The 113,150-nt window shown below is 69.8% G+C and carries 105 protein-coding genes and 1 tRNA gene (2 of these 106 cut by a window edge); 62 read left to right on the top strand and 44 right to left on the bottom strand.

What is annotated here, in order from left to right:
* Positions 1-203, bottom strand: partial view of a TetR family transcriptional regulator gene (locus Q7X29_RS07370; RefSeq protein ID WP_218717345.1) — the 5' end (the start) only. It extends 538 nt beyond the left edge of the window; the window shows 203 of its 741 coding nt (coding positions 1-203); its start codon is at positions 201-203; its stop codon lies off the left edge, out of view.
* Positions 204-410: 207 nt separating this feature from the next.
* Between Q7X29_RS07370 and Q7X29_RS07375 the strand changes: the two genes are divergently transcribed.
* The 3 genes from Q7X29_RS07375 (at position 411) to Q7X29_RS07385 (ending at position 6,569) form a co-directional block, all read left to right on the top strand.
* Positions 411-1,832 (top strand): MFS transporter, encoded by a 1,422-nt coding sequence (locus tag Q7X29_RS07375; RefSeq protein WP_308248412.1) that lies wholly within the window; start codon positions 411-413, stop codon positions 1,830-1,832.
* Between the two features lie 132 nt (positions 1,833-1,964).
* A complete protein-coding gene (locus Q7X29_RS07380; RefSeq protein WP_316573609.1) occupies positions 1,965-2,648 on the top strand; it encodes a hypothetical protein in 684 nt (227 codons plus the stop codon).
* A 57-nt stretch (positions 2,649-2,705) separates the two neighbouring features.
* Complete coding sequence (locus Q7X29_RS07385) at positions 2,706-6,569, top strand: BTAD domain-containing putative transcriptional regulator (protein WP_316573610.1); 3,864 nt, start codon at positions 2,706-2,708, stop codon at positions 6,567-6,569.
* A gap of 18 nt (positions 6,570-6,587) precedes the next feature.
* On the opposite strand, the gene Q7X29_RS07390 is transcribed toward Q7X29_RS07385, so the two are convergent.
* On the bottom strand, positions 6,588-7,238 hold the full coding sequence (locus tag Q7X29_RS07390; protein WP_316573611.1) for a hemerythrin domain-containing protein: 651 nt from the start codon (positions 7,236-7,238) through the stop codon (positions 6,588-6,590).
* Between the two features lie 245 nt (positions 7,239-7,483).
* On the opposite strand from Q7X29_RS07390, the gene Q7X29_RS07395 reads away from it, so the two are divergent.
* Both Q7X29_RS07395 and Q7X29_RS07400 read left to right on the top strand, forming a co-directional pair.
* Positions 7,484-8,701, top strand: a complete 1,218-nt coding sequence (locus tag Q7X29_RS07395; protein ID WP_218717647.1) for an NADP-dependent isocitrate dehydrogenase — start codon at positions 7,484-7,486, stop codon at positions 8,699-8,701.
* A gap of 163 nt (positions 8,702-8,864) precedes the next feature.
* Positions 8,865-10,082, top strand: a complete 1,218-nt coding sequence (locus Q7X29_RS07400) for an MFS transporter (RefSeq protein WP_374104845.1) — start codon at positions 8,865-8,867, stop codon at positions 10,080-10,082.
* Between the two features lie 28 nt (positions 10,083-10,110).
* Here the strand turns inward: Q7X29_RS07400 and Q7X29_RS07405 are convergent, their stop codons facing one another.
* Positions 10,111-10,626, bottom strand: a complete 516-nt coding sequence (locus tag Q7X29_RS07405) for a hypothetical protein (RefSeq protein WP_316573612.1) — start codon at positions 10,624-10,626, stop codon at positions 10,111-10,113.
* 193 nt (positions 10,627-10,819) lie between these two features.
* On the opposite strand from Q7X29_RS07405, the gene Q7X29_RS07410 reads away from it, so the two are divergent.
* The gene (locus Q7X29_RS07410) at positions 10,820-11,215 is read left to right on the top strand and encodes a RidA family protein (RefSeq protein ID WP_316573613.1); all 396 of its coding nucleotides are present in this window, start codon (positions 10,820-10,822) and stop codon (positions 11,213-11,215) included.
* A gap of 56 nt (positions 11,216-11,271) precedes the next feature.
* On the opposite strand, the gene Q7X29_RS07415 is transcribed toward Q7X29_RS07410, so the two are convergent.
* On the bottom strand, positions 11,272-11,499 hold the full coding sequence (locus Q7X29_RS07415) for a hypothetical protein (RefSeq protein ID WP_218717650.1): 228 nt from the start codon (positions 11,497-11,499) through the stop codon (positions 11,272-11,274).
* Between the two features lie 96 nt (positions 11,500-11,595).
* Here Q7X29_RS07415 and Q7X29_RS07420 point away from each other — a divergent pair, with 96 nt between their 5' ends.
* Positions 11,596-12,177 carry a TetR/AcrR family transcriptional regulator gene (locus Q7X29_RS07420; protein WP_316573614.1) on the top strand — a complete coding sequence of 194 codons (582 nt, stop codon included), beginning with the start codon at positions 11,596-11,598 and terminating at the stop codon, positions 12,175-12,177.
* 25 nt (positions 12,178-12,202) lie between these two features.
* Here Q7X29_RS07420 and glpK (Q7X29_RS07425) read toward each other — a convergent pair whose 3' ends face one another.
* A complete protein-coding gene (gene glpK / locus Q7X29_RS07425) occupies positions 12,203-13,714 on the bottom strand; it encodes a glycerol kinase GlpK (protein ID WP_218717652.1) in 1,512 nt (503 codons plus the stop codon).
* Positions 13,715-13,775: 61 nt separating this feature from the next.
* Positions 13,776-14,528 carry an IclR family transcriptional regulator gene (locus Q7X29_RS07430; protein ID WP_218717653.1) on the bottom strand — a complete coding sequence of 251 codons (753 nt, stop codon included), beginning with the start codon at positions 14,526-14,528 and terminating at the stop codon, positions 13,776-13,778.
* A 118-nt stretch (positions 14,529-14,646) separates the two neighbouring features.
* Between Q7X29_RS07430 and glpK (Q7X29_RS07435) the strand changes: the two genes are divergently transcribed.
* From glpK (Q7X29_RS07435) to Q7X29_RS07450, 4 genes are all read left to right on the top strand, one after another.
* The gene (gene glpK / locus Q7X29_RS07435) at positions 14,647-16,164 is read left to right on the top strand and encodes a glycerol kinase GlpK (protein ID WP_218717654.1); all 1,518 of its coding nucleotides are present in this window, start codon (positions 14,647-14,649) and stop codon (positions 16,162-16,164) included.
* Positions 16,164-17,873: a glycerol-3-phosphate dehydrogenase/oxidase gene (locus Q7X29_RS07440; RefSeq protein ID WP_394358662.1), complete on the top strand. Its 1,710-nt coding sequence runs from the start codon at positions 16,164-16,166 to the stop codon at positions 17,871-17,873. The genes glpK (Q7X29_RS07435) and Q7X29_RS07440 overlap by 1 nt, the downstream gene beginning before the upstream one ends.
* Before the next feature lie 54 nt (positions 17,874-17,927).
* Positions 17,928-18,566 carry a TetR/AcrR family transcriptional regulator gene (locus Q7X29_RS07445; protein WP_316573616.1) on the top strand — a complete coding sequence of 213 codons (639 nt, stop codon included), beginning with the start codon at positions 17,928-17,930 and terminating at the stop codon, positions 18,564-18,566.
* A gap of 187 nt (positions 18,567-18,753) precedes the next feature.
* Positions 18,754-19,503 carry an SDR family oxidoreductase gene (locus tag Q7X29_RS07450; protein ID WP_316573617.1) on the top strand — a complete coding sequence of 250 codons (750 nt, stop codon included), beginning with the start codon at positions 18,754-18,756 and terminating at the stop codon, positions 19,501-19,503.
* Between the two features lie 59 nt (positions 19,504-19,562).
* On the opposite strand, the gene Q7X29_RS07455 is transcribed toward Q7X29_RS07450, so the two are convergent.
* Positions 19,563-21,188: a purine-cytosine permease family protein gene (locus Q7X29_RS07455; protein WP_316573618.1), complete on the bottom strand. Its 1,626-nt coding sequence runs from the start codon at positions 21,186-21,188 to the stop codon at positions 19,563-19,565.
* A gap of 189 nt (positions 21,189-21,377) precedes the next feature.
* Here Q7X29_RS07455 and Q7X29_RS07460 point away from each other — a divergent pair, with 189 nt between their 5' ends.
* The 5 genes from Q7X29_RS07460 to Q7X29_RS07480 are packed head-to-tail and all read left to right on the top strand — an operon-like array spanning position 21,378 to position 26,098.
* Positions 21,378-22,595 carry a lipid-transfer protein gene (locus tag Q7X29_RS07460; protein WP_218717659.1) on the top strand — a complete coding sequence of 406 codons (1,218 nt, stop codon included), beginning with the start codon at positions 21,378-21,380 and terminating at the stop codon, positions 22,593-22,595.
* Between the two features lie 20 nt (positions 22,596-22,615).
* Entirely contained in the window at positions 22,616-23,050 is a 435-nt protein-coding gene (locus Q7X29_RS07465) for a type II toxin-antitoxin system Rv0910 family toxin (protein WP_316573619.1), read from the top strand.
* A gap of 10 nt (positions 23,051-23,060) precedes the next feature.
* On the top strand, positions 23,061-23,939 hold the full coding sequence (locus Q7X29_RS07470; RefSeq protein ID WP_316573620.1) for a MaoC/PaaZ C-terminal domain-containing protein: 879 nt from the start codon (positions 23,061-23,063) through the stop codon (positions 23,937-23,939).
* 27 nt (positions 23,940-23,966) lie between these two features.
* Positions 23,967-24,848 (top strand): SDR family oxidoreductase, encoded by an 882-nt coding sequence (locus Q7X29_RS07475; protein WP_316573621.1) that lies wholly within the window; start codon positions 23,967-23,969, stop codon positions 24,846-24,848.
* A 17-nt stretch (positions 24,849-24,865) separates the two neighbouring features.
* Positions 24,866-26,098 carry an acyl-CoA dehydrogenase family protein gene (locus tag Q7X29_RS07480; protein ID WP_218717663.1) on the top strand — a complete coding sequence of 411 codons (1,233 nt, stop codon included), beginning with the start codon at positions 24,866-24,868 and terminating at the stop codon, positions 26,096-26,098.
* Between the two features lie 53 nt (positions 26,099-26,151).
* Here the strand turns inward: Q7X29_RS07480 and Q7X29_RS07485 are convergent, their stop codons facing one another.
* Positions 26,152-27,006, bottom strand: a complete 855-nt coding sequence (locus Q7X29_RS07485) for an alpha/beta fold hydrolase (RefSeq protein ID WP_316573622.1) — start codon at positions 27,004-27,006, stop codon at positions 26,152-26,154.
* 70 nt (positions 27,007-27,076) lie between these two features.
* Between Q7X29_RS07485 and Q7X29_RS07490 the strand changes: the two genes are divergently transcribed.
* Genes Q7X29_RS07490 through Q7X29_RS07500 form a run of 3 tightly spaced genes read left to right on the top strand, consistent with a single transcriptional unit; the run spans position 27,077 to position 28,829 of the window.
* A complete protein-coding gene (locus Q7X29_RS07490; protein ID WP_218717665.1) occupies positions 27,077-27,856 on the top strand; it encodes an exodeoxyribonuclease III in 780 nt (259 codons plus the stop codon).
* Positions 27,853-28,347, top strand: a complete 495-nt coding sequence (locus Q7X29_RS07495; RefSeq protein ID WP_218717666.1) for a ribonuclease domain-containing protein — start codon at positions 27,853-27,855, stop codon at positions 28,345-28,347. Before Q7X29_RS07490 ends, Q7X29_RS07495 begins: the two co-directional genes overlap by 4 nt.
* On the top strand, positions 28,347-28,829 hold the full coding sequence (locus Q7X29_RS07500; protein ID WP_316573623.1) for a barstar family protein: 483 nt from the start codon (positions 28,347-28,349) through the stop codon (positions 28,827-28,829). Before Q7X29_RS07495 ends, Q7X29_RS07500 begins: the two co-directional genes overlap by 1 nt.
* 147 nt (positions 28,830-28,976) lie before the next feature.
* Here the strand turns inward: Q7X29_RS07500 and Q7X29_RS07505 are convergent, their stop codons facing one another.
* Positions 28,977-29,615: a TetR/AcrR family transcriptional regulator gene (locus Q7X29_RS07505; protein WP_218717669.1), complete on the bottom strand. Its 639-nt coding sequence runs from the start codon at positions 29,613-29,615 to the stop codon at positions 28,977-28,979.
* A gap of 103 nt (positions 29,616-29,718) precedes the next feature.
* On the opposite strand from Q7X29_RS07505, the gene Q7X29_RS07510 reads away from it, so the two are divergent.
* From Q7X29_RS07510 to yhjD, 3 genes are all read left to right on the top strand, one after another.
* Entirely contained in the window at positions 29,719-30,666 is a 948-nt protein-coding gene (locus Q7X29_RS07510; RefSeq protein ID WP_218717670.1) for an oxygenase MpaB family protein, read from the top strand.
* 98 nt (positions 30,667-30,764) lie between these two features.
* Positions 30,765-31,796: a tryptophan--tRNA ligase gene (gene trpS / locus Q7X29_RS07515; protein ID WP_218717671.1), complete on the top strand. Its 1,032-nt coding sequence runs from the start codon at positions 30,765-30,767 to the stop codon at positions 31,794-31,796.
* 41 nt (positions 31,797-31,837) lie between these two features.
* Positions 31,838-32,860, top strand: a complete 1,023-nt coding sequence (yhjD, locus tag Q7X29_RS07520; RefSeq protein ID WP_218717672.1) for an inner membrane protein YhjD — start codon at positions 31,838-31,840, stop codon at positions 32,858-32,860.
* A gap of 1 nt (position 32,861) precedes the next feature.
* On the opposite strand, the gene Q7X29_RS07525 is transcribed toward yhjD, so the two are convergent.
* A complete protein-coding gene (locus Q7X29_RS07525) occupies positions 32,862-34,172 on the bottom strand; it encodes a D-alanyl-D-alanine carboxypeptidase family protein (RefSeq protein ID WP_218717673.1) in 1,311 nt (436 codons plus the stop codon).
* A 118-nt stretch (positions 34,173-34,290) separates the two neighbouring features.
* Here Q7X29_RS07525 and Q7X29_RS07530 point away from each other — a divergent pair, with 118 nt between their 5' ends.
* Both Q7X29_RS07530 and Q7X29_RS07535 read left to right on the top strand, forming a co-directional pair.
* The gene (locus Q7X29_RS07530) at positions 34,291-35,805 is read left to right on the top strand and encodes an MFS transporter (protein ID WP_316573624.1); all 1,515 of its coding nucleotides are present in this window, start codon (positions 34,291-34,293) and stop codon (positions 35,803-35,805) included.
* Positions 35,795-36,403 carry a TetR family transcriptional regulator gene (locus tag Q7X29_RS07535; protein WP_255587495.1) on the top strand — a complete coding sequence of 203 codons (609 nt, stop codon included), beginning with the start codon at positions 35,795-35,797 and terminating at the stop codon, positions 36,401-36,403. Before Q7X29_RS07530 ends, Q7X29_RS07535 begins: the two co-directional genes overlap by 11 nt.
* Before the next feature lie 18 nt (positions 36,404-36,421).
* Here Q7X29_RS07535 and Q7X29_RS07540 read toward each other — a convergent pair whose 3' ends face one another.
* Both Q7X29_RS07540 and Q7X29_RS07545 read right to left on the bottom strand, forming a co-directional pair.
* Positions 36,422-37,087, bottom strand: coding sequence for a SnoaL-like polyketide cyclase (locus tag Q7X29_RS07540; RefSeq protein ID WP_316573625.1), 666 nt, complete (start codon positions 37,085-37,087; stop codon positions 36,422-36,424).
* A gap of 153 nt (positions 37,088-37,240) precedes the next feature.
* Positions 37,241-38,137 carry a phenylalanine 4-monooxygenase gene (locus tag Q7X29_RS07545; protein WP_218717676.1) on the bottom strand — a complete coding sequence of 299 codons (897 nt, stop codon included), beginning with the start codon at positions 38,135-38,137 and terminating at the stop codon, positions 37,241-37,243.
* A gap of 257 nt (positions 38,138-38,394) precedes the next feature.
* Here Q7X29_RS07545 and Q7X29_RS07550 point away from each other — a divergent pair, with 257 nt between their 5' ends.
* Together Q7X29_RS07550 and Q7X29_RS07555 are read left to right on the top strand one after the other, a co-directional pair.
* Complete coding sequence (locus tag Q7X29_RS07550; RefSeq protein ID WP_218717677.1) at positions 38,395-38,622, top strand: type II toxin-antitoxin system VapB family antitoxin; 228 nt, start codon at positions 38,395-38,397, stop codon at positions 38,620-38,622.
* Between the two features lie 65 nt (positions 38,623-38,687).
* Positions 38,688-39,356: a JAB domain-containing protein gene (locus Q7X29_RS07555; RefSeq protein ID WP_218717678.1), complete on the top strand. Its 669-nt coding sequence runs from the start codon at positions 38,688-38,690 to the stop codon at positions 39,354-39,356.
* Between the two features lie 4 nt (positions 39,357-39,360).
* On the opposite strand, the gene Q7X29_RS07560 is transcribed toward Q7X29_RS07555, so the two are convergent.
* Positions 39,361-40,530 (bottom strand): hypothetical protein, encoded by a 1,170-nt coding sequence (locus Q7X29_RS07560; protein WP_218717679.1) that lies wholly within the window; start codon positions 40,528-40,530, stop codon positions 39,361-39,363.
* A gap of 121 nt (positions 40,531-40,651) precedes the next feature.
* On the opposite strand from Q7X29_RS07560, the gene Q7X29_RS07565 reads away from it, so the two are divergent.
* Positions 40,652-41,458: an alpha/beta fold hydrolase gene (locus Q7X29_RS07565; protein ID WP_316573626.1), complete on the top strand. Its 807-nt coding sequence runs from the start codon at positions 40,652-40,654 to the stop codon at positions 41,456-41,458.
* On the opposite strand, the gene Q7X29_RS07570 is transcribed toward Q7X29_RS07565, so the two are convergent.
* Positions 41,459-42,178 carry a TetR/AcrR family transcriptional regulator gene (locus Q7X29_RS07570; protein ID WP_218717681.1) on the bottom strand — a complete coding sequence of 240 codons (720 nt, stop codon included), beginning with the start codon at positions 42,176-42,178 and terminating at the stop codon, positions 41,459-41,461.
* A gap of 28 nt (positions 42,179-42,206) precedes the next feature.
* Complete coding sequence (locus Q7X29_RS07575; RefSeq protein ID WP_218717682.1) at positions 42,207-43,436, bottom strand: cytochrome P450; 1,230 nt, start codon at positions 43,434-43,436, stop codon at positions 42,207-42,209.
* Positions 43,437-43,616: 180 nt separating this feature from the next.
* Between Q7X29_RS07575 and Q7X29_RS07580 the strand changes: the two genes are divergently transcribed.
* Entirely contained in the window at positions 43,617-44,555 is a 939-nt protein-coding gene (locus Q7X29_RS07580) for a fructosamine kinase family protein (RefSeq protein WP_316573627.1), read from the top strand.
* A gap of 153 nt (positions 44,556-44,708) precedes the next feature.
* On the opposite strand, the gene Q7X29_RS07585 is transcribed toward Q7X29_RS07580, so the two are convergent.
* The 4 genes from Q7X29_RS07585 to sdhC are packed head-to-tail and all read right to left on the bottom strand — an operon-like array spanning position 44,709 to position 48,105.
* A complete protein-coding gene (locus Q7X29_RS07585) occupies positions 44,709-45,479 on the bottom strand; it encodes a succinate dehydrogenase iron-sulfur subunit (RefSeq protein WP_218717684.1) in 771 nt (256 codons plus the stop codon).
* Positions 45,479-47,248, bottom strand: coding sequence for a succinate dehydrogenase flavoprotein subunit (sdhA, locus tag Q7X29_RS07590; RefSeq protein WP_255587496.1), 1,770 nt, complete (start codon positions 47,246-47,248; stop codon positions 45,479-45,481). The genes Q7X29_RS07585 and sdhA overlap by 1 nt, the downstream gene beginning before the upstream one ends.
* A gap of 16 nt (positions 47,249-47,264) precedes the next feature.
* On the bottom strand, positions 47,265-47,699 hold the full coding sequence (locus Q7X29_RS07595) for a succinate dehydrogenase hydrophobic membrane anchor subunit (protein WP_218717685.1): 435 nt from the start codon (positions 47,697-47,699) through the stop codon (positions 47,265-47,267).
* A gap of 1 nt (position 47,700) precedes the next feature.
* A complete protein-coding gene (sdhC, locus tag Q7X29_RS07600) occupies positions 47,701-48,105 on the bottom strand; it encodes a succinate dehydrogenase, cytochrome b556 subunit (protein WP_218717686.1) in 405 nt (134 codons plus the stop codon).
* Positions 48,106-48,395: 290 nt separating this feature from the next.
* On the opposite strand from sdhC, the gene Q7X29_RS07605 reads away from it, so the two are divergent.
* The 4 genes from Q7X29_RS07605 (at position 48,396) to Q7X29_RS07620 (ending at position 51,656) form a co-directional block, all read left to right on the top strand.
* Positions 48,396-48,821, top strand: coding sequence for a cytidine deaminase (locus Q7X29_RS07605; protein WP_218717687.1), 426 nt, complete (start codon positions 48,396-48,398; stop codon positions 48,819-48,821).
* Between the two features lie 7 nt (positions 48,822-48,828).
* Positions 48,829-50,211, top strand: coding sequence for a thymidine phosphorylase (locus Q7X29_RS07610; RefSeq protein ID WP_218717688.1), 1,383 nt, complete (start codon positions 48,829-48,831; stop codon positions 50,209-50,211).
* Positions 50,212-50,236: 25 nt separating this feature from the next.
* The gene (locus Q7X29_RS07615) at positions 50,237-50,422 is read left to right on the top strand and encodes a hypothetical protein (protein ID WP_316573628.1); all 186 of its coding nucleotides are present in this window, start codon (positions 50,237-50,239) and stop codon (positions 50,420-50,422) included.
* Between the two features lie 136 nt (positions 50,423-50,558).
* On the top strand, positions 50,559-51,656 hold the full coding sequence (locus Q7X29_RS07620; RefSeq protein WP_218717690.1) for an adenosine deaminase: 1,098 nt from the start codon (positions 50,559-50,561) through the stop codon (positions 51,654-51,656).
* Positions 51,657-51,707: 51 nt separating this feature from the next.
* On the opposite strand, the gene Q7X29_RS07625 is transcribed toward Q7X29_RS07620, so the two are convergent.
* From Q7X29_RS07625 to Q7X29_RS07645, 5 genes are read right to left on the bottom strand one after another with little or no spacing between them, the layout of a single operon-like run.
* A complete protein-coding gene (locus Q7X29_RS07625; RefSeq protein WP_218717691.1) occupies positions 51,708-52,961 on the bottom strand; it encodes a primosomal protein in 1,254 nt (417 codons plus the stop codon).
* A 20-nt stretch (positions 52,962-52,981) separates the two neighbouring features.
* Positions 52,982-53,335, bottom strand: coding sequence for a YbaB/EbfC family nucleoid-associated protein (locus Q7X29_RS07630; RefSeq protein ID WP_316573629.1), 354 nt, complete (start codon positions 53,333-53,335; stop codon positions 52,982-52,984).
* Complete coding sequence (locus tag Q7X29_RS07635) at positions 53,332-53,685, bottom strand: hypothetical protein (RefSeq protein WP_218717692.1); 354 nt, start codon at positions 53,683-53,685, stop codon at positions 53,332-53,334. Before Q7X29_RS07635 ends, Q7X29_RS07630 begins: the two co-directional genes overlap by 4 nt.
* Complete coding sequence (locus tag Q7X29_RS07640) at positions 53,682-54,815, bottom strand: C40 family peptidase (RefSeq protein WP_316573631.1); 1,134 nt, start codon at positions 54,813-54,815, stop codon at positions 53,682-53,684. The genes Q7X29_RS07635 and Q7X29_RS07640 overlap by 4 nt, the downstream gene beginning before the upstream one ends.
* On the bottom strand, positions 54,812-55,138 hold the full coding sequence (locus Q7X29_RS07645) for a type VII secretion target (protein WP_218717694.1): 327 nt from the start codon (positions 55,136-55,138) through the stop codon (positions 54,812-54,814). The genes Q7X29_RS07640 and Q7X29_RS07645 overlap by 4 nt, the downstream gene beginning before the upstream one ends.
* Before the next feature lie 143 nt (positions 55,139-55,281).
* Here Q7X29_RS07645 and upp point away from each other — a divergent pair, with 143 nt between their 5' ends.
* Positions 55,282-55,905 carry a uracil phosphoribosyltransferase gene (gene upp / locus Q7X29_RS07650; protein ID WP_218717695.1) on the top strand — a complete coding sequence of 208 codons (624 nt, stop codon included), beginning with the start codon at positions 55,282-55,284 and terminating at the stop codon, positions 55,903-55,905.
* A 41-nt stretch (positions 55,906-55,946) separates the two neighbouring features.
* Positions 55,947-56,357, top strand: a complete 411-nt coding sequence (locus tag Q7X29_RS07655) for a DUF4913 domain-containing protein (protein WP_316573632.1) — start codon at positions 55,947-55,949, stop codon at positions 56,355-56,357.
* 231 nt (positions 56,358-56,588) lie between these two features.
* Here the strand turns inward: Q7X29_RS07655 and Q7X29_RS07660 are convergent, their stop codons facing one another.
* Positions 56,589-58,097 carry a phospho-sugar mutase gene (locus tag Q7X29_RS07660; RefSeq protein ID WP_316573633.1) on the bottom strand — a complete coding sequence of 503 codons (1,509 nt, stop codon included), beginning with the start codon at positions 58,095-58,097 and terminating at the stop codon, positions 56,589-56,591.
* A complete protein-coding gene (locus tag Q7X29_RS07665; RefSeq protein WP_218717698.1) occupies positions 58,098-58,877 on the bottom strand; it encodes a purine-nucleoside phosphorylase in 780 nt (259 codons plus the stop codon).
* Between the two features lie 251 nt (positions 58,878-59,128).
* Here Q7X29_RS07665 and Q7X29_RS07670 point away from each other — a divergent pair, with 251 nt between their 5' ends.
* From Q7X29_RS07670 to Q7X29_RS07680, 3 genes are all read left to right on the top strand, one after another.
* The gene (locus Q7X29_RS07670) at positions 59,129-59,830 is read left to right on the top strand and encodes an enoyl-CoA hydratase-related protein (RefSeq protein ID WP_316573634.1); all 702 of its coding nucleotides are present in this window, start codon (positions 59,129-59,131) and stop codon (positions 59,828-59,830) included.
* Between the two features lie 49 nt (positions 59,831-59,879).
* Positions 59,880-61,082 (top strand): M20 family metallopeptidase, encoded by a 1,203-nt coding sequence (locus Q7X29_RS07675; protein ID WP_316573635.1) that lies wholly within the window; start codon positions 59,880-59,882, stop codon positions 61,080-61,082.
* A gap of 125 nt (positions 61,083-61,207) precedes the next feature.
* The gene (locus Q7X29_RS07680) at positions 61,208-62,371 is read left to right on the top strand and encodes a M20 family metallopeptidase (RefSeq protein WP_218717707.1); all 1,164 of its coding nucleotides are present in this window, start codon (positions 61,208-61,210) and stop codon (positions 62,369-62,371) included.
* A 120-nt stretch (positions 62,372-62,491) separates the two neighbouring features.
* Here Q7X29_RS07680 and Q7X29_RS07685 read toward each other — a convergent pair whose 3' ends face one another.
* Positions 62,492-62,953: a gamma-glutamylcyclotransferase gene (locus Q7X29_RS07685; RefSeq protein WP_218717701.1), complete on the bottom strand. Its 462-nt coding sequence runs from the start codon at positions 62,951-62,953 to the stop codon at positions 62,492-62,494.
* 208 nt (positions 62,954-63,161) lie between these two features.
* On the opposite strand from Q7X29_RS07685, the gene Q7X29_RS07690 reads away from it, so the two are divergent.
* The 4 genes from Q7X29_RS07690 (at position 63,162) to Q7X29_RS07705 (ending at position 68,570) form a co-directional block, all read left to right on the top strand.
* Positions 63,162-64,562, top strand: a complete 1,401-nt coding sequence (locus Q7X29_RS07690; RefSeq protein WP_218717702.1) for an NAD(P)H-quinone dehydrogenase — start codon at positions 63,162-63,164, stop codon at positions 64,560-64,562.
* 288 nt (positions 64,563-64,850) lie between these two features.
* The gene (locus Q7X29_RS07695) at positions 64,851-65,936 is read left to right on the top strand and encodes a hypothetical protein (RefSeq protein ID WP_255587498.1); all 1,086 of its coding nucleotides are present in this window, start codon (positions 64,851-64,853) and stop codon (positions 65,934-65,936) included.
* Positions 65,937-66,007: 71 nt separating this feature from the next.
* On the top strand, positions 66,008-67,303 hold the full coding sequence (locus Q7X29_RS07700) for a hypothetical protein (protein WP_316573636.1): 1,296 nt from the start codon (positions 66,008-66,010) through the stop codon (positions 67,301-67,303).
* A gap of 94 nt (positions 67,304-67,397) precedes the next feature.
* Positions 67,398-68,570 carry an aminotransferase-like domain-containing protein gene (locus tag Q7X29_RS07705; RefSeq protein ID WP_316573637.1) on the top strand — a complete coding sequence of 391 codons (1,173 nt, stop codon included), beginning with the start codon at positions 67,398-67,400 and terminating at the stop codon, positions 68,568-68,570.
* Positions 68,571-68,574: 4 nt separating this feature from the next.
* Here the strand turns inward: Q7X29_RS07705 and glpK (Q7X29_RS07710) are convergent, their stop codons facing one another.
* The gene (glpK, locus tag Q7X29_RS07710) at positions 68,575-70,071 is read right to left on the bottom strand and encodes a glycerol kinase GlpK (RefSeq protein WP_316573638.1); all 1,497 of its coding nucleotides are present in this window, start codon (positions 70,069-70,071) and stop codon (positions 68,575-68,577) included.
* Positions 70,072-70,305: 234 nt separating this feature from the next.
* Here glpK (Q7X29_RS07710) and glpD point away from each other — a divergent pair, with 234 nt between their 5' ends.
* A complete protein-coding gene (gene glpD / locus Q7X29_RS07715; RefSeq protein ID WP_316573639.1) occupies positions 70,306-72,090 on the top strand; it encodes a glycerol-3-phosphate dehydrogenase in 1,785 nt (594 codons plus the stop codon).
* 3 nt (positions 72,091-72,093) lie between these two features.
* On the opposite strand, the gene Q7X29_RS07720 is transcribed toward glpD, so the two are convergent.
* From Q7X29_RS07720 to Q7X29_RS07735, 4 genes are read right to left on the bottom strand one after another with little or no spacing between them, the layout of a single operon-like run.
* Positions 72,094-72,927 (bottom strand): MBL fold metallo-hydrolase, encoded by an 834-nt coding sequence (locus Q7X29_RS07720; RefSeq protein WP_316573640.1) that lies wholly within the window; start codon positions 72,925-72,927, stop codon positions 72,094-72,096.
* On the bottom strand, positions 72,927-73,490 hold the full coding sequence (locus Q7X29_RS07725) for a TetR/AcrR family transcriptional regulator (RefSeq protein ID WP_218720900.1): 564 nt from the start codon (positions 73,488-73,490) through the stop codon (positions 72,927-72,929). The genes Q7X29_RS07720 and Q7X29_RS07725 overlap by 1 nt, the downstream gene beginning before the upstream one ends.
* A gap of 32 nt (positions 73,491-73,522) precedes the next feature.
* Entirely contained in the window at positions 73,523-74,302 is a 780-nt protein-coding gene (locus tag Q7X29_RS07730; RefSeq protein WP_218720901.1) for a DNA-formamidopyrimidine glycosylase family protein, read from the bottom strand.
* A 4-nt stretch (positions 74,303-74,306) separates the two neighbouring features.
* Complete coding sequence (locus Q7X29_RS07735) at positions 74,307-79,322, bottom strand: Lhr family ATP-dependent helicase (RefSeq protein WP_316573641.1); 5,016 nt, start codon at positions 79,320-79,322, stop codon at positions 74,307-74,309.
* Positions 79,323-79,469: 147 nt separating this feature from the next.
* Between Q7X29_RS07735 and Q7X29_RS07740 the strand changes: the two genes are divergently transcribed.
* From Q7X29_RS07740 to Q7X29_RS07755, 5 genes are all read left to right on the top strand, one after another.
* Positions 79,470-79,784: a WXG100 family type VII secretion target gene (locus Q7X29_RS07740; protein WP_218720903.1), complete on the top strand. Its 315-nt coding sequence runs from the start codon at positions 79,470-79,472 to the stop codon at positions 79,782-79,784.
* A gap of 18 nt (positions 79,785-79,802) precedes the next feature.
* The gene (locus Q7X29_RS07745; RefSeq protein WP_218720904.1) at positions 79,803-80,105 is read left to right on the top strand and encodes a WXG100 family type VII secretion target; all 303 of its coding nucleotides are present in this window, start codon (positions 79,803-79,805) and stop codon (positions 80,103-80,105) included.
* Between the two features lie 131 nt (positions 80,106-80,236).
* Positions 80,237-81,571 (top strand): WXG100-like domain-containing protein, encoded by a 1,335-nt coding sequence (locus Q7X29_RS33165; RefSeq protein ID WP_449411938.1) that lies wholly within the window; start codon positions 80,237-80,239, stop codon positions 81,569-81,571.
* A 10-nt stretch (positions 81,572-81,581) separates the two neighbouring features.
* Positions 81,582-81,887 carry a hypothetical protein gene (locus Q7X29_RS07750; protein WP_218720905.1) on the top strand — a complete coding sequence of 102 codons (306 nt, stop codon included), beginning with the start codon at positions 81,582-81,584 and terminating at the stop codon, positions 81,885-81,887.
* A 90-nt stretch (positions 81,888-81,977) separates the two neighbouring features.
* Complete coding sequence (locus tag Q7X29_RS07755; RefSeq protein ID WP_374104906.1) at positions 81,978-82,517, top strand: histidine phosphatase family protein; 540 nt, start codon at positions 81,978-81,980, stop codon at positions 82,515-82,517.
* A 55-nt stretch (positions 82,518-82,572) separates the two neighbouring features.
* Here the strand turns inward: Q7X29_RS07755 and Q7X29_RS07760 are convergent, their stop codons facing one another.
* Entirely contained in the window at positions 82,573-83,355 is a 783-nt protein-coding gene (locus Q7X29_RS07760; RefSeq protein WP_316573642.1) for an SDR family NAD(P)-dependent oxidoreductase, read from the bottom strand.
* Positions 83,356-83,450: 95 nt separating this feature from the next.
* Here Q7X29_RS07760 and Q7X29_RS07765 point away from each other — a divergent pair, with 95 nt between their 5' ends.
* Complete coding sequence (locus Q7X29_RS07765; protein ID WP_218720908.1) at positions 83,451-84,086, top strand: TetR family transcriptional regulator; 636 nt, start codon at positions 83,451-83,453, stop codon at positions 84,084-84,086.
* 87 nt (positions 84,087-84,173) lie between these two features.
* Here Q7X29_RS07765 and Q7X29_RS07770 read toward each other — a convergent pair.
* Both Q7X29_RS07770 and amaB read right to left on the bottom strand, forming a co-directional pair.
* A tRNA-Met gene (locus Q7X29_RS07770) sits at positions 84,174-84,247 on the bottom strand.
* A gap of 52 nt (positions 84,248-84,299) precedes the next feature.
* A complete protein-coding gene (amaB, locus tag Q7X29_RS07775) occupies positions 84,300-85,823 on the bottom strand; it encodes an L-piperidine-6-carboxylate dehydrogenase (protein ID WP_316573643.1) in 1,524 nt (507 codons plus the stop codon).
* Positions 85,824-85,937: 114 nt separating this feature from the next.
* Here amaB and Q7X29_RS07780 point away from each other — a divergent pair, with 114 nt between their 5' ends.
* The 3 genes from Q7X29_RS07780 to Q7X29_RS07790 all read left to right on the top strand — a co-directional run bounded on the left by Q7X29_RS07780 (position 85,938) and on the right by Q7X29_RS07790 (position 89,160).
* The gene (locus Q7X29_RS07780; protein ID WP_071926582.1) at positions 85,938-86,390 is read left to right on the top strand and encodes an Lrp/AsnC family transcriptional regulator; all 453 of its coding nucleotides are present in this window, start codon (positions 85,938-85,940) and stop codon (positions 86,388-86,390) included.
* Positions 86,391-86,455: 65 nt separating this feature from the next.
* The gene (lat, locus tag Q7X29_RS07785; RefSeq protein WP_316573644.1) at positions 86,456-87,796 is read left to right on the top strand and encodes an L-lysine 6-transaminase; all 1,341 of its coding nucleotides are present in this window, start codon (positions 86,456-86,458) and stop codon (positions 87,794-87,796) included.
* 245 nt (positions 87,797-88,041) lie between these two features.
* Positions 88,042-89,160, top strand: coding sequence for a YncE family protein (locus Q7X29_RS07790; RefSeq protein WP_316573645.1), 1,119 nt, complete (start codon positions 88,042-88,044; stop codon positions 89,158-89,160).
* 71 nt (positions 89,161-89,231) lie between these two features.
* On the opposite strand, the gene Q7X29_RS07795 is transcribed toward Q7X29_RS07790, so the two are convergent.
* From Q7X29_RS07795 to Q7X29_RS07810, 4 genes are all read right to left on the bottom strand, one after another.
* Positions 89,232-89,576, bottom strand: coding sequence for a hypothetical protein (locus Q7X29_RS07795; RefSeq protein ID WP_218720911.1), 345 nt, complete (start codon positions 89,574-89,576; stop codon positions 89,232-89,234).
* A 38-nt stretch (positions 89,577-89,614) separates the two neighbouring features.
* The gene (locus Q7X29_RS07800) at positions 89,615-90,583 is read right to left on the bottom strand and encodes a patatin-like phospholipase family protein (protein WP_316573646.1); all 969 of its coding nucleotides are present in this window, start codon (positions 90,581-90,583) and stop codon (positions 89,615-89,617) included.
* 155 nt (positions 90,584-90,738) lie between these two features.
* A complete protein-coding gene (locus Q7X29_RS07805) occupies positions 90,739-92,544 on the bottom strand; it encodes an acetyl/propionyl/methylcrotonyl-CoA carboxylase subunit alpha (protein ID WP_218720913.1) in 1,806 nt (601 codons plus the stop codon).
* 188 nt (positions 92,545-92,732) lie between these two features.
* Positions 92,733-93,623 carry a sulfurtransferase gene (locus tag Q7X29_RS07810; protein WP_316573713.1) on the bottom strand — a complete coding sequence of 297 codons (891 nt, stop codon included), beginning with the start codon at positions 93,621-93,623 and terminating at the stop codon, positions 92,733-92,735.
* A gap of 153 nt (positions 93,624-93,776) precedes the next feature.
* On the opposite strand from Q7X29_RS07810, the gene Q7X29_RS07815 reads away from it, so the two are divergent.
* Positions 93,777-94,553: a helix-turn-helix transcriptional regulator gene (locus tag Q7X29_RS07815; RefSeq protein ID WP_218720915.1), complete on the top strand. Its 777-nt coding sequence runs from the start codon at positions 93,777-93,779 to the stop codon at positions 94,551-94,553.
* On the opposite strand, the gene Q7X29_RS07820 is transcribed toward Q7X29_RS07815, so the two are convergent.
* The 3 genes from Q7X29_RS07820 to Q7X29_RS07830 all read right to left on the bottom strand — a co-directional run bounded on the left by Q7X29_RS07820 (position 94,479) and on the right by Q7X29_RS07830 (position 97,257).
* Entirely contained in the window at positions 94,479-95,114 is a 636-nt protein-coding gene (locus Q7X29_RS07820; protein ID WP_218720916.1) for a Maf family protein, read from the bottom strand. The two genes, Q7X29_RS07815 and Q7X29_RS07820, sit on opposite strands and share 75 nt — an antisense overlap.
* A 5-nt stretch (positions 95,115-95,119) precedes the next feature.
* A complete protein-coding gene (locus tag Q7X29_RS07825; protein WP_218720917.1) occupies positions 95,120-95,449 on the bottom strand; it encodes an acyl-CoA carboxylase subunit epsilon in 330 nt (109 codons plus the stop codon).
* A gap of 167 nt (positions 95,450-95,616) precedes the next feature.
* Positions 95,617-97,257 carry an acyl-CoA carboxylase subunit beta gene (locus Q7X29_RS07830; RefSeq protein WP_218720918.1) on the bottom strand — a complete coding sequence of 547 codons (1,641 nt, stop codon included), beginning with the start codon at positions 97,255-97,257 and terminating at the stop codon, positions 95,617-95,619.
* A gap of 124 nt (positions 97,258-97,381) precedes the next feature.
* Here Q7X29_RS07830 and Q7X29_RS07835 point away from each other — a divergent pair, with 124 nt between their 5' ends.
* Complete coding sequence (locus tag Q7X29_RS07835; RefSeq protein ID WP_218720919.1) at positions 97,382-98,179, top strand: biotin--[acetyl-CoA-carboxylase] ligase; 798 nt, start codon at positions 97,382-97,384, stop codon at positions 98,177-98,179.
* Positions 98,180-98,219: 40 nt separating this feature from the next.
* Here the strand turns inward: Q7X29_RS07835 and Q7X29_RS07840 are convergent, their stop codons facing one another.
* Positions 98,220-99,182: an acyl-ACP desaturase gene (locus Q7X29_RS07840; protein WP_218720920.1), complete on the bottom strand. Its 963-nt coding sequence runs from the start codon at positions 99,180-99,182 to the stop codon at positions 98,220-98,222.
* A gap of 128 nt (positions 99,183-99,310) precedes the next feature.
* Between Q7X29_RS07840 and Q7X29_RS07845 the strand changes: the two genes are divergently transcribed.
* Genes Q7X29_RS07845 through Q7X29_RS07855 form a run of 3 tightly spaced genes read left to right on the top strand, consistent with a single transcriptional unit; the run spans position 99,311 to position 101,899 of the window.
* Positions 99,311-99,841, top strand: a complete 531-nt coding sequence (locus Q7X29_RS07845) for a PH domain-containing protein (RefSeq protein ID WP_218720921.1) — start codon at positions 99,311-99,313, stop codon at positions 99,839-99,841.
* A 40-nt stretch (positions 99,842-99,881) separates the two neighbouring features.
* Complete coding sequence (locus Q7X29_RS07850; protein ID WP_218720922.1) at positions 99,882-100,583, top strand: response regulator transcription factor; 702 nt, start codon at positions 99,882-99,884, stop codon at positions 100,581-100,583.
* Between the two features lie 8 nt (positions 100,584-100,591).
* A complete protein-coding gene (locus Q7X29_RS07855; RefSeq protein WP_218720923.1) occupies positions 100,592-101,899 on the top strand; it encodes a sensor histidine kinase in 1,308 nt (435 codons plus the stop codon).
* 1 nt (position 101,900) lies between these two features.
* Here the strand turns inward: Q7X29_RS07855 and Q7X29_RS07860 are convergent, their stop codons facing one another.
* Positions 101,901-102,449, bottom strand: a complete 549-nt coding sequence (locus Q7X29_RS07860; protein WP_316573648.1) for a GtrA family protein — start codon at positions 102,447-102,449, stop codon at positions 101,901-101,903.
* Positions 102,450-102,488: 39 nt separating this feature from the next.
* Here Q7X29_RS07860 and Q7X29_RS07865 point away from each other — a divergent pair, with 39 nt between their 5' ends.
* The 6 genes from Q7X29_RS07865 to Q7X29_RS07890 all read left to right on the top strand — a co-directional run.
* A complete protein-coding gene (locus tag Q7X29_RS07865; RefSeq protein ID WP_316573649.1) occupies positions 102,489-103,715 on the top strand; it encodes a 5-(carboxyamino)imidazole ribonucleotide synthase in 1,227 nt (408 codons plus the stop codon).
* A gap of 189 nt (positions 103,716-103,904) precedes the next feature.
* Positions 103,905-104,411 (top strand): 5-(carboxyamino)imidazole ribonucleotide mutase, encoded by a 507-nt coding sequence (purE, locus tag Q7X29_RS07870; protein ID WP_308248629.1) that lies wholly within the window; start codon positions 103,905-103,907, stop codon positions 104,409-104,411.
* A 43-nt stretch (positions 104,412-104,454) separates the two neighbouring features.
* A complete protein-coding gene (locus Q7X29_RS07875; RefSeq protein ID WP_218720926.1) occupies positions 104,455-105,114 on the top strand; it encodes a TetR family transcriptional regulator in 660 nt (219 codons plus the stop codon).
* A gap of 165 nt (positions 105,115-105,279) precedes the next feature.
* The gene (locus Q7X29_RS07880) at positions 105,280-106,437 is read left to right on the top strand and encodes an acyl-CoA dehydrogenase (protein WP_316573650.1); all 1,158 of its coding nucleotides are present in this window, start codon (positions 105,280-105,282) and stop codon (positions 106,435-106,437) included.
* Positions 106,438-106,911: 474 nt separating this feature from the next.
* Positions 106,912-107,625, top strand: coding sequence for a DUF6875 domain-containing protein (locus Q7X29_RS07885; protein ID WP_255588469.1), 714 nt, complete (start codon positions 106,912-106,914; stop codon positions 107,623-107,625).
* Positions 107,622-113,150, top strand: the beginning of a protein-coding gene (locus Q7X29_RS07890; protein WP_316573651.1) for a non-ribosomal peptide synthetase. 8,052 nt of this gene lie beyond the right edge of the window; only the first 5,529 of its 13,581 coding nucleotides appear in the window; the start codon lies at positions 107,622-107,624; its stop codon lies beyond the right edge, outside the window. The genes Q7X29_RS07885 and Q7X29_RS07890 overlap by 4 nt, the downstream gene beginning before the upstream one ends.

Below are 113,150 nucleotides of genomic sequence, written 5' to 3' on the forward strand. Positions count from 1 at the left end.
ACGTCGGCGCCCGCGGCGATCTGCTCGACGGTGGTCGCGTCGAAGCCCTGTGAGTCGCACAGGTTCAGCCCGATCTCCACGATCGCCGCCTTGGTCTGCAGCTTCTTGCGTTCGCGCAGGCCGGTCGGCGCGCGATCGGGCCCGGTAGGGGCTGCGGGTTCGGTCGTCCGGTCCGCGCTGATCGGAGTGGTCGAGTCCAGCATTCCTCCAGATTACCGTCCCACCCGATTCGTCTGTCCTCGCACGTCAAATGTCGCAGTCAGACATTTTGCTCTTGACGCCAATTGTCTCGCGGTGTCAGGATTGAGCGCGAGCCTTCGAGTGACTAGGAGTCCGCGGTGACCGGCACCGAAATAGATGCGAAACCTACTGAGGTACAACAGAGTTCGACACGCTGGTGGGCGCTCGCCGTGCTCGCCTCCGCGCAGTTGATGGTGATCCTCGACGCCACCGTCGTGACGATCGCGCTCCCGTTCGCCCAGAAAGACCTCGGCATCAGCGAGGGCGACAAACAGTGGGCGCTCACCGCCTACACGCTGATCTTCGGCGGCCTGCTGCTGCTCGGCGGCCGGATGGCCGACTACCTCGGCCGCAGGCGGATCTTCCTGATCGGCCTGGTCGGCTTCGCCGCCGCATCGGCCCTGGCCGGACTCGCCCAGGACGGCTTGCAGCTGTTCCTCGGGCGCGGCTTGCAGGGCGCGTTCGCCGCGCTGCTCGCGCCCTCGGCGCTGTCGCTGCTGTCGGTGACGTTCACCGACGTGAAGGAACGGGCCCGCGCGTTCGCGGTATTCGCCGGCATCTCGGCCGGTGGCGTCGCGTTCGGGCTGATCGTGGGCGGCGCGCTCACCGAGTACGTGTCGTGGCGCTGGACGCTGCTGATGAACACCCCGGTCGCGATCGTCGCGCTGCTCGGCGCGCTGGCGGTCATCGTGCGCGATGTGCCCGCGCCGCGCCTGGGCGGCTACGACCTGCCCGGCGCCGTCACGGTGACGGCGGGCCTGGTGGCGATCGTGTACGGATTCAGCCGGGCCGCCGAGGACGGCTGGCTGGCCGGGAGCACGCTCGGCCTGCTCGGGGTGGGCTTCGCGCTGCTGATCGCCTTCGTCGTCATCGAGGCGCGCTCGTCGAATCCGCTCCTGCCGCTGCGCATTCCGGGCGAGATCAACCGGGGCGGCGCGCTGCTGGCCGCGCTGCTGATCCCGATCGCCATGTTCGCGATGTTCCTGTTCCTGAGCTTCTACTACCAGAACACCCTCGGCTACTCGCCGCTGAAAGCGGGCGTCGCGTTCCTGCCGTTCCCGGTGGGCATCGCGGTCTCGGCCGGTGTCACCAGCGCGCTGATGCCCAAGCTCGGCCCGCGTCCGCTGATGGTCGTCGGCGCGCTGCTCGGCACCGTCGGCCTGCTGTGGCTGGCCCAGCTCGGCTACGGCGACGGTTACGCGCTGAGCGTGCTGCCCGCGCAGTTGCTGATCGCGCTCGGCATGGGCCCGCTGTTCGTCGGGATGCAGGCCGTCGCGCTGCATCAGGTCGACGCCGCGGACTCCGGTGTGGCCAGCGCCCTGCTCAACGCGGCTCAGCAGGTCGGCGGCGCGGTCGGCACCGCCCTGCTGACGACGCTGTCGGTGCAGGCCGCGAAGAACTACGCGACCGACAACCCGACCATCGACCACCTCGTCGAACGCGCCTCGATCTACAGCTACGATGTCGCGTTCTACGTCGGCGCCGGGTTCTTCCTCGCCGCCGCCGTGGTGATCGCGGTGATGATCAGGGACAAGCCGGAGAACCTGATCGAAGGCGACGAGCACGCCACCCGGGTGCCGGTCGCGGTCTGAGTTCGGAGCACCGGGCCCCGCACGCCGTTTCGGCAGGCGGGGCCCGCGTGTGTGCCGGGCGGCGGCGCGCGGGCCAGGCGATCGCAATTCGTTCGCAAGTGGGCGCCAATCGGCCGCGGTCACGCTCTGTGCATGACTATCGAGACCGCCGATGAGGCGAACAACACCGCGCTAGCGCATTCCGCCGACCGCACGTCGAGCTCCGTCCCGCCGGGGAGTCGGGATCGGGGCAGGGCAGTGGTCCTGGCCGTGGGCGCGGCCCTGTGGGCGGCGGGCAACCTCATGCATCCGCTGGAACACGCCGAGTCCTCCGAGCAGGCGGCCACCTGGGCGGCCGCGCATCTCACCTTCGCCGTCGGCGCGGTGCTGATGGCGGTCGGGCTGCCCGCGCTGATCCGGGCCATCCGCAGGCCGGGTGACGAGCGGGCGGGCAAGATGCTCACCCTCGCGCACGGGTTGCTGTTCGCCGGGCTGGCGGTGGTGATCCCGATCGGGGCCTATCACGAGGTGTTCGTCAGCACCCATCTCGACCACCACGCCGCGACCGAGATCGCCGACGCCTCGGCCGCGGTGCTCGCGCCGCTGTCGCTGGCGTTGCTGCTCGGGTTCGTGCTGCTCGCGGTGTACGCGCTGATCCGGCCCGCCGCCGTGTTCGGCCGCTGGTCCGGCGTGCTGATCATCCTGGGCACGCTGTCGATGACGGTCGCGGCGATGCTGCCCGGGGTGCTGCCCGGCGCGGAGGGCTGGTGGATCATCCCCGGAACCGTCGCCCAGGGTGTGGCGATCGGCCTCGCGGGGGTGCGTATCGCCAGGTAGATTGACCGCATCGAAGACGAAGGACCGTACGGCGGCACGCCCGCCGTACGCATCGAAGTGCTCGGCCCGTTGCGGGTCGAGGTGGGTGGGCGGCCCGCCGATCTGGGTGGACCGCGTCAGCGCGCGCTCCTGGCCCGTCTGGTGCTCGCCGGCGGCGAGGTGGTTTCGACCGATCGCCTGATCGACGACCTGTGGGCGGGCGACCCGCCGCCGAAGGCCCTGGGTGCCCTCCAGGCCCACATCTCCTACCTGCGCCGCGCCCTCGAACCCGATCGCCCGCCCCGCGCCCCGGCCACCGTGCTGATCTCCGAGGCCCCCGGCTACGCACTGCGGCTCGACCGGTCCGCGGTCGACGCGTGGCACTTCGAACGCCTGCTCGCCGACGGCGATCGCACCGATCCGGCGCAGCGCTACGCGGCGCTCGGTGCGGCCCTGGCGTGCTGGCACGGTGAGCCCTACGCTCCCTTCGCCACGGCCCACTGGGTCGTCCCGGAAGCCACCCGCCTGCACGAACTCCGCCGCGTCGCCGTCGAACGCCGCGCCGAAGCGGCCCTGGCGCTCGGCCGGTCGGACGAGGCCCTGGCCCTGCTGCACCCGCACGTCACCGATCACCCCGACCGTGAGAACGCCGCCCGCCTCCTGGCACTGACCCACTACCGCCTGGGCCGCCAGCTCGACGCCCTGGCCACCCTCCGCCGGGTCCGCGACTACCTGGACACCGAATACGGCGTCCGGCCCGGCCCGGCCCTCGCCGCCCTCGAAACCGCCATCCTCACCCACGCCCCGGAACTGGACCTGCCACCGACCCACTCGACCGCTGCGGCGCACCCCGCCGAGCCGATGCAGCAATCGACCGGGGCGGTGCACTTCGTCGAGCCGGTGCGGCAATCGACCGGGGCGGCGCACCTAGCCGAGCCGGTACCGGGATCGACCGGCGCGGTACACCCTGCCGACTCGGTGCAATCATCGGCTGGACCAGCCCAGACCGATCCGGTGCAACCGTTGGCTCGACAAGCGCGGCCGGGTCCGGTGGAACCGTCGGCTGGACCTGCGCGGCCGGGTCTGGTGGATTCGTCGGCTGGACAAGCTCAGCCCGCCGGTGGTGGGGAGTCGAGAGGCTCGGCGATCGGTTCGACCGAAGCCGTGCGGTCTGCCGACGGTAGGCCGCCGGTGACCTTCGCGGAGGCGGAGCCGCTCACCGACCACCGCGTCGGACACCCGGCGCGATCTGTCGGCGACGATGCCTCGGCGACCTCGGCGACCTCGGCGACCTCGGCGACCTCGGCGACCTCGGCGAGCGCGGCGAGCGCGGCGAGCGCGGGTGTCGGGGGAGTGGGTGCGGCGAAGGCCGCCGGGGCCGGCGGTGGTCCGGATCGGCCCGCCCCGCGAGCGCGGTTCAGCGCGGACGCGGTCGGCTACGACGCCGAACGGGCGGCGCTGCGCGCCGAGGCGGCCGAGGTGGTGGCGCACGGGCGGGCCCGGGTGGTGTGGCTGGAAGGGGAAGCGGGAGCGGGGAAGACGACGCAGAGTGAGGCCCTGGCCCAGGTGCTGGCCGGGGACGGGTGGACCGTCGCCGGGGCCGCGTGTCCGGAGGTCGACGGTGCGCCCGCGGCGTGGGCCTGGACGCATCTGCTCGAAGGGCTCGGCGCGGAGGCGGAGCGGGAAGCCGGTCCGTTCGGCATCGCGCGGGCGGTGGCGCGGGCCTGCGCGCAGCGACTGGTCGACGGGCCCGTGCTGGTGATCCTCGAGGACGTCCATCGCGCCGACAGCGCCACCCTGCAGATCCTGCGCCAACTGGTGGCGTGGCTGGCGCATCGCCCGGTCCTGGTCCTGGTCACCGCGCGCGGTGACGAGGCCGACGCGGGCGTGCGCGCCTCGGCCGCCGCGCTGGCGGCGGTGACCGGCCGCCGCCTCGAACTGGGTGGCCTCGACACCGCGGCGGTGCGCGCCATCGCGAGCCGGGCCGGTCTGCGGGCCATCGACGACGACACCGCCGAACGCCTGCGCGCCAGGACCGGCGGCAACCCGCTGTTCGTCCGCGAGGTCGCCACCCTCGCCGCGGCGGTGGGCGACCTGCACGCCGTGCCGGACGGCGTCCGCGACGTCCTCGGCCGCCGGATCGCCCGGCTGCCCGCGGGCGCGGCCCGCGCCCTGCGCCTGGCCGCCGTCTGGGGCGACGACATCGACTTCGACACCCTGCTCGAGCTGACCGCCGAACCGGAGGACACGCTGATCGACCTGGTCGACACGGTGACCGTCGCCGGACTGGTCCGCATCGCGGACACCGATCGGATCACCTTCGCCCACGCCCTGATCCGCGACGCCGTCTACGGCGACATCCCCACCCTGCGCCGCGCCCGCCTGCACTGGTCGGCCCTGGAACTCCTCGAACGCCGCACCGGCGCGTCCACGGCGGACCTCGAATCCGCTACCGGCACCGTCGACCTCGACGCCATGGCCCACCACGCCATCGCCGGGGCAGGCACCGCGAACGCCACCCGCGCGCTGCGCTACGTCCTCGCCGCCGCCCGCCGCCGCACCGCCCGTCGCGCCCACCAGGACGCCGAGCCACTGTGGCGCTCCGCCCTCGAATTGCACACCAGCGCAGGACACGTCGACGCCACGGCACCGCGCGCCGACCGCCTGGCGGCCCTGTCGACCACCTGCGCGCTGATCAACGCCCTCGCCTACGGCGGCAACGACGAACAGGCCCGCATCCTGCGCGTCGAAGCTCTGGCAACGGCGCGCGCCCTCATGCCGAACACCGCTGCCGCGCGCGACGACGATGCCAGGATCATCGCGACCGATCCCGTCGTCGCGGTCCTCACCTGCTGGCGTGCCCCCACCATCTGGACCAGCCGCGAACGCGGTCTGCCCGACCCCGGCATGTGGGCGGAACTGGCCGCCGCGTCGGCGCGCACGACAGCGCCGGACCTGCGGATCCGGCTGCTCGTCAGCACCGCCTTCGAAGTCGTCGGCTTCGACAACCCGCACGCCTTCGCCTGCTCCGCCGAGGCCTTGCGCACGGCGCGCGAGCTCGGTGATCCCGAATTGTTGTGCGCCGCACTCAATGCCAGGGCCTTCGTCGCGCTCGGCCCCGACCTGTGGCCGGAGCGCGGCGCCCTGGCCGACGAACTGCTGCGGGTGTCGACCGAGGCGGGGCTGCCGGAGTACCAGGCGGTCGCGCATTTCCTGCGCTTCCTCGTCGCCTCGGGCGCGGGCCGGCTCGTCGCCGCGCGAGCCGAGATCGCCAAGGCACTCGACTGCGCCGAGGGTGGCCAGCTCGGCCCGCTGCTGGTCGTGTCCACCGCGCACCTGGCTGTGCTCGCCGCGCTGCGCGGCGACTTCGCGACCGCCGAGGCCATCGATGCCGACCTCAGCGCGAAGATGATCGCGGCAGGTCACGCCAACGGCGCCGAACTGGTCCTGCTCGCCGAGATGATGACCGGCTGGGCGCTGGGCGACCTCGCGCCCGGCCTGGAGGGTTTCGCCGCGCTGAACGCGGTCGCGCCGCACGCGCTCAGGTCCGCGTACATGCTGGCCCTGCTCGACGCGGGCGACACCGAGCGAGCGGCCGCTGTGCTCGGCGCGGGCACCCCGGTGCTGCGGGACTACTACTGGTGCGCGATGTCGGTGTTCGAGGCCAGGGTGGTCACCCGGATCGGCACGATCGAGGCGGCCCGGCAGCTCTATCAGGATCTGCTGCCGAGGGCGGGCACCATCGCGGGAATGGACTCCGGGTCGGTCGCCTTCGGCCCGGTCGACACCGTCCTCGCCGAACTGGCCGACCGGCTGGGTGACCACGACGCCGCGACCGCGCACCGCGCCGCGGCCGAGGACGTGCTCGCCGCCATCGCGACCGAACTGGCCGCACTCGACGATCTCGGCACCACCGCGGGCGGGCCGTCGGCGACCGCGTAGCCCGCCGCCGCCACTGGTTCATCCACCGGCCAGCACACGCTCCCGACGGCGGTATCCGATACCGAACACCGTCAGCATCACCCGCACCGGCAGTCCACCCTCGGCCCTCAGTTCGGCGAGTTCCGTCGGCGCGCAGACCGCGACCATGCGCGGCAGTTCGAAACTCATCACCGCGCCGCCGCGGGCCGCCGCCTCGACCCGCTCCCACTGCGCGGTGGTCAGGTACTCGGTGATGATCGGGAAGACCGTGCGCTCCTCGTCGGCGATGTGCTCGTCGAGCACGGTGTGCAGCCGGGTCAGCCGCTCGGCCAGGTCGGCGGCGGCACCCGGGCGGCGGGCGACCAGGTCGGCACAGGTCGTCCTGATCTGGGCCAGCGCCGGGTCGAGCTGGGCATGGTCGTCGGTGAGCTCCCTGAGTTCCACCGCGTCGCCCGCGGCGGCGGTCAGCGTCGGCCAGAGCACCTCGTCCTCGACGCGGTGGTGATGGTGGATGGAGTCGCACAGCAGGCCGAGATAGTCGGCGATCGCGCGGACCCGCCGCGGCGGACACGGTGTCCGGGTGGCGGCGAGTTCCCCGGTCAGAGCGGCGAACCGGGCGGTATCGGCCAGCATCGCGCGATGGGCCAGGCGCATGCCGAGTAGGTTGGGTGTCGAGCGTATGTCGGTCATGACCCGACAGTGCCCTCGGTCACTTGCGACCCGTTTGCCGTCCGCTGCGCCGGCGGAGTCCCGCACAGCGGGCCCTCCCATCGCGGTGAGGTAGGGGGCAGCAGTACGCTCGTCTTGTTTGCACCACACGTCCCGCAGACAACGCGGGGCATATACGTTGTCTGTTGGAACAGCTGGGGTCCGCTCACAAGCGTGTTCGCCTGGCCGTGCAATGAGGGCACCATCCTAGGAGGACACGAAGATCCATGTCCAAGATCAAGGTTGAAGGTACCGTCGTAGAACTCGACGGCGACGAGATGACCCGGATCATCTGGCAGTTCATCAAGGACAAGCTGATCCACCCGTATCTCGACGTGAACCTCGAGTACTACGACCTCGGCATCGAGTACCGCGACAAGACAGACGACCAGGTCACCGTCGATGCCGCGAACGCCATCAAGAAGTACGGCGTCGGCGTGAAGTGCGCCACCATCACCCCCGACGAAGCGCGGGTGAAGGAGTTCGGCCTCAAGAAGATGTGGCGCTCGCCCAACGGCACCATCCGTAACATTCTGGGTGGCACCATCTTCCGCGCGCCGATCATCATCTCCAACGTGCCCCGCCTGGTGCCCGGCTGGACCAAGCCGATCATCATCGGCCGCCACGCGTTCGGCGACCAGTACCGCGCCACCGACTTCAAGGTCTACGAGGCGGGCACCGTCACGCTGACCTTCACCCCGGAGGACGGCAGCGAGCCGATCGTGCACGAGGTCGTGAAGATGCCCGAGGACGGCGGCGTCGTCATGGGCATGTACAACTTCAAGAAGTCCATCGAGGACTTCGCGCGGGCCTCGTTCAACTACGGCCTGCAGCAGAACTACCCGGTGTACCTCTCCACGAAGAACACCATCCTCAAGGCCTACGACGGCATGTTCAAGGACACCTTCCAGGAAGTCTTCGACGCCGAGTTCAAGGCCGAGTTCGACGCGGCGGGCCTGACCTACGAGCACCGCCTGATCGACGACATGGTCGCCTCCTCCATGAAGTGGGAGGGCGGCTACGTCTGGGCCTGCAAGAACTACGACGGCGACGTGCAGTCCGACACCGTGGCGCAGGGCTTCGGCTCGCTGGGCCTGATGACCTCGGTGCTGCTCACCCCGGACGGCAAGACCTGTGAGGCCGAGGCCGCGCACGGCACCGTCACCCGGCACTACCGCCAGCACCAGCAGGGCAAGCCGACCTCGACCAACCCGATCGCGTCGATCTTCGCCTGGACCCGTGGCCTGGAGCACCGGGGCAAGCTGGACAACACCCCCGAGGTGATCGGCTTCGCGCAGGCGCTCGAGGACGTCGTCATCAAGACCGTCGAAGGCGGGCAGATGACCAAGGACCTGGCGCTGCTCGTCGGCGGCGACCAGGGCTACCTGAGCACCGAGGAGTTCCTGGGTGCGCTGGACGTGAACCTCGCTCGCGCCCTGAAGTGAGATAGAGCTGGGGCGCCGCGTCGAACCGCGGCACCCGCACCGCTGGGCAAGGCGCCCGCATCGGACCCGATGCGGGCGCCTTTCTCGTCGCCGGGCATCGGGGTGGGATAACTCACCCTCGCCCCGGGTAGCGATCGGGAAGCGGGGCCCGTTGCATGGATGCGTGACTTCTTCCCTCTCCGCCTCCGGTCTCGTCGAGACGCCACGCACGAACTGGCATGTCCCGGCGATGCTCGCGCTGGCGCTGGGAGGGTTCGGCATCGGCACCACCGAGTTCGTGACGATGGGTCTGCTGCCCGATATCGCGGCCGACTTCGACATCTCCGAGCCGACGGCCGGGCACGCGGTGTCGGCGTACGCGCTGGGCGTCGTCGTCGGCGCGCCGCTGATCGCCGCGCTGTGCGCCCGGGTGCCGCGCAAGAAACTGCTCATCGCGTTGATGGCCGCGTTCACCGTCGGCAATGCCGCGACGGTGCTGGCCCCGACCTTCGGCACGCTGGTGGCGGCCCGGTTCGTCTCCGGTCTGCCGCACGGCGCCTACTTCGGTGTCGCCTCGCTGGCCGCGGCTACGCTCGCCCCGGTCGGGCAGCGGGCCAAGGCGGTGGCCGCGGTGATGCTGGGGCTGAGCGTGGCGAACGTGATCGGGGTGCCGGGCGCGACCTGGCTGGGCCAGCATCTGGGCTGGCGGGACGCCTATGTCGTGGTCGCGGTGATCGGGGTCGCGACGGTAGCGGCGCTGTGGCGGTTCGTGCCGAGCCTGAGCGGTATGAAGATCACCAACCCGATGACCGAACTCGGCGCGCTGCGCCGCCCGCAGGTGCTGCTCACCCTGGCCGTGGGCGCGATCGGCTTCGGCGGCATGTTCGCCGTCTACACCTACATCGCCACCACCATGACCGACGTCGCGGGCATGCCGATCGGCGCGGTCCCGATCGTGCTGGCCCTGTTCGGCCTCGGCATGATCACGGGCAACGTCCTCGGCGGCATCCTGGCCGACCGGGGCGTGGACCGCTCGATCCTCGTCGGCATGATCGCGATGGTGATCATCCTGGCCGGCTTCGTTGCGGCCGCGCACAACCCGATCACCGCCTCGATCGGCGCGTTCCTGGTCGGCGCGTCCGGCGCCGCCCTGGCCCCCGGCCTGCAAACCCGCCTGATGGACGTCGCCGCCGACGCCCAGACCCTCGCCGCCGCCCTCAACCACGCCGCCCTCAACATCGCCAACGCGGCGGGCGCCTGGCTGGGCGGGCTGGTCATCGCCGCCGGTCTCGGCTACACCGCCCCCGCCGCCGTCGGCGCCCTCCTGGCGATCCTCGGCGTCGGCCTGTTCACCGTCACCGTCTGGGCCGCCCGGCGCCGCGCGCCGGACACCGCCGGCTGACCCCGCTGTCGTGCGTTCCGCCGGAGCGTCACAGCTCGGACCATGCGACTCCGGACCATGGCGGGATTCGTCCAGCCAGCAGCTGGAGGTGGAAGTCGGGGCCGTCATGTGTCCGGTCCCGCTCGGGATCGGTGAGCTGACTGATGGTGCAGATGTAGTCGCCGTTCGGGAGTTCGACGCTGGACCCGTAGATCTCCTTGTCGTCGTCCACGGCGGAGTCGGCGAACTGGGCGGCCATGGTGACCGTGTCCAAATTGACGACGACCAGCTCACCGCCCGTCACGGTGATGGGGCCGGCGATCTGCCTGATGATCGGCAGCCGCGGATCTACCGGCGAGTCCGAGAGGTCGATTTGCCATTGCTCCTCGCCGCCGGTTCCCCAGAGCAGCATCGTCCGCTGCCGGATCTGCGATTCGACGCGCTCGAACAGTAGCTCCAAGGTCCAGTCTTCGCCCACGAACGACGTGTACGCGTGTGGGTCGACAAGACCGAGATATCCCGAGTCATCGGTCATTTCGTCGATCCGATGCCGAAGCTGTGCCATGCAGGAGTCCTCCCCGGTTTGCTCACCGAACCCTACAAGCACGGAGGCCGGTCGGGCACCGAGCTGCAACGCGACAACCCGTGCACCGACCCCTGCCCGCGCCCGATCCACCGGCTGAACGCCCGGAAATGTCACACTCGGGCGCGCCGCGTCGTCTCCTCTGCGCAGGACCATCGGCAACAGGAGAGGTGTCATGTCAGTAGTGATCAGCAACCCGTCCGAACTGCACGATCCGACCGGGTTCGGGTACAGCCACGTCGCGCGGGTGACGGGCGAACTGGTCGTCATCGCGGGGCAGTACGACTCCGATGCCGAAGGGCACACGACCAGTAGCGATTTCGGCGAGCAGGTGGATCGGGCGTTCGCGAATCTGGGCGTCGCGCTGCGGTCGGCGGGGGCGGACTACGCCGATGTCGCGCAGTTGCGCACGTTCGTCGTCGACCACGATGTGGAGAAGCTGACGGTGCTCGGCGCCAAGATCGCCGAGATCTGGGGTGACCGGCCGCCCGCGCAGACCCTGCTCGGGGTCGCCGCGCTGGCCCTGCCGGGCATGCTGTTCGAGGTGGACGCGCTCGCGGCGCTGGGCTGAGGTGACCGCGCACTCGCCGACCGCCCCGGCGGCGAGTGCGCGACGGACCGACGCGGCTAGGCGGGCGGGTTGCAGGAGTACGCCGAGCCGCACTGCAGCTGGCGCAGGAACGAGCCGAACTCGTCGAGGAAGGCACTACCCGTGGACGCACCGCCCGGAGCGGGTTCGCCGGGGGCGACGACGGGGGCGGGGGTCAGCGGAGCGGCCGTGGCCGGGCCCGCGGCGAGGACCGCTCCGAAAGCCAGCGCCGCGATGCCTGCGCCGAGCAGCTTGGTGAACGCCATGGTGAATCCTTTGTTCAACTGTGTGACCGTGAAGGGCGGCTCGAAGTGTTGCATACATGACCGATCGGTCGCAATAGGCGTTGGTATGCTCGGAAAGTGGCGCGTACCAAAGAATTCGACCCCGACGTGGTGCTGGACCGCGCGCTGGATCTGTTCTGGCAGCGTGGCTACGAGACCACGTCGATCGCGGATCTGATCGAGCATCTCGGGATCGCCAGGGGCTGCATCTACGCGACCTTCGGCAGCAAGCACGAACTGTTCATGCAGGCGCTGCAACGGCACCTGGAGATCGTCGACGCGCGGATCACGGCGGAATTGGCCCGGCCCGGCCCGGCGCTGCCCGCGATCAGAGGGCTGATCGATCGGTTCGTGACCGAGTCCTGCGCGGCGGACAGATTCCTCGGTTGCCTGGTGACGACCGCCGCGGTCGAGCTCGCCGCGCGCGACGCCGAGGTCGCGCGGCTGGTCGAATCCAGCTGGGCCCGTACGGAGACGGCGCTGTTCTCCGCCCTCTCGCGCGCCCGCGCGCAGGAAGAACTGCCGCCCGACGCCGATACCCGCGCCATGGCCCGCTTCCTGCTCGTCTTCTTCCAGGGCGTCTGGGTGCTCGAACGCGCGCCCGATTCCGCCACCCGCCTGCGCGACGCGGGCCGGGTGGCCGCGTCGATCCTGGGCTGAGTTCGGCCCTTTCAGGAACGATCGGTCAAGTTTGTGAGCTACCGGCCGCGCCCGCAGGCCGCGCCCAGCCGACGCTGAGCTGCACCGCCCGCTGCCACCGCTCGTACTCCTCGTCGCGGACGGCGCGGTCGGCCTGGGGCACCCATTGCGCCGCCACCCGCCAATTGCTCCGCAGCCCTTGCAGATCCGGCCAGTACCCCACGGCCAGGCCGGCGGCGTAGGCCGCGCCGAGCGAGACCGTCTCGGTCACCAGCGGACGCATCACCGCGACGCCGAGCACGTCGGCGATGATCTGCATGAGCAGATTGTTCGCGGCCATCCCGCCCGCGACCCGCAGCGATCGGGCCCGCAATCCGGCATCGGCGTTCATCGCCTCGACCACATCGCGGGTCTGCCAGGCGGTGGCCTCCAGCACCGCCCGCGCCAGGTGCCCCTTGGTGACGTAGGAGGTGAGCCCGATCAGCAAGCCCCTGGCATCGCTGCGCCAATGCGGTGCGTAGAGCCCGGAGAAGGCGGGGACCAGATAGCAGCCGCCGTTGTCGTCGACGGTGCTCGCCAGGGTCTCGATCTCCGGTGCGGTGGCGATCAGACCGACGATGTCGCGCAACCACTGGACCAGCGAACCGGTGACCGCGATGGGACCCTCCAGCGCGTACACCGGGTCGGGACCCACCTGGTAGCCGATGGTGGTGAGCAGTCCGTGTTCGGACCGGATCAGGTCGGTGCCGGTGTTCATCATCAGGAATCCACCGGTGCCGTAGGTGCATTCGGTCTCGCCGGGAGCGAAGCAGGTCTGGCCGAAGAGCGCGGCGTGCTGGTCGCCGAGGGCCGCGCCGATCCGGACGCCGGGGGCAACCGTGCGCGCGATCCCGAAATCGCCGGTGGAGGGCTCGATCCGGGGGAGCATCGCGCGCGGAATATCGAAGAACCGCAGCAGTTCCTCGTCCCACTGCCGGGTGGCCAGATTCATCAGCAGGGTGCGGCCCGCGTTGGTGACATCGGTGACGTGCGCGCCGGTGAGATTCCAGATCAGCCAGGACTCCATGGTCCCGAACAGCACCTCGCCGCGTTCGGCGCGGGCCCGCAGCCCGTCGACGTGGTCGAGCAGCCAGCGCAGCCGGGGTGCGGCGAAATAGGTCGCCAGCGGCAACCCGCTCAGCTCCGTGATCCGGTGCGCGCCCGGCGTTTCCCGGAACCGCTCGACGAGTTCCTCGGTACGGATGTCCTGCCAGACGATGGCAGGCCGCACCGGCACCCCGGTCGCGCGATCCCACACCACGGTGGTTTCGCGCTGGTTGGCGATCCCGATGGCGGCCACTTGCTCGACGGTGATCCCGGCATCGCGCAGCGCCGCGGGCACGATCCGCTCGACCGTCCGCCAGATCTCCAGCGCGTCCTGCTCGACCCAGCCCGAGCGCGGATAGCGCTGGCGGTGGGTCCGCTGGGCCAGGCCGGCCAGCCTGGCGTGACGATCGAACACGATGCAGCGGGTGGAGGTGGTGCCCTGATCCAGGGCGAGGACATACCGGGGCGTCACCGGATTCTCCCGTTCGTCACGCGGCGCCGGGGTCGTGCGGGGCGCGGCTGGGTGGCCCGGATCATCGCGCCGCTCCGAGATCGCGGTGCACGGCCTGCGCGGCGGCGCGCACCTGCTCCACGGCGGCGGGCCGGATCTGTAATCGGTTGTCGCACAGCCGATCGGTCGGTCCCGAGATGCCGATGGCGGCGACCACCAGTCCTCCTCTGGCGCGGATCGGCGCGGCGATGCCCGCCTCGCCGGAGCGATACTCCTCGACCTCGCCGGCCCAGCCGGTGCGCCGCACTTGCGCGATCGCGCGGTCCAGTGCGGTCGGGTCGACGATAGTGCGGCGCGTGAAGGACTGCAGCGCAGCTGGGTTCGATGCCGCGTCGTAGGCGAGCAGCACCTTGCCCAGCGCGGTGGCGTGCGCGGGCAGCACCTCGCCGACGGCGAGCACCTGCTCGGTGTTGTCGGGCCGGAACACGTGGTGCACCACCGTCACCCCCGACGGTCGCGCCACCGCCATCCGCACCGACTCGCCGGTCCGCGAGGCGAGCGCGTCGGCCCGGTGGATCGCGCGTGAGCGCAGTTCGTTGACATCGAGGTGGTCGGTGCCGAGCTCGCCCAGCGCGGGCCCGAGCAGATACCGCCCCGTCGCCGGGTCCTGGTCGACGAAGCCCACCCCGAGCAGCGTCCGCAGAATCCCGTGCGCGGTGGGTTTGGCCAGGTCGAGCGCGGCGGCGATCTCGCCCACCGCCATCGGCCCCGACCCGCGCGCGAGCAGCCGCAGCACGGCGGCGGCTCGCTCGATCGACTGGATCGGACCCGGCACCGCCCGAACCTATCAGCCCGAGCGTTCGGCATTGTCGAACGGCGGCCGTGGCGGCGGGGCCGGGCCGTTCCTAGCGTGGGTGCCGGGCTCGACGGTGAGCCCGCTCGAAAGGACCACGATGAATCGGTATGTGGGCGCGATCGACCAGGGCACGACCTCGACGCGTTTCATGGTTTTCGACCGCGGTGGCACGGTCGTCGCCCGGCATCAGCTCGAACACGAGCAGATCATGCCGCGGCCCGGCTGGGTCGAACACAATCCCGACGAGATCTGGGAACGCACCCGCACCGTCGTGAAGACCGCGCTCGCCTCGGCCGACCTCACCGCCGCCGATCTGGCCGCGATCGGCGTCACCAACCAGCGCGAGACCACCGTCGTGTGGAACCGCCACACCGGTCGCCCGTACTACAACGCGATCGTCTGGCAGGACACCCGCACCGATCGGATCATCACCGCACTCGAGGCCGCCGGGCACAGCGATCTGATCCGCGAGCGCACCGGTCTGCCGCCCGCGCCGTACTTCTCGGGCGGCAAGCTGCGCTGGATCCTCGACAACATCGAGGGCGTGCGCGCCGACGCCGAACGCGGTGACGCCCTGTTCGGCACGCTCGACACCTGGCTGATCTGGAACCTCACCGGTGGCATCCGCGGCGGCGTGCACGTCACCGATCCGACCAACGCCTCGCGCACCATGCTGATGGATCTCGAGACCCTGCGCTGGGACGACGAGCTGCTGCGCGTCTTCGACATCCCGCGCGCCATGCTGCCCGCCATCGCGCCCTCGTCGAACCCGGCCGGTTTCGGCACCACCAACCCCGACGGGCCGTTCGAGCGCGCGGTCCCGATCGCCGGGGTCCTCGGCGACCAGCAGGCCGCCGGCGTCGGTCAGGTGTGTTTCCAGCCGGGCGAGGCCAAGAACACCTACGGCACCGGCAACTTCCTGATGCTCAACACCGGCACCGACATCGTGCGCTCGGCACACGGCCTGCTGACCACCGTCGCCTACCAGTTCGGCGACGACAAGCCCGTCTACGCGCTGGAAGGTTCGATCGCGGTCACCGGCTCGGCCGTGCAGTGGCTGCGCGACCAGCTCGGCATCATCGCGGGCGCCGCGCAGATCGAGGACCTGGCCGGCCAGGTCGACGACGCGGGCGGGGTGTACTTCGTGCCCGCGTTCTCCGGGTTGTTCGCGCCGTACTGGCGACCCGACGCGCGCGGCGCCGTCGTCGGCCTCTCGCGCTACAGCAACAACGCCCACTTGGCCAGGGCGACACTGGAATCCATCGCCTATCAGACCCGCGACGTGGTCGAGGCGATGCAGCGTGATTCCGGGGTGCGGCTGGCGACGCTGCGGGTCGACGGCGGCGTGACCGTGAACAAGCTGGCCATGCAGATCCAGGCCGATCTGCTCGGCGTCCCGGTCTCGCGGCCGGTCGTCGCCGAGACCACCGCCCTGGGCGCCGCCTACGCGGCAGGCCTGGCGGTCGGGGTCTGGAACTCCACCGACGAACTGCTCGCGAACTGGCACGAAGACCTCCGCTGGTTCCCCGCCTGGTCCGACGAGCAACGCGAACGCGGGTACGGCCGCTGGCTCAAGGCCGTCGAACGCACCCTCGACTGGGCCGAACTCGACTGATGACCGATCACCTCGACAAGGAGCACACCGTGTCCGTTCCCCTGGACTCCCTCTACCGCGACAAGGCGATCGCGGCGCTCGGCGACCGCGAGATCGACGTGCTGGTGATCGGCGGCGGCGTGACCGGTGCCGGCGCCGCGCTCGACGCCGCCGCGCGCGGTCTCTCGGTCACTCTGGTCGAGGCCCGCGATTTCGCCGCCGGTACCTCGAGCCGGTCGTCCAAGCTCATCCATGGCGGCCTGCGCTACCTGGAGCAGCTGGACTTCGCGCTGGTCCGGGAGGCGCTCAAAGAGCGTGGGCTGCTGCTGAACACGCTCGCGCCGCACCTGGTGCACCCCGTGCCGTTCCTGTTCCCGCTCCAGCACCGGGTGTGGGAGCGCGCCTACATCGGCGCCGGCGTCGCCCTCTACGACACCCTCGGCGGCGCGCGCGCCGTCCCCATGCACAAGCACCTGACCCGTTCCGGCGCATTGGAACTCGCGCCCGCGCTGCGTTCGGACGCGATGACCGGCGCGATTCGCTACTACGACGCCCAGGTCGACGACGCCAGGCACACCATGATGATCGCCAGGACCGCCGCCGACCACGGCGCGACCGTGCTGACCCGCACCAAGGTCACCGGGCTCGTGCGGGACGGGGCGCGGGTCGTCGGCGCGCACGTCGTCGACCTGGAAACCGGTGTCGCCCACACCATCCGGGCCCGCAGCGTGATCAGCGCGACCGGTGTCTGGACCGACGACATGATCAAGATGACCGGCGTCGACTTCCCGTTCCACGTGCGGATGTCCAAGGGCGTGCACATCCTGGTCCCGCGTGACCGGCTCGACCTGCACACCGGCCTGATCATGCGCACCGAGAAGTCCGTGCTGTTCGTGATCCCGTGGGCCGAGCACTGGATCATCGGCACCACCGACACCGCGTGGGAGCTGGACAAGAACCATCCCACCGCCACCGCCGCCGACGTGCAGTACATCCTCGACCATGTCAACGCGCTGCTGCGCGAGCCGCTGACCAGAGCCGACATCGTCGGCACCTACGCCGGGCTGCGTCCGCTGATGACCGGCGCGTCGAAGGAGACGGCCAAGCTCTCGCGCGAGCACGCCGTGGCCGAGCCCGTGCCCGGGCTGTTCGTGATCGCGGGCGGCAAGTACACCACCTACCGGGTGATGGCCGCCGACGTGGTCGACGCCGTCGCCGCGCGCCTCGGCGGTGACATCCCGGCCTCGACGACCGCGCAGCTGCCGATCGTCGGCGCGCAGGGCTATCGCGACATGCTGGCCGAGTCCGCCGAACTGGCCGCCACGGTGGGTCTGCCGCTCGAGGTCGTCGAGCACCTGCTCGGCCGCTACGGCGCGCTGGCCACCGACATCTTCGATCTGATCGCCGCCGATGCCACGCTGCGTCAGCCGATTCCGGGCGCACCCGACTACCTGGCCGCCGAGGCCGTCTACGCGGTCACCCACGAGGGTGCGCTGCATCTGGACGATCTGCTCACCCGCCGCACCCGCATCTCCATCGAGGTCCCCGACCGTGGGCTGGCCGCCGCACCGGAGATCGCCCGGCTGATCGCGCCGCTGCTGGGCTGGGACGACGACACCGCCAACGCCGAGATCAACCGCTACTACGACCGGGTCCATGCCGAACTGGCCGCCAACGAGGCGGGTGACGACGAAGCGGCGAACTCCGCCCGGCTGGTCGCTGTGCGGTGACGCGACGAACTCCCGCTTACCAACAGGTCTGTATGTAAGCGGTAGGATCGCCCGATGACCAGCACCGCAGCCGACAAACCGCAGCGGCGGACGCAGGAACAGCGCAGCAGCGAGATGCGCGTCCGGCTGCTCGACGCGACCATCGACTGCCTGGTCGAGTACGGGTACGCGGGGACGACGACACCGCGAGTCGCCGAGCGGGCCGGGGTGACTCGCGGCGCGCAGGTGCACCACTTCGGGTCCAAACACGACCTGGTGGTCGCCGCCGTCAAGCATCTGGCCGAGCGACGGGTGGCGGCGGCGATGAGCGAGATGACCCAGGTCTCGGTCGGTGACGATCCGGTCGGCGCCGCGCTCGAGTTCCTGTGGGAACTGCATCAGGGACCACTGTTCATCGCCACGGTGGAACTGTGGGTGGCTGGCCGGACCGATCCGGTGCTGGCCGCCGCGATGGAAGAGGTCGAACCGCTGGTCAACACCGCGGTCCTGCGGGCGGTGGCCGAGCTGGTTCCGGATGATCTGCGCCGCAAGGGCGCCCGCGACTTCGCCTACACCGCGATGGACGCGCTGCGCGGCATCCTCGTCGCCAACTTCGTCGTCCCCGACCCCGAACGCGCCCATCGCCGCTGGCGTCGCGCCGCGGTGGACCTGCGTGCCGCGGCGGCCGCCGTGATCACGGCCGATTCCCAGTGAGCGCGGGCAGCGCGGGTCGGTCGGGTCGATACCTGGGTGTGGCGGGATAGTCCGACCGCGCGCCCGGACATGCCGCCGCGACACCACATCGGTAGCGATCGGTTCCACCGGCGGGGCCGGATGACTAGCGTGAGCGCATGTACTCGCACATCGAGCCCTCGCGGGCGCAGGCACCGGACACGCTCTCGTGAGCCGGGGCACCATCGTGATCACCGGCGCCAGCTCCGGCTTGGGCGCGGAGATGGCCCGCCAGTTCGCCGCCCTCGGCTACGACCTGGGCCTGTGCGCCCGGCGCACCGAACGGCTCGACGAGCTGCGCGCGGAGATCCTCGCGGCGCATCCCGATCGCGTCGTCTCGGTGAAACAGCTGGACGTCACCGATGACGCCGCCGTGTTCACCGTCTTCGCCGGGTTCGCCGCCGAGTTCGGCACCCTCGACCGAGTCGTGGTGAACGCCGGACTCGGCAAGGGCGCGCCCCTGGGCACCGGCAAGCACGCCGCCAACCGCGAGACCGCCGTCGTGAACTTCCTCGCCGCCCTGGCCCAGACCGAGGCCGCGATGGAGATCTTCCGCGCGCAGGGTCGCGGTCACCTGGTGATGATCTCCTCGATCTCCGGCCTGCGCGGCATGCCCAAGACGCTGACCACCTACGCCGCCACCAAGGCGGGCGTCGCGGCGCTGGCCGAGGGCCTGCGCGCCGAAGCCGTTCCCGGCGTGGATGTCTCGGTGATCTACCCCGGCTACATCCGCTCGGAGATGAACGACCGGATCAAGCACGAGCCGAAGTTCATGGTGGACACCGAAACCGGCGTCCGTGCCATGGTCGCCGCCATCGAGAAGCGCCGCGCCAAGGCCTACGTCCCCGACTGGCCCTGGATCCCCCTCGCCTTCGCTCTGCGCACCCTGCCCCTACCCCTGGTCCGCAAACTCCTCTGACCACGACGACGGCCGTGCCGGGCGAAAGATGGTCGCCCGGCACGGCCGTCGTGGGTGGGTCAGTGCTGGCGGGGCAGCAGGTGCTTGCCCTCACGGTCGGTGGACAGCGCCAGCGAGCTGATGTATTGGATCTCGCCCTCGGGGCCGGGGACCGCCGAGGCGATCATGTCCGGTCGCTCGAACTCCATGCCGGTGACGTGGCAGGGCAGCAGGTCGCCCGACGGGTTGCCGTGCTCGTCGAACATCGGCAACTCGATGCCGTCGTCGGCGCGGCGCAGGTAGTACTTGCCCTTGGTGGCGATCGCGGTGAGCGGGGTCGCGACGAAGGCCACCAGCACCGCGACCAGCGGCGAGTACGGCTTCAGCAGCTCACCGAAGAGCCCGAAGAAGGTCATGATCGACAGCACCGCCGACAGGCCGAAGCCGACCAGGCCGACCGGGTTGAAGTCGTAGAGCATGCCGCGCCGGAACTCCGGCACCTTCGGCGAGATCTTCAGCAGGTACTTGTTCACCGCGATGTCGGTGGCCACGGTGACGATCCAGGCGATGCCGCAGTTGGCGTAGAAGCCCAGGATGTTGTTGAGGAAGTCGAACATGTTCGCTTCCATCAGCACCAGCGCCACCCCGAGGTTGACCACCAGGAACACCAGGCGACCGGGATAGGTCTTGGTGACGCGGGTGTAGGAGTTGGTCCAGGCCAGCGAGCCGGAGTAGGCGTTGGTGACGTTGATCTTGATCTGGCTGATGACCACCAGCACCACGGCCAGCGTCATGGCCAGCCAGCCCGGCACCATGTCGCGGTAGATCTCCAGGAACTGGTGCACCGGCTGGTTCGCGATGCCCTGCGCGGCGGGCAGATTGGCGATCAGGTAGACCGCGAGGAACAGGCCGACGACCTGCTTGGCCGCGCCGAAGAGCACCCAGCCGGGGCCGGCCAGCAGCATCCACCCCCACCACTTGGCGCGGTTCTCGGGGGTGCGCGGCGGCATGAACCGCAGGTAGTCGATCTGCTCGGCGATCTGGGCGATCAGCGACAGGCACACGCCTGCGGCCAGCAGCGCGCCGGACACGCTGACGCCGCCACCGTTCTCGCCGCCGTAGGCGAAGAACGAGCCCACCGAATCGGGGTGGCGCACCAGCAGGAAGCCGAACGGCGCCACCATCAGCAGCAGCCACAGGGGAGTGGTCCACACCTGCAGCTTGGCCAGGGTGTTCATGCCGTAGATGACCAGCGGGAAGATGATCACCGTCGAGGCCAGATAGCCCATCCAGAGCGGAATTCCGAGGCCCAATTCCAGGCCCTGGGCCATGATCGAACCTTCCAGCGCGAAGAAGATGAAGGTGAACGACGCGAACACGATATTGGTGATCACCGAGCCGTAGTAGCCGAATCCGCTACCGCGCGTGATCAAATCCAGATCGATGTTGTAGCGCGCCGCGTAATAGGCGAGCGGAAATCCGGTCAGCATCACCACGACGGCGAAGATACCGATGCCGATCAGCGCGTTTCCGGTGCCGTGCGCGATGCCGATATTCGCGCCGATCGCGAAATCGGCGAGATAGGCGATGCCGCCGAGAGCGGAGATGCCGACCACTGCCGGGCTCCATTTGCGGTAGCTCCGCGGGGCGAAACGCAGCGTGTAGTCCTCGAGTGTTTCTTTGGCAGCGGTATCTGCTCCGGCCATTTCCCTCTCCCTCATCCACGCGGCCGTCGAATTCGGCGGCTCACCGACGGTGCTCGATGGATGTAGACGCCAATTTTCCGAACCGTTACGCCGCTGTTACGCGGCCCGATGGTGACCGGGGTCACGAAAAGCGTTGTGAAGATACATGCAGGGTTGTATGTTTGTGCGGAGCCTGAGGATGGGAGTTCGATGACGAACAAGGTCTATGTGGTCGGCGTAGGGATGACGAAGTTCGAGAAGCCGGGCCGCAAGCAGGTCGAGGAGGCCGACGGGACCACCCGGGCCTGGGACTATCCGGACATGGCGCGGGAGTCGGGCACCAAGGCCCTGGCCGACGCCGGCATCGACTACCGCGAGGTCGAGCAGGCCTATGTGGGCTACGTCTACGGCGAGTCCACCTCCGGGCAGCGCGCCGTCTACGAGCTCGGGATGACCGGCATACCGGTGGTCAATGTCAACAACAACTGCTCGACCGGCTCCACCGCGCTGTACCTGGCGGCGCAGGCGATCCGGGGCGGGCTGGCCGAGTGCACGCTGGCGCTGGGCTTCGAGAAGATGCAGCCCGGTTCGCTCGGTTCCACCTGGGACGATCGCGAACAGCCGATGGCCAAGCACGTGCTGGCCCTGGCGGAGATCTCCGAGGTGCTGTTCCCGGTGGCGCCGTGGATGTTCGGCGCGGCCGGTCGCGAGCACATGAAGCGCTACGGCACCACCGCCGAGCACTTCGCCAAGATCGGTCACAAGAACCACAAGCACTCGGTGAACAACCCGTATTCGCAGTTCCAGGACGAGTATTCGCTCGACGACATCCTGGGCTCGCGAATGATCTACGACCCGCTCACCAAGCTGCAGTGCTCGCCGACCTCGGACGGTTCCGGCGCGGCGATCCTGGCGAGTGAGGCGTTCGTGGACCGGCACGATCTCGCGGAGCAGGCGATCGAGATCGTCGGGCAGGCGATGACCACCGACTTCGCCTCCACCTTCGACGGCACCGCCAAGAACCTCATCGGCTACGACATGAATGTCGCTGCCGCGCGCAAGGTCTACGAGCAGGCGGGCCTGGGCGCCGACGACTTCCAGGTGATCGAGCTGCACGACTGCTTCTCCGCCAACGAGCTGCTGCTCTACGAGGCGCTCGGCCTCTGCGGCGAGGGCGAGGCCGGGAAGCTGATCGACGCGGGCCAGACCACCTACGGCGGCAAGTGGGTGGTGAACCCGTCGGGCGGCCTGATCTCCAAGGGGCATCCGCTCGGCGCGACGGGCCTGGCCCAGTGCTCCGAGCTCACCTGGCAGCTGCGCGGCACCGCCGACAAGCGCCAGGTCGACAACGTCACCGCCGCGCTCCAGCACAACATCGGCCTCGGCGGCGCCGCCGTGGTCACCGCCTACCAGCGCGCGGTGCGCTGACCAGCACGAGGAGAACCGCAATGGGACACATCGAAGCCACCAAGACCGTCACGGCCACTCCGGAGGCGCTGTGGGCGGTCGTCTCCGACCCGCAGACCTGGGACAAGTGGTTCACCATCCACGAGAAGTTCATGGAGGAACCGCCCGCCGTGCTGGCCGAGGGCGCCGCACTGGTCGCCAAGATCGTGATGCTCGGCATGGCCAACAAGATCGAATGGACTGTCCGGGCGGTCCAGGTGCCGAACCGGCTGACCCTGGCCGGTGCCGGAATGGCCGGTGTCCGCACCGAATTCACCTTCGACATCCAGCCCGCGGGCTCCGGCAGCACCATCCTGGTCTCGGGTGACTTCGAGGGCGCCCTGATCAAGGGCGCGCTGGGCAAGGCGGTGGAGAAGGACGGCCGCACCCAGCTCGACAAATCCCTCGACCAGCTCGACGCGCTGGCCTCGGCGTAGGGGCGCGGGGATGACAGCACACGCAGCGGGCGGCCGCATCGTCGAATTCGACGACGCCGGCCTGGAAAAATGGAGCGACGCCGAGGAATTCGCCGTCACCGCGGAGCGGATCGTCGACTACGCCGCCGCGACCAACGACCCGATCCGGACCCATCGCGACGGCAGCGTCGCGCCCCCGGTCTTCGCCATCGTCCCGGTGTTCGAGGCCATGATGATGCCGATCCTCGACGTGGCGCCGATGGACATCTTCGGCCGGGTCGTGCACGGCGAGCAGGACTTCCACTTCCACCGGCCGATCCGCCCTGGTGAGCAGCTGGTCTCGCGGGCCAAGGCGGTCGGCTACACCAGCAAGTCGACCGGCACGACCGTCACCATCCTGGTCGAATGCCGGGACACGGCAGGCGAACTGGTCAACGAGCAGTACCTCACCGCCTTCTTCCGCGGTATCGACGCGGGCAAGTCGGTCGGGGAGCAGGCGCCTGCGCATCGCTTCGACGAAAGTCGACGCGCGAGCGCGCCGTTCGCGGTTGTCGAGCACCACGTCGACGACGACCAGACCTTCCGCTACTCGCCCGCCTCGGGCGATCCGATGCCGCTGCATCTGGACGAGCAGGTCGCCAAGGACGCCGGACTGCCCGGGATCATCGCGCACGGGCTGTGCACCATGGCGATGGCGTCGTGGGGCGTGCTCACCGCGACGGCGGGCTCGGACGTGCATCGGCTGCGGCGCTTCGCGGTGCGTTTCGCCAAGCTCGTCTTCCCCGGCGACGATCTGCAGACCCGGATCTGGCCTGTCACCAGCGCGGACGGCGTCACCACCTATGCCTTCGAGACGGTGCGCGGCGCGGACGTCGTCCTCAGCGACGGCCTCGCCGAGATCGCCGACTGAACCCTTCATCACACACAGGAGTCATCCATGAGTTCCCTGGCAGGCAAGGTCGCCGTGATCACCGGCGCGGGTCGCGGCATCGGCCGTGAGCACGCGCTGTTGTTCGCGCGCGAAGGCGCGAAGGTCGTGGTCAACGATCTCGGCGGCAGCAATGCCGGTGAGGGCGCCGATTCCGGCCCGGCGCAGCAGGTGGTCGACGAGATCGGCGCGGCGGGCGGCATCGCCGTCGCCAATACCGACGACATCGCGACCTGGGACGGCGCGCAGAACCTGATCGCCCAGGCGGTCGGTGAGCTCGGCGGGCTCGACATCGTCGTCAACAACGCGGGCATCCTGCGTGACGTCTTCGTCGCCGCGATGGACGAGGCGCAGTGGGACGCGGTGATCGCCGTGCACCTCAAGGGCCATGCCGCCGTGCTGCACCACGCCGCCGCCTACTGGAAGGCGCAGAGCAAGGCGGGCAACCAGCCCAACGCCGCGGTCGTGAACACCGCGTCGGCCTCGGGAGTCACCCTGCCGAACGCGGGCCAGGCCAACTACGGCGCCGCCAAGGCGGGCATCGCGGCGCTCACCCAGGTCGCCGCCGAGGAACTGGGCCGCTACGGGGTGCGGGTCAACGCGATCGCGCCGATCGCGCGCACCCGGCTCACCCTGGCCACCCCCGGCATGGGCGCGATGTTCGCCGCCGAGGCCGCCGCGGCCGAGGAGTCCGGCGGGTTCGACGCGTTCAGCCCGGCCAATATCTCGCCGCTGGTCGCCTACCTGGCCTCGGACAAGTGCCCGATCACCGGCAAGGTGTTCGCCGTGCAGGGAGGCGCCATCTCCGAGCTGGCCGGCTGGCACGATGTGAAGACCATCGAGACCGAAGGGCCGTGGGCGATCGACGACATCGCCGTGCGGCTGCCCTGAGCGGCGGGAGAACGACGATGTTCGAATGGTCCGAAACCGATCTGATGATCCGCGATGCCGTGCGGACCTTCATCGACAAGGAAGTCCGTCCGCATCTGGACGCCCTCGACAGCGGTGAGATGCTGCCGTACCCGATCCTGCGGAAACTGTTCAGCCAGTTCGGGATCGACGCGATGGGCGAGGACGCCGTCACCAAGATGCTGGCCAAGGAGGCGGCCGGTCCCGGCGAGAAGTCCGGCGGCGGCGGTGGGTCGCCGTTCGCCGGGCAGCAGTCGATGATGGCGGTGCTGATCAGCGAACTGTCCGGCGTCTGTATGGGTTTGGTGTCGGCACTGGGTGTCAGCATCGGGCTGGGCGCCACCACCATCATGTCGCGGGGCACTCTCGCGCAGAAGCAACGCTGGCTCGCCGACATCGTCACCCTGCGCAAGGTGGCGTCGTGGGCGATCACCGAGCCCGACTCCGGCTCGGATGCCTTCGGCGGCATGAAGACTCGCGTCGAGCGCGACGGCGACGACTACATCCTCAACGGCCAGAAGACCTTCATCACCAATGGCCCGTGCGCCGACGTGATGATCGTCTACGCCAAGCTCGACGAGGGCGACGGCGCCGACAAGCGCCACCGCAAGGTGCTGACCTTCGTGCTGGACAAGGGCATGCCGGGGCTCACCCAGGGCAAGCCGTTCAAGAAGATGGGCCTGCACTCCTCACCGACCGGTGAACTGTTCTTCGACAATGTCCGGCTCGGCCGCGACCGGCTGCTCGGCGAGACCGAGGAGCATCGCGGTGGCGACGGACGCGAGAGCGCCAGAGCCAGTTTCACCGCCGAGCGGGTCGGCGTCGGCTTCATGGCGCTGGGCATCATCGAGGAGTGTCACCGGCTGTGCGTCGACTACGCGCGCACCCGCACGCTGTGGGGGCAGGAGATCGGGAAGTTCCAGCTGATCCAGCTCAAGCTGGCCAAGATGGAGGTGGCCCGGATCAATGTCCAGAACATGGTGTTCAACGTGCTCGAGCGTGGCAAGGCGGGCAAGCCGCCGAGCCTGGCCGAAGCGTCGGCGATGAAGCTCTATTGCTCGGAGGCGGCCACCGAGGTCGCGATGGAGGCGGTGCAGCTGTTCGGCGGCAACGGCTATATGAGCGAGTACCGGGTGGAGCAGCTCGCGCGTGACGCGAAGTCACTGATGATCTACGCGGGCAGCAACGAGATCCAGGTGACCCACATCGCCAAGGGTCTGCTCGGCAAGTAGCGATCGGCGAACCCGGCCGCGAGAGCGCCTCGCGCGGCCGGGTTCTCGCGTGCTCAGACCGCGCGCAGGTGACCGCGGCTGGCGTAGATGTGCTCGGCGATGAGGGTGGCGATCCGGTCCGGCGCCTCCAGCATCGGCACGTGACCCACGCCGTTGACCAGGATGCGATCCGCGGATTCGGGGAGCTCGCGCAGGTAGCGGGTGGCGTAGACATGGTTGGGGATGATCCGGTCGTACTCGGCGAGCAGCATGCGGACCGGGGCGGACAGCTCGCTCAGGTCGTCCATCGCGGGCGCGCGCAGGCTGCCGAGCAGCATCGGCACGATCGCGTCGCAGTGCAGGACGGCCGCGATGATCGTGGCGAGGTCGCGCTTGGCCACCGCGCTGGTGTGCTTGCTCAGCATCAGCGCGGCGACCTGCTGGACCAGCGGGTTGTTGATCACCAGGCCACTGATCCGCTTGCCGACCTCGACGAACGGGACCAGCGAGGCGAACTTGGCGCCGATTCGCACCTGAGTGAACGAGGGCGAATCCCAGCCGCCCGCCGGCGCGATCGCGGTGAGCGTGAGCGCCCGCCCGCGCCGCGTCAACTCCAGCCCGACCCAGGCGCCCAGCGAGTTGCCCGCGATGTGACAGGTCTGCCAGCCCAGCTCGTCGAGCTGATCCTCGATCTGATCGGCCAGCGCGTACACATCCAGAGACCAGCCCTCGACCTTCGGCCCACCCCAGTGCCCGGCGAACGCGGGTGCGTACACCTCGCAGTGGGCCGACATCCGCCGCGCCACCTGCTCCCAGCAGTGCGGCGACAACATGAACCCGTGCAACAGCAGGACCGGATCACCGGACCCGAGGTGCAGCGCCGCGACAGGCGACGGCCGGGCAGTGGACTTGGCGGTGCGTGACGTCATCGTCAATCACCCCTTCCTGGACGACAGTGTCCGGGGGAGCATTCCTGACCTGTCATTGTACGGTCGTCCGGTGGCTCTCATCCTTTCAACCGTGAACGTCAACGGCGTGCGCGCCGCGGCGACCAAGGGCATGTTGCCCTGGCTCGACGCGACCGAAGCCGACATCGTGTGCTTGCAGGAGACCAGGGCGACCGATGCCCAGGTCGCCGCCGCGCTGGCGCCCGCGCTCGAGGCGGGCTGGGTGCTCTCGCACGCCGAACCGGAGTCGAAGGGGCGCGCCGGAGTCGGCATCCTGTCGCGCCGGACCCCCGACGCGGTGCGGATCGGCTTCGGCAGCAGCGAGTTCGCCGAGTCCGGGCGCTACATCGAGGCGGACTTCGACGAGGTCACCGTGGCCAGCGTGTACGTGCACTCGGGGGAGGAGAACACCCCCAAGCAGGACGAGAAGTACCGGTTCATGGCCGAGTTCGGCGCCTACCTGAAGACGCGGACCGGCGAGTTCGTGGTCAGCGGTGACTGGAACATCGCGCCCGCCGAGGTCGACCTGAAGAACTGGAAGGGCAACCAGAAGTCGGCGGGGTTCCTGCCGGAGGAACGCGCCTGGATCGCCGAACTGCTGGCGGCCGGCTACGTCGACGTGGTGCGGGCCCTGCACCCCGACGTCGCGGGCCCCTACAGCTGGTGGTCCTACCGTGGCCGCGCCTTCGACAACGACTCGGGCTGGCGCATCGATTACCAGCTGGCCCTGGGTGAACTGCCCGGACGCGCCAAGCAGGCCGTCGTCGAACGCGCCGACGCCTACGACCAGCGCTGGTCCGACCACGCTCCCGTGACGGTGCAGTACCGATGAATCTCTCGCGCAAGACGCTCGGTCTGCTCGGCGGACTCGTGCTGATCGTGCTCGCGGTGGGCTTCACCCTGCTCACCGGGCGCGGCGGCGAGGACACCACCGCGGCGACCACCACCCGCGCGGTCGCCGGGGTCACCACCACCAAGGCCGCGCCGAAGCCGGGCCCGCCCGCCGGGAATTCCAGCGCGGCCCCGGTCACCAAGGCGGCGGGCGTGCCCGATCGCGCCTACGCCACGCTCGTGGAGATCGATGCCGGACGCTGGCCTGATTCGGCGAACGCGCCCGGCACCAAGGGCGGCGAGCAGTGGATGAACCGGGGAACCAAACTGCCGCCGAAGGATTCGGCGGGCAAAGCCGTGACCTACCAGGAGTGGGACGTCAATCCCAAGCAGCGCAACCGGTCTCGCGATGCCGAGCGCATCGTCACCGGCAGCGACGGCACCGCCTGGTACACCGGCGACCACTACGAGACCTTCACGAGGATGCGCTGATGACGACGCGAATGACGCTGTCGCGGTTCCTTGCTCGTCCCAGCGCGGAGGCGCCCGCCGTGGCCGCCGCGCCGCCGGTGCTCGGCGCCCTGCCGGTGGACGCCAACCAGTTCAGCGGCGTCCGCTACGACGCGCCGGCCGACTACCGCGTCCGCGAACTGCGCGGACCCAAGATGCGCACCACCGCCGAACTCTTCGACGAGTTCGCCGCGGCCTTCCAGTTCCCGTACTACTTCGGCGCGAACAAGGACGCCTTCGACGAATGCCTGCGCGACCTGGACGATTTCGTCGGCGACGCGCCCGGCTACGTCGTGGTGGTCCGCGCCGCCGCCGAACTGCTCGCCGACGACCCCACCGAGCGCGCCTGGTTCGACAGCGCCATGCGTGACTGCGCCGCCTACTGGTCGCGCCGCGACGTCGCCTTCCGCGTCGTCCTGCAGGGCGAGCCCGACGACTTCGGCGCCGTCACGCTGACCGACTGACGACAAGCGGATCGGCGCTGACGACACCGGAGGTCGTGTCGGTGATCGACAGCGTGATCGGCCGACGGATCGTCGCAGCCGTGCGGCAGCCTCGGACCGAACTGCGCGTGGGAGTGCCACGCGTCGCGGGTCGGTGATCGGTCGGCTTCAGCGGTGCCGTTCGGCCAGGTCGTCGCCGAGGAGGACGAACACCTCGGTGACCTGGTCGATCAGTTCCTCGCGGGTCAGGTCCAGATCGCCGGCCAGCCAGGTCGTGAGGGTCTGGGTCAACCCGCCGATGAGGTAGATCGCGCGGAAGTCGACGAGCTTCTGCGGTACCTCGACCCCGTAGAAGCCGGTGCCCTCGGCGGCGACCAAGCGGGAGAACGCCCGCACCGTGCGGGCGGTGCGGGCCCGCAGCTCCGGCGTCGCCATGCCCGCGATCAGCGCGGCCTTCGCCTTGCGCGGGTCGTCGATGAGCACCGAGATGCCCGCGTCGATCGCGGCGCGCGACTGGGACCTGCTGTCGGGGTCCGCCGTGGCCAGCGCCGTCACGATCGATGCGGTCAGCTCCTCGGCGATGCGGTCGAGCAGGGCCTCGAGCACGCCGTCGCGATGCTCGAAATTCTCGTAGTAGTAGCGCTCGTTGAGGCCCGCGCGGGCGCAGAGCCCGGCGACGGTGAGCTTGGCCTGCCCGTCCTCGGCGACGATGTCGAGCGCCGCGTCGAGGAGGGCGGTTCGGCGTTGGGCCTGTCGTTGTTCGGCCGAGACGCCACCGTAGGTGCGTTGTGCTGCCACAGCTCCCATTCTGCGTCCTGCCGTCGCGGGAAGGTTTTCTGGTAGAGACTCTTGCCAGATTATCAAATCTGGTGGATTCTATTGCCAGATGCACTCGATGAGGAGGCGCAGCATGGCCGCACGGCAAGGCGAACCCGGATATTTCGCCGACGATTCGATGATTCGACGGGTGATGAGCAAGCGGGCGGTGGGGCTGACCTACGGCGTCCGGGCGCTGGTGATCGGCGCGGTGCACCCGCTGCTGTTCGTCGGCACCAGCGAGCACACCGCGCACCGCGCGACGCCCTACACCCGGCTGGCCATCACCGGTGCGCTGTTCGAGGCGGTCTTCCTCGGCAGCAAGGCCGAGGCCGACCGTGCCCTGGCCTTCACCCGGCGCAAGCACGAGAAGGTGGTCGGCGCCCTGCCCGAGGACGCGGGCGCGCACTATCCGGCGGGCACCGCCTACGCCGCGCACGATCCGCACCTGATGTTCATGACCATGGCCTTCACCTTCGACTCCGCCGAGGCGATGTACGACCGGCTGGTCCGCGAACTCACCGCCACCGAACGCGAGGACCTCTATCAGGACTACGTTCGCTGGGGCGAGCTGTTCGGCATGCCGCGCGAGGCCGCGCCCGCCGACTACCCGGCCTTCCGCCGGTACTTCGACGACTACCTGAACTCGGCCGAGCTGTTCCTCACCGAGGAGGCCGATCTGGTCGGCTCGTACCTGGCGGGCCATCGCAAGGCCTATCGCCTGCGCCCGCCCGCCGAGCAGGTCGGCTCGGCACTGTATCTGCTGGTGCAGGGCAGCCTGCCCGCCCGGATCCGGGACATGTACGGCATCGAGTGGGGGATCGCCGATCAGCTGGCCTACGGCGCGCTGTGCCGTAGCCTGCGGACCGCGCACGTCGCCCCGCCGCTGGCGCCCCGGGTGCTGGCCGGCGCGCTCGCCGGGCCGAGCACGCCCTCCTACCAGCTGCTGGCCCGCCGCGAACAGCGGATGGTCAAGGCGGGCAAGCCGAGTATGCCCGGCGTCGATCCGCGCAACTGGGTGCAGCGAAATGCCGCGGTGTGACCGGCGGGCCCGGAGGCGGTAGCGCAGTGTAACCACGCAGGGCCGTCGGGGCGCACCGCCCGACAAAACGGTTTGAGCGTCATGGAAAGATCGGGGGCATGTCCAGTCCTGCCCCGGCCGCGACGGCCGAACGCAAGCAGCGGGTGCTGTCGGGCATCCAGCCCACCAGCGACTCCTTCCACCTCGGCAACTACCTGGGTGCGCTGCAGTACTGGGTGACCATGCAGGACGACTACGACGCGCTGTACTTCATTCCGGACATGCACGCGATCACCGTCAGCCAGGACCCCAAGGCGCTGCGGGCCCGCACCAAGGCCGCCGCCGCCCAGCTGCTCGCGCTCGGCATCGACCCGAAGAAGTCCACCCTGTTCGTGCAGAGCCAGGTGCCCGAACACGCCGAGCTGGCCTGGGTCCTGAGCTGCATCACCGGTTTCGGTGAGGCCAGCCGGATGACCCAGTTCAAGGACAAGTCGGTCAAGCAGGGCGCGGAGAACGCGACGGTCGGCCTGTTCACCTACCCGGTGCTGATGGCCGCCGACATCCTGCTCTACCGCCCGCACCAGGTGCCGGTCGGCGAGGACCAGCGCCAGCACCTGGAGCTGACCCGAAACCTGGCCCAGCGCTTCAACACCCGCTTCAAGAAGACCTTCGTCGTGCCGGAGCCGCATATCGTCAAGGGCACGGCCAAGATCTTCGACCTGCAGGATCCGACCGCGAAGATGAGCAAGTCGGCCGCCACCGACGCGGGCCTGATCAACCTGCTCGACGATCCGAAGGTCACCGCGAAGAAGGTCAAGTCGGCGGTCACCGACACCGAGCGCGAGATCCGCTACGACCCGGAGCACAAGGCGGGCGTGAGCAATCTGCTGGTGATCCTGAGCGCGCTCACCGAAACCCCGATCGTCACCCTGGAGGAGAATTTCGCGGGTAAGGGTTACGGTGATCTCAAGGCCGACGTGGCCGACGCGCTGGTCGAATTCGTCACTCCCGTCCAGCAGAAGGTGCAGGAATACCTCTCGGATCCGGCCGAATTGGACCGGATCCTGGCCTCGGGTGCCGAGCGGGCACGCGAGATCGCAGGCAACACACTGGCGCAGGTGTACGACCGGGTGGGCTTCCTGGCTCGCTGACCCGGTGTGCGCCTGCGGTTTCGGCCGAAAGGGCGCGTGCCATGCAGCTCGTCGACAACATCTCGGCCGCGGTCGAGAAGCAGATCGGGCGCAGGCCCTGGCTGGATCATCTGGTCAGGGCCGGCGGTCGATTCCAGCGGCAGCGCGGTGACTACTTCGCCGCGGGCATCACGTACTTCACTGTGCTGTCGCTGTTTCCGCTGCTGATGGTGGCGTTCTCGGTGGCCGGTTTCATCCTGGCCGGGCAGCCGGAGCTGCTCGCCCGGCTCCAGGAGAGCGTCGTGGAGAACATCCCGGGCTCCTTCGGCACCCAGATCAACGACCTGATCGATCAGGCGATCCGCTCGCGCGGCACGGTCGGTCTGCTCGGTCTGCTCGTCGGTCTGTATACCGGGCTCGGCTGGATCGCGAATCTGCGGGCCGCGCTCACCGAGCAGTGGGAGGTGCAGAGCCCCGAAAGTCCGTGGTGGCGTAGCAAACTGTCCGACCTCGGCGCGCTGATCGGCCTCGGCCTGGCGTTCGTGGTCTCGCTCGGGCTCTCGGCGCTCGCGTCGAGCGGGCTCGGCGCGCAGCTGCTCGCGCTCATCGGCGCCGATCATCTGCCCGGCGCGCCGGTGGTACTCGCGGTGGTGTCGATCGCGCTCGGTCTGCTCGCCTCGTGGGCGGTCTTCGCCTGGATGATCGCCCGCCTGCCGCGCGAGCCGGTCTCGCTGCGCAGCGCGGCGCGCGCGGCGGCGCTGGCGGCGATCGCGTTCGAGATCTTCAAACAGATCGCCGCCATCTACCTGCAGATGGTGCTGCGCAGTCCGGCGGGCGCGACGTTCGGCTCCATCATCGGTCTGATGGTGTTCAGCTACACCACCTACCGCATCCTGCTGTTCGCGACCGCCTGGGCGGCGACCTCGTCGGACAACGAACGCGATGCAGAGGTGGCGCCGCCGAACGCGGTGGTCATCCGGCCGCGCGTGGTCGATCGCGGCATGTCGACCGGGGCGGGCGCCGCCTACTTCGGCGCGGGCGCGGTCGCCGCGCTGGCGCTGCTGGTGTTCGGCAGGCGCCGCTGACTCAGCGCCTGCGCCGGTAGCTGCGCCGCGCCCACAGCAGCAGCGCCAGCACCACGATCGGCCCGCCGATCAGGGTCGCCACCCGCGCGGCGTGGTGTGGCTGCTGTTCGGGTTGGGCCTGCGTCCCGTCGGCGCGCGGCGGGGGCGTGGCCAGCGGCACGCTGGGATGCACTGCCGCGCTGCCGGACTCGGGCAGCTTGCCGATCCGGGCATCGGCGTCGAGCGCGAAACCGTAGTCGAGCAGCCGGGCCGCCTGTTCCCACGGCCGGATCGGGCGCACGTCGGCCTTGAGCAGGGTGACGACCAGCCGGTGCCCGTCACGCTCAGCGGCGGCGACGAAGGTCTGCCTGGCGTCGTCGGTGAAGCCGGTCTTGCCGCCGATCGCGCCCGCGTAGTTGTAGAGCAGCTGGTTGTCGTTGGCGATCGGGAAGCCGGGGTGGTCCTTGTCGTCGGGGATCTTCGGATCGGCCGGGTAGCCGGGGAAGTCGGCCTGCTCGGTGTGGATGAGCTCGGCGAACAGCGGGATGCTCATCGCCTCGCGGAACAGCACCGACAGGTCGTAGGCCGAGGTGCTCATGCCGGGGCCGTCCAGGCCGGACGGGGTCGCGGCGCGAGTATCCAACGCGCGCAAAGACTTCGCCACGTCGTTCATCTTCGCCACGGTGGCTTTGTCACCGCCGAGCTGGGTGGCGATCGCGTGCGCGGCGTCGTTGCCCGAGCACATGATCAGCGCCTGCATGAGCTGGCGGTTGGTGTAGCGGCCGCCGGGCCCGATGCCGACCCTGGTGCCATCGACGTCGGCGTCGGCCTGGGTGCCGATCACGACCTTGTCCAGGTCGAGAGTGCGCAGCGCGACGATCGCCAGCGCCACTTTGATCGTGCTGGCGGGGCGGTAGCGCCCGTGCGGGTCCTTGCCCGCGAGCACGCGCCCGGTGTCGAGGTCGGAGACCATCCACGCGGTGGCCGAGATGTCGGCGGGCAGGGGCGGGGCGCCCTTGGGCAGCACGACGCCGCATTCGCTCATCCGGTCGCCGCCGATCGGGGCATCGGGCACCGGTAGCGCGCTCGGCGTCGGCTCGCCCGGCTCGGGCACCTCGGAGGCGTCGATCGGGGCGGGCGGTCGCGTCTGCTGCGGGCAGTCGTCGGTGTTCGGCGTGGTGAACGGGGGTGTGGTCGTCGTGCTCGGTCCGCTGCTCGGTGGCGCGTCGGAACCGGGGACGGCGGTGGCGGCGGGGGCGCAGACCAGGGTGGCGGCGATCGCGGCGGCGCCGAGGGAGCTGGCGGCGCGGACGCCGAGTTCGCGGATCTTCATCGCCACAGAGAGTAGCGAGCCCGCCGGGCGCCGGCGCAGCGGCCGGTGGCAAGTCTTGACATGATCTACTAAATGAGAGTTACTAGCAAATGACTGTAACTTTCATTTTGGAGGAGATATGCGGACGGAATCCCCCCGCCGCTGGCTCGCCCTCGGCGCCCTCGCCCTGGCGATGCTCACGATCGGCCTCGACGTCACCGTGCTGACGGTGGCCCTGCCGACGCTCGCGGTCGACCTCGACGCGAATACCTCGGCGCTGCAATGGTTCAGCAGCGCCTACACCCTCGCGCTGGCCGCGCTGATGCTGCCCGCGGGCGCGCTGGGCGACCGCTACGGGCGCAAGAAGGTGCTGCTCGGCGCGCTCGTCGTGTTCGGACTGGCCTCACTGGCCTGCGCGTTCGCCGGCTCGGCCGGGCAGCTGATCGCCGCCAGGGTCGCGCTCGGCGTCGCCGCCGCGGCCATGATGCCGCTGTCGATGGCGGTGCTGCCGGTGCTGTTCACCGAGCCGGCGCAGCGTCAGCGTGCGCTGACGATCTGGGTCACCTCGACCGCCGTCGGCCTGCCGCTGGGGCCGATCCTCGGCGGCTGGCTGCTGCGGCACTTCTGGTGGGGCTCGGTGTTCCTGATCAATGTGCCGCTGGTGGTGCTCGGCGCGCTGGCGGTCGCGACCCTGGTACCGGAATCACACGGCGACACCGGCTTTCGCATCGATCTGCTCGGCGCCGCGCTCTCGGCCGCGGGTATGCTCGGGCTGACCTACGGCTTCATCCGGATCGGTGACCGGGACTGGGCCGATGCCCTCGGCTGGCTCGCGGTGGCCGGTGGCGTCGTCGCGCTCGGCGCCTTCCTGTGGTGGCAGCGGCGGTGCGCGCACCCGCTCATCGATGTCGGCCTGTTCGCCGCTCCCGGTTTCCGCTGGGGCACGGCGTTTTCCCTCCTGGTCAGCTTCGCCATGTTCGGCATGTTCTTCACCGTCCCGCAGTACTTCCAGGCGGTACTCGGCGTCGACGCGCTCGGCAGCGGCCTGCGACTGCTGCCGATGATCGGTGGCCTGGTACTCGGCAGCAGGCTGGTCGACCTGCTGCTACCGCGCCTCGGGGTGCGCGTGGTGCTCACCGCCGGCTTCCTGGTCCTGGCGGGCGGGATCGGGCTCGGCGCGCTGACCAGGGTGGACAGCGGCTACGGGCCGACCGCCCTGTGGACGACGGTGCTCGGCGCGGGCATGGGTCTGGTCATGCCGGCGGCGATGGGCCTGGCGATGGGGGAACTCACCGCCGCCCGCGCCGGTTCGGGTTCGGCACTGCTGCAAGCACTCCGGCAGGCAGGCGGCACCATCGGCGTCGCCGTGCTCGGCACGGTGCTGGCCACCACGTACCGGACCGAACTCGGCGCGCTGAACCGGGAGCCGATCTCCGACGGCGTCAACGCGGGCGTGGCTGTCGCACACCGGACGGGCGATCCGGCGACGCTCGCCCAGGTGCAACAGGCCTTCGTCGCCGGCATGAACACCATGCTCGGGGTATGCGCCGCGCTGTGCGTGGTGGCGGCCGCCGCGGCGGCGCTGGTACTGCGCGAGCGGGCGGCGGCACCGGCTGACGCGCCGGATACGGCAGAATCGATGCATGTCGGTTGAGATGTCGCTGCGCGAGCGGAAGAAGGAGCGGACCCGCCGCACCATCCGGGTCGAGGCGTTCCGGCTGTTCCGGGAGCAGGGCTACACCGAGACCACGGTGGAACAGATCGCGGCGGCCGCCGAGATCTCGCCCAGCACCTTCTTCCGCTACTTCCCGACCAAGGAACAGCTCGTCATCGCCGACGACCAGGACGCGCTGATGATCGAGGCGCTGGCGGCGCAACCGCGCGGCCTGCATCCGCTGACCGCCTTCCGCAACGCCACCTCGGCGGTGTTCTCGGGCATGTCGCCCGCGGACATGGCCTTCGAGCAGGAACGGCACGCACTGCTGTACCACGTGCCGGAGCTGCGTCCGGCGATCGGCCTGGAATTCCAGCGCAGCATCGAATTGGCGGCGCAACTGCTGGCCGAATACACCGGCAGACCCGCCGACGATTTCGAGGTGCGGGTGGCCGCCGGCGCGATGATCGGCACCATGCTGGCCATCGTGACCACCACGCCGGTCAACGCCGACAATGTCGGGCACGCCCTGCGCTTCCTGCAGGCGGGGCTGCCGTTCGGTCCGGATGACGCACCGAACGGCAGCGACCGGAGCTGACTACTCGCCCTTTCCGTGCTACACGGGGCAGCCGTGGGCCAGCGGGCCGAGCAGCTTGTTGTTGTCGTAGAAGTGCTCCAGCTCGAGGATGCGCAGGTCTTCGCTGACCCGGGCGATGGTGACGCCGAACATCTCGATCTGCTCACCGGTGGGCTGGTGGCCCTTGTACTCGCCCTCGTACTTGCCCCAGTGCCGCCAGCGGAAGCTCACGGTCGGCGGGCCGGACAGCACCTCGATGACCTCCCAGAAGAAGCCGCCGGGAAACGCGGTGTGGAAGACGTGGTGCGAGGACTCGAAGGTCTCGTTCGCCGCCTCGTAGTACGGGTTGTCGCCGATCAGGATGTTGTAGCTGCCGATCCGGGCGAATTCCTCGGCATCCTGCCATTCGCCGCCGTTGACCCGGCCGCGGTACTGCTCGGCGACCACCGACAGCCAGGTGGCCGGATCGCCCTTGTGCGAGACCTCCATCTCGAAGACCTTCACCAGGTCCTCGACGATCGCCTCGAGCGAGCCGGGGGCGTGCTCGGTGGTGCGCTCGCGCGGGATCACCTCGTGGCTGAGTTCGTAGTCCGGGACGTTGCCACGCCATTCCGTCGGTGCCGCCGCGGCGATCACCGCTTCGCGGCCCTGCAGCCACAGCGGGGCCTCCGGCTCGGGATTCTGCTCGGCTTGCGTATCTGTCACATCCACAGTCATTTTCGGTCTACCCGACCCTTTCGGAAAAGCTCGTAGAACCGGTCGAAGGTAACAGCGACCGCTCCGCCGCGCCTGCCGCGTCTCAGCAGATGAGAATTGCGAAACGTTGAACTGTGTTCTGTGACAACGTTTTCGGAAACGCTATGAGACGGCGTGCGGATGGTGTCCGAGTCTGGCGGGTGTCTCGTCGTCCATGGTCGCGAAGAATTCGCCGAGCACGCCGACGATCTGAGCCACCGAGTCCGCGCAGAACAACACCGGCTGGTAGTGGGTGATGTCGTAGTCGATGGTGCCCATCGCCGCGACGTCGAGCGGGCGTAGCCGGGCGTGCCGGAATTCGTCGATCTCGCCGAAGGAGGACAGCAACCCGGCGCCGTAACAGCGGATCTCGTCGCCCTCGCGGACGACGCCGAACTCCATCGAGAACCAGAACACATCGGCCAGGAATTTCAGCGCCGTCTCGGTCTCCAAGCGCGCCACCGCGGCGCCGACCGTCTCGTAGAGCGCGGCGAATTTCGGGCTCGCGATCTGGTTCGCGTGGCCGATGATCTCGTGGATCGCGTCGGGCTCCGGGGTGTAGAGCGGGGCCGAGTGGTGACGGATGTACTGGGTGGAGTGGAAGGTGCGCTCGGCGAAGGAACCGAAGAACTCGCGCAGCGGGACCAGTCCGGCGGCAGGCACGTAGCTGAAGCCGGTCAGCGGCGCGAGCAGCCGCGACACCTCGTCCAGCTGTGGGATGTGATCGCGCGGCAGGTCGAGCGCCGCCGCTGCCTCGCGCACCTCGCCGCACGCGTAGATCTCGTGCTTGCGGGCCAGCTCGGCCGAGGCGATCCGCCACACCCGCTGCTCGTCGTCGGTGTAGTCGATCCGTGGAACGGGGGAGCCCGGCTGATAGTCCAGCGCCATCGCGGCGATGGCGTTGCGGCGAGCGCGGTAGTCGCTGTCGTCGACGCCGGGATGATCCGCGCTCAGGTGCACAGTGACATCGCCGTCGCGCTCACGCGTGACCGGGGAGTACAGCTGCGCCTCGGTGAACATGCCTCCAGGCAAGCACCGCGCGTTCCCGTCGACAACAACGACGCGCACAACTGCGCAAACTGCACAGTTCTCGTGGCGAAAGGCCGCTGTTTCCGGCGATCATCAGGGTTTTCTGCGCGCTTGCCTGCACGCGATCGCGAGGTTCCCGATCGGTTGCTGTGCGGGCTTGCGAACGCGGGTATTCGGTAACGACGCGGTGAATCGGCCGACGCGTCCGGCGCGAATAACGCAAGATTGCGATCGACGAAGGAGGACGATTGCGATCCCTGCGGATAGATCTCGATCAGCACCTGCTGGCCGCGGCGGCCGACATCATGGGCACCGCCGACAGCAACGCGACCGTCAACGAGGCGTTGCGGCGCATCGTCGTGCACGAGCGTCAACTACGCAATCTCGAACGGCTGATGGCCGATTCGATCTTCAGCACCCCACGGGAGGACGAGCGCGACGCGATGCTCGCCGCGGACGCGGTCGCCGAAGGATAGCTCGGGGCGAATGTGTCGGTACCCGCTGGGATCATCGGTCTCGTCGCCGATCCGCAGGGGGAACGATGTCGGTACCGATCGCGAATCTGCCCGTCGCCCAACGCCCGCGTGAGCGCTTGCTGCTGCTCGGCCCGCACGCGCTCAGCGATGTCGAGCTGCTAGCGCTGCTGCTCGGGCAGGGTACGCGCGGGCAGTCCGCGCTCGAGCTCGCGGCGCACCTGCTGGGCGAGTACGGCGGATTGGCCGAGCTGGCCGCCGCCCGGCCGGAGGAACTGGCGCGCAGGGCGGGCATCGGACCCGCCAAAGCGGCGACGGTGATCGCCGCGTTCCATCTCGGCACCCGGTCGCGCACCAGCGAACCGGTGCCGCGGCTGCGCACCCCCGCCGATATCGCCCGCGTCGCGGTGCCGCTGTTCGCCGGCGCCAGGGTCGAACGCCTGCTCGTCCTGATCTGTGACACCCAGCATCGCCTGCGCCACCGCGCCTTCGTCGCCGAGGGCGCCATCGACCACGTCGCCGTCCCCGTCCGGGAGATCCTCAACACCGTCCTGCGCCATGACGGCCGCGCCTTCGCCGTCGTCCACAACCACCCCTCCGGCGACCCCACCCCCAGCACCGACGACCGCCGCGCGGGCACCCTCCTGTCCCGCGCCGCCGACATCGTCGGCCTGCGCTACCTCGACCACCTCGTCATCGCCGGCGACTCCTGGACCACCGCCCCGCCCCTGGACTGACTCCCTACTGCTCGATGTCGGCGGCGCGGAGGCGGGACAGGGCAGTGGGGTCGGGCCAGTGGCGGGCTTCGAAGCGGATGGGGTCGAGGGTGGGCAGGGGAGTGAGGCCGAGGATCTCGACGACGGTGGGGAAGGGGACGGTGCAGACGAGTTCGACCTCGTCGTTGTCGTCGCGGCGCAGGAAGCGCACGACGTCGGTCTCCGGGAGCAGGTATTCCACGCCCTCGCCCCAGACCACCGAGGTGAAGGCGCCGTCGGTGGACTCCTCGTAGTTGACCGCGGCCGCGTAGGCGGGGGCGATGTCGAGGTCGGGCAGTTCCAGATATTCCTCGAACATGGTGTTCAGATGGTCTGTCTGGATGCTGTATTCGGTCGCGGCCAGGCCCGCACGCGCCCGCAGCGCCAGCGGCATCGACGGGTGCGGGCCCGCCTCGTCGAAGGGGACGACCGTGCCGTGCTCGTCGACCGTGTAGCCCTGCGGCGACACCGGGCGGGCCGCGTCGCGGTACTGCTGCTCGATCATCTCGAACACCTCGACCAGCAGCTCCGGATCGTCGGGAACGACCAGCAGGGAATCGTTCTCGGCGATGAACGCCACCGGGCGGGCCGCCCCGCCCGCGTACCCGGCCAGCCAGCCCGGCACCAGCAGCCAGGAGGCGCAGTAGGAATCGCCGTCATCGACGAAGCGCAGGATCTGTAGTTCGGCCGGGGAGCCGGGCTTGCTCAGCGCCAGGAGATTGTCGCGCGCCGCGGCGAAGACCTGCTCGGCGTCGACACCCCAGGACGCGACCTGCTCGACGGACACGAACGCCCGTGTCCGCGGCAGATCGACGACGATCACCTCGTCGATGAACGGGAACGCCGCGCGGTGCAGCGGGCGCGGGCCGTCCTGGCCCAGCGTCACCGGGCGCAGCACCGAACGCAGCATCGGGCGCACCGAATCCCAGTCTCCCGGTACGTCGTCGGAACCGGTCATCGCCGCGACGAAGGCGGTGACCCGTTCCTCGCTCTCGGCGGGGCCGAGATGGCGGCACTCACGAAAAATGTTGTCCAGGAAGATCACCCGGCCGTCACTGTGCTGCACGCTGAAATCCTCGGCCGAGTACTCGGCATCACCGATCCCGTGCGCCCGCACACTCGCCAGCACGGTTTCCACGAACTGCTCGCGTTCCATCGCCGCTTCCCTCCCCATCCGGTCGGCTCTGGACTCGATCTTGGCCCACCGCACCGACAGAGTCGAGCCGTCGGCCGGGGATAGACTGCGTGAGCAGGCTCGATGGATCGAGGTGGCCGTCATGCCCAGCCCGCCCGGCGGTGTCCGCGTGGTGCGCGTGGGCGAGGTCGGCCTGGAGGTGATCGTCGGCGGCCGCGGCGTGCCCCTCGTCCTGATCCAGACCGGGCTGCTCGCCGAAGAATGCGCGCCGCTGGCGGCCGCACTCGGCGGCGAGTTCACCACGGTGCGCTACCACCGCCGGGGCTACGCGGGCAGCGATCCTGTCACCGGTCCCGGCTCGATCGGCCGCGACGCGCGCGACTGCGCGGCCCTGCTCACCGCGCTCGGCATCGACGCCGCGCACGTGCTCGGGCTCTCCTACAGCGGTGCCGTCGCCTTGCAGCTGGCGGCCGACGTGCCGGAGCGGGTCCGCTCACTGACCCTGATCGAGCCACCACCGGTCCACAATGCCGAATTCCGTTCCGTCACTACCGAACTCCATCGCGCGTACCGGCACGAAGGCGGCGCGGTCGCCTTGGACCGTCTGATGCGCATCATCAGCGGGCCGGGCTGGCGCGAGCTGCTGGACCAGCAGCTGCCCGGCGCCGAGAAGCAGGCGGCGGCCGACGCGGGCACCTTCTTCGCCACCGATCTGCCCGCGCTGTTGAGCTGGTCGTTCACCGCCGCGGACGCGGCCCGGGTCCGGGCGCCGGTGCTCTACCTCGGCGCGACGGCGAGCGGTCCGTGGTTCGCCGAGGTCGCCGAGCTGATCACCACCTGGTTCCCGCGAGCCGAAACAGTGCTGCTCGCCGGGGCCGACCACGGCCTCGCTCTCACCCACCCGGCCGACCTCGCCGCGGCGATCATCGCGTTCGCGGCCGGCCGCTGATCATCGGTCGGCGAAACCGGTGGTGCGGGCCAGGTCGGCCAGCATGGCGTCGAACATGATCTCCGGATCGGCCAGCGGAATCGGGTAGTTGCCGAACACCTCGAGGGTGACGTGGCCGAAGAGCCGAGCCCAGATCTGCACCATCAGATAGGTGACGCCCAGGTCCAGCTTCTCGGCCGGGAACTTCTGGCCGGACTCCGAGAGCATGGCCAGCAGATCGGTCTGGAAGGCGACGAGGTCCTCGCGCAGCGCGGCCGGGATGGTCTCGCCGGGCGGGGTGGCGATCTCGAAGCTCACCAGCAGCCTGCCCGCCGCGGCGAGGAAGATCCGGCCGAAGGGCTCGTCGAAACGGCGCATCATCGACCGGCCGGCGGTGGGCGAGGCGAACACCAGGGTGAACTCCCGGGGATTGGCCAGCGCCCACCGCCGGAAACCGCGGCAGATGGCCAGGAACTGCGCCGCGCCGTCGTCGGGCAGCACCGCGATCTCGGCCGAGAGGAACGCGGCCAGGTCGGTGCAGAACTCCACCCGCAACCGCTCGATCAGCTCGTCGCGCGAGGCGTAGTGCCGATAGAGCGCGGGCGCGGTGACGCCGAGCTCGCGGGCGATCGCACGCAGGGTGACCGCGTCCGGGCCCTGGGCGGCCAGCAGCGCCCGGGCGACCCGCCGGATATCGGCATCGGTCACCACGGGCGCGCGGCCACGCGCCTTTCCCGTCACCCGGCCACCCCCTCGATCATGGTTCGGTTCAAGCGTATTCGACCTCCCAGCGCTTGATGCCGTTGAGCCAGCCGCTGCGCAGCCGCACCGGGTCGGCGACCTGGCGCAGGTTCGGCATCGCGTCGGCAATGGCATTGAACATCAGGTCGATCTCCAGGCGGGCCAGATTCGCCCCGACACAGTAGTGGGTGCCGGTGCCGCCGAAGCCGACGTGCGGATTGGGGTTGCGCAGCACGTCGAACTCGAACGGGTTGGCGAAGGCTTCCTCGTCGAAGTTGGCCGAGCTGTAGAACAACCCGATCCGCTGGCCCTTCTCGATCTGCTGTCCGCCCAGTTCCAGGTCGCGGGTGGCGGTGCGCTGGAACGCGGTCACCGGGGTCGCCCAGCGCACGATCTCGTCCGGCGCGGTGCGCGGGCGCTGCTCCTTGTAGAGCTCCCACTGGGCGGGGTTGTCGACGAAGGCCTTCATGCCGTGGGTGATCGAGTTGCGGGTGGTCTCGTTGCCCGCGACGGCGAGCAGGATGACGAAGAAGGCGAACTCGTCGGAGCCGAGGTGCTCACCGTCGACATCGGCGTTCACCAGCTGGGTGACGATGTCGGCGGCGGGACAACCGCGGCGTTGCTCGGCCATGTTCCAGGCGTAGCCCATCACCTCGGCGGTGGCGGTGTGGTGGTTGCCCTCGAACTCCGGATCGTCGTAGGAGATCATCTGGTTGGTCCAGTCGAAGATCTTGCGGCGGTCCTCCTGCGGCACGCCGAGCAATTCGGCGATCGCTTGCAGCGGCAGCTCGACGGCCACCTGTTCGACGAAGTCGCCGCGTCCCGCGCGCTTGGCGTCGAACACGATCCGTTCGGCCCGCTCGGTGAGCGCGGCGCGCAGGTTCTCCACCGCGCGCGGGGTGAACCCCTTGGACACGATGCGCCGGATCTTGGTGTGCTGCGGCGGATCCAGGTTCAGCATGAGCATGTTGCCGAGCATGTCGATCTGCTCGCGGGTGGTCTCCTCGTTGAACCGGATGATGGCGGTGTTCTCGTGCGAGGAGAAGTCGTCGGGGTTCTTCGAGATCTCCTTGATGTCGGCCAGCTTGGACACCACCCAGTAGCCGCCGTCGTCGAACCCGCTGGCGCGGTCCGGCTGGGCGCACCACCAGACCGGCGCGGTCCGCCGCAACTCGGCGAACTCCTCGATCGGCAGTCGGCTGGCGAGCAGGTCGGGATCGGTGAAATCGAACCCCGCGGGGATGTTGGTGCTGGTCACGGCTATCTCCTCCGGTCCGGTGCGCGGACGTCACAACGTGATGTGGAACACGTTCTCGACGATGTAACCACGTCCGACCCGTTTATGAACAGCGTTTAGTAATACCTGTTTACAAAATGTGTCGAGGAGATTCGCGCGGTTCGCCGACCGCGACCGCCGCCCACTCGGCAAGATGGCCGCGTGGACCTGCCGTTTCTGCGCGCGAACCCGCATCTGCTGCCGACCTTCCTCGCGCACCAGCGCCTGCGTACGACGCCCGTGCCGGGCGGCTCGATCAGCGTCGCCGAGCGGATCGTGCTCGACGACGGGACCCATCTGTTCCTCAAGACCTGGCCGGGTGGCGCGTCCGCCGCGCCGACGGCGGCGGCCACCGCCGCGCCCGCCGGTCTCTTCGCGGCCGAAGCGGACGGTCTGCGCTGGCTGCGCGAGGCGGGTGGGGTCGCGGTGCCCGAGGTGTACGCGGTCACCGAGGAACTGCTGCTGCTGGAGTGGATCGAGCACGCCGAGCCGAGTCCCGCCGCCGCCGAACGCTTCGGGCGCGAGCTCGCCACCACCCATCGAGCGGGCGCGCCCTGCTTCGGTGCGGCGGTGTCACCCCACGCCGCCTCGCTCGATGCCGGGCGAGGCGGCGTCGGACCGGCCGGATTCCTCGCGGGCCTCCCCCTGGACAACACCCCGGGCGACGACTGGCCGACCTGGTTCCGCGAACGCCGCATCCTGCCGTACCTGAGACTCGCCGTCGACGCGGGCGGCCTGGACGCCGCCGACGCGGCACTGGTCGAATCGATCCGCATCGAGGCGCCGGACGAACCCCCGGCCCGCATCCACGGCGACCTCTGGCCCGGCAACGTCCTGTGGAGCCGCGCCGACACTCCCTGGCTGATCGACCCCGCCGCCCACGGCGGGCACCGCGAAACCGACCTGGCCACCCTCACCCTGTTCGGCGGCGCTCCCCACTTCTCCCGAATCGTCGCCGCCTACGACGACACCCACCCACTGGCCCCCGACTGGCGATCGCGCATCCCCCTCCACAACCTGCCGCTACTCCTGGTGCACGCGATCCTCTTCGGCCGCGCGTACCGCACCGCCGTCCTCGACGCGGCCGCTCCCTATCGCTGAAACAAGACGCGGCCGTCCGGTGCCCGCAGCCCGGTCTCCGATCGACCCGGTGCGGACCGTGCGGACGGACTCGTGGCGAATCCTGGCGTCCGTGAACGACGAAGGCCGCCTCCATCGAAAGATGAAGGCGGCCTTCGCCGAGACCGGGGGAGATCAGCGGGTGAAGAGCAGGGCCCGCTTGACTTCCTGGATGGCCTTGGTGACCTCGATGCCGCGGGGGCACGCGTCGGTGCAGTTGAAGGTGGTGCGGCAGCGCCACACGCCCTCGACGTCGTTGAGGATGTCGAGACGCTCGCGGGCGCCTTCGTCACGGCTGTCGAAGATGAAGCGGTGGGCGTTCACGATCGCGGCCGGGCCGAAGTAGCTGCCGTCGCTCCAGTACACGGGGCAGGAGGTGGTGCAGCAGGCGCACAGGATGCACTTGGTGGTGTCGTCGAAGCGGGCACGGTCGTGCTGGGACTGGATGCGCTCGCGGGTGGGCTCGTTACCCGAGGTGATCAGGTACGGCTTGACGGCACGGAACGCGTCGAAGAACGGCTCCATGTCGACCACGAGGTCCTTCTCCACGGGCAGGCCGCGGATCGGCTCGACGGTCATGGTGAGGGTCTTGTTGCCCTTGGGCAGCAGGTCCTTCATCAGCACCTTGCAGGCCAGCCGGTTCACACCGTTGATCCGCATCGCGTCCGAACCGCACACACCGTGGGCGCAGGAACGCCGGAAGGTGAGGGTGCCGTCCAGGTAGGACTTGATGTAGATCAGCACGTTGAGGAAGCGGTCGGTCGGCAGGACCGGCACCTGGAACGAATCCCAGTACGCGCCCTTGTCGTTCTCGGTGCTGAACCGGGCCACCTTGACGGTGACCATGACCGAGCCCTCGGGAACGGGCGCCGGCTTCTGCGTGGTGGGTTCGGCTACAGCAGTCATCAGTACTTACGCTCCATCGGCTCGTAGCGGGTCTGCACCACCGGCTTGAAGTCGAGGCGGATCTCGGAGATGAGCTCCGGACCCTCCTTGTAAGCCATCGTGTGCCGCATGAAGTTGACGTCGTCGCGGTCCGGGTAGTCCTCGCGGGCGTGGCCGCCACGCGATTCCTTGCGGTTGAGCGCGCCGACCACGGTGACCTCGGCCAGCTCGAGCAGGAAGCCCAGCTCGACGGCCTCGAGCAGGTCGCTGTTGTAGCGCTTGCCCTTGTCCTGCACCGTGATCCGGGTGTAGCGCTCCTTGAGCGCGTGGATGTCGGTGAGGGCCTGCTTGAGGGTGTCCTCGGTGCGGAACACGGCGGCGTTCATGTCCATCGTGTACTGCAGCTCGGTGCGGATGTCGGCCACGCGCTCGTTGCCGTGGTCGGACAGGATCAGCGTCAGCCAGTCCTGCACCATCTGCGCCGGGTTCTCCGGCATCTCGACGAACTCGGTGCGCTGGGCGTACTCGGCGGCCGCGATGCCGGCGCGACGGCCGAACACGTTGATGTCGAGCAGCGAGTTGGTGCCGAGCCGATTGGCGCCGTGCACGGACACACACGCGCACTCACCGGCGGCGTAGAGGCCGGGGACCACGTCGGTGTTGTTGCGCAGCACCTCGCCACGGATGCGGGTGGGGATACCGCCCATCACGTAGTGGCAGGTCGGCATGACCGGCACGAGCTCCTTGACCGGGTCGACGCCCAGGTAGGTGCGCGCGAACTCGGTGATATCGGGGAGCTTCTCCTCGAGCACGTCCTCGCCGAGGTGGGTCACGTCGATGTAGACGTAGTCCTTGTTCGGCCCGGCGCCCCGGCCTTCCAGCACCTCGAGCACCATCGAGCGGGCGACGATGTCACGCGGCGCGAGGTCCTTGATGGTGGGGGCGTAGCGCTCCATGAAGCGTTCACCGGAGGCGTTGCGCAGGATGCCACCCTCACCACGAACCGCCTCGGAGATGAGGATGCCCAGGCCGGCGAGGCCTGTCGGGTGGAACTGGTGGAACTCCATGTCCTCGAGCGGCAGGCCCTTGCGGAACACGATCGCCATGCCGTCACCGGTCAGCGTGTGCGCGTTCGAGGTGGTCTTGTACATGCGGCCCGAGCCGCCGGTGGCGAACACGATCGACTTCGCGTGGAAGACGTGGATCTCGCCGGTGGCCAGCTCGTAGGCGACGACGCCGGTGGCGACGGGGCCGCGCTCGGTGTCGGTCATCACCAGGTCGAGCACGTAGAACTCGTTGTAGAACTCGACGTCGTGCTTGACGCAGTTCTGGTACAGCGTCTGCAGGATCATGTGACCGGTGCGGTCGGCGGCATAACACGCGCGACGCACGGGCGCCTTGCCGTGGTCACGGGTGTGGCCACCGAAACGGCGCTGGTCGATCTTGCCCTCGGGCGTGCGGTTGAACGGCAGGCCCATCTTCTCCAGGTCCATCACCGCGTCGATGGCCTCCTTGGCCATGATCTCCGCGGCGTCCTGGTCGACCAGGTAGTCACCACCCTTGACGGTGTCGAAGGTGTGCCATTCCCAGTTGTCTTCTTCGACGTTGGCCAGCGCGGCGCACATGCCACCCTGGGCCGCGCCGGTGTGGCTGCGGGTGGGGTACAGCTTGGTCAGGACCGCGGTGCGAGCCCGGGGACCGGCCTCGATCGCCGCGCGCATACCCGCGCCACCGGCGCCGACGATGACGACGTCGTAGCGATGCTCCTGAATCGGACGGGATTCACTCATGCGAGGTGGCCTGTTCCTAACCGGTGATGTTGGGGTCGAAGGTGAAGATGACGTACGTGCCGACGCTCATCACCAGGATCATCGAGACCACGAGGATGGTCTTGAGCCAGAACCGGGTGGAGTCCTTGCGGGAGTAGTCATCGATGACGGTCCGCAGACCGTTGCCGCCGTGCAGCTGTGCCAGCCAGAGCATGGCCAGGTCCCAGAACTGCCAGAACGGGCTGGACCAGCGACCGGCCACGAAGGCGAAGTTCAGGCGCTTCACGCCACCGTCGATCATCAGCATGATGAACATGTGGCCGAGCACCAGCACGATCAGCAGCAGGCCGGAGAACCGCATGAACATCCACGCGTACTTCTCGAAATTGCTGCTCGACTTGGCCCGGGGGGAGCGGGGAGCGTCGAGGCTGGCCGGGCGGTCGTAGGACTTGCCGAGGACAGGTGCAGACATATCAGTGCTCCGTCAGCAGGTAGAAGAACTGGCGGCCGACGCCGGCGGCGGAGACCAGAACCCAGATGGTCAGCACGATCCACAGCATCTGCTTCTGGAAGCGCGGACCCTGCGACCAGAAGTCGACCAGGATCACGCGGACGCCGTTGAGAGCGTGGAACAGCACGCAGACGACGAGGCCCATCTCCATGAGCGCGACCAGCGGGTTCTTGTACAGCTCGATCGCGTGGTCATAGGTATCCGGGTTGACCCGGACCAATGCCGTGTCCAGCACGTGCACGAAGAGGAAGAAGAAGATCGTGACACCGGTGATCCGGTGCAGCGCCCAGGACCACATGCCAGGGTCGCCGCGGTACAGCGTCTTCCGCTTCGGCTGGGCCGGAGCCGGAGCTTCTATCGTGGTCATAGAGTGCGGTGCCTCCAACGTCGTTGATGGACCCGGTCACAGATCCGACGCCGGCGTGCGTGGAGAGGCAAATGCCCAGGTGGCTGCGCTGTGTTCGCGAGCGCTGGCCCGCCGCCGGGAACCTGAACCGATCTTCGGCTGACTCTAATCCTCTCTGTTTCGCGGAACTAATTCGGCGTGCCGTGCGTTGCGTGCGAATCAGCCGAGTTAGGTTTACCTTTCTCCATGCCGGATACTGGTGCGGAGGCCCGATTGTCGACGCGTTCGGCGGGATCGGCTGGAGGTTCGCGATGCCTGAAATCGACTGGAATACCTTGCATGACATGGCAATTCGCGCTATGAGGTCGGCGTATGCCCCGTACTCGGGATTCCCGGTGGGTGCCGCGGCTCTCACGGCGGCCGGTGGAATTGTGAGCGGTTGCAATGTGGAAAATGTCTCATATGGGCTAACCCTGTGTGCCGAATGTGTACTCGTCGGTAACTTATTCGCTTCGGGTGGGGGACGCCTTGTAGCCGTCTCGGTGACCGATTCCCGGGGCGAAATCCTGATGCCGTGCGGACGCTGCCGGCAGCTGTTGTTCGAGCACGGCGGCGCGGAGTTGCTCGTCGACCACGCCGAGGGGCCCAAGCGGCTGAGCGAACTGCTGCCCTACGCGTTCGGGCCGGACGATCTGGCGGCCGGTCGGACTGGCAAAGGCCCGTCACCACTGATTTAGTGGGCACATGGGTAACTCGTCGGGGACGAACGAACGCTCCACCCACCTGCCGCCGGTCGCCGACGTGAGTCCGTCCGCGCCTGCGTCCGGCCAGGAAACGCGGAGTGGCGGCCACAGCGCGGTATCGGTCATCACTACCAAACGCGACGGCGGGGAGCTGTCCGACGCACAGATCGACTGGGTGGTCGACGGGTTCACCCGGGGAATCGTGGCCGACGAACAGATGTCGGCGCTGGCCATGGCGATCGTGTGGCGGGGGATGACCCGGCGCGAGACCGCCCGCTGGACGGCGGCGATGATCGGCTCGGGCAGCCGGCTGGACTTCACCGACCTGCCCCGGCCCACCGTCGACAAGCATTCGACCGGCGGGGTCGGCGACAAGATCACGCTGCCGCTGGCCCCGCTGGTGGCGGCCTGCGGTGCCGCCGTGCCGCAGCTGTCGGGTCGCGGACTCGGCCACACCGGCGGCACGCTGGACAAACTCGAGTCGATCCCCGGCTGGCGGGCCGATGTCACCGTGCCGCGGATGCGCGAAATCCTGGCCGATCCCGCGATCGGCGCGGTGGTGTGCGCGGCGGGCGCCGACCTGGCCCCGGCCGACAAGCGCCTCTACGCGCTGCGCGATGTCACCGGCACGGTCGAGTCGATCCCGCTGATCGCGAGTTCGATCATGAGCAAGAAGATCGCGGAGGGGACCGCGGCGCTGGTCCTGGACGTGAAAGTCGGCTCCGGCGCGTTCCTCAAGACCCTCGACGACGCGCGCGAGCTGGCCACCGTGATGGTCGAGCTCGGTCGGGACGCGGGCGTGAACACGGTCGCGCTGCTCACCGCGATGGACACCCCGCTCGGCCGGACGGCGGGCAATGCGCTCGAGGTCGCGGAGTCGGTGGAGGTGCTCGCCGGCGGTGGACCCGCCGATGTGGTCGAACTGACGCTGACGCTGGCCCGCGAGATGGTCGCCCAGGCCGGCCTGCACATCGACCCGGCCGACGTGCTCGCCGACGGCCGGGCCATGGACCAGTGGCGCGCGATGATCCAGGCGCAGGGCGGCGACCCCGACGCACCGCTGCCGGTGGCGCGCCACACCGAGGTCGTCCGGGCCGAATCGAGCGGCATCCTCACCCGGCTCGACGCGATGGGCGTCGGCACCGCCGCCTGGCGGCTCGGCGCCGGTCGCGCGCGTCAGGGTGAACAGGTGCAGGCGGGCGCCGGGATCGAGATGCACGCCAAGCCGGGTGACGCGGTGGTCGCGGGCCAACCGCTGCTCACCTTGCACACCGAGACACCGGAGGCCTTCGCCGGCGCTCTGGCCGCTCTCGTGGACGCGGTGGCGGTCGAACCGGACTCCGAGGCGAAGCCGGGGGACCTGGTCCTCGGCCGGATCGGCTGACGACCAGTTCCGGGGGCGGACGTCGGTGATCATCGGCGCCCCGCTGGGGATGGTGGCGACGATCATCTGCGGCGGGCTCGAACTGCCCCTGTTGGCGTTGCCGCTGCCCGTGTTGTTCTTGTTCATGCTGGTCACCGCCGCACTGCCGGGTACCGAACGCCGGCTTCGGGCCGGGCACACGGTGCGCGAGCCCGCGGCACCGTTCGGCTGAGACACCGCACCATCGGCGACCGAACCGGCGGACTCAGGTGACCCGCAATAGTCCGTCGCGGGTCGGATATTCAACGAGACGGTTGCCACGCGGGAAGTTCGCTGCCGGGATCGGCGCATGCGGCTACCGTCTAAACATGACTGGACCGGCGCCCCTAGACCTTGCTTCGATCCGACGCGCACCGAAGGCCTTGCTGCACGATCACCTCGATGGTGGTCTGCGGCCCGAGACGGTGCTAGAGCTGGCCGCGGACTGCGGCTATGACGAATTACCCGCCGACGATGCCGAGAGTCTCGGGGCGTGGTTCCGCGATGCCGCCGACAGCGGATCGCTCGAGCGATACCTGGAGACCTTCGCCCACACGGTCGCCGTGATGCAGACCCCGGAGGGGTTGCGGCGGGTCGCCCGCGAGTGCGCGATCGATCTCGCCGCCGACGGCGTGGTCTACGCCGAGGTGCGGTTCGCGCCCGAACAGCACCTGGAGAAGGGCCTCACGCTCGACGAGGTCGTGGAGCACACCATCGCCGGTTTCCGCGAGGGCGAGGCGATCGCGGCCGAGCGGGGCGAGGTCATCCGGGTGACCTGTCTGCTCACCGCGATGCGGCACGCGGCCAGATCCCGGGAGATCGCCGAGCTCACCGTGCGCTTCCGCGATCGCGGGGTCGGTGGCTTCGACATCGCGGGCGCCGAGGCGGGCTTCCCGCCCACCCGCCATCTCGACGCCTTCGAGTATCTGCGAGCCAACCACGCGCACTTCACGATTCACGCGGGTGAGGCGTTCGGATTGCCGTCGATCCACGAGGCGCTGGCCTTCTGCGGCTGCGATCGGCTCGGCCACGGCGTGCGCATCACCGACGACATCACCGTGCCCGGCGATATCGAGGACGCCCAACTCGGCCTGGTCGCCAACTACGTGCGCGACATGCGCGTCCCGCTGGAACTGTGTCCGTCGTCGAATGTGCAGACCGGCGCGGTGCCCTCGCTGGACAAGCATCCGTTCGACCTGCTCGCACGGCTGCGCTTCCGGGTCACCGTCAACACCGACAACCGGCTGATGAGCGACACCACGATGAGCGCGGAGATGCTCAAGCTGGTGGAAACCTTCGGCTACGGCTGGTCCGACCTGGAGCGCTTCACCATCAACGCCATGAAGTCGGCGTTCATCCCGTTCCCCGATCGGCTGAAGATCATCGATGAAGTGATCAAACCGGGCTACGCGGTACTGCTCGGGTGAAACGCGAACAGGGGCGGTGCCGGATCGGCACCGCCCCTGTGTCGTCGGGCGCTATTCCTGGGTGAGCCGCGCTTCGAAGGCGCGCTGCAGGTCGCGGAACTGCTGGGCCTCCGCGGCGAACGGCGGGTTCGGCGCCATCCGGTTGGGGTCCGGGTTCAGCAGGTAGGAGACGTACCAGCCGAGCGGATTCGACTGTGCCAGCGCCTGATCCACGCTGTCGTCGTCGGCGTAGTCGGCGGCGTCGCTGAACAGTTCGACGGCCAGGTCGAGCTGCTCGATATCGACCGCTTCCGGGCCCTCGGCCAGGTCGTCGACCAGACCGGTGAGCACGTAGACGTTCTCGTCGGTCACCTCGACCTCGAGCGAACCGTCCACCGCCGCGGTCTGCACCTCGGCGAAGGTGGAGACCCGGGCCAGCTCGTGCTCGTGGTCGTCGGCCAGGTAGCGGGCCAGCGCGCGCTCGGAACCGAACACGGTGATGGTGCGGCCGTCACCGAGGAAGATCGGCTCGTCGTCGAGGTAGCAGCGCAGGGTGAAGTGCTCGCCGTCGGAGGTGACGATCTTGACCGGGTCGATGCCGACCTCGTGCCAGAAGGAGTCGTCCTCGTCCTCGTCCTCTTCGTCGTCGTCCTCGGCGGCGAGGTCGACGCTCTCGAACTCCTCGTCCTCCTCGGCCACGTCGTCGGCGTCGACCTCGTTCTCCTCGGCGGCCAACAGCTCGGCCTCGGCGACGGCGACCGCGGCCGCGTCGACCTCGGGGGTGCTGACGACACCGTCGATCGCGTCGAGCACGTCGTCCCAGCCCTTGACGATGGCCGCGCCGACCTGGTCCCACAGCTCCTCGCCGTCGCGGCCGACGAAGGTGCTCGCCCCGCTGGCCAGCGCGCCGAGTACCGGGTTGGACCCGAAGAACTTGGTCACCACGTCGAGCTCGCACACCTCGCCGATGTTGCGCACCATCGCCAGGGTGTCCTCGAGCTCGCCGACGACATCGACGTCCGGGTCGCCCGCCGCCAGCTCGGGCACGGCGACCAGATCGAAGCTGAAGTTCTCCTCCGGCTCCAGCTCGGCGGCCGAGAGACCAGCGATGATCGCCCAGGACGGGTGGTCGACGAGATCGTTGTCGGAGTTGGTGCGGATGAACGCCGCCAGCTCCGCAACGGACTCGAATCCGTAGAGGTCGTCCTCGTGACCGAGGAACGCCTCCCACTCGTCGTCACCGTCGCGCCAGCGCGGTGCCCACAGGGTGACGAGATCGCCATCGGTCAGACCGAGCTCGATCGGGACGATGTCTCCAGAAGCCATGACGCGAAGCCTATCGACCTTCAGCGCCGGGCACTATCCGGCCCGGGTGCTAATTGCTCCGAGCCCTGCGGCGCGGACCCGGTGAGCGATTCGTTCAGTGTCGCAATGATGTTGGAACGAGCCGCGCCGGCGGTCTCGGTGGCCTGCCTGCACGCCGTCAAGATGAGCTGCGCGGCCTCGGTGGGCGCCAGCGCGGTGATCCCCTCGTCCAGCGACAGCGCGACCAGTGCGCCGTCGCTGTTGACCTCGGCGGTGACGAGTCCGTCTTCGGTGGTGAATCGCCCGTTGACCTGCTTCAACCCGTACAGCGCCGCCTCCAGCGCCTCGAGTTTTCCGGTCACCCCGGCGACCAGGGCATCCATTTCCGCGCTCACAGTGGCCTCATCCAACTCGTCTGACCGGTGTCGGCGTCGTCGATGCGATCGAGCTCGTCGACCGCCTGGCGCCGGGTGGGCAGGTTCATCCGGTCCAGCAGGTGATCGGGGATCTCGGCCTGCTCGCTGTAGATCTCGCGCAGGCGGGCCGCGGCGGCGATGGTCGAGCGCCTGGTCAGACGCAGGATCTCATCGGCCAGCGCCTGGGCGCCGTACTGGTACTCGCTGCGTTCGAACTTGATCGCGATCGGCAGGCCCATGCTGGTCGCGCGGACCGAGATGGTGCCGGACCGGTTGGTGCTGACCGCGGACTCCACATTGGGAACCTCGGGGATCGGCGTGCCGGTCATGCGGTAGGCCTGTAGAAGCCGTAGAACTCCATGCCACTGTTCTCCGTTCGGATGGAACTGATCGAGACGGGATCGCCTGCCTCGACGAGCTGCCCGTTGCCGACCACCATGGCGACGTGACCGTCCCATACGGCCAGATCGCCCGGCATCAGGTCACCGGGGGATACCTGAGGATGTCCGATGTGCTGTTCCTGTGCGAGCCGGGGGAGCTCGACCCCTGCCTCGCCGTAGGCGTACTGGGTCAGGCCGCTGCAGTCGATGCCGGAGCCCGGGCTGTTGCCGCCCCAGACGTACGGGGTGCCGACGGCGCTGATCGCCGAGCGCACCGCCGTCGCGGCCTCCTCGTTGGGCGCCTCGACGGTGCTGCCGTCGGGCAGGGTGATCTTGACGCCGGTGCCGGTCGACCCGGTCGAGGAGCCCGACGACGACCCGGTGGAGGTCTTGCTGCCGTTGTTCGTCGTGGTGCCGGTGGTGGTCGACTTCGAGCTGCTGGAGGTACCGCTCAGCGCGCTCGACAGGCCCGAGGACACGGCGCTGAGCACCGAACCGCCGGTGCCCGACAGCAGGCTCGACGCCGAGGACGCGAGGCTGGAGATGCCCGAGGACGTGCTCGCCAGTGACGTGCTCGACGGCGCCGGGGTGAGCTCCTGGATCGCCGCGGTCTGCGTGCCCAGCTCCTCCTCCACCCGGCTGACGACGCCGAGACCCTGACCGATGTGGTCGATCGCCGAGCTCACCACGGCCACCAGGCCCGCGGGGGTGGCCAGGGTGGGGCTGAGCGCCGACACGTCGGCGAGGAAGGAATTGACGATGGTGTCGAGATCCTTCTGCCCGGTCTCGACATAGGCCGCGGCCTGGTCGACGACGGTCGCCATCTCGTTGCCGGTGTCGGACAGGGTGGCCGAGGAGGTCTGCACGCGCAGCGCCTTGGAGGTGGCGGCGTCGACCGCCATGCCGTCCCACGCGGTGTTCACGTTGTTGATGCTGTTGCGGCCGAGCTCGTAGATCTGGTCGAGGTTGGTCGAGGTGGACCGCAGCCCGTCGGACGCGCCGCCGGTGCCCAGCACCCCGGTGCCGAAGCTGGACAGCAGATCCAGCAGGGGCTGGGCCAGTCCGCTGAGGTCGATCATGCCTCGGTGCCGATCTCGCCCGCCGAGCCGAGCCCGCCCGCGAAGTCGGCGTCGGTGTCGACGAGGGTGGTCGCCGCGCTCGCGGTCGCCGCGCTCATACTCGCCATGACCGCCGAGAGCTGACCGATCGCGGCCACATGGCCGGCGTGCGCCGCCGAGTACGCGGCGACGAAATCGCCGCCGATCAGGCCCATGATCGGGCCGAGCAAGCCGGGGGCCGAGGCGATCGATCCGGCGACCGCCGTCGCCAGGTCGGTGGACATGACCCCGGCGGTCGCGCTGTAGGCGACGATGCCCTCCGCATCGGCCGACATCTTAGTCATCGAACTTCCCCCAATCCTCGAGTTCCCGGGCAGAGTACGTCACTCTCTTGCTTGGACGCACCGAGGCCGCATTCGGTTCCCTCGACCGCGAAAATTTCCCCAGCAGCCGCACCCGGAGCGCCTGGTGACCCTATCGTTTTTTCATGCGCACCGACACCGTCGATCACCCGCTGGCCGCGACCCTGCTGAGCACCATGCGGGACGCCCGTACCGACAACGCCGCGTTCCGCACGGCATTGCGCGACCTCACCGGCATTCTCATGTACGAGGCGCTGCGCGACGCGCCCGTCGTGCGTGAGCCGATCGACACGCCGGTGGCGGTCACCGAAGGCGTGCGGCTGGCCGCGCCGCCGCTGCTGGTTCCGGTGCTGCGCGCCGGGCTCGGCATGGTCTACGCCGCCGCGGATCTCGTGCCCCAGGCGCGGGTCGGTTTCGTCGGCATCGCCCGCGACGAGCAGACCCATCAGCCGGTGCCCTACCTGGAATCGCTGCCCGCCGACCTGAGCGGCCTGCCCGTGTTCGTCCTCGATCCGATGCTCGCCACCGGCGGCTCGATGCGCCACACCCTCGAACTCCTCGTCGCCCGCGGCGCCACCGACATCACCGCCGTCTGTGTCGTCTCCGCGCCCGAAGGTGTTGCCGCCCTGGCCGACTCCGGCCTACCTGTCCGTCTGGTCACCGCCGCCGTCGACGAGAAACTCAACGAGAACGCCTACATCGTCCCCGGCCTCGGCGACGCGGGCGACCGCCAGTTCGGACCGCGCTGAAATCCTGTCACTGACCGGCCGATCTGTGTCATTCTGCCTCTATGGGGAGTGCGGACAGCAGCGGGGACGAACCGGTCGATCGGGTCTACGCCGATGTGCTGGAGTGGGTCTCGGGGTACTTTGCCGGGCTGGTCGGTGACACCGTGGGATACCGGCCGGGCGAGCAGGTGCACTGGTGCCCGGAATGGTGGCGGCACGCCGGTGCGCTGGTCCGGCTCGATGCGTTATGGCAAGCCTGGGAGGAACTGCGGCTCGGCGGCGGGTTCGGCCTCAGCGTGTGGTTCCTCGATCACGCGGATCCGCATGTCCGCGTGCTGCTCTCGTCGTCGGGGCCGTTCCGGCAGTGCTCGATCGAGCGCGGCCACCGCTCAACATCGCCACTGCCGATCGCCGAGATGCCACCGGCGGATCGTGAACTGTTCGACCGCCCGCAGGTGCGCGAAACCCGGTGACGCGGCCTGCGCGTCAGTCGTTCCGAACGAACAGCTCGAGGTGGTCACAAGCGACGCATCGGTAGGCGTCGACATCGACGGCCGCTTTACGGGAGCGCCTCGTGCCGCCGTAAGAGCCGCTCTGGAATGGACCTTCCAGCCATCGAGTCTCGGCCTCGGCATTGCTTCCAGTACCTTCCAGCCTGCCGAGGCGCAGAACAGTTCCGCCGCAATGAGTGCAGTGCTTCTCGATCACCGCGTCCCCGTGTCGAGGGAACGGCAGTAGTCGGCCAGTTCGGCTAGGCGGTGGGCCGCGGCGGTGCGGGCCTGCGGAAGGGCGGTGGGGTCCGGGACCGGGGCGAAGACCTCCAGGTAGCACTTGAGTTTCGGTTCGGTGCCCGAGGGACGCACGACGATGCGGAAGTCGTCGGCGTCGAAGATCAGGGCGTCGGTGCGCATCCGGCCGCGGACCTGGGACTGGTCGGTGAATTTCACCGGGGTCGCGGCGATCTCGCTGGGCGGGTTCGCGCGCAGGGCGGCGGCGAGGGCGCTCGCGGCGGCCTGGTCGGGCAGGCGCAGGGAGACCTGATCGCCCGCGTGCAGGCCGAATTCGACCGCGTAGGAATCGAGTTCGTCCTGGAGGGTGCGGCCCTCGGCCTGCAGCAGGGCGACGAGGTCGGCGGCCGCGACGGCGGCGGAGATGCCGTCCTTGTCTCGGACGGTGGCCGGGTCGACGCAGTGGCCGATGGCTTCCTCGTAGGCGTAGACGAGCCCTTCGCCCGCCCTGGCCAGCCATTTGAAGCCGGTGAGGGTCTCGGCGTAGCGGGCCGATCGGGCCGGGGCCAGCTTCGACAGCAGTCGCGAGGAGACGAGGGTGGTGGCGACCAGCGGGTCGCCGGTGGCGGTGCGCAGGACGTAATCGGCCAGCAGCACACCTGTTTCGTCGCCGCGCAGCATGCGCCAGCCGGCGGGGCCGGGCACGCCGAGGGCGCAGCGATCGGCATCGGGATCGAGCGCGATCGCCAGATCGGCGTCCACCCGTTCGGCCAGTGCCAGCAGCAGGTCGGCCGCGCCGGGTTCCTCGGGGTTCGGGAACGCGACGGTCGGGAAGTCGGGGTCGGGGGCGAACTGCTCGTCGACGACGTGCACGTCGGTGAATCCGGCGGCGGCCAGCGCCCGCACCGCGAGCTCCCCGCCGACGCCGTGCAGCGCGGTCAGCGCGATCCGCACCGGAGCCCGCTCGCCCGCGCCGCCGAGCACGCCGGGCAGTTCGGCGACGCGCGCGAGGTAGCGGTCGACCAGTTCCGCGCCGGACGGGGAGACCGGCTCGCGCGCGATCGGGTCGCCCACCGCCTCGATGCACCGCTCGATCTCGGTATCGGCGGGCGCGATCAGCTGGGACCCGCCGTCGAGGTACACCTTGTAGCCGTTGTCGGCGGGCGGGTTGTGCGACGCGGTGATCTGCACCCCGGCCACCGCGCCCAGCTGCCGGACCGCGAACGCCACCACCGGCGTCGGCACCGGCTCGGGCAGCAGCGTCACGGGAAAGCCCGCGGCCGTGAAGATCTCGGCGGTCGCGGTGGCGAACTCGGCCGAGCCGTGCCGGGCGTCGCGCCCGACGACGACCGCGCCGCCGCCCAGGCACCGTTCGCGCAGCCAGGCCGCGACACCGGCGCTCGCCCGCGACACGGTGGTCACGTTCATGCCGTCCGGGCCCTCGCGCAGCGGTCCACGCAGGCCCGCGGTCCCGAAGCGCAACATCTACACGCGCTCCAGGATCCCGCGCAGCAGCTTGCCGAGCCGAGGCGCGGCGGCCTGGCCCTCGGCGAGCACTTCCGCGTGCGACAGGTGCTGACCGGTGACGCCTGCCGCGAGGTTGGTGACCAGCGAGATGCCGAGCACCCGCGCGCCGCGCGAGCGCGCCTCGATCGCCTCCAGCACCGTCGACATGCCGACCAGGTCGGCGCCGATCGTGGCCAGCATGCGGATCTCGGCGGGTGTCTCGTACTGCGGGCCGGTGAGCCCGGCGTAGACGCCCTCGGTCAGGCTGGGGTCGATCTCCCTGGCCAGGGCGCGCAGTTCGGGGTCCCAGGCATCGACCAGGTCGACGAAGCGGGCGCCTTCCAGCGGCGTGCGCGCGGTGAGGTTGAGGTGATCGGCGATGAGCACCGGCTCACCGACCCGCAGGCCGGGCCTGATCCCGCCCGCGGCATTGGTGAGCAGCACGATCTCGGCCCCCGCCGCGATCGCCGCCGTCACCGGGTGGACCACCTGCTGGGGCGTGTAGCCCTCGTACAGGTGCTGACGGCCCATCAGCAGCAGCACGTTGTTGTCGTCGACGGTGACCGAATGCACCATGCCGCCGTGGCCCTGCGCGCTGGGTTTGCCGAAGCCGGGTAGCTCCGGCATGGCGATCGAGGCGTGCGGCGCGCCGATCTCGGCGGCTGCCTCCTGCCACCCCGATCCCAGCACCACGGCCACGCGATGACGCGGCACTCCCGTACGTTCGGCGATCGCCTGAGCGGCCTGTTCGGCAAGCATGGGCTGAGTCTATGCGGCGCGGGCGCCGCGTGTTCGCGGCCCCGAGGGGTCGCCGGTCAGGCGCCGCGGCTTGCTCCCTCGTCGCGTGCGCCGCGGCGCCTGACCGGCGACCCGGCCGCGAACCGGCCGCTGCGCGGCCGCCCCTCCTCGAGGTCGGGGGTGCGGGGTCGGGCGGGCGGGACGCTATCCGTTGGCGGGCGGAGGCTACCCGTTGGTAGGTAAGTGCCCAGCTGCGGTTTATTCTTCCCGTCATGCCGTATTTGGAGCGCTCCGGTGATGTGTTCGTCCTGTACCTCGGGAACGAGGGGGAGACCGACAACGAGAACCGTTTCTCGCCGGGTTGGATCGATGCCTTCCACGCCGCCCTCGACGAGGTCGAGGCGTCGGAGGGTGCTGCCGCGCTGGTCACGGTGGCGACCGGCAAGTACTACAGCAACGGTCTCGACACCGACTGGCTGTTCGGCAACCTGGACAAGATCCACGGCTACCTCGACCGGGTGCACACCCTCTACACCCGCCTGCTGACCTTCCCGATGCCCACCGTCGCCGCGATCAACGGCCACGCGTTCGGCGCGGGCGCGATGCTGGCCTCCTCGCACGACTTCCGTGTGATGCGCGGTGACCGCGGCTTCTGGTCGCTGCCCGAGGTGCACCTCGGCATGCCCTTCACCGTCGGCATGAACGGCCTGCTCAAGGGCCGGCTGAGCAACCAGGTGTGCGTGCAGGCGATGACCACCGGCCACCGCTTCGCCGCCGACGAGGCGATCGCGGCGGGCATCGTGGACGCGAAGGCCGACGCCGAGGAGGTGCTGCCCGCCGCGATCGGGCGCGCCGCCGCGCTGACCAGCCTGCGCAAGCCGATCACCCCGATCATCAAGACCGCGCTGCACGCCGAGACCCTGGCCGCGCTGGCCACCCCGGTCACCGCCGAGAACCTGCCGTTCGGCAGCTGACTCCCGCGCCGGTGCGCCCCGGACCGCCGCTGATGCGAGACTGGGGGGTATGGCACCCTCGCGCACCGGCGAATTCTCGGCCACCGCCTCCGATGCCGCGATCGCCGCGGCATCGGAGGAGCTGATCGGCCTCTCGCACGCGATCCACGCCGAACCCGAGCTCGCTTTCGCCGAGACGCGCAGCGTCGCCAAGATCCTCGCGTCCCTGGCCGAGCGCGGTTTTCTGATCACCACCGGCGTCGCGGGCCTGCCGACGGCCTTTCGCGCCGTCTACGGCAGCGGCCCGCTGACCGTCGGTATCTGCGCCGAATACGACGCGCTGCCCGAGATCGGGCACGCCTGCGGGCACAACATCATCGCCGCCTCCGCGGTGGGCGCCGCGATCGGACTGGCCGAGGTCGCCGATCAGCTCGGTCTGACCGTCGTCGTGCTCGGCACGCCCGCCGAGGAGAGTGGCGGCGGCAAGGTCCTGATGCTCGAGGCGGGCGCCTTCGACGACATCGCGATGGCGATGATGGTCCACCCCGGCCCCGCCGACATCGTCGGCGCGCGCTCACTGGCCCTGGCCGACCTGTCGATCGTCTTCCACGGCCGCGAGGCGCACGCCAGTGCCGCACCGGAGCTCGGCCGCAACGCCGGTGACGCGGTGACCCTGACCCAGGTTGCCGTCGGCTTGCTGCGCCAGCATTTGCGCCCTGGCCAGCAACTGCACGGTATAGTCGCTGACGGTGGCGTAGCCCCCAACATCGTGCCCGGACGGGCGGAGTTGCTGTACTACCTCCGCGCGGCCGATTCCGCGTCACTCGACGACCTGATGCGACGAGCGAAGGCGTGTTTCGAGGCGGGCGCCCTGGCAACCGGCTGCACTCACGACATACGGACGCTCGCGCCCACCTATACCGAGCTCACCCCCGACCCGGTTCTCTCGGCTGTCTACCGCGCGCAGATCACCGGATTGGGCAGGGTGCCGATCGCGCCCGAGCTCGAGGTGCTGCGTCCGCTCGGGAGCACCGACATGGGCAACGTCACCAACGTGATCCCCGGTATCCACCCGGTGATCGGCATCGACGCCGGTGGCGCGGTGACCCATCAGCCGGACTTCGCCGCCGCCGCGGTGAACGCCTCGGCCGATCGCGCGGTGCTCGACGGCGCCCGCGCACTGGCGCGTACCGCTGTCGCGATAGCGCGCGATGAAGTACACAGGGACAGGTTGTTGCAACGGCTGGTCGAACGACAGGAGGACATTCGGTGAGCATTTCCGGCTATTCGGGCACCGCGCGCGCAGGCGCCGACGCGCTATCGATGGGCGTGGGAGCCCACTCGATGATGCGTGAGAACGCGGTCTGTCCGACCATGCCGGACACCGAACGAACCGATATGCCAGGAGCGGAGATCGTCGACGCGTGGCTGGCCGAGCACACCGCCGACCTCGTGCAATGGCGCAGGCACATCCACGCCAACCCCGAGTTGTCGCGCGCGGAGTTCGCCACCACCGAGTTCGTCTCGGGGTGGCTGACCAAAGCGGGTCTGAGCTGGGACGTACTGCCCGGCGGCACCGGCCTGATCTGCGATCTGGGGCCGACCGGCACGCGGCGCATCGCCCTGCGCGCCGACATGGACGCGCTGCCGATGCAGGAGTTCACCGGTCTGAGCTTCGCCTCGACCGTGCCGGGCGTCTCGCACGCCTGCGGGCACGACGCGCACACCACGGTGCTGCTCGGTACCGCGCTGGCGCTGGCCGAGGCCGAGCACACGCTGCCGGTCGGGGTGCGGCTGGTGTTCCAGCCCGCCGAGGAAGTGATGCCGGGCGGTGCGCTCGACGTCGTCGCCGCGGGGGCGATGCAGGGCGTCGACCGGATCTTCGCGCTGCACTGCGACCCCCGGCTGGAGGTCGGCAAGGTCGGCCTGCGGACCGGGGCGATCACCTCGGCCGCCGACACCGTCGAGCTGGTGTTGGACTCGCCGGGTGGGCACACCTCGCGCCCGCACCTGACCAGCGATCTGGTCTACGCGATCGGCACGGTCATCACCGGCCTGCCCGGGCTGCTGAGCCGTCGGGTGGATCCGCGCACCAGCACCGTCATGGTGTGGGGCGCGGTCAGCGCGGGCAAGGCGCCGAACGCGATCCCGCAGACCGGCATGCTCACCGGCACCGTCCGCACCGGCGACCACGCCACCTGGCTGCTGCTGGAACCGCTGGTCCGCGAGATCGTCGACGGCCTGCTGGCGCCGACCGGCGTGCGCTACCAGCTCAACTACAAGCGCGGCGTGCCCCCGGTGGTCAACGACCCCACCTCGGCCCTGATGTTCGAGAACGCGGTTCTGGCGATGGGCCCCGACGCCCTGGCCGACACCCCGCAGTCCGGCGGCGGCGAGGACTTCTCCTGGTACCTGGAGGAAGTTCCCGGCGCCATGGCCCGACTGGGCGTCTGGTCCGGCACCGGCGACCAACTGGACCTGCACCAGCCCACGTTCGACATCGACGAGCGAGCCCTGGCCGTGGGCGTGCGGACCCTCACGAACATCATTCTTCAGGCGTGAGCAGCACCGAAGCACACGGGTAACTCACCGGGTACGGGCTGAGTCCCACGACCGCCGGCCGCCGACGAGAAAGTCAGCGGCCGGTGAGTCCGGCCAGAATTCGCGGAGAGGCGGACGAGCTCAGGCGCCGGGGCCGACGTTCTTGCTGTTGCGGGTGCGCAGGGCGTGGACGTAATCCTCTGGGGCGCCCGCCTTCTCGGCCGCGTCGGCGATCACGCCGATGTAGCGCGCCGACGGCAGTCCGCCCTCGTAGGCGTCGAGGACATACAGCCACGCCAGCCGGGACTCGCCCTGGGTGCCGGTGACCCGGATCCTGATCTTCTTGTGGATACCGAAGTCCGAGCCTTCCCAGCGGTCGAGGCGTTCCTCGTCCTCGGGGGAGACGTCGTAGAGGACGACGAATACCCGGGAGCCCGGATCCTCGACGACGGTGGCCAACGGCCCTTCCCAGCCGATGTCGTCACCGGCGAAGGTCAGGCGCCAACCTTCCAGCCACCCGGTCCCGGACATGGGCGAATGCGGGCAGCGTTCCAGCATCTGCGTCGAGTCCATGTTGGACCCGTAAGCGGCATAGATCGGCACCTGACGAACTGTAGCCAATAACAGCAGTGGAATTCCTGTCTCCCACCCAGATCGGCTGACGGTCACAGTTGTGGCGGGCTTCGACACGCCGAACTTGTTCACCGATCCGACCCCGAACCGTCACAGCGCACCTGAAATGATGGGGTGACAGTACGGACGGGTCCTCACAAGGGACGCGGCTGATCAGGCGAATACAGGGAGCGTGGCTGTGGCACGGATTGCGATCATCGGTGGCGGACCGGCGGGATACGAGGCGGCGCTGGTGGCCGCCCAGCACGGGGCCTCGGTCACCCTGGTCGACGCCGACGGCATCGGCGGCGCGTGCGTGCTCTGGGACTGCGTTCCCTCCAAGACCTTCATCGCCTCCACCGGTCTGCGCACCGACCTGCGCCGGGCTCGTGATCTGGGCATCACCCTCGACGCCAGCCAGGCGCAGGTGCACCTGCCCGAGGTGAACGGCCGTGTCAAGGCGCTCGCGCTGGCCCAGTCCGCCGACATCCGCGCCAAGCTGCAGGCCGCCGGGGTGCAGTTGCTGGCGGGCCGGGGCGAATTGGTCGGTCCCGCCGCCGGATTGGCGCACCGCGTCAGGGCCACGCTGGCCGACGGCAGCGCCGAGGAGTTCGAGGCCGAGGTCGTGCTGATCGCGACCGGCGCCAGCCCGCGCGTGCTGCCCGGCGCCGAGCCCGACGGTGAGCGCATCCTGAACTGGCGCCAGCTCTACGACCTGCAGGAACTGCCCGAGACGCTGGTGGTGGTGGGTTCCGGCGTCACCGGCGCCGAGTTCGTCTCCGCCTACACCGAGATGGGCGTGCGGGTGAAGCTGGTCTCCAGCCGCGACCGCGTGCTGCCGGGCGAGGACGCCGACGCGGCGCTCGTGCTGGAGGACGCGCTGGCCGAGCGCGGCGTGGAACTGGTCAAGCACGCCCGCGCCGACGCGGTGGAGCGCACCGCCGACGGCATCGTGGTGAAGCTGTCCGACGGCCGTACCGTGACGGGTTCGCACGCGCTGATGACCGTGGGTTCCACCCCGAACACGCAGAGCCTGGGCCTGGACCGGGTCGGCATCGAGCTCGATCGCGGCGGATACCTTCGCGTCGACCGGGTTTCGCGCACCTCGGTGCCCGGCATCTACGCGGCGGGCGACTGCACCGGCCTGCTGCCGCTGGCCTCGGTGGCCGCCATGCAGGGCCGCATCGCGATGTATCACGCGCTGGGCGAGGGCGTGAGCCCGATCCGCTTGAAGACGGTGGCCTCGGCGGTGTTCACCCGCCCGGAGATCGCGACCGTCGGCGTCAGCCAGACCGCCATCGACAACGGCGAGGTGCCCGCCCGCACGGTGATGCTGCCGCTGAACACCAATCCGCGCGCGAAGATGTCGGGGCTGCGGCGCGGTTTCGTCAAGATCTTCTGCCGCCCGGCGACCGGCGTGGTGATCGGCGGTGTGGTCGTCGCGCCGATCGCCTCGGAGCTGATCCTGCCGATCGCGCTGGCGGTGCAGAACAACCTCACCGTCACCGATCTCGCGCAGACGTTCTCGGTGTATCCGTCGCTGACCGGTTCGGTCACCGAAGCCGGGCGTTTGCTGATGCGCCACGACGACCTGGACTGAGCGGCCGCGCCGGAATGTGAGTCGGATCACTGAACGGCGAGGTTTCGAATTGTCTTGTTCGACAACGGTGGTCGTCGATTCCGCGCGGGGGTCCCGGAGCGTGTTTCCGCAGGCGGAGCGGCAGCGGTGCGAAACTTACTGCTGCGTTGCCTGTCCCGCGCTCATGTGGTTGACTCACGGCCGAGGCGCGATCAGAAGTGGTCGCGTGGTGGAGCAGTGGGGGATTCCCTCCGGGAAAGGGATAAGCGAAAAGTGAAGCATCGTAAGCCGAGTCGGGCGCAGCGAGCGATGGCCAGCACGTCGTTGCCCCTGGCCGCTGCGGCTGCCGTGGCAACCATTCTCGCGGCTCCGGCCGGCGCGGTCCCCAGTGACCAGCCGACCACTCCCGCGACCCCGGCGCCTGCGCAGCCGGGCACCCAGCAGCCCTCGGAGGAGGCGCCGGAGACCGGCGGCCCCGAGCAGACGCAGCCGGAGACGCCGGAGAACGTGAAGCCGGGCGAGACCAAGCCCGGTCAGACCAAGCCGACCCCGGCCCAGCCGGGCGTGACCAGCCCCGCGCCGGGTCAGCCGGGTCAGGCCACGCCTGCCACCCCGACCCCGAGCCAGCCGGGCGTCACCAGCCCGCGCGTCGCGCCGCTGCCGGTGCCGGGTCAGACCGGCCAGGGCGGCCAGGCGCAGCCGGCCGTGCAGCCGGAGCGCGCGGGCACCACCCCGCAGGAGGAGACCACTCCAGGCCAGCAGGGCACCACGCCCGGCCAGCAGGGCACCACCCCGGGTCAGCCGGGTACCACGCCCGGTGGTCAGCAGTCGCAGGGTCAGCCGTCGCAGACCCAGCCGAGCGTGCCGTCCGATCAGGGCACGGCCACCGAGGGCGAGGGCTCCGACCAGCTCGTGCAGACGCCCACCTGGCAGGCGCCGCACTTCACCGACGCCCCGGCCGCGCCGGTCGTCGAGATGGAGGGCCCGCACCAGGAAGTCGGCGTCTCCATCGACGGCGGCGGCGTGCTGCCCGGTGTGGTCAACACCCACCACTACAACAACGCCTCCGGCTACGTCGGCACTGTCGGCTACCGCACGCCGACCGGTTTCGGTGACGCGGGCGTCTCGGTCGAGTACATCGGCGAGAACTCGGTGAAGGTCACCACCTACAACGGTGGCGACGGCCGGGCCGACAACACCACCGTGACCGTCCTCGACACCACCCAGGCCAACCTGGCCAAGGCGGCGGTCGAGAACTGGATCAAGGCGCAGCCGGGTGGCGCCGCCGCGATCGAAGCGGCCGCAAAGGCTACACTTCCGGTGCCGGGGGAGCTGCTTCAGACGGTGAACGTCGCAGGTGTCACCACCCAGTGGGGTGGCTCGCTCCAGTACTGACACGCAGTACGTCGTGTGGGGCGGTCGGATGGCGACCGCCCCACACGTGTGTCCTGGGGAAAGGATTGGATTTGGGCACCGACGGTGACGACAACGAGCGCGGCGGCACACCACCCGCCGCCGGATTCGGTCCTCCCGTAGGCGATTTCGGGCCGCCCGTCGACGACGTGACCACCGGTTTCGGTGGTCCGCTCGCCGCGGCCCCGCCGCCCGCGCCGCCCGGCGGCCACCCGGAGATGGGCTGGCGACCGGCCGCGCCGCCGTCCGGTCCGGCCGCCGCGCCCGGTCCGTTCGGCGCGCCGATCGCCGGACAGCCGCCCGTCCCGCCGCCGCCGACGATGCCCCCGCGTCCGCCGGTACAGCCCGCCGCGCCCACCTCGGTCTTCGGCGACGCCGTGGCCACCCCGCCGCCTGTGCCGCCGCAGGCGCCCTCGCCGTTCGGCGCCCCCGATCCGCGCATGAGCGCGCCATCGGAAGACCAGACGGTCCGTTTCACCGGTGAACTGCCGCGCCGGGACGGTTCGCCGTTCGGTGACTCGGTGCCGGTGACCTCGGGTCGTGAGCACACCGAGGTGATCCGCCGCGAGCGGCCGACGCCGCGCGCCCAGGCGCCCGTCGACGCCCCCGCCCCCGAGACCGTGCGGGTGCCCGCGCCGGAGCCGGTGCGCGCGCCGATCACCGAGGAGCCCAAGGCCGACGACAAGGCCTGGTGGAACAGCCCCGACGAGGGCGGCGCGGTCCCGAAGCCGCCGTCGGAGCCCGGGTTGTCCTGGGCCGACGACCCGATCGCCCGTCGCCTCGCGCCGAAGACCCCGGTGACGCCGGTCAGCGAGAAGCCGGACATCGACAAGCGCCGCCTGCGCTGGATCATCGGCGGCGCGGCGGCCGCGGTGCTGCTCGTCGTCGCGCTGATCCTGACGATCGCCCTGGTCAAGCGCGGTGGTGGCAGCGACCCCGGCGTGACCGCCGCCCCGATTCCGTCGATCGCCTCGCCCACCGAATGCAAGGCCGTGGCCGAGCAGGCCGTCACCGTCGGCAACGGCCCGGGGGACACCTCGTCCGGCTCGAAGGCCATCCTGGGCTTCCAGTACGCCTTCTACGTCGACCGGTCCGGGGCCAAGGTGCGCGACTACGTGGCGCCGGACGCCGAGAACATCTCCACCGCCGAGACGATCCAGAAGGCGATCGACGAGCTGATCCCCACTGGGTCCAAACACTGCGTGAAGATGCGCGAGACCGCCGTCGGCCGCTACGACGTGGAACTGCGCGAATGGCATCCCGATGGTTCGGCGATCGTCTACAAGCAGGAGATCGTCACCACCAACACCGATGGGAAATGGCAGGTCAAGTCGATTACGGCGCGATAGCGGTCCCATAATCTGGGATCTCTATTTCACATCCTGGCGAACGGTATGCAATCGTGGGATGATTGCGGTTCCGTGGCGTTCCCGGGAGGTTTCCATGTTGTCGACAACTCCAGCACTGGCGAGCAAGCTCGCGGGCCTGCAGAGCTCGGCGATCAGGGACCTGCTCAAGCTCACGGCGCGCGCCGACATCATCAGCCTCGCGGGCGGGCTGCCCGACGCGGCGCTGATGCCGCGCGAGCGCATCGCCGCCGCCGCGCAGGCCGCGCTCACCGACGCCGCGGCCCTGCAGTACACCGAGTCGCCGGGCTGGCCCGCACTCCGTGAGGTGATCGCGGCGCGCGAGTCCGCGCGGATCGGCCGCGCGGTGCCGCTCGGGGAAGTCTTCATCACCCACGGCTCGCAGCAGGCGCTCTCGCTGCTCGCCGAGGTGCTGCTCGATCCGGGTGCGCTGGTGATCGTCGAGGATCCCGCGTATGTCGGTGCGCTGCAGGTGTTCCGGGCCGCGGGCGCGCGAATCGTCGCGGTGCCGCTCGACGGTGACGGCATGCGCGTCGACGTGCTGGAAGACCTGCTCGCCGCCGGGGAGCGCCCCGCCGTCGTGCACACGGTGTCCAACTTCCACAACCCGGGCGGGGTCACGCTGGCCCCCGAACGCCGCCGCCGCCTCGCCGAACTCGCCGAGGCGCACGGCTTCTGGGTCATCGAGGACGACCCGTACGGTGAGCTCTGGTTCGACCGGCCCGCGCCCGATCCGGTCGCGAGCTACTCGCCGCAGGTGATCCGGCTCTCCAGTACCTCCAAGATCCTGGCTCCCGCCCTGCGCGTCGGCTGGATGGTCGCGCCCGACCACGTCTGTCGCGCGGTCGAACTGCTCAAGCAGGGCGCCGATCTGTGCGGTTCGGCCCTCACCCACCAGATCGCCACCGACTTGCTGACCGACACCGATTGGCTTGCCGCCCACGTCGATTCGGTGCGCTCCGCCTACGGCAGCCGGGCCCGTGCGCTGGTCTCGGCGGTGCGCGACACTTTCGGCGAGCGGGTGCGCAGCACCGACGCGACGGGCGGCATGTTCGTCTGGGTCGACTTCACCGACGGCACCGACACCACGGACCTGCTCCCCGCGGCCCTCGACGTCGGCGTGGCCTATGTCCCCGGCGCGGCCTTCGCCGTCTCCGACGCCTACCGTTCGTCGATGCGGCTGTGCTTCACCACCTCGGACGAGGCGACCCTGGCCGAGGCCGTGGCCCGGCTGGGGCGTGCGCTCTGAGTCCTCAGACCCAGCCGTAGGTGCGTTCGACCGCCTTGTTCCATTCGGCGTAGCGCAGGATGCGCTCGTCCTCGGACATGGTGGGCGTCCAGGTGTGATCCGCGGTCCAGTTGGCGCGCAGGTCGTCGAGGCCGGACCAGTAGCCCACGGCCAGGCCCGCCGCGTAGGCGGCGCCGAGCGCGGTCGTCTCGCGGACCACCGGGCGGACCACGGGGACGTCGAGGATGTCGGACTGGAACTGCATGAGCAGGTCGTTGCCGGTCATGCCGCCATCGACCTTGAGCGTGGTCAGTTCCAGATCGAGCTGCTGGGCGCCGGCGTCGGCGCGCATGGCGTCGACGACCTCGCGGGTCTGGAACGCGGTGGATTCCAATGCGGCCCTGGCCAAATGGGCCTTGGTGACGAACCGGGTCAGGCCCGCGATGACACCGCGGGCGTCGGGCCGCCAGCGCGGGGCGAACAGCCCGGAGAAGGCGGGGACGAAGTAGGCGCCGCCGTTGTCCTCGACGCTGCGCGCCAGCGGTTCCACCTCCTCCGCCGAGGAGATGATGCCGAGATTGTCGCGCAACCACTGCACCAGCGAACCGGTGACGGCGATGGACCCCTCCAGTGCGTAGACGGCGGGCTGGTCGCCGAGCTGATAGCACGCGGTGGTGAGCAGGCCGTGCTTGCTGATCACCGGGGTGGTGCCGGTGTTGAGCAGCATGAAATTGCCGGTGCCGTAGGTGTTCTTGGCCTCGCCGGGCGACAGGCACGCCTGGCCGAAGGTGGCGGCCTGCTGGTCGCCGAGAATGCCTGCCACGGGCGCCCCGGCGAACGGTCCCGCGGTGATCTCGGCGTAGACCTCCGAAGAGCTGCGGATCCGCGGCAGCAGCGACATCGGGATGTCGAACTCGGCGCAGATCGCCGAATCCCATTGCAGCGTACGCAGATCCATCAGCATGGTGCGCGAGGCATTGGTGACGTCGGTGAGGTGCTCGCCGGTCAGCTTCCACAGCACCCAGCTGTCCATGGTGCCGAAACAGAGGTCACCGGCCTCGGCGCGGGCGCGGACACCGGCGACGTTGTCGAGGATCCAGCGCAGCTTCGGACCGGCGAAATAGGTGGACAGCGGCAGGCCGGTGCGTTCGGCGTAGCGCTGCGGGCCCTGATCACCGGCGAGTTCGGCGCACAGCTGATCGGTGCGGGTGTCCTGCCAGACGATCGCGTTGTAGACCGGTGCGCCGGTGGCGCGATCCCAGACGACGGTGGTCTCGCGCTGGTTGGTGATGCCGATGGCGGCGAGGTCACCGGCCGAGCAGCCGGCGTTGCCCAGCGCCGCGCCGAGCACCCATTCGGTATTGCGCCACACCTCCGCCGGATCGTGTTCGACCCACCCCGGCTTCGGGAAGATCTGGCGATGCTCCCGCTGCGCGGTCCCGACGATCCGGCCCTGCCGGTCGAAGACGATGCAGCGACTCGAAGTCGTGCCCTGATCGATGGCGGCCACATAGCGACGCATTGATGCAGGCTACCGAACCCCGGACCGGCGACGCTGCCGCTTCGTCGCGAAGACACCGCCGCGCGCTCCCGGCTGTTTTCCGCGCCGAATTCGCTGCCACACCCCGCGGTGAACGTCCCGCGCGCCGCGAAGGCACTACGTTTAGCCTGTACGCAGCGGCGCCGGGACCGTGCACGGCGTCGACCCACTGTCGGGAGATTCCGACCGTCCTCGGTCGGCGGCGAGGAGTCGAGCATGTCGCAGACACCGGAGTTTCCGTTCCTGCGCCCGGGCGAACTGGTCGCGGGCGGTCAGCGGCTCGGGCCCGGTCAGCTCGGCCCCGACCAGCGTCGCGCCGCCTGGGAACGACTCGGCAAGGACCAGTTCGACGTGCTGGTCGTCGGCGGGGGCGTGGTCGGAGCCGGTATCGCGCTCGACGCCGCGACCCGTGGCCTGTCGGTCGCGCTCGTCGAGGCCCGCGATCTGGCCTCGGGGACGTCGAGCCGGTCGTCGAAGATGTTCCACGGCGGCCTGCGCTATCTCGAACAGCTCGAGTTCGGTCTGGTCCGGGAGGCGCTGAAGGAACGCGAGCTGGCGCTGTCGACCCTGGCGCCGCATCTGGTGAAGCCGCTGCGGTTCCTGTACCCGCTGACCCGCCGGGTGTGGGAGCGGCCGTACGTGGCCGCGGGCCTGACCCTCTACGACACCATGGGCGGCGCCAAATCGGTTCCGGGACAGCGTCACCTGACCAGGCACGGCGCGATGCGGCTGGCTCCGGGATTGCGCCGGGACGCGCTGATCGGCGGTGTCACCTACTACGACACCGTCGTCGACGATGCCAGGCACACCATGACCGTGGCCCGCACCGCCGCCCACTACGGCGCGGTCATCCGCACCTCCACCCAGGTCGTCGGATTCCTGCGGGAGGCCGACCGGGTCGTCGGGGTGAAGCTGCGCGACACCGAGGACGGGCGCACCGGGGAGGCGCGCGCGAATGTGGTGATCAACGCGACCGGCGTGTGGACCGACGAGGTGCAGGGCCTGTCGCGGCAACGCGGCCGATTCCATGTGCGCGCGTCCAAGGGCGTGCACATCGTGGTGCCGCGCGACCGCATCGTCAGCGACGCCGCGATCATCCTGCGCACCACCACCTCGGTGCTGTTCGTCATCCCGTGGGGCGCGCACTGGATCGTCGGCACCACCGACACCGACTGGAAACTCGACCTCGCCCACCCCGCCGCCACCAAGGCCGATATCGACTACCTGCTCGACCGGGTGAACGAGGTGCTGGTGACCCCGCTCACCCACGCCGACATCGACGGCGTCTACGCGGGCCTGCGGCCGCTGCTGGCCGGGGAGAGCGACGAGACCTCCAAACTGTCGCGTGAACACGCGGTGGCCCGCGTCGCGCCCGGCCTGGTGAGCATCGCCGGCGGCAAGTACACCACCTACCGGGTGATGGCCGCCGACGCGATGGACGAAGCGGCGCAGGACATTCCGGCCCGGGTGTCGCCGTCGATCACCGAGAAGGTCGCGCTGATCGGGGCCGACGGCTACTTCGCATTGGTGAACCAGACCGTGCAGCTGGCCGAGCACTACGGCGTGCACCCGTACCGGATGACGCACCTGCTCGACCGTTACGGCTCGGTGGTCGACGAGGTGCTGTCCCTGGCGGCGGGCAGACCCGAACTGCTGCAACCGATCACCGACGCGCCCGCCTACCTCCAGGTCGAGGCGGTGTACGCGGCCGCCGCCGAGGGCGCGCTGCATCTCGACGACATCCTGGCCCGTCGCACCCGCATCTCGATCGAGTACGCCGATCGCGGCGCGCACTGCGCCGAGCAGGTCGCGCACCTGGTCGCGCCCGTATTGGGCTGGGACGCCGACGATATCGACCGCGAGGTGACCATGTATCAGGCGCGGGTGCGGGCCGAGATCGAATCACAGACCCAGCCCGACGACATCTCCGCCGACGCGCTGCGGGCGGCGGCGCCGGAACCGCGCCCGCAGCTGCTCGAGCCGGTACCGCAGGAGCGGTGACCGCTAGACGGTGGCCTTCTGCAACGCGCGCAGTTCGACCGCGTTGTGCGCGCAGAACACCTCGACGTCGTCGCCGTGCCCACGCAGCAGTTCGCGCAGCCGCTCCTGATTGTCGATCCGGTCGGACCCGACGGTCTGCACCAGGCGCTCGAACAGCGCGGCGCCGGGTGGCTGGTGCGGGTGCCCGAGATCGAGCTGACCGGGATGGAAGTACGCGTCACCGACCGCGAACTTCCAGCCGGCGCCGGTGTCGATCGCGATGCCCGCGTGGCCGCGGGTGTGCCCGGCCAGCGGGATGATCAGCAGTTCGGCCGGCAGGCCGCGCAATTGGCGCACCGCGCCGAAGCCGAACCACGGCTCACCGAGTTCGTCGTAGCTCGCCCAGCGCGGCTTGTGCTCGAATTGCGCCGTGCGATAACGGAATTTCTCGCGCGGACCGAAATGGCCCTCGAGCGCGCGCAGTTCCTCGCCGTAGACGTGCACGGTGGCCTGGGGGAATTCGGCGAGACCGCCCGCGTGGTCGAGATCGAGGTGGGTGAGCACGATGTCGGTGACGTCCTCGCGGCGGAAGCCCAATGCCTCGATCCGGCGCGCGATGGTGCCCTCGAGCTCGAGGACGGGACGGGTCAGCCGGATGAAGCGGCGGCCGAGCCAGGCGTCGGGACGGCGCACCGCGCCTTCGCCGATGCCGGTCTCGATCAGTACCAGCCGGTCGTCGAGTTCGACGAGGACGCAGTGGCAGACCATTTCGGCTCGGCGGGCGAGGCCGCCGACGCCGTCGAGCAGACGGCCGCCGAAAGGACGCATGGTGCCGCCGTCGAGGTGGTGCAGACGCATCAGGAGAGCTCCTGTTCGAGGGTGGCGCGCAGGTGGTCGGCCACCGCGCGCAGAGGGGTGAGGTCACGTCGGGTGCGGGCGAGCAGGAGTGCGCCTTCGAGCATGGCCAGGGCCACCGTGGACAGCTGGTCGGCGCGGTCGTCGGGAATTCCCTTGGCGCGCAGGAACTCGTCGATGGCGGTGCGCCAGGAGTCGAAGCCGGTGACGCAGGCTTCGCGGATCGGTTCGCTGTCGACGCCCGCGTCGAGGGCGATGGTGGCGATCGGGCAACCGCGCTGGAAGTCCGAGTCGGTCAGCATCGTGGCGAGGGCGGCGAAGACGCCGTCGATATCGCCGGCCGCGAGCGCGTCGGTGAGCAGCGTCCGCAGCGTGTCGGACGACTGGGCGATGGCCTCGGCGGCGAGCTGTTCCTTGCCGCCGGGGAAGTGGAAGTAGAACGAGCCCTTGGGCGCGCCGCCCGCGCTGACCAGCTGATTGACGCCGGTGGCGTGGTAGCCCTGGGTGTGGAACAGGTCGGCGGCGGCGTCGAGGAAACGCTGCCGGGAGTCCGTGCGTGGGGTCACCGGCTCAGCGTAGCTCGAGTATGACGACCGGTCTAGTTAGTTGGTTCGGGTTGGCAGCGAGGACAGAAGTAGATGCCGCGTTCACGCCGGGTGATGCGATCGGCGGGGTCGTCCTCGCCGAGCAGCCGCGAAACGATCGCGGTGCCGCAGCGCGGGCAGGGGCGGCGGGTGCGGCCGTAGGCCATCGCGCGCCAGGGCGGCTGGTGCGCGGCCTTGCCGAGCACGCGGTGGGACTCGTCGACCAGGGCGGGCAGGTCGCCGATGTCACCGACCGGGGTCGCGGGGTGGACGCGGCGCAGGAAGCAGATCTCGCTGCGGTAGATGTTGCCGATGCCCGCCAGGTTGCGCTGATCGAGCAGGGCCAGGCCGATGGGGCGGCGGGGATACTCGCTGATCCTGCGCAGGGCCTCGGCGGCGTCCCAGTTCGGGCCGAGCAGGTCGGGACCTAGGTGATCGATGACGGTGTGTTCCTCGGCCCGCGGCAGCACCTGCACCTTGCCGAGTTCGAAGCCGACCGCCTCGAACTCGTCGTTGGCCAGCACCAGCCGGGCGGTGACCGGCGGTTTCGTCCAGCGCTGGCCGTGGTGGAAGATCCGCCAGACACCCTCCATCTTCAGATGGGTGTGGATGCTCACGCGGTCGGTGCGGATGAACAGGTGCTTGCCGTAGCTGCCGACCTCGGTGACCAGGTCGCCGACCAGGTCGACCGTCGCGTATCGGGGCACCCGGAAGTCGCTGCGGGTGAGGGTGCGCCCGGCCAGCGCGGTCCGCAGGCGCTCGGCAGCGCGGAAGACGGTGTCGCCCTCGGGCATCCGGCTACACCTGCCTGCGCAGCCGCAGGCCGCGCGGGGTCATCGAGAACCCGGACTCGACCAGGACATCGGCGAAGGTGTTGCCGTGCACGGTCTCTCCGTTGATCTTGTCGATCACCAGGCCGTCGACCCGGCGATCGTGCACCAGCCCGGCCAGCGCGGTCGCGGCCAGCCGCCGCAGTCCGGGGTCCTCGGTGAAGCTGAGCAGGGTCTTGCCGCCGCGCTCCACGTACAGCACCAGCTCGCCGCCGACCAGCACCACCAGGGCGCCCGCCTTGCGGCCGGGCCGGTGGCCGCCCTCGGCGTCACCCTTCGGCCACGGCAGCGCGGCGCCGTACGGGTTGGCCGGATCGCAGGAGGCCAGGGCCACCGCGACGCCGGGCCGGGTGGCGGTGCGGTCGGTGTCGAAGGAGCGCAGCCGGTCGACGGTGTCGGTGGTGGAGAACTGCGCGCCGCCGAGCGTGTCGACGAAATAGCCACGGCGGCAACGACCGCGGTCCTCGAACTCGGTGAGCACTCGATACATCAGCGCGAAACCGCCGGGCACGCCCTCGTTCTGGACCGACCCCCGGGTCAGCACGCCGTAGCGTTCGAGGAGTTGATCGGCGGTGGCGTGGGCGCGCAAGGTGTTGTCCTGCACCCGTTCCGGCAGGATCGACCAGCGCCCGGCCAGAGTCGGCGGACCGCTGCGGGTCGGCATCGCCGGGCGCGGCAGGTAGGCGCGGCCGCGGGGAGCCCGGCGCGGGGTGCGATGGGCGGTGGTGCTGCGGGCGGTGCCGGAGAGCAGAGCGCGCACGGGGGCGAAGGTGTCGCCGGAGACGTAACCGGCCCACACCAGCTGCCACAGCGCCTCGCCGACGGCCTTGTCGTCGAGCAGGCCGGTGGCGTCGGAGAGCTGGCGGAAGAAGTAGGCGCCGCCGCCGTGCAGGGTGGGCGGTAGGCGGCGCGGGGAATCCGGGCTCGCGGGCACGGCGGCCGGATCGCCTGCGTCCGCGCGGGGCGTGCGGTCGCCATGGGTGGTGAGGTGGGCGGTGGGCGGATCGATCGGCCCGGCACCGGATCCGGCGGGCCCGGAGGCCGCCGGTGCGTCCAGGTCGACCGTGGGTGGTTGCGCGGCGCGCGGCGGCCACGGCTCCAGCGGTGCGCCCAACGCCGCCAGGAGGCCGAGCTGGAGGTCGGTGGGATCGATGTCGTCGGGCGGCGGCAGGGTGAACGGGGCCTGGTCGGCCAGGTGCAGCGCGATCCAGCCGTCGCGGGCGGTGATCGCGCCGTGCCCGGACCAGATCACCTCCCCGCTGGCCATCAACTCGTCCAGCATGGCGGGGGAGTAGTCGCGCACGCGCATCGGCAGGATCAGCGATTCCCAGGCCGACGCCGGAATCGGCACGCCCGCGAGCTGTTCCACCACCGTGGCGACCCCGTCGATTCCGCGCAGCTCACCGGAACCGACGTGCTGCCAGGCAGGGAGGAAGCGGCCGAGCGCGGTGGTCGACACCGGCTCGACTTCGTGCCGTGCGGCAGCCAGCGAGCGGCGGCGCAACCGGCGCAGCACCTGCGCGTCGCACCATTCGGTGCCAGCCGTCGCGGGCGTGAATTCGCCCTCCACCAAACGTTTCTCGGCCAGCAACCGATGCAGCGCGGTGGCCGCGACCGCCGAGCCGAGGCCGAAGCGCGCCGCGACATCGGCGGTGCTGAACGGTGCGTGGGTGCGGGCGTAGCGGCCGACCAGGTCGCCGAGCGGGTCCGGGACGGGTTCGATGAACGCGGCGGGCACCCCGATCGGCAGCGGCACACCGAGCGCGTCACGCAGGCGGGCGGCGTCCTCGATCGCCACCCACCAGGTGCGGCCCGCGAAGGAAACCTCCAGCGCGCGATGGGCGTGCCGGAGTTCCGCGAACCAGGTCGGTGCGTCGGAGTCGGCGAGCACGTCGGTGTGCGCGGCGGCCGAGTCAGCGGCCTCGGCGATCGGCAAGGCGAGGTCCGCGGCCGCATCGGGCCGGCCTGCCTCGACGGACGGGCTTTCGAGCGCGGAAGCTGGTGTGTCACCGCGCCGCACGCAGCGGGCGGCGGCTTCGGCGGGGGTGAGCGGGCCGAGCAGGCGCAGCAGGTCGGCCAGGCCCTCGGCGTCACGGGCCCAGCGTTCGGGGGTGAGGCGCTGGAGTTCGCGTTCGGTGAGGGTGATGACGGCGGGGTCGAGCAGTTCGCGCAGTTCGACGCGGCCGAGGAGTTCGGCCAGCAGGCTCGAGTCCAGTGCCAGGGCGGCGGCGCGGCGCTCGGCCAGCGGGCTGTCGCCGTCGTAGAGGAACTGGCCGATGTAGGAGAACAGCAGGGCGTTGGCGAACGGGGACGGGCTGGCGGTCTCGACATCGATCAGCCGCACCTCGCGGCGGGCGAGCTTGGTCAGCAGCTCGCGCAGGGACGGCAGGTCGTAGACATCGCGCAGGCATTCGCGCACGGTTTCCAGCAGGATCGGGAAATCCGGGAATTTGCGTGCCACATCCAGCAATTGGGCCGAGCGCTGCCGCTGCTGCCACAGCGGTGCGCGCTTGCCCGGGTCGCGGCGCGGCAGCAGCAGCGCCCTGGCCGCGCACTCGCGGAAGCGGGAGGCGAACAGCGCGGAGCCGCCGACCTGCTCGGTGACGATGTCGTCGATCTCGTCGGGTTCGAAGGCGAACAGTTCGGCGCCGGGCGGGTCGTCGGTGGTGTCGGGCAGGCGCACCACGATGCCGTCGTCGGACGCGGTCGGCGCCGCGTCGATGCCGAAGCGTTCCTGGAGCCGGGCCCCGACGGCCAGTGCCCACGGTGCGTGCACCGGGGTGCCGTAGGGGGAGTGTAAGACCAGTCGCCAGTCCCCGAGCTCGTCGCGGAAGCGCTCCACGATCAGGGTGCGGTCGGTGGGGAGCTGGCCGGTGGCGGTGCGCTGCTCCTCGAGCAGGCCGACCATGTTCGCCGTCGCGTTCTGGTCCAGGCCCGCGGTGCGGACCAGCTGTTCCAGCCGGGCGGCGGCGTCGGGGGTCTGCGCGCGCTTCGTCGAACGCGCGCGGGCGGACTTCTGCACGCCGCCGTTCGCCGCGGGCTCGGCGAGCGCGGAGGACGTCATCGAATTGTCCTGTGACGCAGCAGATCCGGGCGGCCGGATGCCCATGTCCGCGACGATCCGGGACAGGTCGTCGGCCGACACCTGACCCGCCGTGCGCACGAATTCGCCCAGGGCGGTGCCCAATTCGGCCGGACGACCCAAACTGTCGCCGTGCCAGAACGGCAGCCGGCCGGGCAGTCCGAAGGCGGGCGAGACCAGCACCCGGTCGAAGGTGATCTCCTCGATCCGCCAGCTGGTCGCGCCGAGCGCGAAGACGTCGCCCACGCGCGACTCGTAGACCATCTCCTCGTCGAGTTCGCCCACCCGGGAAGCCTTCTCGCCCACCATGAACACCGCGAACATGCCGCGATCGGGGATGGCGCCGCCGGAGGTGACGGCGAGGCGTTGCGCGCCGGGACGGCCGGTGAGGGTGCCCGCGTCGCGGTCCCAGACCACGCGCGGTCGCAGTTCGGCGAACTCGTCGGACGGGTAGCGGCCCGCCAGCAGGTCGAGCACGGATTCGTAGGCCGAGCGGGGCAGGTTCGCGTAACTGCCGGTGGCGCGGACGATATCGAACCAGCCGTCGACATCGATCGGTTCGAGCGCGCAGGCGGCCACCGTCTGCTGGGCCAGGATATCGAGTGGATGCGCGGGGATCTGCAGCATCTCGATCTCACCGGCCAGCATCCGCTGGGCCGCGACGGTGCAGTGGATGACATCGGTGCGGTGCTTCGGGAACAGCACGCCGCGCGAGACCTCGCCGACCTGGTGCCCGGCGCGGCCGACTCGCTGCAGCCCACTGGCCACCGACGGCGGCGCCTCCACCTGCACCACCAGATCGACCGCGCCCATGTCGATGCCGAGCTCGAGGCTGCTGGTGGCCACCACGCAGCGCAGTCGGCCGCTCTTGAGGTCGTCCTCGATGAGCGCGCGCTGCTCCTTGCTGACCGAGCCGTGGTGGGCCCTGGCCAGCAGCTGGTCGGCGCCGTGGATCACCTCGGTGGACGGGCCGAGCTGGGCGGGTGGCGCGTGCTCGGTGTCCACCGGCTCGCCCAGCCTGGCCGCGTAGGCCTCGTTGAGCCGCGCGGTCAGCCGTTCGGCGAGCCTGCGCGAGTTCGCGAACACGATCGAGGACCGGTGTTCGAGCACCAGGTCGACAATGGCCTCGTCGACGTGCGGCCAGATCGACCCCGGCTGCTCGGAATCGCCCGGATCGGTCATGTCGGCCACCGGGACGCGCACCGACAGGTCGAAGGTCTTCGGCGCGGGCGGGCGCACGATGGTGATCGGCGCCGAGCCCACCAGGAATCGGCCGACCTCCTCGGGCGGGCGCACCGTCGCCGACAGGCCGATCCGCTGGGCCGGCCGCTCGGTCAGCTGATCCAGCCGGGCCAGCGACAAGGCCAGGTGCGCGCCGCGCTTGGTGCCCGCGATGGCGTGCACCTCGTCGACGATCACCGTGCCGACCTGGGCCAGGCTCTCCCTGGCCGCCGAGGTGAGCAGCAGGAACAGCGACTCCGGCGTGGTGATGAGGATGTCGGGCGGCGTCCGCTGCATCGCCCGCCGCTGCGCGGGCGTGGTGTCGCCGGAGCGCACCCCCACCGAGATCTCCGGCGGGTCCAGCCCCAGTCGCTTCGCGGTCTGCGTGACCCCCACCAGTGGCGCCCGCAGATTCCGCTCGACATCCACCGCCAGCGCCTTGAGCGGCGAGACGTACAGCACCGACGTCCCGCGCGGCGTCCCCGGTTCCGGTGCGGGCCGGGTCGCCAGCCGATCGATGGCCCACAGGAACGCCGAGAGCGTCTTCCCCGACCCGGTGGGCGCGACGACCAGCGTGTGCTCCCCGTCCGCGATCGCCTGCCACGCCCCGAGCTGGGCCGACGTGGGCCCGGCGAAGGCCCCGTCGAACCACTGCGCGGTAGCGGGCGAGAACCGATCCATAGCGTTCAGTGTGCACCGCCCCACCGACAAGCCCCTGGACGCTAGCAGCGCGGTCACGTTTGCCGTCTGTAGCCGACGGGATTACCGTTCCCCGGGGATGGACGGGTGACCGGAACCCGTCACCGGGGACATTCGACGGAGGATTCGATGGCTGGGGGCGATCCTTCGACGGTTTCGGTCGAGCCCGAAGAAGTCAGAGCGCTGGGGCGGGTGGCCTATCAGGTGGCGCAGGAATGCCAGGCCGGGTACGCCTCGTTGGTGACCGATTTGCGGGCCACGATCGAGACCTGGACCGGGAACAACGCCGGTGTGTTCACCGCGGGGTGGGAGGAGTTCCATCTCGGTGCCGATCAGGTGTGGGACGCGTTGTTCGAACTGGCCGAGAAGCTGGGGATCACCGCGGAAACCCTCGCGCAGGTCGACGAGTCCAATGCCGCGGCGACCTACACGCTGAATCTGTGAGTGCGGAGCCGACCTCTGATGACGACTGAACCTCCCGCGTTCTCGGTCGATCTCGACCAGCTCGAACAGTTGACCGCGCGGATGCGTGGGTACATGTCCGCTGTCGCCGATGTGCTGACCGCGCTCGATGCCAAGGCCAAGGAGGTCGAGGGCGTGTGGTCCGGTGCGGCGGCCACGGCCTACAGCGAGGCGCATACGGAGTGGCGGGCCGGGGTCACCGATATGCAGGAGGGCCTGGCGGCGTTGGAAGCGGCGGCGAAGACCGCACACCAGAGCTATACCGACGCGGCGTCGGCGACGTTGAAGATCCTGGGCGTATGACGCCGACGGTCACCAAGCTCGACGTCGATCCCAAGGTCTACTACCAGGCTGCCACCAATTGCTTCGATGCCGCCGCGTCTCTGTTCGACAGCTTCACCTACGTTTTCGGTGAGCTCAACGGCTACGGGATGATGGCGGGCCGCGACGAAGACGGCCGAGCGTGGGCGGCGTCCTACGACCAGTCCGCGCGGGATGCCGTCGCGTTCTACGGGCAGACGTATTCGACCTTGCGTGCCTACGGCACGGCGCTCAACGACATCGGTTTCGAACACGCGAAGTCCGACGCCGCGATCAAGGGTACAGAACAACCGACGAGGCCCGCAGATTCGGCGTCGACCGCCACGTTCGGGCCCTACGCGCTGCCCGCGTCGGCGGCGGGCGGGACACCGCAGGGTCTGGCGCAGACGGCCATCGACGTTCTCGATGCGATCAACTGTCCACTTCCGGACGGTAATACCGACACGCTCACCAAAGCGGCGGAGGCGTGGGACCGGCTCGGCACGATCTACCAGAACACGAACGCCAAGGACAAGATCACGATCGCCGCCGGTCTGTTCGACGGGGTCACCTCCACCGACGCGATGCAGGTCCGGGAAGACCTGAAGAAGATCGAGAAATCGATCGGGGCGTTGCTCACCACGTGCACGCAGATCAGTACGTCGTGTCTCGACTACCGAGGCGCGATCCAGGAACTTCGCGAGGAGATCAAGGGGTTCATCGAGGCGATCATCACCGACGCCGCCATCGACGCTGCCGTCACGGTGATCGCCACCTGCCTGACCGGCGTCGGCGGCCTGATCGCCGGCGCCAAGGCGGTGGAGTCGGCTCGTCGATGGTCGGTGACGATCAAAGCCGCGGTGACGGCATGGCGAGCCCGCAAAGCGTTGCAGCTGAAAGGTCTGGCCGACGATGCCGCGGCCGCCATGTCGAAGGCCAAACAGGAGATCACCGAACTCTTCGAACGGTTGCGAGGCAAGGGTGACGGGGTCACGACACCGAAGGCGGCAAGCCTGAGCGACGATGATCGCCGCGCACTGCTCCAGGGCCCGAGTGACCTTCGGGGCCGATCGCTGACCGATATCCTGCGCTCCGGGGAAACACCGACCGCCGACCAGCAGCGCCAGATCGACGCGCTCAACGAGGCGCTCGGAAAGATGCCCGCCCACGAGGGCCTGGTCAGCCGGCATACCAACCTGACCCCCGAACAGCTTGCCCGGTACCAACAGGACCAGCCCGTCACCGAGCTGGGATTCACTTCGGCCAGTACCAATCCGAAGGGCGTCAACGAACTCACCGTGCAGAACTCGGAGGTCGAGTTCCAGATCGTCAGCAAGACCGGCCGCGACTACAGCGAGTACGGGACGCCCGACGAGGTGCTGTTCGCGTCCGGGACCAACTTCTTCGTCCACAGCAAGACGGTCGACCCGGCGACCGGCCGGATACTCATCAAGATGACGGAAATGTAGGAGGACCCCGATGCCCGAGAAGTTCGGCGGCAAGATCTTCTATTCGGCGGAGGAAGCCGAGCGACTGGGGTTGCGACCGTCCGCGGAGGACATCGCGCGCAGCGAGCGCATGTTCGCCGAGTTCGAGGAGCAGCGGCGACTGCTCGGTCCGGCGCCCGCGGGCACCAGCCCCGGGTTCGGCGGCCGGTTCTCCGATGACCTGGGCGGCACCGAGTTCGAGGGCTGGACACGTCATCCCAGCACCGGTGCGTGGCTCGACAAGGAAGGTCGACCGGCCTACGACGACGACGGCCGAAGGATCGACTACGACGGATAGACCCTGCTGCGGACCGGCTCCGGAAGTTGGCCGATGACCTGCGTCACACTGCCGAGTGAGCCGACGCTACGCTGGGCTCTCGTGCAAACGGTGCTCAGAGTCGACCTCGTCGGTCACGGCCTGACCGAGGCGGTACGGAAGGCGCGATTTCCTGTCGACGAACCACTCGACGAGTCGGGGCGGGGTGCGCTGCGGGCGTACTCGGTGCCCGAGGGTGCGCAGGTGCGGACCGGGCCGGAACGGCGGGCTCGGGAGACGGCCGAGACGCTCGGGGTGGTCGGGGAACTGGACGCGCGATTGCGGGATCTCGACGCGGGGTCGTGGCGTGGGACCGAGATGAGCTCGCTGGCCCAGGATCAGCTGTTCGCCTGGCTCACCGATCCCGAATTCCGCGGGCACGGCGGCGAGTCGGTGACCGACCTGGTCGACCGGGTGCGGTTCTGGCTGGCCGAGATCGCCTCGGCGGGGCGCGACACGGTGGCGGTGACCCATCCGGCGGTGGTCAGAGCGGTGCTGCTGGTAGTGCTCGACTCGCCGCCGAAATCGTTCTGGCGCATGGATGTTCCGCCCGCGAGCGTGACCCGGCTGCACTACCGCGGCAACTGGACGCTGCGCCTGGGCGGTTCCTAGCAGCGACGAAACCCCCGGACTCACGGTCGATTCCGGGGGTCGTCGGTGGCCGTGGTCAGGTGTGGGCGGCGCCGTCGATGCGGATTTCGGTACCGCTGATGAAACGGCCGTCGTCGGAGACGAGCATGGCGATGACGCCGGCGACATTCTCGGGACCGGCCAGCTCCGCCGGGTTGTCCTGCGGGACAACGGCGACCAGGCGGCTGAACAGCGACCAGTCGGAGTCCTGGGGCAGGTAGCCGGGGGTGGCGTCGGTGAGGCCGGACTTGATGCCGCCGGGGGCGACGCTGACCGCGCGCAGGCCCTGCTTGGCGTACTCGAGGGCCAGCACATGGGTGAGCGATTGGATGCCGCCCTTGCTCGCGGAATAGGCGGCCATGTACGGATGGGCGAAGGTCGCCGACGTGGAGCTGAAGTTCACGATCGTGCTGCTGGAGTTGGCGAGCAGGGCGGGCAGGGCCTCGCGGATCACCAGGAACGTGCCGGTGAGGTTGACGTTGATGATCTGGTTCCAGAGATCCAGGGACGTCTCGTGGGTATGGGCGGCGCGCAGAATGCCCGCGGCGTTGACGAGGGCGTCCAGGCCGCCGAGTGACGCCACGGCGCTGCGGACCCCGGCGATGACGTCGGACTCGTCGCCGATGTTCATCTCCAGCGTGGTGAACCGCGCATCGGTGCCCGCCTCGGCGGCGCGGGCACGGGTCGCCCGCAGGCCTTCGGCGTTGACGTCGGCGCCGACGACGACCGCGCCTTCGGACAGCAGGCGGAGGGCGGTGGCCTGGCCGATGCCGGATCCGGCTCCGGTGACCAGGATGCGGCGCTGTTCGAGACGGTTCATGTGATTCTTCCTCGTCGTTGAGAGTGTTTCTGACACGATATGCCATAAATGGCAGGACGTGCAGAGAATCTCGGCGAGGTGGGTATAGTGCGGCCGTGACCAGGCAACCGAAGCGCGCGGCGCCCAGCCCTGGGCGGCCGGCGCTCAGCGAGATCCGCCGTGCGGCCACCCGCAAGGAGGTGGCCATGGTCGCCGCTCGGCTCTTTGCCGAAAACGGGTATTCCGCGACGACTGTCGAGGACATCGCCGCGTCCGCGGGGATGGGGTTGCGGACCTTCTATCGGTACTTTGCAGGCAAGGAAGACGTCGTCGCCCCACTGCTGGCCATCGGCACCCAGGCCTGGGCGGACGAACTCGCCGCTTGTCCGCCGGAGCTCCCGCTGCGCGAGGCGCTGAGTCGCTCCTACCGCACCGCGACCGCCGCCACCCTGGCCGACGGCGGCATCGCCGGCGAGCTCCTGCATCCCCTGCTGCGCGCTGTCACCGAACTGCCCGCCCTGCGGGCGACCTGGCTGCGTGTCCAGCAGGATTGCGAACTCAGCCTGATTCCCATCATCGCGGCGCGCACCGGCCGCTCGCCCGACGACCTGGATGTCGCGCTCGCCGCCGCCATGGCCAACGCGGCGGTGCGGCTGGGTACCGAAAGATGGGCCGCCGAAGCGGAATCCGACTCGGCCGCCGTTGTCGTCGACGCCTGCCTGGCCCGCCTCGCCGCGCACACACTCCTGTAGCCGGGATCGCGGGGTGCGCGCGGCCGTCGACTCGGTGCCGGAAAACGACGAAAGCCCCGGAGTCGAAACTCCGGGGCTTTCGTCTAGTAGCGGGAACAGGATTTGAACCTGCGACCTCTGGGTTATGAGCCCAGCGAGCTACCGAGCTGCTCCATCCCGCGTCGTAAATACCACTGTACACGGCGCGGCACGGAAGACGAAATCGGTTCCTGATCAGCCGAAATGTATGCCCTGGGCCAGCGGCAGCTCGGCGGAGTAGTTGATGGTGTTGGTGGCCCTGCGCATGTAGGCCTTCCACGAGTCGGAGCCGGATTCGCGTCCGCCGCCGGTGTTCTTCTCGCCGCCGAACGCGCCGCCGATCTCCGCGCCCGAGGTGCCGATGTTGACATTGGCGATGCCGCAGTCCGATCCGGCGAGGAACCGCTCGGCCTCGCGCTGGTCGAGGGTGAAGATCGACGAGGAAAGACCCTGTGGCACAGCGTTGTTGAGGGCGATGGCGTCGTCGATCGCGTCGTAGACGAGCACGTAGAGGATCGGCGCGAAGGTCTCCTCGCGCACCAGCTCGGTCTGCGCTGGCATGCGCACGATGGCGGGGCGCACGTAGTAGGCGTCCGGGCCGACGAGGTCGATTCGCTCACCGCCGCAAACGATCTCGCCGCCGGTGTCCTCGGCCTGCAGCAGTGCCTTCTGCATCGAGATGAAGGCGCGCTCGTTGATCAGCGGGCCGACCAGCACGCCGTCGTCGAGCGGATTGCCCACGGGCAGTTGGCGGTACGCGGCGACGAGCCGCTCGACGAGCTGATCGGCGATGGATCGGTGCACGATCAGCCTGCGCAGCGTGGTGCAGCGCTGCCCCGCCGTGCCCGCCGCGGAGAAGACGATGCCGCGCACCGCCAGCTCCAGATCCGCGCTCGGCGCGACGATCGCGGCGTTGTTGCCGCCCAGCTCCAGCAGACAGCGGCCGAACCTGGCGGCCACGCGCGGGGCGACGGCGGCGCCCATCCGCACCGAACCGGTGGCGCTGAGCAGCGCGACCCTCGGGTCGTCGACCAGTGCCTCGCCGACCGCCGCGTCGCCCTGGATCAGCTGGTGCACCGCGGGATCGGCGCCGACGTCGACGGCGGCGCGGCGCAGCAGGGTGTGACAGGCCAGTGCGGTCAGCGGGGTGGTCTCCGAGGGCTTCCACACCACGGTGTCCCCGCAGACCAGCGCGATCGCGGTGTTCCACGCCCACACCGCGACCGGGAAGTTGAACGCCGAGATCACCCCGACGACGCCGAGCGGATGCCAGGTCTCCATGAGCCGGTGCCCGGGCCGCTCGGAAGGCATCGTGGCGCCGTAGAGCTGGCGGGACAGCCCGATCGCGAACTCGCAGACGTCGATCATCTCCTGCACTTCGCCCAGGGCCTCGGGGCCGATCTTGCCCGCCTCCAGCGTGACCAGCTCGGCCAGCTCGCTCTGGTGGGCGACCAGCAGCTCGGCCAGCCGGCGCACCAGCCCTGCGCGCACCGGCGCGGGCACGGTGCGCCAGCTCAGGAACGCGGTGGCGGCCCGCTCGATCGCGGCGTCGACGTCGTCGGTGGTGTCGGTGGTGACCGGCGGCAGGGCGCCACCGGAGATGGGGGTGCGGGCGAGCAGGTCACCGGACTCGGGGAGCTCGGCGCCGAGGCCGTGCAGCAGCGCCCTGGCTCGCAGCGCCAGCTGCTCGGAGAAGTGCTCGGTCACGCTGTGGGTCATCGCTGCTCACCTTCTGCTGTTTGGTACGGCTCACGGAAAAGTTCGGTGGAATTCGGTGGGGGAACAGAAAGAAGTTTTCCCCGCGCGACCCCCGTGCTGCGTTAGCCTTCGCTGATGGCGGATACACCGGCTAGACCCCAGCTCGACGACATCGACCGACTATTGATCAAAGAACTGATGAGCGATGGTCGCGCCACGTTGTCGAACCTGGCGGAGAAGGCCAGCCTCTCGGTCTCGGCAGTGCAGTCGCGGGTGCGCAGGCTCGAAGCGCGTGGAGTGATCCGCGGGTACGCGGCGCATGTCGATCCCGAAGCGCTCGGGCACCTGTTGTCGGCGTTCGTCGCGATCACTCCTCTCGACCCGTCCCAGCCCGATGACGCGCCCGCATTGTTGCAACACATCCCCGGCATCGAGGCGTGCCACTCGGTGGCGGGCGAAGAGAGCTACGTCCTGCTGGTTCGGGTCGCCTCCCCGCGGCACCTGGAACAGCTGCTGCAGGAGATCAGAGCCACCGCCAATGTGCGGACGCGCAGCACCATCATCCTGCAGACATTCTACGACAGGTAACGATTCCTCGTAATTGTTCCGCGATTCCGTAGAGGTTCCGTAAATATTTGCGTACCCTCGGCGTTGTGACCATCGAACTGGAGCGCCCCGGCGCGGCGGTCACCCCCGCCAACCGGGTCCACGAAATCCTGTCCTCGCACATCCTCGCGGACGGCTTCGAGCTTGTGCTCGATCTGCACAAGTCGCACGGCCGGACACTGATCGACGAACGTGACGGCACCGCCTACCTCGACATGTTCGGCTTCTTCGCCTCCAACGCGCTCGGGATGAACCATCCGGCGCTGGCGGGCGACGAACGCTTCCGCGCCGAGCTGGCCACCGCCGCGCTGAACAAACCGAGCAACTCCGACATCTACACCGTCGAGATGGCCCGCTTCGTCGAGGCCTTCGTCCGCGTCGTCGGCGACCCACGCCTCCCGCATCTGTTCTTCGTCGACGGCGGTGCGCTGGCGGTGGAGAACGCGCTCAAGGTCGCGTTCGACTGGAAGAGCAGGCACAACGAATCACACGGTCGTCCACCGGAACTCGGCACCCAGGTGCTGCACCTGACCGGGGCGTTCCACGGCCGCAGCGGCTACACGATGTCGCTGACCAACACCGACCCGGTCAAGACCGCGCGGTTCCCGAAGTTCGCCTGGCCGCGCATCGAGACCCCGCACACGTTCGCGGGCCCGGACATCGCCGCGCTGGAGGCCCGCGCCATCGCGCAGGCCGCGCAGGCCTTCGCCGACCATCCGCACGACATCGCCTGCTTCATCGCCGAGCCCATCCAGGGTGAGGGCGGCGACCGGCACCTGCGGCCGCAGTTCCTCGGCGCGATGCAGCGCCTGTGTCACGACAACGACGCGCTGTTCGTCCTCGACGAGGTGCAGACCGGCGTCGGGATGACCGGAACCACCTGGGCCTACCAGCAATTGGGCATCGAGCCGGATGTGGTCGCGTTCGGCAAGAAGACCCAGGTCTGCGGCATCATGGCCGGCGGACGCGTCGACGAGGTGCCCGACAACGTCTTCCAGGTGAGCTCGCGGCTGAACTCCACCTGGGGCGGCAACCTCACCGACATGGTGCGCACCCGGCGCATTCTCGAAGTGCTGGAACAGGATCGGCTGATCGCGAAGTCGGTGCCGCTGGGCGCCTACCTGCTCGACCAGCTCGGCCAGCTCGCCGCCGCGCACCCGGACAAGGTGAGCGAACCCCGCGGGCGCGGTCTGATGTGCGCGGTCACGCTGGCCACCCCGGACCTGCGGGACCGGGTGGTGACGGCGCTGCGGGAGCGTCAGCACGTGCTGCTGCTCGGCACCGGGACCAGTGGCCTCCGTTTCCGGCCGCCGCTGACGGTCACCGAGGAAGAGCTGGAGCGGGCGGTCGATGCCTTGGACGCGGTGCTGACGCGAGAGCGCCTGTAGCGCAACAGGTGCCGCTCATGGCCTTGCGGCGCGTGTCCATCGACGACGCGCCGGGGCTGTGAGCGGCGCGCTGTCCGAATTGCTGGATTTTCGCTGGTGCTGCTTCTAGGCTTCGCACCCATGTCACTCGGAAGTCACCCTGACATGGAACGGTGCAGCGCGTGAACCGCCTCACCGAGCGAATCGGACAAATTGCTGTCACCTTGCTGCTCGCCGTCACGGCGGGCTGTTCGAACAGTGAGGCCGTGACTGTCGAGACGCCGACCGCGCCGCCCACCTCGACGACCTCGCCGACCGCGATGCCGCCCCACATGACCGATCTGCTACCCGGCATGCCGCCGCCGCTGTCGCCCACCGACATCTACGCCGCCAACCGGGAACTGAGTCCGTCGGTCGCCGATCACCGGCCGCTGGTCTACGTGCCCAACAGCAAGTCCGACACCGTGACGGTGATCGACCAGAACACCTTCCAGGTGCTCGGCACCTTCTCCTCCGGCGGCACCGAGCCACAGCACGTGGTGCCGTCCTACGACTTGCAGACCCTCTACGCCACCAACGATCTGCCGATCGGCGGCGGCAGCCTGCTGCCCATCGACCCGCGCACCGGAGCGCCCGCGGGCCCGGCGTTCCCGGTCCGCGACCCGTACAACATGTATTACACGCCCGATGGCGAGTTCGCCCTGGTCGTCGCCGAAGCGGACAAGTCGCTGGACTTCTACGACCCGGTGACCTGGCAGAAACTGCACGCGCTCGCGGTGCCTGAGTGCGCCGGGGTCGATCACATGGACTTCACCGCCGACGGCCGCTTCGCCGTGGCCAGCTGCGAATTCATCGGGCGGATGGCCGTTTTCGACGTCGCGCGGCGCACGCTGATCAAGATGATCGACCTGCCGGGCGGGCGCGGTGGCATGCCCCAGGACGTGAAGCTCTCGCCCGACGGGCACGTCTTCTTCGTCGCCGACATGATGGCCGACGGCATCTACACCATCGACGCGCACACCTTCGACAACACCGGGTTCATCCCCACCGGCAAAGGGACGCACGGGCTCTACGTCACCCGCGACTCCACCCAGATGCTGATCACCAACCGGCACGAGGGCAGCATCTCGGTGTGGGATTTCGCCGCGGGCGGGTTGGTGCACAAGTGGTTCATCCCCGGCGGTGGCAGTCCCGACATGGGCAACATCTCCGCCGACGGGCGGGTGTTCTGGGTGTCGGGGCGGCACAACAACGAGGTGTACGCGGTCGACATCGTGAACTGGAAACTGCTGGCGCGCATCCCCGTCGGCCACGGGCCACACGGGTTGACGGTGTGGCCGCAGCCAGGGCGCTACTCCACCGGGCACACGGGGGTCATGCGGTAGATCGCAGGGTCGAGGCGACAACGGCGCGGTCGGTCGATCCGCGGGCAGCGTCGGTGGGCCGGCCGATTCCGTCAGGCGGGGACGGCGGTCAGTCCCAATGCGCCCGCGACGAACCGGTGGACCGACGCGAGACCCGCCGCCAGCGCCTCGTCCTCGCCGGGACGGGCCCAGCCGGTGACGGTGGCGGTGTCGTCGGGGCCCGGCGTCACGCCGATCTCGGCGACCAGCTCGGCGGTCGTCGGGACGCAGACGGCCCAGGAGAAGTGGGATTCGTCGGCCCACTGCGCGGCGCGGGTGGCCACATAGCCGGGATCGGTGATGCCGCCGTCGGCCAGCGCGGGGCGGTCGTCGATGCGCTCGTCGGCCCGCAGGGCACGCAGGTACCAGGCGCCCGCGTTGATCTCGATCGGTTCCACGTCCGCAGTGTAGGGGGAGCGCGGGTGCGCTCATGCGGTCAGGCCGGGCGGGGCTGGGCGCCGAGCACCGCGTGGACGGCGGCGCGGCCGATGTCGAGGGCCCGGGTGAGCAGATCGGTGTCGCGAGCCGCGCTGTCGACGGCGGGGGCGTCGGCGGGCGGGTGCACCTGCAGGACGCGCTCGCCCAGGGCGGCGAGGAAGTCGTCCTCGACCGCCTGCTGACCGGGGCGCTGGGACCACGCGCGGAAGGCGCCGGGGGCGATGGCGCGCATGTAGCCGCCGCCGACGACGCGGTGCAGCAGGGGCGCGGGCGGGCGGACCTCGTCGCAGCGGCGGGTGCGCAGCACCAGGGCGTGGGTGGTGCCCGCGGCGACGGCGGTGCGGATCGGGACCGTCTCGGAGAGGCCGCCGTCGAAGTAGCTGCGGCCGCCGAGGTCGACCGGGGGACCTGCCAGCAGGGGCAAGCCCGCGGAGGCCCGTAGCGCGGTCATCAGGGTGGTCTTATCGACGATGTGAGGTCCCAGGTCCACCGACTGGCCGGTGCGGACATCGGTGGCGATGGGGTGGAACGTGGTGGGGTTGGCCAGGATCGCCGGGAAGTCCATCGGCTCGATGCCGTCGTAGACCTGGTGCACCAGGTAGCGCAGATCGAAGACTGGACGACCGCGCAGGATGCGGACCGGGTCGACCACGCGGCGCATGATCGTCGCGTCGGTCCAGGACCGCATGCCCGTCGCCGCGCGTCCGCACAGCAGCCACGCGCCGTTGATCGCGCCCGCCGACGTGCCGTACACGGCGTCGAACACCGCGGACAGGCCGAGTTCCTCGAGTGCCTGCACCATGCCGCTGGAGTAGACCCCGCGGCTGCCGCCACCCTCGATCACCAGCGCGAGGCGATGGCCGTCGGCTCGGCTCCCGGCTTGCCTGCGGGACTCGATCACCTCGGTGACCGTGGCCGGACCCGGCGTTGCCGAGGGGTCCTGATCGGTGCGCGCACTGCTGGTCACCCGATCCACGATACGACAGGTGCCCGGGGTGCGGCCCTGCCCGAAGCCCGATCTTCGCCGCCCGTTCACCCGGACCGCGGTGATCGTTCCCGCGGTGTCGGAAACGACGACGGGCGCCGGTCGCGATCGACCGGCGCCCGTCTACGACGTGGGAGCTACTTGATCTCCGCCAGGACGGTGCCCTGGGTGATCGCCGCGCCCGCCTCGACGGCGAGGCCGGTGACGACACCCGCCTTGTGCGCGTTGACCGGGTTCTCCATCTTCATGGCCTCGAGCACCACGATCAGGTCGCCCGCCTCGACGGTCTGGCCCTCTTCGACCGCGACCTTGACGACGGTGCCCTGCATGGGCGCGGTGACCGCGTCACCGGAGGCCGCACCGGCACCCGCGCCGCCACGCTTGCGCGCCTTCGGCTTCTTGCGGATGACACCGACACCGTTACCGGCCGAACCGGCGGCGCCACCACCGAGGGTGAACTGCCCGGGCAGCGACACCTCGACGCGACGGCCACCGACCTCGACGACGACCTTCTGCCGGGGCAGATCCTCGTCCTCGTCGTCGGCGGGAGCACCGGCCGTGTACGGCTCGACGGTGTTCTTCCACTCGGTTTCGATCCACTTGGTGTAGACGTCGAACTTCTCGCCGTCACCGATGAACGCCGGGTCCTCGACGATCGCGCGGTGGAACGGGATGACCGTCGCCAGGCCGTCGACCTCGAACTCGGCCAGCGCGCGGCGGGCACGCTGCAGCGCCTGGTCGCGGTTCTCGCCGGTGACGATCAGCTTGGCCAGCATGGAGTCGAACTGACCGCCGATGACGCTGCCGGCGACGACGCCGGAGTCGACGCGCACACCGGGGCCGGTGGGCTCGCGGTAGACGTTGACCGGGCCGGGGGCGGGCAGGAAGCCGCGACCGGCGTCCTCACCGTTGATCCGGAACTCGAAGGAGTGGCCGCGCGGGGTGGGGTCTTCCTTGATCGACAGTTCCTCGCCGTTGGCGATGGCGAACTGCTGACGCACGAGGTCGATGCCCGCGGTCTCCTCGGTGACCGGGTGCTCGACCTGCAGGCGGGTGTTCACCTCGAGGAACGACACGGTCTCGCCCTGCACCAGGTACTCCACGGTGCCCGCGCCGTAGTAGCCCGCCTCGCGGCAGATGCGCTTGGCCGAGTCGTGGATCTTGGCGCGGACGTCGTCGGACAGGAACGGCGCGGGCGCCTCCTCGACGAGCTTCTGGAACCGGCGCTGCAGCGAGCAGTCGCGGGTACCGGCGACGACGACGTTGCCGTGCTGGTCGGCGATGACCTGGGCCTCGACGTGGCGGGCCTTGTCCAGGTACTGCTCGACGAAGCACTCGCCGCGACCGAAGGCGGCGATGGCCTCACGGGTCGCCGACTCGAACAGCTCGGGGATCTCCTCGATGGTGTGGGCGACCTTCATGCCGCGGCCACCGCCACCGAAGGCGGCCTTGATGGCCACCGGGACGCCGTACTCCTTGGCGAACGCGACGACCTCGTCGGCGTTCTTGACCGGGTCCTTGGTGCCCGCGGCCATCGGCGCCTTGGCGCGCTCGGCGATGTGGCGCGCGGTGACCTTGTCGCCCAGGTCGCGGATGGACTGCGGCGAGGGGCCGATCCAGATGAGCCCGGCGTCGAGGACGGCCTGGGCGAAGTCGGCGTTCTCGGAGAGGAAGCCGTAACCCGGGTGGATCGCGTCGGCGCCGGACTTGGCGGCGGCGTCGAGGATCTTGTCGAACACGAGGTACGACTCGGCCGAGGTCTGACCGCCGAGGGCGAACGCCTCGTCGGCGAGCTTCACGAAGGGAGCGTCGGCATCGGGCTCGGCGTACACCGCGACGCTGGTGATCCCCGCGTCCTTGGCAGCCCGGATCACGCGGACCGCGATCTCGCCGCGGTTAGCTACGAGTACCTTCGTGATCCGTGCGCTGGCATGGCTGGGCACTGAGCCTCCTGTGTGCAATCTTTGGTCGCTTCGGGGGACGGGTCGCCGTGTAGGCCCCGTGCCCGGTATCGACAACTTTCGTCTCGGGCGAGTGTAGGCAGTCTGCCAATTGGGCCCGAACTCGGCTAGCCCTACTGTCGAGTAGGTCGCAGGTCACAGTACTCGGCACGCTGTGATGTGAATACGTTTCAATTGATCCCGGTCGCGTGGCCCGGGTCGGTGCCCCGGCTGATCGGCAGCCGTACCGAGTTGCCCCACTCGATCCAGGAACCGTCGTAATTGCGCACCGACCTGCGGCCGAGCAGGAAGGTCAGGACGAACCAGGTGTGGCTGGAACGCTCGCCGACCCGGCTGTAGACGACCAGATCCTCGGCGGGCAGCGCCCCGTAGACCGCGTCCAGCTCGGCCCTGGACCGGAATCGGCCGTCGGTGGTGCAGGCCTGCGTCCACGGGATGTTCACCGCGGTCGGCACGTGGCCGCCGCGCAGCGTCGCGTACTCCTGGTCGAGCGGCTTGTCCTCGACCTCCCCGAAGTACTCCTGGGCCGAACGCACGTCGACCAGCGGGCTGCCCAGGCGGGTCAGCACCTCGTCGCGGAAGGCGCGGGCGGTGGTGTCGTCGCGCTCGACGTGGGGGTAGTCGGTGGGAGTGGGGGAGGGCAGGTCGAAGGTGGTGTCGCGTTCCTCGGAGATCCAGGCGTCGCGGCCGCCGTCGAGCAGGCGCACGTCCTCGTGGCCGAACAGGGTGAAGATCCAGGCGGTGTGCGCGGCCTGGGCGTTGTCGCGGTCGCCGTAGATCACCACGGTGTCCTCGCGCCGGATGCCCTTGGCCCGCATCAGCTCGGTGAACCGGGCGCCGTCGACGTAATCGCGGGTCACCGGGTCGCTCAGGTCACCACGCCAATCGATTTTGACCGCGCCGGGCACATGGCCGATGTCGTAGAGGAGGATGTCATCGTTCGACTCGATGATCTTCAAACCGGGTACGCCGATGTTTGCGGACAGCCATTCTGTGGTTACCAATCGGTGCGGGACTGCGTAGGAACCGAAGGCGGGGTGCGGATCCGGGGCGACGGGCACGGTGTGGTCCTTCACGCGAGAGTATGGGCGGATGCGACAGTGTGATGGGGTCGCAGCCGATGGTATGTCTGTGTTGGCACATCACGAATCGACACAATGGTCGAATAAAGCGCAGAGCCGTCCGATAAAGTCTCTGGAGAGGAGGGGTGAGCTATGTCCGATTCTTGGCCGCGACGGCGACTGCTCGCGATCCTACGTGGCGCCACCGAGCCCCTCGACGCCCAGGAACTGGCCAGGATCACCGGACAGCATGTCACCACGGTCCGATTCCATCTCGATGTGCTCACCCGCGAATCCCTCGTCCGGCAGTTCCAGCAGCCGCCCCGCGGTCGCGGCCGTCCCCGGATCGGCTACCGCGCCGTGCAGCGCTCGGTCGGCTATCAGGAACTCGCCCAGGTCCTCGCCGATCATCTGGGACCCGATCCGGTCACCCGCTCGGCCGCCGCGGTCGCCGCGGGCCGCGCCTGGGGCGCCCGGATGGACATCGGCACCCACCCGGTGGAAACCCTCGCCGACGCCAGGGACATCACCATGTCGCTGATGTCGGAACTCGGCTTCGCGCCGGAGAAGGACCCGGTCGGCGAGACGCCCGAGCACGTCCAGATCAATCTCACCGCCTGCCCGCTGCGGGAACTGGCCCGCTCGCACGCCGAAGTGGTGTGCGGGGTGCACATGGGGCTCATGCGGGAGGTGCTGGAACGCAACGGCGCGCGCGGTCGTGTCGACGTGCAGCTGCACCCGTTCGTCGAGCCGGAGCTGTGTACGGCCCGGCTGGAACTCACCCTGGGCGCGGAGAACTCCGCACCGGTGACGGCCGGACCGGCCGCGAGCGGGGAGAAGCCGGTGATCGCGCCGTCAGGCCCGCGCGTCCCGCCACAGCTGCGTGACACCGACGCCGACGTCTTCGAGCAGCCTGCGCAACAGCGGTAGCCCGATCCCGATGACGCTGGACGGGTCGCCCTCGATCCGGTCGACGAACCAGCCGCCCAGCCCGTCGAGGGTGAACGCGCCCGCGACCTGCAGCGGTTCGCCCGAGGCGATGTAGGCGTCGAGCTCGTCGGGGGCCGGCTTCGCGAAATGCACCGTGGTGCTGCTGCACTCCGCCGACTCGGCGACGACCGCGCCGTCGCGCAGCCGCAGCACACAGTGCCCGGTGATCAGATCGGCGCTGCGACCGGCCATTCCGGCCCAGCGGGCACGCGCCACCTCGGGCGTGTGCGGTTTGCCTTGCAGCTGCCCGTCGACGAGCAGCATCGAATCGCAGCCGACGACGACACAGTCGGCGGCGAGTTCGGGGATCGACGCGGCGACGTCGACCGCCTTGGCGCGGGCCAGGGCGACGACGACGTCGTGCGAGGAGGTGTCAGGGGGGAGCGCGGCCGACACCGCGTCCTCGTCCACGCCCGAGACGCGCACGACGGGGTCGATGCCCGCCGTGCGCAGGATCCCGAGACGGGCGGGGGACGCGGAGGCCAGAACCAGCCGGGTCACCCGCGTCAGCGCAGGTGCGACAGCAGCGGGTACGCGTACGGCGAGAACGGGGACGTGCCCCGGTGCATCAGCGTCGCCCTGCCCCAGTTGTCGTTCGGGCCGGTCGGGCCGGTGGCGGGGGCGCTCGCGGCGGCCGCGCTCAGCACGGCGACCAGCGCCGCGATGTCCTCATCGGTCGGCGAGCCCTTGACGATGCGGAACATCGGCTCCCCGAGGCTCTCCGCGGGCTCGACGGCAACCGCGCTAGCGGACGGCTCGACCTCGTCGACGAGTGGTTCGACGGCGAGCTCCAGCTCGGCGGCGGTCAACACGTCTTCTTCTGCCACAGTTGTCACAGTGCCAGATCCTTCCTGCCTCGTCCGGGAGATCTGCCCCGGTGGCGAAGCTGTGGTACTCCGATGTCCTACAGCGCGGTTGACGCGATCATTCCCGGTAGGGACGCGACGATCAACAGTTGCGTCATAGCAACAAGTGTGCGCGGCCTACCGGGGATATCGCGCTTTCACAGCGGAATGTTGCCGTGTTTCTTCGGCGGCAGGGTCACCATCTTGCGCTCGAGCAGTCGCAGCGCCGACACGATCTGGCCGCGGGTGTGCGAGGGCGGGATGACCGCGTCGACATAACCGCGCTCGGCCGCGACGTACGGGTTCACGAGGGTGTCCTCGTACTCGTTCTGCAGCTCGAGGCGCAGAGCGTCCACGTCGGCGCCGTTCTTGGCGGCCTCCTGCAGCTGCTTGCGGTAGACGAACCCGACGGCGCCGGAAGCGCCCATCACGGCGATCTGCGCGGTCGGCCACGCCAGGTTCACATCGGCGCCCATGTGCTTGGAACCCATGACGTCGTAGGCGCCGCCGTAGGCCTTGCGAGTGATGATCGTGATCTTGCCCACAGTGGCCTCGCCGTAGGCATAGAGCAGCTTCGCGCCGCGGCGGATGATGCCGTTGTATTCCTGGCCGGTGCCGGGCAGGAAGCCGGGAACGTCGACCAGGGTGATGATCGGGATGTTGAAGGCGTCACAGGTGCGCACGAAACGCGCGGCCTTCTCCGAGGCGTCGATGTCGAGGCAGCCGGCGAACTGGGTCGGCTGGTTGGCGACGATGCCGACGCTGCGGCCGTCGACGCGACCGAAACCGCAGATGATGTTCATCGCGCGCTCGGCCTGGACCTCGAGGAACTCGTCGTCGTCGAGCAGCCGGGTGATGACCTCGTGCATGTCGTACGGCTGGTTCGGCGAGTCCGGGATGATCGTGTCGAGCTCGAGGTCCTCGTCGGTGAGCGATTCCTCGATCGCGCCGTTGATCGGGTCGGTCGGCGCGTGCCGGGGCGCCTCGGCGCGGTTGTTGCTCGGCAGGTAGCTCAGCAGGTCCTTGACGTAGTCCAGGGCGTCCTGCTCGCCGGAGGCCACGTAGTGGGCCACGCCGGACTTGGTCATGTGGGTGTGCGCGCCACCCAGGTCCTCCATGGTGACCTCTTCACCGGTGACGGTCTTGATCACGTCGGGACCGGTGACGAACATCTGCGAGGTCTGGTCGACCATCACCACGAAGTCGGTGAGCGCGGGGGAGTACACGTGGCCACCGGCCGCGGCGCCCATGATCAGCGAGATCTGCGGGATCACGCCGGAGGCCTGCACGTTGCGGTGGAAGATCTCGCCGTAGAGGCCCAGGGAGACGACGCCCTCCTGGATGCGTGCGCCGGCGCCCTCGTTGATGCCGACCAGCGGACGGCCGGTCTTGATGGCCAGGTCCATGACCTTGACGATCTTCTCGCCGTAGACCTCGCCGAGCGAGCCACCGAACACGGTGACGTCCTGCGAGAACAGGCACACGTCGCGGCCGTCGATGGTGCCGTAACCGGTCACCACGCCGTCGCCGAGCGGACGGTTGTTCTCCAGGCCGAAATTCACGCTGCGGTGCTTGGCGAGGGCGTCGAGTTCGACGAAGGAGCCCTCGTCGACCAGGGCCAGGATGCGCTCGCGCGCGGTCATCTTGCCCTTGGCGTGCACCTTGTCGACCGCGGCCTCACCCATCGGGTGTTGCGCTTCTTCCAGCCGATTCCGCAGGTCAGCCAGCTTCCCGGCGGTCGTGTGGATATCGGGGGTGCCCGCCGAATCCGATGCGGGCTGCTGCTGGACACTCGTCATGGGTTGCGAGTGTAACCAGTGACACCACGTCGCACTACGGCAGTCTCGCCTACCGGCCAGTACAGAAACCCCAGCTAGGCGCGGCCACAAAGTTGCCCCCATCCGGGCGAGTAGCGTTCCCGGAATGAACAGGGCACCGATCGATGCGCCTCGTCTGCGCAGCTCCCTCGCCACTCCGGCACCGACGTTCTACGACCGGATCGACGTGGTCGAATCGACCGGTTCGACCAATGCCGACCTGGTGGCCAGGGCCGCGGATCCGTCCGCCGACCGGCAGGCGCTGCTGGCCGAGGAGCAGGTGCGGGGCCGCGGCAGGCACGCCCGTGCCTGGGTGAGCCCGCCGCGCGCGCAGATCTCGCTGTCGATCCTGGTCCGCCTGCCCGGGATCGACCCCGGCGCGCTGGGCTGGCTGCCCCTGCTGACCGGGATCGCGGTCGTCGACGCGGTGCGCGGCACGGCCGGGGTCGCGCCGGAACTGAAGTGGCCCAACGACGTCCTGCTCGACGGCCGCAAGCTCTCCGGCATCCTGGCCGAGGTGGCGGCGACCGGCATCGCGCCCGCCGTGGTGGTCGGCATCGGTCTCAATGTCGACCTCGACGAGGCGGAACTGCCGGTCCCGCACGCGACGTCGCTCGCGCTGGCCGGCGCGCGCGACCTGGACCGGACCGCGCTGGTCGCGGCGATCCTCACCGAGTTCGCCCGCCGGTTCACCGCGTGGGAGCGGGCGGGCTGGGCCGTCGAGGAACTCGCCGCCGCCTATCGCGAGCGCTGCGCCACCCTCGGCATCGAGGTGCGGGCCGAGCTGCCGGGCGGCCGGGTCGTCACCGGCGTCGCGACCGGCATCGACGACACCGGCCGGCTGCTGATCGGCGACGAGGCGGTCTCCGCCGGCGACGTGAGCCACCTGCGCGGCCAGTACTGACGCGAGCGGTCCCGGTGCCCCGGGACCGCTCGGCACCGGGTCAGCGCGCCGCGACGGCGTTGCGCTCGGCCACTTCGCGCTCGCGCGCCAGCAGCCGGTCGCGCTGCTCCTCGAAGCGCAGCACGTCCTTTTCCAGCTTGTCGACGAACTGCGCCAGGTCGTCGCGCGCCGCCTCGCCGGCCGCGCCGAAGTCGGTGCGGTCGAAGATGTTCCACTGCTTGAGCACCGGCAGCACCACCTCGTCGAGGTGCTGGCGCAGGTCGTAGATGCCGTGCTTGGCCATCAGCACGCCGTTGCGCCGCCAGTTCGGCATGCCCGCGCCGGGCATCTGGAAGTTGGTGAGCACCTTGGTGATCGCGGGCATCGCCTGGTCGGGGACCAGATCCAGCGCCGCGCCGCAGAGGTTGCGGTAGAAGATCATGTGCAGGTTCTCGTCGGTGGCGACGCGGGCCAGCATGCGGTCGGCGACCGGATCGTCACAGACGCGGCCGGTATTGCGGTGGCTGACCCGGGTAGCCAGCTCCTGGAACGTCACGTACGCGACGTTGACCAGGAATCCGCCCCAGTTGGCCGGCGCGTGCGCGCCCTGGGTCATGTGGATCATCCTGGCCTCTTCCAGGGCGACCGGGTCGACGCCACGGGTGACGACCAGATAGTCGCGGATCACGATGCCGTGCCGGTTCTCCTCGGCGGTCCAGCGACCGACCCAGGTGCCCCAGGCGCCGTCCTGGGAGAAGTTCTCGGCGATTTCCCGGTGGTAGGACGGGAGATTGTCCTCGGTGAGCAGATTGGTGATCATCGCCGCCTTGGCGACCTCGGAGAGCCTGGATTGTTCCGGCTCCCAATCGATTCCGCCCATCGCGGCGAAATTGCGGCCTTCGTCCCACGGGACGTAATCGTGCGGATTCCAGTCCTTGGCGATCGAGAGGTGCCGATTGAGATTCTGTTCGGCCACCGGTTCCAGGGCCGTCAGGATTTCGAGCTGAGTCAGAGCTTTGGTCACGCGTGCCTCCACTGTCGGGTGTCGAGCAAGCAGATATGGGCAAAACCTGGCATCTAGCGTGGAAACCACAGTATCGCCTCGGCCGTGGCATCGGGAAATGCACCGTCCCAACGGGGTATCGTTCGGCCATGGGGTACCCGGAGGACGTTCTCGCGCCCGACGAACAGCTGATCCTGCACCGCCATCCGCACTGGAAGATGCTGGTGTGGCCGGTCGTCACACTCATCGCCGGGACCGCCGTGGCGGGCTTCCTCGGCGGTCTCGCCTGGCGCAACACCGAGGGGCACGTGCGCACGGTGCTGCTGCTGCTCATCGGGCTGATCTGGCTCGGGCTCATCCTGTGGCGCTGCGTCGGCAAGGTGATCGCCTGGAAGTCCACCCATTTCATCATCACCGACCGGCGGGTGCTGGTGCGTCAGGGCGTGCTCACCCACACCGGCATCGACATCCCGCTCAGCCGCATCTCCAGCGTGCAGTTCCAGCACGGGGTGTTCGACCGGATGCTGGGCACCGGCACGCTGATCATCGGCTCGTCGTCGGAGGAGCCGCTCGAATACGACGACATCCCGCAGGTCCAGCAGGTGCACGCGCTGCTCTACCACGAGGTGTTCGAGGCGGGCAGCGCTCGCCGGGACCAGACCTGGGGCGGTTATCGGTGAGCTTCCGGCCCACCCCGACCGGTATCCGTAATCTGAGCACATGACCGCCGTACTGCTCGCCGAAGACGACGAGGCGATCGCCGCGCCGCTGTCGCGCGCTCTCGGCCGCGAGGGCTACACCGTCACCGTCGAACGGTTCGGTCCCGCGGTGCTGCGCCGCGCGCTCGAGGGCGACCACGATCTGCTGATCCTCGATCTCGGCCTGCCCGGCATGGACGGGCTGGAGGTGTGCAGGCAGGTCAGGGCCAGCGGCGCCGATCTGGCGGTGCTGATGCTCACCGCCCGCACCGACGAGGTCGACTTCGTCGTCGGGCTGGACGCGGGCGCCGACGACTACGTCGGCAAGCCGTTCCGGCTGGCCGAGCTGCTGGCCCGGGTGCGCGCGCTGCTGCGGCGCAGCGGCATCGGCGACGACGCGGTGGAGGTCGGCGGGATCCGGCTCGAACCGGCCGCGCGCCGGGTGCTGGTCAACGGCGCCGAGGTGAACCTGGCCAACAAGGAGTACGAACTGCTCAAGGTTCTCATCGACCGGGCCGGTCAGGTGGTGCCGCGCGAGACCATCCTGCGCGAGGTCTGGGGCGACGCGGACCTGCGCGGTTCCAAGACCCTGGACATGCACATGTCCTGGTTGCGCCGCAAGATCGGCGACGAGGGGCCGATGGCGGAGCGGCGCATCGTCACGGTGCGCGGGGTCGGTTTCCGGCTCAACACCGACGGGCCGTCGAGCCAGGGCCGAGGCTGATCAGGGCAGTGCGCCGCCGCATCCTGCGCTCGATCCTGACCGTGCTGACCATCACCACGGTGGTGCTCGGCGTACCGCTGATCTACACCGCGTGGCTGTGGGTCGAGGACATCACCCGCAACGATCTGCAGAGCCGCCTGGAACGCGTCGCCGCCGAGGTGATCGCCCAGGAGCGCGGCGACGGCACCGTGCACGACGGTCTGGATGTGCGCGCGATGCGGGCGCTGGTGCCCGAGGGCGGCAAGCTGACGATCGTCTATCCGGCGCCGCACGACAACGCCGCGCGCACCGACATCGGCGTCGACCACGTCGACGATCCCCTCGTCGAATCGCTGTCCATGGGCACCTCCGGTTCGCTGCGGCTCGAGGTGCCCGCCGGGCCCATGCACGCCCGGCAGGAGCAGGCGGTGGCCGCGGTCGCGCTGGCCGTGCTCGCCTCGCTCGGTGCCGCGTTCTCCGTCGCGGTGGTGACCGCGCGCCGGGTCGCCGACCCGCTGCGGGACGTGGCCGCCCGCGCCGCCCGCCTGGCCATGGGCGACTTCCGGCCCGACCCGCGCAGGCACGGCATCGCCGAACTGGACCGCGTCTCCGACGTGCTCGATTCGGCGACGGTCGAGATCGCGGGCAGGCTGCAACGCGAACACGCGCTGGTCGCCGACGTCTCCCATCAGCTGCGCAGCCGGCTGACCGCCGTGCGCCTGCGCCTGGACGAGCTGTCCACCCACGCCGACCCCGAGGTGGTGCACGAGGCCGAGGAGGCGATGGCGCAGGTCGACCGGCTCACCGACGCCATCGACGACCTGGTGCGGGCCTCGCGCGACGAGGACGCCGCCGACCGCGATCCGGTCCCGGTGATGGCCGAGCTGCGCGGTGTCATGGCCGAATGGGCGCACCCGTTCACCGAGGAGGGGCGCGAACTGCGGCTGATCGGTGACGAGTCGCTGCGTGCCCCGATCACCGGTTCCCGGCTGCGCGAGGCCGTCGCGGTGCTGGTCGACAACGCCCTGATGCACGGCGGCGGCACCTGCACGGTGTCGGTGCGCACGGTGCCGACGATGAGTTCGCGCGATCCGCTGATCTGCGTGGAGGTGGCCGACGAGGGCGAGGGCGTGCGCGACGAGCTCGCGCCGCACATCTTCGATCGGGGTTTCTCGGCCGGTGGTTCGACCGGTGTCGGCCTGGCCCTGGCGCGTGCGCTGGTGGAGGCCGACGGTGGCAGGCTGGAGCTGCAGCGTCGCCGTCCCGCGCTGTTCGCGGTGTTCCTCGGCTCGAAGGTCAACCGGTCGCCGAACGCGACCCTCACCGAGCCGCGCTGACTCAGCTCTGGCCGAGCGGTTCCTGTTCCTCTTCGATGAGTTCCTCGAGCTCGGCGACGATCTCGTTCATCTCGTCCGGGAACACCCAGCGGCGCATCGCCCAGAACCGGAACGCCATCTGCAGCAGGTTGCCGATGATGAACGCGCTGACGAAGTCGGCGATGTTCTCGACCAGGAAGCTCACATCGGGCTGGCGCAGATCGAGGACGTAGCTCGAGATCCACAGTGGAATGTTGCTCAGGATGACGCCGATGCCGCTGACACCGAAGAACAGCAACGCCTCGTGATGTTTCTCTCGGCCGCCGCGATTCTTGAACGACCATTCCCGGTTGAGAATGTAGGACGCGATCACCGCGACGACCCCGGAAATGATCTTGGCGGTGACCGGTTTGTCGGCCAGCACCGTCCATTTCAGGAGGTAGAACAGGCCGCTGTCGATCACGAACGTCGTGGCACCGACGATGGCGAACTTGATCAGCTCTTTATGCCGGAACGCTAGCTCGCGCAGGCGCGGGGGAAGGACGCTGACCACGTCGTCGACGATTGACACGAGTTCCGAGTGTACCGGTAGCAAAGATTCGCATTCGACATGACAACATTGCACGACGTGAGTGCACGTTCGTTCGATCCGTCTGCCATGCCCACCGTCACGATGGTCGGTGGTGGCCAGCTCGCGCGCATGACGCACCAGGCCGCGGTCGCCCTCGGCCAGCGTCTGCGGGTGCTCGCGGAGCGCCCCGAGGACCCCGCCGCGCAGGTGACCCCCGATGTCGTCCTCGGCAGCCACGACGATCTGTCCGCCCTGCGCAAGGCCGCGGTCGGGTCGCACGCGCTGACCTTCGATCACGAGCACGTGCCGACGGCACACCTCGAGATCCTGGTCGCTGAGGGCGTCAATGTGGCCCCGCCGCCGCAGGCGCTGATCTTCGCCCAGGACAAGCTCGCCATGCGGACCAAGCTGTCCGCGCTCGGCCTGCCGGTGCCTGCGTTCGTGGAGGTCACCGAGCCCGCCGACGCGATCACCTTCGGTGACGAGCACGGCTGGCCCTTCGTCCTCAAGGCCGTGCGCGGCGGCTACGACGGCCGCGGCGTGTGGATGCCCGCCGACGCCGCCGAGGCCGAGCGGCTGGTCACCGACCAGCTCGCGCACGGCGTGCAGCTGCTCGCCGAGGCGAAGGTCGACCTGAAGCGCGAGCTGTCGGCGATGGTCGCGCGTTCGCCGTTCGGTCAGGCGGCGACCTGGCCGGTGGTGGAGACCGTGCAGCGCAACGGACAGTGCGCGGTGGTCATCGCGCCCGCGCCGGAGCTGGCCGAGGAGACGGCCGCCAGGGCCGAGACGATGGCGCTGGAGCTGGCCGCCGGGCTGGGTGTGGTCGGGGTGATGGCGGTCGAGCTGTTCGAGACCCACGACGGCGAGATCCTGGTCAACGAGCTCGCCATGCGCCCGCACAACTCCGGTCACTGGGGCATGGACGGCGCCTGCACCGGCCAGTTCGAGCAGCATTTGCGCGCGGTGCTGGACTACCCGCTCGGCGACACCACCCCGCTCGCCCCGGTGACGGTGATGGCCAACATCCTCGGCGCCCCCGCGGCGCCCGAGATGTCGATGGACGAGCGCCTGCACCACCTGTTCGCCCGCCTGCCCGAGGCCAAGGTCCACCTCTACGGCAAGGGCGAACGCCCCGACCGCAAGATCGGCCACGTCAACATTCTCGGCGAGAATGTCGACGAGGTCCGCGAGAAAGCCGAACGCGCCGCCCACTGGATGTCGCACGCGGTCTGGACCGACGGCTGGGACCCCCACGCCGAGTCCTGAAACACTCCACGGCATCCGCGACCACACGCCGAACCCGAACCACCCCAACGGCATTCGTGATCCCTACGTTTTCGGCCGCCTCGCCTCCGAGGGGCGAGACGTAACGCCGAAGGCGAAGTATCGCCCCTCGGAGGCGAGGTCACGAGGCCGAAAACCGCGGCGCCAGCCGCCGACAACACAGGAGCGCACGTGAGCAACATCGGTCCCCAGGTCGGCCTGATCATGGGCAGCGATTCCGACTGGCCGACGATGGAGGCCGCCGCCGAGGCGCTGGCCGAGTTCGGCATCCGTTTCGAGGTCGGCGTGGTCTCCGCGCACCGCACCCCGCAGCGCATGCTCGACTACGCGCGCGACGCCGCGGGCCGTGGTCTGCAGGTGATCATCGCCGGCGCGGGCGGGGCCGCCCACCTGCCCGGCATGGTCGCCTCGGCCACCGCGCTGCCGGTGATCGGCGTGCCGGTCCCGTTGAAGTACCTCGACGGCATGGACTCGCTGCTGTCGATCGTCCAGATGCCCGCGGGTGTCCCGGTCGCCACCGTCTCCATCGGCGGCGCCCGCAACGCCGGCCTGCTGGCCGTACGCATCCTGGCCGCCCACGACCCCGCCCTGCGCACCCGCATGGAGCAGTTCCAGGCCGGCCTCGAGCAGATGGTCCTGGACAAGGACGAGGCCCTGCGCACCAAGCTCCTGGGCTAGATCCCGGTCGGGACCCGTCGTGGCCGGTGACTACGGTGGTCGGGTGGCACACGACGATGCGGCGCAGTTCCGGCTCACGGTGGTGGATCAGGCGTTGCGGTTGTTCGCCGAGCGGGGGTACGAGGCGACGACGGTGGACGAGATCGCGGTGGCGGCGGGGATCTCGCGGCGGACCTTCTTCCGGCAGTTCCGGTCCAAAGAGGACGTGATCTTCGCCGATCACGAGTTCCAGCTGGCCCTGGCCGAGGACTCGTTGCGGCGGGCCACGGGTGATCCGTGGGATGCGGTGTGTGAGGCCGTGATCGGGGTGTTCGAGCGGTTCACCCAGTGGCGTGACATCGCCGCGCGCCGGTACCAGGTGGTGCGGCGGGTGCCCGCGCTGCGCGAGCGCGAGATCGTGACGGTGTTCCGGTACGAGCGCCTGTTCACCGATTTCCTGCGCGAGCAACTGCCCGACGAGCCGGACCTGGTCCGGGTCCAGTTCACCGCCGCGGTGACCGCGACGCACAACTATCTGCTGCGCCGGATGGTGCGCGGCGAGTCCGCGGCCGCCGTCGCCGATCTGCGCACCGAACTGGCCCTGATCCCGCGCGGCAGGCCGGCGCCGACCCCGCGCGAGGAGCTGGTCCTCGCGGTCTTCCCCCGGGACATGCCGCCACGCAAGGTCGCCGACCTGATCACCGCCCAGCTCGGTAACCTGTGAGCGCCGCTTCGGCGGCGTGAAGGATCGGTGACACTGAGTGCCACTGGCATATCCCCATGTAGGGGTAGAGTGCCGGGCGTATAATCGAGCCGAATTGGCACTGGGTGCCGATGTAGGACGCGCTGTTGACCGCAGCGATCACCACCACGACCAGGAGAGTGCCCGATGGCGGGAAACCCGGATTTCAACCTGTTCCAGCTCGAGGACTTCCACGATGAGCTCCGTGGCGCCATCCGTGGCCTCGCCGAGAAGGAGATCGCTCCGTACGCCAAGGACGTCGACGGCAACGCCCGCTTCCCCGAGGAGGCGCTGACCGCCCTCAACGCCGCCGGCTTCAATGCCGTGCACGTGCCCGAGGCCTACGGCGGCCAGGGCGCCGACTCGGTCGCCACCTGTATCGTGATCGAGGAAGTCGCCCGCGTCTGCGGCTCGTCCTCGCTGATCCCCGCCGTCAACAAGCTCGGCACCATGGGCCTGATCCTCAACGGCTCCGAGGAGCTGAAGCAGAAGGTCCTCGGCGACCTCGTGAACGGCAAGATGGCCTCCTACGCGCTGTCCGAGCGTGAGGCAGGCTCCGACGCCGCCTCCATGCGCACCCGCGCCAAGGCCGACGGCGACGACTGGATCATCAACGGCTCCAAGTGCTGGATCACCAACGGTGGCAAGTCCGAGTGGTACACCGTGATGGCCGTGACCGACGCCGAGAAGGGCGCCAACGGCATCTCCTCGTTCATGGTCCACAAGGACGACGAGGGCTTCGTCGTCGGCCCGCTCGAGCACAAGCTGGGCATCAAGGGCTCGCCCACCGCCGAGCTGTACTTCGAGAACTGCCGCGTCCCCGGCGACCGCATCGTCGGCGAGCCCGGCACCGGCTTCAAGACCGCGCTGCAGACCCTCGACCACACCCGCCCGACCATCGGCGCGCAGGCCGTCGGCCTGGCCCAGGGCGCCCTGGACGCCGCGATCGCCTACACCAAGGATCGCAAGCAGTTCGGCAAGGCCATCGCCGACTTCCAGAACACCCAGTTCATGCTGGCCGACATGGCGATGAAGGTCGAGGCGGCCCGCCTCATGGTCTACACCTCCGCGGCCCGCGCCGAGCGTGGCGAGAAGAACCTCGGCTTCATCTCCGCCGCCGCCAAGTGCTTCGCCTCCGACGTGGCCATGGAGGTCACCACCAACGCCGTCCAGCTCTTCGGCGGCGCCGGCTACACCACCGACTTCCCGGTCGAGCGCATGATGCGCGACGCCAAGATCACCCAGATCTACGAGGGCACCAACCAGATCCAGCGTCTGGTGATGTCGCGCCAGATCCTGCGCTGATCGCGGCGCGACAAGCGCGAATCCGTGGCCCCCGGCGAACTCGCCGGGGGCCACGGCTGTTTCGCGGGCGATCCCGCGGCGTTATCTCGATAGTCGCCGCGTAGGGGGCGATTGATGATCGAATTGTGGCTGTTTATTAACAGGAGAAGCGACCGAGAAATTTTCTCGACACCAGAGGGTTATTTATTCGTGCCCTGGGCGCGAATCGTTTCGCCGCCTCCGTGCAATATACCAAGACAGGTGGGATCCAACTGAGCCGTCGGGGTCGTCGAATGTGGCCGATGTCGAATCCTCCTGAGTAGAAAAGGGCTTTGAGCTGGCCCTTTGTCCTTCTATAGCAGGAGTCGGCAACATGGTGCATAGCGCTGGAGTCGTCAATGGGCCGGGCTGCCTCGAATATTCGAGTGGCCCGCTACTCGCGTGCACGGCGATGCTTCGGAGAATGCTCGACCTCGTGATATGGCGAGGTGAATCATGACCGAGGTAATTTTCGGATCCCGCTCGGGAATGAGCTGGTACCCCCTGTCGACTGCCACGGAGAGCTCGCGTTTCACGCAGGCCACCCTGGACGGGGTCCGCGCCTGGGCACGCGACCATCTGACCCAGCCGCTCGGCGAGATCGGGCGCGACGGTCCGGTCTGCCCGTACGTCGGCCCGGCGATGCGACGCGACCTGATCTGGGTCGGCCGGGTCGCGGGCGCGCGACCGTGGCCCGCCTACGTGCGGCTGGTGTTGTCCGACGCGCTGGAACTGTTCCCGAAGCTGCCGCCGGACGTCGGTGGCGCCGCCGTGCTGCGCTGCCTGGTGACGGCGATGCCCGAGCTGCACGACTACACCCTCATCGACGACCTGCACGACCAGCTCAAATCGGAATTCGTCGAACGCGGTCTCATGCTCGGGCAGTTCTACCCCGGCTGCACCCAGCCGGGACTGTGGAACCGGGAGTACCACCCGCTCGACTCGCCGATTCCGATGCTGGTGGTGCGCACGATGATGGCCACCGACTTCCCGTTCCTGATCGCGCGGCCGGAGTGGATGTCGGCCTACGTCAAGAAGTTCGCGCCCGGCCTACCCGCGCATGTGCGCCGGGTCGTGGTGGGCAGGCTCATCGCGAACGCGAGTACCGAGGTACCCGCGTACTACGACGAGGAACTGCACGGGATCAGTGCGGGGAGCGCCGGGCGATGACCCGCGAACTGTCCACCGCGCCGGCGCCGGATCCGGCAGCGGTCGAGGAGTTTCCGCTCTCGCCCGCCCAGCTGGGCATGTGGTACGCCCAGCAGCTCGACCCGGCGGTGCCGCTGTACGAGGCGCAGTACATCGACATGCGCGGCCCCCTCGACGTCGACCTCCTGATCGCGGTATCGCAGCAGGTGAGCCGGGAGTTCGAGTCCGGGCTGTTGCGGCTGGTCGACACCGGCGAGGGCCCGCGTCAGATCGTCGACCGGCGGATCGATCTGACGATGGCCGTCCTGGACTTCAGCGACGCCACCGATCCCGAGGCCGAGGCGATCCGGTGGATGCGCGCCGATGTCGCGGCGCCGATCGATCTGCTCGGCGACCGGCTGGTCATGTCGGCCCTGCTCCGCGTCGCACCGCAGCGGGTGCTGTGGTATTCGCGCGCCCACCACATCGTCATCGACGGTTTCGCGTCGGCGTCGGCGCTGTACCGGGTCGCCGAGCTCTACAACGCGGCCCTGGCCGGGCAGCCGCCGAAGCCCAGCGTCGCGGCGGGCCTGCGCGCGGTGCACGAGGCGCAGCTGCGCTATCTCGACAGCACCCGCTGCGCCGCCGACGCCGCGTACTGGGAGCAGCGGATCGCCGAGATGCCGCGTCGGTGCAGTCTGGTCGACGCCCCCGCGCCCGCCCACGCCCTCGGCCGCCAGCACCGCGCCGAACTCTCGCCCGCGGCGAAGGCGCGCCTGGACGCGGCGGCCGCCCGCTACGGCGTCGGCACGGCCGGGCTGGTGATGACCGCGCTCGCCGTCTACTACGCGCAGGCCACCGGCACCGAGGACGTCGTACTGAGCCTGCCGGTGTCCGGCCGCACCACCGCCATGCTGCGCCGTTCCGGCGGCATGCTCGCCAATGTGGTGCCGCTGCGGGTGCCGGTCCGCGCGCACAGCACCGTCGCCGAGCTGGTCGAGGTCATCCGGGTCGAGGTCTCGGGCGCGCTGCGGCATCAGCAGTTCCGGCACGAGGAGATCCGCCAACATGACGGGGGCGCCGAGGGCGGACGCGGGTTCGTCGGCCCGGTCGTGAACATCATGCTGTTCCCGACCGAGGTCGACTTCACCGACGTCGAGACGAGCCTGCACGTGCTGACCTCGGGCCCGATCGAGGACCTGTTCGTCAACTTCTACCAGCACGGCGCGAACAGCCCCGTCCACGTGGACTTCACCGCCAACCCCGATCTCTACGACGCCGAAACCCTGGCCCGCCACCACGATCGGTTCCTCGCGCTGTTCGCCGCGATCATCGACGCCGATCCGGCCACCGAGGTGCGCGCGCTCGACTACTTCCTGCCCGACGAGCGGCCGCTGCGCGCCGGGTTGCGCGGTGCCCCCGCCCCCGCGCCCCGGCTGCTCGGGGATGTGCTCGACGAGGGGATGATCACGGCGGGTCCGGCGGCGACGGCGGTGGTCGCCGGCGATTGCGTTCTCGATTACGGTGCGCTGGATCGGCTTTCGGTCCGGTTGGCCCATCGACTGGTCGCGGCCGGTGCGGGTCCGGAGGCCGCCGTCCTGGTCGCGCTGCCGCGCTCGGTGGAGTCGGTGGTGGCGTTCTGGGGCGTGGCGCGTTCGGGTGCGGCGTATGTGCCGGTCGGCGTGCAGAATCCGGCGCCGCGCCTGGCGGTCATGGCGGCGGAATGCGGTGCACGGCTGGGTGTTACGACGCCGGACCGGCGCGCGGACCTGCCCGACACGGTGACCTGGATCGCCGTCGACGAGCTCGGCGAGGACTACCCGTGCACCGAGCCGTTGCCCCGGGCCCGCATCGACAACCCCGCCTACATCGTGTTCACCTCGGGCTCCACCGGTACGCCCAAGGGCGTCGTGGTCACCCATGCGGGCATCGCCGGACTGGCCGATGCCGTCCGCGACGCCTACGGCGCGAACCGTAACTCCCGTGTATTGCACTGTCTCAACCCGAGTTTCGACGCGTCCCTGCTCGAGCTGCTGGTCGCCTTCACCGTGGGGGCGACCCTGGTGATCACCGACGCGGCCGCGGGCGCCGAACTGGCTGCCGCGATCCACGAGGCGGCGATCACGCACCTGTGCTCCACGCCCGCCGTGCTGTCGTCGCTGCCGCCCGACGCGCTCGACGGCGTGCGCGCGGTGTCCACCGGCGGGGAGACATGCCCACCCGAGGTGGTGGCGCGTTTCGGCACCGGCCGCGCGCTGATCAATTCCTACGGACCGTCGGAAACCACGGTGGCGGCGACCTTCACCGCGCCGCTGGCGCCCGATCGGCCCACGGGTATCGGGTCACCCGTGCCGGGTGTCACGCTGCATGTCCTCGATCACCTGCTGCGCCCGGTGCCCGCCGGGACGCCCGGCGAGCTGTTCATCGCGGGCCCGGGGCTGGCGCGGGGCTACGCCGGTCGTGCGGGCGTGACCGCCCAGCGGATGGTGGCCGATCCGTTCGGCGCGCCGGGTGCCCGCATGTACCGCTCCGGTGACCTGGTCCGGTGGCGTGCCGTCGACGGCACCTTCGTCCTGGACTATCTGGGCCGCACCGATTTCCAGGTGAAGCTGCGCGGGATGCGGGTGGAACCGGGGGAGATCGACGCCGTGCTGGCGACCTGCCCCGGAGTCGACTTCGCGGTGACGGTGGTGCGGGCCGGTGCCTCGGGGCGGGACATGCTCGCGTCGTATGTGGTGCCGGTGCACGGGACGACGGAGCTCGACGGCGCGGCGCTGCGCGAGTTCTGCCTGCACCGGCTGCCCGGACACCTGGTGCCGAGTTCGGTCACGGTGCTCACCTCGCTGCCGCTGACCGGCAACGGCAAGGTCGACCGGCGCGCGCTGCCCGAACCCGCGGTGGTGCCTTCGGCACCGGCCGCGGCGGGACCGGAGCGGGCGCTGTGCGCGCTGTTCGCCGAGGTGCTCGGGGTCCCCGAGGTGGGGGCGCGGGCGTCGTTCTTCGCGCTCGGTGGGGACTCGATCCTGTCGATCCAGCTGGTGTCGCGGGGCCGCGCCGCCGATCTGGTCTTCTCGGCGCGCGATGTGTTCGAGCATCCGACCCCGGCCGAGCTGGCCGCCGTCGTGGCGGTGCCGGGGGAGCGCACGGTGCTGCGCGAATTGCCCGGTGGCGGTGTGGGTTCGGTGCGGCGGACGCCGATCGTGGACTGGCTGCTGACCCGGCCGGGCTGGCAGCGGTTCGCCCAGACCATGGTGCTGGCGCTGCCCGCGGACATCGATCGTGCCCGGCTGGTGCACACGCTGCAAGCCGTCGTCGACCGGCACGACATGCTGCGTGTTCGCGTCGTCGACGGCGATCGGCTCGAGGTCGCCTCGCCCCGCACGATCGACGTGTCCGCCCTCGTCGACCACCGCCCGCGCGCCCGGATCGCCCGCGCGGACATCGCGGCGGCTACAGCGGCGGCGGTGGATCGGCTCGACCCCACCGGGGGCGGTGTGCTCGCCGCCGGGTGGCTCGATCCGGGCGGTCCCGGTGGGCGGTTGGTCCTGGCCGTACACCACCTGGCCGTCGACGCGGTGTCCTGGCGCATCCTGATCGCCGATCTGGTCGCCGCGTGGACCGCGGTCGAGGTGGGCGCTCCGGTGCAGCTGCCGCCGGTCGGCACCTCCGTGCGAACCTGGGCGCAGGCACTCGACGGCCTGGCCGACGCCGCGGAATGGACCGACCAGCTGGACTACTGGCGCGCCGTCCTCGACACTCCCGAACCGCGCCTGGGCGAGCGAGCCCTCGACCCGGCCCGCGACGTCGGCGCGCGACTCGACCGCATCGAGATCGTGATCCCGACCGCGACCGTCGCCCCGCTGGTCGAGCACCTGCCGACGGCGCTGCGCTGCGGTCTGGAGGAAGCCCTGCTGGCCGCCGTGGTCGCGGCGGTGCGCGAGCACCGTGGCGAGCCAGGTCCGGCGCTGCTCATGCTGGAACGGCACGGCCGCGACGAGACCGTCGTGCCCGGGGCGGATCTGTCGCGCACGGTCGGCTGGTTCACCAGTCAGTTCCCGATCGCGCTCGACCTCGGCGCCGATACCGAACCGCTGGCCTGGGTGGCCGCCGTGAAGGAGCAGTCGCGTGCGGTGCCGCGTGGCGGGTTCGGGTTCGGCCTGCTGCGGCATCTGTGGCCCGCCGGTGCCGACAGTCTGCGAGCGGCGGGGAGTCCGCAGATCGGGTTCAACTATCTGGGCCAGATCTCCGGTGCCGACACCGAAATACCTTGGCTCCCGGTCGATGTGGCCGATCAGCTCGGCGGGGCCGGTGACGGCGAACTGCCCGCGTCCACGGTGCTCTCGATCGACGCGGCGACCCTGAACAGCACCGAAGATCCTGTGGTGCGGGCGGTCTGGCGGTTCCCCGCCGAGGTCATCGCCCGCGAGACGGTGGAGCGGATCGCCCGCCGTTGGGTGTCGGCGCTGGCTGCGATCGCCCGAGCCGTGGTCGCGCCGGGCGCGGGCGGACTGACACCGTCGGATCTGCCGCTGGTGCGGGTCACCGGCGGTGAGCTCGACCGGTGGCGGCGCCGCTACGACGGCATCGCGGACGTCTGGCCGTTGTCGCCGTTGCAGCAGGGCCTGCTGTTCCACACCCGGCTGGCCGCCGGACACACCGACAAGTACGTCGTGCAATCGGAGTTCGCGCTGGCGGGCCCGGTGGACCTGGAGCGGCTCCGGTGCGCGGCCACGGCCCTCGTGCATCGGCACGCCGCGCTGCGCACCGCGTTCGTCACCACGGCGAACGGGGCGGTGCAGGTGGTGCTCGACGAGGTCGACGTGCCGTGGCGGGTACTCGACGCCGACCCGGCCGACCGCGCGGCGCTCGCTGCGGCCGAACTCGCCCGTCCCTTCGATCCCGAACAGCCACCGCTGCTGCGGTTCCTGTGCCTGCGCTGCGGACCCGACGACATGCGCCTGATCGTCACCAACCACCACCTCGTCCTCGACGGCTGGTCGATGCCGCTGCTGCTGGGTGATCTGCTCGCGCTCTACGACGGCACCGCGCCCCTGGACGAACCGGTGCCTTACCAGCTCTATCTGGAGTGGCTGGACCGTCAGGACCGGGTCGCCGCGCGGGCCGCGTGGTCGGACGCGCTCGCCGGACTCGCAGGCCCGACCCTCGTCACCGGGGCCCGCGCCCCACGGACGCACGGCACCGAACCGGCCGACCTGCGCCGGGAGGTGCCGCTGTCGGCGGACGCCGCCGCGCTCGCCCGGCACCGCGCCGCGGGCATCACCACGAACACGGTGGTGCAGACGGCCTGGGCGGTGCTGCTGGCGGAACTGACCGGGCACACCGACGTGGTGTTCGGCGCCACCGTGTCCGGTCGCGCACCCGAGCTGCCCGGCGCCGATCGGATCGTCGGCATGCTGGTGAACACGATTCCGGTGCGGGTCGGCCTGCGCCCGGACGAGCCGGTCGGCGCGCTGCTGGCGCGCGTCCAGCGCGAGCAGGGCGCACTCCTCGACCGGCACATCGTGGGACTCGCCGAGATCCAGTCCGCGGCCGGGCTCGGCCCGCTG

The organism is Nocardia canadensis, from assembly GCF_032656385.1.
In the GTDB taxonomy this organism is placed as follows: domain Bacteria; phylum Actinomycetota; class Actinomycetes; order Mycobacteriales; family Mycobacteriaceae; genus Nocardia; species Nocardia canadensis.

What these genes read in the sequence shown, in the direction of transcription:
- glpK (WP_316573638.1), bottom strand. Translation starts at nt 70,071, where the DNA reads ATGCGTCGCTATGTGGCCGCCATCGATCAGGGCACGACTTCGAGTCGC.
- Q7X29_RS07660 (WP_316573633.1), bottom strand. Translation starts at nt 58,097, where the DNA reads ATGTTGCGCTTCGGGACCGCGGGCCTGCGTGGACCGCTGCGCGAGGGC.
- Q7X29_RS07745 (WP_218720904.1), top strand. Translation starts at nt 79,803, where the DNA reads ATGACGACTGAACCTCCCGCGTTCTCGGTCGATCTCGACCAGCTCGAA.
- Q7X29_RS07625 (WP_218717691.1), bottom strand. Translation starts at nt 52,961, where the DNA reads ATGGCTTCTGGAGACATCGTCCCGATCGAGCTCGGTCTGACCGATGGC.
- sdhC (WP_218717686.1), bottom strand. Translation starts at nt 48,105, where the DNA reads ATGACCACGATAGAAGCTCCGGCTCCGGCCCAGCCGAAGCGGAAGACG.
- Q7X29_RS07830 (WP_218720918.1), bottom strand. Translation starts at nt 97,257, where the DNA reads ATGACGAGTGTCCAGCAGCAGCCCGCATCGGATTCGGCGGGCACCCCC.
- Q7X29_RS07535 (WP_255587495.1), top strand. Translation starts at nt 35,795, where the DNA reads ATGTCGGTTGAGATGTCGCTGCGCGAGCGGAAGAAGGAGCGGACCCGC.
- Q7X29_RS07525 (WP_218717673.1), bottom strand. Translation starts at nt 34,172, where the DNA reads ATGAAGATCCGCGAACTCGGCGTCCGCGCCGCCAGCTCCCTCGGCGCC.
- upp (WP_218717695.1), top strand. Translation starts at nt 55,282, where the DNA reads ATGCGCACCGACACCGTCGATCACCCGCTGGCCGCGACCCTGCTGAGC.
- Q7X29_RS07880 (WP_316573650.1), top strand. Translation starts at nt 105,280, where the DNA reads ATGGCGGGAAACCCGGATTTCAACCTGTTCCAGCTCGAGGACTTCCAC.
- Q7X29_RS07560 (WP_218717679.1), bottom strand. Translation starts at nt 40,530, where the DNA reads ATGGAACGCGAGCAGTTCGTGGAAACCGTGCTGGCGAGTGTGCGGGCG.
- Q7X29_RS07665 (WP_218717698.1), bottom strand. Translation starts at nt 58,877, where the DNA reads ATGCTTGCCGAACAGGCCGCTCAGGCGATCGCCGAACGTACGGGAGTG.
- Q7X29_RS07730 (WP_218720901.1), bottom strand. Translation starts at nt 74,302, where the DNA reads ATGCCCGAGGGCGACACCGTCTTCCGCGCTGCCGAGCGCCTGCGGACC.
- Q7X29_RS07485 (WP_316573622.1), bottom strand. Translation starts at nt 27,006, where the DNA reads ATGACGTCACGCACCGCCAAGTCCACTGCCCGGCCGTCGCCTGTCGCG.
- Q7X29_RS07610 (WP_218717688.1), top strand. Translation starts at nt 48,829, where the DNA reads ATGGGTAACTCGTCGGGGACGAACGAACGCTCCACCCACCTGCCGCCG.
- Q7X29_RS07555 (WP_218717678.1), top strand. Translation starts at nt 38,688, where the DNA reads ATGTCGGTACCGATCGCGAATCTGCCCGTCGCCCAACGCCCGCGTGAG.
- glpD (WP_316573639.1), top strand. Translation starts at nt 70,306, where the DNA reads ATGTCGCAGACACCGGAGTTTCCGTTCCTGCGCCCGGGCGAACTGGTC.
- Q7X29_RS07500 (WP_316573623.1), top strand. Translation starts at nt 28,347, where the DNA reads ATGACGACGCGAATGACGCTGTCGCGGTTCCTTGCTCGTCCCAGCGCG.
- Q7X29_RS07850 (WP_218720922.1), top strand. Translation starts at nt 99,882, where the DNA reads ATGACCGCCGTACTGCTCGCCGAAGACGACGAGGCGATCGCCGCGCCG.
- Q7X29_RS07505 (WP_218717669.1), bottom strand. Translation starts at nt 29,615, where the DNA reads ATGGGAGCTGTGGCAGCACAACGCACCTACGGTGGCGTCTCGGCCGAA.
- Q7X29_RS07780 (WP_071926582.1), top strand. Translation starts at nt 85,938, where the DNA reads ATGGCGGATACACCGGCTAGACCCCAGCTCGACGACATCGACCGACTA.
- Q7X29_RS33165 (WP_449411938.1), top strand. Translation starts at nt 80,237, where the DNA reads ATGGCGGGCCGCGACGAAGACGGCCGAGCGTGGGCGGCGTCCTACGAC.
- Q7X29_RS07635 (WP_218717692.1), bottom strand. Translation starts at nt 53,685, where the DNA reads ATGACCGGCACGCCGATCCCCGAGGTTCCCAATGTGGAGTCCGCGGTC.
- Q7X29_RS07605 (WP_218717687.1), top strand. Translation starts at nt 48,396, where the DNA reads ATGCCTGAAATCGACTGGAATACCTTGCATGACATGGCAATTCGCGCT.
- Q7X29_RS07510 (WP_218717670.1), top strand. Translation starts at nt 29,719, where the DNA reads ATGGCCGCACGGCAAGGCGAACCCGGATATTTCGCCGACGATTCGATG.
- Q7X29_RS07740 (WP_218720903.1), top strand. Translation starts at nt 79,470, where the DNA reads ATGGCTGGGGGCGATCCTTCGACGGTTTCGGTCGAGCCCGAAGAAGTC.
- Q7X29_RS07885 (WP_255588469.1), top strand. Translation starts at nt 106,912, where the DNA reads ATGACCGAGGTAATTTTCGGATCCCGCTCGGGAATGAGCTGGTACCCC.
- Q7X29_RS07670 (WP_316573634.1), top strand. Translation starts at nt 59,129, where the DNA reads ATGCCGTATTTGGAGCGCTCCGGTGATGTGTTCGTCCTGTACCTCGGG.
- Q7X29_RS07440 (WP_394358662.1), top strand. Translation starts at nt 16,164, where the DNA reads ATGACCGATCACCTCGACAAGGAGCACACCGTGTCCGTTCCCCTGGAC.
- Q7X29_RS07565 (WP_316573626.1), top strand. Translation starts at nt 40,652, where the DNA reads ATGCCCAGCCCGCCCGGCGGTGTCCGCGTGGTGCGCGTGGGCGAGGTC.
- glpK (WP_218717654.1), top strand. Translation starts at nt 14,647, where the DNA reads ATGAATCGGTATGTGGGCGCGATCGACCAGGGCACGACCTCGACGCGT.
- Q7X29_RS07835 (WP_218720919.1), top strand. Translation starts at nt 97,382, where the DNA reads ATGAACAGGGCACCGATCGATGCGCCTCGTCTGCGCAGCTCCCTCGCC.
- Q7X29_RS07675 (WP_316573635.1), top strand. Translation starts at nt 59,880, where the DNA reads ATGGCACCCTCGCGCACCGGCGAATTCTCGGCCACCGCCTCCGATGCC.
- Q7X29_RS07595 (WP_218717685.1), bottom strand. Translation starts at nt 47,699, where the DNA reads ATGTCTGCACCTGTCCTCGGCAAGTCCTACGACCGCCCGGCCAGCCTC.
- Q7X29_RS07475 (WP_316573621.1), top strand. Translation starts at nt 23,967, where the DNA reads ATGAGTTCCCTGGCAGGCAAGGTCGCCGTGATCACCGGCGCGGGTCGC.
- Q7X29_RS07415 (WP_218717650.1), bottom strand. Translation starts at nt 11,499, where the DNA reads ATGGCGTTCACCAAGCTGCTCGGCGCAGGCATCGCGGCGCTGGCTTTC.
- Q7X29_RS07645 (WP_218717694.1), bottom strand. Translation starts at nt 55,138, where the DNA reads ATGACTAAGATGTCGGCCGATGCGGAGGGCATCGTCGCCTACAGCGCG.
- Q7X29_RS07470 (WP_316573620.1), top strand. Translation starts at nt 23,061, where the DNA reads ATGACAGCACACGCAGCGGGCGGCCGCATCGTCGAATTCGACGACGCC.
- amaB (WP_316573643.1), bottom strand. Translation starts at nt 85,823, where the DNA reads ATGACCCACAGCGTGACCGAGCACTTCTCCGAGCAGCTGGCGCTGCGA.
- Q7X29_RS07410 (WP_316573613.1), top strand. Translation starts at nt 10,820, where the DNA reads ATGTCAGTAGTGATCAGCAACCCGTCCGAACTGCACGATCCGACCGGG.
- Q7X29_RS07735 (WP_316573641.1), bottom strand. Translation starts at nt 79,322, where the DNA reads ATGGATCGGTTCTCGCCCGCTACCGCGCAGTGGTTCGACGGGGCCTTC.
- Q7X29_RS07705 (WP_316573637.1), top strand. Translation starts at nt 67,398, where the DNA reads ATGTTGTCGACAACTCCAGCACTGGCGAGCAAGCTCGCGGGCCTGCAG.
- Q7X29_RS07460 (WP_218717659.1), top strand. Translation starts at nt 21,378, where the DNA reads ATGACGAACAAGGTCTATGTGGTCGGCGTAGGGATGACGAAGTTCGAG.
- Q7X29_RS07585 (WP_218717684.1), bottom strand. Translation starts at nt 45,479, where the DNA reads ATGACTGCTGTAGCCGAACCCACCACGCAGAAGCCGGCGCCCGTTCCC.
- Q7X29_RS07405 (WP_316573612.1), bottom strand. Translation starts at nt 10,626, where the DNA reads ATGGCACAGCTTCGGCATCGGATCGACGAAATGACCGATGACTCGGGA.
- Q7X29_RS07845 (WP_218720921.1), top strand. Translation starts at nt 99,311, where the DNA reads ATGGGGTACCCGGAGGACGTTCTCGCGCCCGACGAACAGCTGATCCTG.
- Q7X29_RS07815 (WP_218720915.1), top strand. Translation starts at nt 93,777, where the DNA reads ATGTCCGATTCTTGGCCGCGACGGCGACTGCTCGCGATCCTACGTGGC.
- Q7X29_RS07695 (WP_255587498.1), top strand. Translation starts at nt 64,851, where the DNA reads ATGGCCAGCACGTCGTTGCCCCTGGCCGCTGCGGCTGCCGTGGCAACC.
- Q7X29_RS07495 (WP_218717666.1), top strand. Translation starts at nt 27,853, where the DNA reads ATGAATCTCTCGCGCAAGACGCTCGGTCTGCTCGGCGGACTCGTGCTG.
- sdhA (WP_255587496.1), bottom strand. Translation starts at nt 47,248, where the DNA reads ATGAGTGAATCCCGTCCGATTCAGGAGCATCGCTACGACGTCGTCATC.
- Q7X29_RS07380 (WP_316573609.1), top strand. Translation starts at nt 1,965, where the DNA reads ATGACTATCGAGACCGCCGATGAGGCGAACAACACCGCGCTAGCGCAT.
- Q7X29_RS07390 (WP_316573611.1), bottom strand. Translation starts at nt 7,238, where the DNA reads ATGACCGACATACGCTCGACACCCAACCTACTCGGCATGCGCCTGGCC.
- Q7X29_RS07455 (WP_316573618.1), bottom strand. Translation starts at nt 21,188, where the DNA reads ATGGCCGGAGCAGATACCGCTGCCAAAGAAACACTCGAGGACTACACG.
- Q7X29_RS07720 (WP_316573640.1), bottom strand. Translation starts at nt 72,927, where the DNA reads ATGCGTCTGCACCACCTCGACGGCGGCACCATGCGTCCTTTCGGCGGC.
- Q7X29_RS07445 (WP_316573616.1), top strand. Translation starts at nt 17,928, where the DNA reads ATGACCAGCACCGCAGCCGACAAACCGCAGCGGCGGACGCAGGAACAG.
- Q7X29_RS07760 (WP_316573642.1), bottom strand. Translation starts at nt 83,355, where the DNA reads ATGAACCGTCTCGAACAGCGCCGCATCCTGGTCACCGGAGCCGGATCC.
- Q7X29_RS07480 (WP_218717663.1), top strand. Translation starts at nt 24,866, where the DNA reads ATGTTCGAATGGTCCGAAACCGATCTGATGATCCGCGATGCCGTGCGG.
- trpS (WP_218717671.1), top strand. Translation starts at nt 30,765, where the DNA reads ATGTCCAGTCCTGCCCCGGCCGCGACGGCCGAACGCAAGCAGCGGGTG.
- Q7X29_RS07680 (WP_218717707.1), top strand. Translation starts at nt 61,208, where the DNA reads ATGCCAGGAGCGGAGATCGTCGACGCGTGGCTGGCCGAGCACACCGCC.
- Q7X29_RS07640 (WP_316573631.1), bottom strand. Translation starts at nt 54,815, where the DNA reads ATGATCGACCTCAGCGGACTGGCCCAGCCCCTGCTGGATCTGCTGTCC.
- Q7X29_RS07865 (WP_316573649.1), top strand. Translation starts at nt 102,489, where the DNA reads ATGACAACATTGCACGACGTGAGTGCACGTTCGTTCGATCCGTCTGCC.
- Q7X29_RS07620 (WP_218717690.1), top strand. Translation starts at nt 50,559, where the DNA reads ATGACTGGACCGGCGCCCCTAGACCTTGCTTCGATCCGACGCGCACCG.
- Q7X29_RS07655 (WP_316573632.1), top strand. Translation starts at nt 55,947, where the DNA reads ATGGGGAGTGCGGACAGCAGCGGGGACGAACCGGTCGATCGGGTCTAC.
- Q7X29_RS07530 (WP_316573624.1), top strand. Translation starts at nt 34,291, where the DNA reads ATGCGGACGGAATCCCCCCGCCGCTGGCTCGCCCTCGGCGCCCTCGCC.
- yhjD (WP_218717672.1), top strand. Translation starts at nt 31,838, where the DNA reads ATGCAGCTCGTCGACAACATCTCGGCCGCGGTCGAGAAGCAGATCGGG.
- Q7X29_RS07395 (WP_218717647.1), top strand. Translation starts at nt 7,484, where the DNA reads ATGTCCAAGATCAAGGTTGAAGGTACCGTCGTAGAACTCGACGGCGAC.
- Q7X29_RS07750 (WP_218720905.1), top strand. Translation starts at nt 81,582, where the DNA reads ATGCCCGAGAAGTTCGGCGGCAAGATCTTCTATTCGGCGGAGGAAGCC.
- Q7X29_RS07545 (WP_218717676.1), bottom strand. Translation starts at nt 38,137, where the DNA reads ATGTTCACCGAGGCGCAGCTGTACTCCCCGGTCACGCGTGAGCGCGAC.
- Q7X29_RS07465 (WP_316573619.1), top strand. Translation starts at nt 22,616, where the DNA reads ATGGGACACATCGAAGCCACCAAGACCGTCACGGCCACTCCGGAGGCG.